We start from the raw sequence: 115,343 nt of genomic DNA, 5'->3' as shown, positions 1-115,343 counted from the left end.
GGATCATGAGAACTACTCCAATGGTACATTGTATAACCAGAAGTTCCTTCCATCTGCCCTGGCAGGCGATGAAGGTCTCAAGCGTTTTTCAGCAGTGGTGCGTTCCTACTTTGACCATAAAGGTATGCATATTCAGTTCAATGTAATTGACAAGAATATTCTGTTGGATGCACAGGCGCATCCAGAACTGTATAAAGACCTTGTGGTGCGTGTGGCTGGATACAGTGCGCAGTTTACGGTTCTTGCTAAAGAAGTACAGGATGATATCATCAGCCGTACAGAACAGGCCCTTTAAACGTTAACCCTAAAAAGCTATCATACCAAAAAGACCGGACTGTAATGCAGACCGGTCTTTTTGAGAACAAAATAGATTGTATTTCATGGAAAACAAGAGTAAAATAATTTATATAATCATTGAAGAGGAAAAATGATGGAAGAACTCGACAGGATATTCGAAGATACAGGCCCGCTTGCATCCACTGACCAGGAAGAAAGGGACACAGGGGAGACCAGCCGCGGAATTGGTTCCATAGATATAATCCGTCTCTTTGGAAGAGACAAGCTGGAACATATACAGGAGAGTCTGTCGAAGGCGACCGGACTTGCGTTTGTTACAGTTGATTATAAAGGGGAACCGGTCACAGACATGACTTTTTTCTCTGATTTTTGCAGAAAATTCAGGGAGGATAAGGAACTGCGCCAGAATTGCCGGACTTCGGATGCCATGGGGTCCATTCAGGCCGCAGTCACAAAGAAAACCCATATTTATTTCTGCCCATGCGGTTTGATTGAGATGGCGATTCCGATTGTGGTGGAGGGCAATTACCTGGGCGGTTTTTTGGGCGGCCAGTTCCGCTGCGAGGACGCCCCGGAGACAGTTAGGCAAATAGAACCGACTGTTGAGACAGAACGTTTCAGACGGCTGCGGGAGGAATCAAGGCAGAGATTTGAAGAACTACCGGTATATTCATATGAAAAGATACTGGATATGGCAAATCTGGTAAGTCTGGTGATCACACAGCTCAGTGAAAACAGGGCCAACCAGTATTATCAGGAGGATATGCTGAAAAAGCGCATTAAGAAAATCCAGGAGACAAACCAGAAGCATTTAAAAGAAAAAGCTGAGCTGGAGGTGCGTTTCCATGAGCTGGAAGCACAGTCCAATCCATACAGCTACCTGAATATGCTGATTGCCCTGCAGAACCTGGGAACCGTGGAACAGGCGGAGAGAACCACTGAGCTGGCGGATCTGTTTATCAGCCATGTCAAATATGGGATTGCGGACAAGGGCACCTTTGTTCATTTTGCAGGCGAACTGGAATATGTAGAACAATACCTTAAATTTCAGAAAATACGGTTAGGTTCTCAGTTTAACTATACCCTTCATTTTCCGCGGGAAATGCAGATGATGAAGCTGCCGGCAGGCGTGCTGTTTCCTTTTGTCCAAAATGCCTTCTATCACGGCGTCATGCTGAGCCCGGAGGGCGGATCGATCAGCTTGAACGGTTATCTGAAACAGGGTAACTTTGTTTTGGAGATCATCAATACAGGCAGCGGTTTCAGTAATGAGGAGCTTAAAATCAGATTTGAACCATACAAAAATAATCATGAGGGATATTATATTCAGCTGGGAATGGAGTGCGCAAAGAGAAAGCTGGCTCAGTTGTTTGGAGATGAGTATACTATTACAGTTGAGATTAACAAAAACAAAGGCTGTAGATGCGAAATTATCTTTCCGGAGTATAAGTAAGAAGGGATTTCAAAATTATGTACAGAATTTTGATTGTTGACAACGATATGCTTTCACAGGAAGCGCTTGAAGCAATGATTGCCGGATATGAACAGTTTGAGATTGTTGATAAGGTGACAACCGGAGAGAAGGCTGTCAAGGTATGCAGGTCATGCGCAGTTGATCTTGTTTTTGTGGAAATGCAGCTGCCGGGAATATCAGGCGCGGAAACAGGTCGGCTCATCCGCCAGTTTTGCCCTGATACGGTGATCTATGGAATGACAGTCTGCACTTCGGCCGGCCTGATTGAGAGCATTGTTCCGGGGACGGTAAAGGCAATGATTGAAAAACCGGTTATGGCCAAAAATCTGAATACAATCTTTAGAAACTATAAAACAGAGAAGGAAGATACCTCAAATAAACAGGTGGAGGAGTTGGTGGAGATACTGAAAGAAAGGGACTTTCAGATGTTCTACCAAAGACTTCCGGGGATTATAGACTGTATTTATGAAAATGCCGGCCCTGAGCCGGACCGGCTGGTGAAAGCATTTTCTTACATAGGGCAGCAGCTGACGGACACGCAGAATTTATATGATGAAAAGAATACCATAATTGAACTGTTTCCCATCAATAAGAGTTTGATTTTAGAGAAGAAAACATCTGAGTTGTGGCTGTTCCGCGTGGTCGATTATTTGTTCCAGCAGAGCAGTATGAAACGGTATCCTCTTCTTGACAATATTTTTCTGTATATTGATCAGCATATTAAAGAAGAGATTACGCTCAATAAGATTATTGAGAACTGTGCAGTCAGCCAGGGATATTTAAGCAGGATATTCCGGTCACAGTTCCATGTGAGCGTTACAGAGTATCTTCATATGAAAAAGATGCATCTTGCGAAGGGATATTTTTATTTCACAGAGGACAGTATCGGGGAGGTTGCCTTCCGTCTTGGATACAGCGAAAGCAGCTATTTCAGCAGAGTATTTAAAAAATATGAGAATATGACTGTGAAGGAATATAAGAATAAAATAAAAAAATGAAATCTGTTTGATGTAAATGCGGTCTGCTCTGTGTAATGCATAGAAGGCCGCTTTTCTCTTTATGGGAAAGTATTTATTTTTGATTAAAAATATGAAAATAGCCCGTTAAAAAAGCTGGTATAGAAAGTAAATAATTTGGATTTAGAAGATATAGAGTCCTTCTTCACCGAAATTGTCATTTTCAATATCATCAAATTCATTTAAAAAGTAATCTACATCTCAAAAGTCCTCCTCATCTTCTTCTGTAATACATTAGCTCGAACTGGCTCCATATCATATCAGATACATTGATTGTATCATGAGAACGAAGGATGCGGAAGTACAGAAGCGGGAGAACGACAGCGGTAGTTACGCATGGCTATTTCGTATAATTCATGCAAAGGAATCGGTTTATGGCAAAAGTATAGTTCTAAAAAGAGAATATTAGTGCCACAGTTGTAGGATAAAGATATTATCACCAAACATGTCCAACACAGACTCGAATGGATTTTACAGGTTTATGGTTTTGATTTTGCATATAGAAGAAGAAATAGCTATGGTATAATAAGGATATGTTAAATGAAAGAACAGGAGAAACCATATGACAGACCATAGCCAGATAACAGAATTTGTAGGTACTGCAATAGGAGATACGATCGGTCTGGTGATTCCCGGAATCGATCCTTCCCTTGCACCATTTATGAAGCTGGGAGAATACCGTTCTATTGGCATCTTTGGAGGCCGCGTGGCGGTAGGGCCGCAGGTGATTGCTGTGGATGAGGCTGTAAAGGCGGCTGATGTGGAGCTGATCTCCATGGAGGCATCCAGGGACAGCAAGGGCGGAGCTGGATGCGGTACCCTGTTCTATATTGGAGCCAACGATGTATCGGATGCAAGGCATGCGGTAGAGATCGCTCTGGAACAGCTGCCGAAACAGTTCGGCGAAGTTTATGTAAATGACGCAGGTCATCTTTCCTTTAGCTATACTGCGAGGGCGGGGCAGTGCTGTGTCAAGACGCTGGGAGCGGTGGAAGGCAAGGCGTTTGGAATCATATGCTGCGGGCCGGCCGCCATAGGATGCCTCGTATCGGATCTGGCGGTGAAGTCTGCCCCGGTGACTGTGATCGGTTATCATCACCCTCTTGACAATTGCTTTGCTAATGAGGTGGTGCTGTGTTTCACAGGGGAATCTGCAGCGGTGCGACAGGCGCTGCGGACAGCGATTCATGCGGGTAAACAACTTCTTGGTTCTTTGGGCGAAGAACCTCATTCTCTGGGAAATCCGTGGATTTAGAAGTTTTTGCAAGAAAATAAAAGATTACCATGGTTAATTATGTGGCCATGCCTATAATGGTTGATGTGGGAGATTCACCTGTTATTGTCATTGATGTGGACCATTATGAGAAAATTTGATTATTAGCGATACTTAGATCTGCGGAGCGGAAGAACGCTCCCTAGATTTTTTGCGTTAATGGATCCCCACAGCCGATAATCCATGGGCTGTGGGGATGAGGTATATTTTTATGTCTGGATTTTTCCAGATCCTAAGAGGGACCAAAGGGAAGCGGTACCATGAAGCCCGGCTTGCCCCAGAAAGCTGGCAGGAAGCAGAGGATGATTCTTGTAAATAAAAACTGATTACGAAGAATACAGCGGGAAGATGGTACTCAGTATAAAATTCAGTAGTGAAGACCAGACTGCATTGGATTATCGTGGGAGCCAGAAATCATTTGGAACAGTCTTTTATTACGCTTATACAAAACTGGAAGATTTTAAGAGATTTTTTCAGGAAATGGAATTAGGCAAAAAAGCATGACATGACAAAATTTCCTGTAAAGGCACATTTCAGAGCTGACTGCTATCCCGTTATTATAAAAAGATTGTTTATCCCGGTAAAATGGTTTATAATATGATTAGCAGAAAGGTATGATGTATGAGAATATATTTGGATAATTGTTGTTACAATCGGCCGTTTGATGATCAGACGCAGGAACGTATTCATCTGGAAAGTGAAGCAATCCTTACTATATTGAAACGAGGGCAATTGAACGTATATGAAATTGTCGGAAGCGAGATGCTGGAATTAGAGATGGAACGTATGGGCGATGAGACAAAAAAGCGAAAAGTTAAAGAGCTATATCAGGTTACACATATGCACGTAGCCTATACAGATGAGATAAAAAAACGATCAGAGGATATAATGAAGATATCAAAGATCCGCACATTTGACAGTTTGCATATAGCTGCAGCGGAGAGTGCGAATGCAGATGTGTTGCTTACAACAGATGACAAAATGAGCAACATGGCCTCAAAATTAGAGCTAAAAGTTAAAGTGCAGAATCCACTACAGTTTGCCTGGGAGGTGTTTTAAATGTTAAATGTTGATTTGAATAATCCAGCCGATGTAAGAAATGCCGGGATGAAGGTCCTAAGAGAAGCACTGGGGCCAGTAGGAATGGTCAAATTTATCAAGCAATTTGATCTTGGTTACGGAGACTATACAGAAGAAAAATATGAGAGACCAGATATTAGTCTGGACGAGATTGATGCAATATTAAAAAGATAATATATTTATGGATATACATTTGCAGAGAGAGTATAGATGAAATATAAACAAGTGGCATCTATTCCACCGTAGCAACACATTAAGCTACGGTGGTTTAGATGCCGAATTGTGGTTTTGGAGAGAAATGACGGATGAAACCACAAGATGTAGTGGCTTTTGAGAAAAAATGAGTGGATTTGCGGCCTGAAAATGGGTGTTTTTTAGGGCGTGAGAAATAGATGCCAAGCCCCGGAAGATGACTCTTCCGGGGTATTTTATTTTGTTTTCTCATGTGAGAGACGTAGAAGTAAGAATAAAGGAAAAGAAAAGGCTTTAGACATAAGGGTGGTAGCCATATATTCTAAAGACATGAGGCTGTGCCTGCAGACTGCCTATTATGTGGAGATGGAATCATTTCCCTTTTTATTGTTTGGTGATCCATATTATAATAAATTGATAATCACGCTGAGATAATTAGATTAACAAATGTATCAAAGCTGTCACAGCTTTTTAAAAGCCGGCAATTGGAGTCAGATTGAAGAAAAGAAGAAATAATTGTAAACACATCTTTAAAAAGCTGCCGGTCTTCACCGCGTAAGGATAACAGGAATATAAAATCCACCTGATTTGTATCCCAGGGGATGGGATGGTCATTAATGGCAACAGCAATGGAGGATACACGCGTAAGCGATTCATCTGCGGTTAATGGATGCGGAAGCGCAACATTCCGGTAAGCGCTGGGGGCCACCTGTTCATGATAGAGGATTTCCTGATGGAAAGCTTTATCAACATAATTCGACGCTTCCATCCTCTCACATAGGAACTGTATCACTTCTTCCCGCGATAAAAAGTTTGTGTGCGGAAAGAATAGCTCTTTTTTAAAAAGCTGTTGAATCTGACGGGCCAGTTCCCTGTGGTGGATATTCTGGGTCAGTTCAGTGGCTTTTAAAAGAATGGACTCATAGTCCTGCCTTGTGGGAAGCAAGTGTATCTTGATTGTAGGAATGCCTAAATCAGACTCTTCGGGCAGTGTGGTAATAATTAGGTCAACCGAAGATAAATTCTGAATCTGCTCATAGGAAGTAACAATACCGTAAAGATTGATGGGAGCAGCCATTTGTTTGATATGTTCAAAAATGGTGACTCCCATGTTATAGTAATCATATAATACCATGACACAGTTGATTTTTGTTGCGGCATTATTTTTTTCTTCCATCAAAACGCCCAAATGAAGAGCTATATATGAAATTTCATTTTCTGGCAATGCAGCATGTATTTCCTGGCCTATGATGGAAGCAATATATTCCGCAATCACATACAGGAAAGGGTAGTCATCCTTTATTGTAATAAAGTAGTTTTCCGGTACAACAAGGGAATTTGCAGCCCTGTCCATAAGATTTTTCAGGTGAAAGGCAAATCGCACCATAAAGTTATCCGCTTTAAGATCAATGCCGTAAATACTGTGAACAGCTGTTATTATTTTGAACAGTATCCCGCATACCTGAGCCGGAAGGATGGTATGTATTTGTTCAAAGTTTAGACTGCTTAAGTTAACAGAACGGATTCTGGTCGTCATGAGAACAGAAGCATCCAGTACTTGTGTAAAAGAAATATCTGTATGATAGATATCCGTTAGATTTTTATGGATATCTTTTACTATTTCTAATATATGCGGCGTAAATGAATAGTTATCCATCACGCTGTTTATCGTATCAGGAACCTCCCGGCGGGATAGAGTTGTCTCTATGCAGATGGCAAGATGCAGGACATAATTTAAAAAGGAAAAATCATCCAGAAAATAGGAGTGATTTCTCAATGTCTGCCGGACCATGTCTGATATATCATTAATTGTTACATTCTGAAAAAACTTCTGCATATTTTCAAGTTTGAAATGTGATTGCCGAAGCTCCTGATTTAAAAGCAGCATGGTGAATCTTCGTTTATCCCGGTCTTGTCCAATTATAAACAGCCGGTTGTTTTTCGTTTTTAAATAAAGGCTGTGTTCTTTTAATTCATTTCTAAGACGCACCAGTTCGTTGTTAAGAGTGACAGTGGAAATGTACATTTGTTCTGCCAGCTCTTCAAATGACGGATGGGTGGCTTTCAGTAATAGTTCTTTGAACAGATAGTCCCTTCGTTTTGAATAAGTATCAAATAATTGTGTCGATTGAAGCTTAGCAATGGTTCCCTGGATAGCAGATGGGTTTGGACAGAAGTAACCCTGATTGGAAGAATGTATTATATTAGGGGCAAGGGAATTCAAATCTTTGACATAGTTAATAACTGTTCTTTTCGAAATTCCGAGAGCAGTTTGCAGCTCGCGGTTGGATACATTTCTTTTTTGTGCAAATAAGTATTCCAGTAACTCTAATCGTTTGTCCATACCTTCATACCTCGTCCTCATCATAATTATAATACTTTTAAATGCTGATGTAATGATTAAGACATTCCCCATCATTCTCCATATTAGGATTATAGCAAATGTGGGCCAATAAGTACATTATCAGAAAATGCACCGGGGAGTGCAACGGTGAATATAGAAATCATAAAGGCGCCGGATATAATAAAGTTAAAAACAGATAGCAAAAGCGAAAACGGAGGAGAAAAATGGGTAGGGTTTTGGAAAAAGTTACAGATAAAATATCAGATGTCATGACACCTGTTTCAGCAAAGCTGATGTCAGTCCAGTTTATTGCAGCGATAAGTGAGACCATGCAGGCGGTCATGCCCATTATTTTAATTGGATCATTTGGCTGTTTGGTTGCATATCTTGATGTTGGACCCTGGCAGAGTATTGTAACAGGAGTTCCGTACCTGGTCGACATCTGCGGGAAGCTGCAGCTGATAACCCTTGGATTATTTTCACTCTATGTTGTAATTATCCTGACATATATTTATGCATCGAAATTGAATATGAAGGAAAGTGTTGCATGTATCCCCATTGCAGCCGCTGTTTTCATGATGGTAACGCCTTGTGATTGGAATGGTGTCCCGGTGGAGTGGCTGGGGACAAGCGGATTATTTAGCGCGTTAATGATTGGCGCCATGGTACCCAGGCTGATGCAGCTTATGATTAGAAAGAAAATATGTATCCGTATGCCAAATGTTGTTCCGAAATTTGTGGAGGACAGCTTTAAGATTTTAATACCAGGTCTTATCCTTTTGGCTTTTTCCGGTGTTTTGGATACGATTTTGGAACATAGTTCTTTGGGATGTCTGCACAGTATTATATATAGTGTGATTCAAACGCCAGTCTCAAATATCGGGTTATCACTGGGAGGACATATTATTATTTGCATTCTGGCAGCTACAATCATGTGGTGCGGACTGCATGCGGGGACCATTGGCAATCTTGTCACCCCTCTGCTTATTGCTGCCAGCGCTGAAAATTTGGCGGCTTACACCGCGGATCAGGAAATCCCTAATATTATCACCCAGGAATTTTTCAATCTGACCCTTCCGGGAATGGCAGGATGCCTTTTGATTCCGGCTGTTCTCATGGCATTTGTGTGCAGAAGTAAGCAGTTAAAAAGTGTAGGCCGTCTTGCAGTCATACCTGCCGTCTTCGGTATTGGCGAGCCCGTGCTCTTTGGCGCTCCGGTTATGTTGAATCCGCTTCTTTATTTGCCAATGATTCTCAGTATTATCGTGAATCAGGTGCTCACTTACACAGCCATAGTGACAGGATTGATTGGGCGCTCCACAGGAGTTGTACTGCCATGGACAACCCCTCCGGTTCTGTATCCGCTGTTAGCAAATTCCACACCGGTGCGGGCGGCTGTCCTTAATGTTGTTATCATTTTGATTGATATTATTATTTGGCTTCCGTTTGTGAAAGCGTATGACAGGAATACAGTTTTGAAAGAGATGGAGGCGGAAAAATAATAAAAAGTATTATTCTGAAAAATGCACCGGGGCGTGCAATTGTAAATGTAGAAGTAATAAGGCCGCCTGATATAATGGTGAGTATAGAAACAGCGGAAAGGAGGTGACAGAATATGGATTGGGATATAATAGTTTGTACGATTGTTGCCAATGCAGGAGAAAGCAGAAGCGCTTCTTTAGCGGCAATTGAAGCTGCCGGGGATGATGATTTTGAAGCAGCGGAGCGGCTGATGCAGGAGAGTGAAAAAGCATATCTGCTTGCCCATGAGGCACATATGGAAATTCTGAAAAGAGCTGCCGGAGACGATCCTGTACCTATGAATTTTTTGATTGTACACGCGGCAACTCATCTGTCCAACGCTGAGGTTACCAAGGATTTGGCAAGGCAGATGATTTCAATTTTAAAGAAAAGGAGATAAGAGGATGCTGAATATCGTATTACTATGCCAGTTTGGTGCAAGCACCGGGATGTTGGCGGAGCGGATAAAAACGGCTGCAGCCAAAAGGGGCGAGGAGGCCATTGTCAATGCCTACAGCTTTTCGCGTATAAGGGATGTCATTGATGGTGCGGATGTTATTCTTCTCGGACCACAGATCCGGTTTCAGAAGGCCGCGCTTGAAAAAGAGTATGCGGATAAGGGGGTACCGTTTACAGTTATTGATACGCAGGCTTATGGCATGCTTAATGGTGATAGGATTTATTCGGATGCGAAGGCCAGAATTGAGGAATACAATAAAGGTTAAGGAGAGGGTTACGTGGAAAAATTTGCAAATAGAATAGAACGGATTCTGACTCCGTTTGGGGCAAAGCTTCAAAATGTTACGTTTATGCAGGCAATTTCTGAATCTTTACAGGCAACACTGCCTATTTTGATTGTTGGTTCGTTTGCAACATTGATTTCCAGTTTGGATGTGGGGCCCTGGCAGGGGATTGTGAAATCCATTCCGGGATTAATACCTGTATGTCAGAAAATCACATCCTTTACTTCAGGAGGCTTTACATTACTGATGTTGATTGCGCTTGCGCAGCTGTATTGTAAAAAAATAGAAGTAAAGGAGTATATTTCATGTACTGCCCTGACCGTTGCTGTCTTTCTGATTTTATCTGAAGTTACAGATGGAAATATTGCCTCAAGCGCTTTGGGCATGAGAGGAATGATATTGGCCCTATTTGTAGGTATCTTAGTGCCAAAGAGTGTCAAGGCGCTGATTGACAGGAATGTTAGGATTCGAATGCCTAATTCTGTCCCTAAATTTGTGGAAGAAGGGTTTACGATTCTGCTTCCTGCCTGCATCATATGTATTGCGGCAAGCGTTATCAATTACTTCTTTACTTTGCTGGGATATTCCAGCTTCCAAACCTTTTTTTACTCAACGATTCAGATTCCGCTTCAGGGAATTGGATTATCATTTGGCGGTTTTGTATTTATCAGCTGCCTGGGAGCTCTGGTAATGTGGCCAGGCCTACATGCTTCAACTATTTCAGCGTTTATCCAGCCGCTGGCATTAACAGCAAGCGCTGCCAATCTGGAAGCATGGAATTTAGGGAAGACACTGCCAAATGTAATTGAGTATTCATTTATGCAAAGTGCTAAATTTGGCGGCGGTGCCAACCTGCTTTTGCCTTGTTTAATAGCATTGATTTTTTGTAAATCCAAACAGTTGAAAAGTGTGGCCGGATTAGGCATAGTTCCCGCGGTGTTCTGTATTGGTGAACCGATTCTGTTTGGTTTTCCCATGATGTTAAATCCGATGATGCTGATTCCCATGATATTAAGCACCATTACTACATATACCATATATTATGCAGGCATCGTATCGGGAATGGTAGGGCAATTTACAGGTGTTGTGCTTCCCTGGACAACGCCGCCTATATTGAATGTTGCATTATCAAGTTCAACACCACTGCGCGCAATTATCATGCAGCTGGCAGCAATGGCTGTGGGCATACTTATTTATTACCCATTTGTTAAAGGCTATGATAACCAGTTGGTTGAAAAAGAAAAACAGGCAGAACAGATGATATCAGAATAGACATTGGAAAAGGAGAGGAAAAATGGAGCCCGGTATTAGAAGAGCACCCAATACCCAGTTTTTTGGGAAAGAAGCATTTTCTGCAAGTAATGATACTGTTATCCGGTGGATGGGGGTTGGGGCGGCCATGGTGAACTGTCATGGCACATGTATAATGATTGACCCTATGTTAAAAGATGCAAAAATGCCGATGTTGATTGATTTTCCAATAACGGTTGAACAAATCCCATATTTAGATGGTATATTGGTCACGCATATAGACCGGGATCACTATAGTCTACCAACTTGTCTGGCAGTACATGATAGATGTAAGGAATTCCATACGACTCAGTATGTCGCGTCTGAGATGCAGGGTGACGGGATAAACGGAATTGGGCATGACATCGGCGGACGGTTTACAATTGGTCCAATGCATATTTTGGTGACTCCGGCGGATCATTGCTGGCAAAATCAGGATAAGAGATATAAGAATAAACGGCTTTATGTGCCGGAGGATTACTGTGGTTTTTACATAGACACGCCCGACGGCACCTTCTGGGATGTCGGTGACTCAAAGTTGATGGATGAACAGCTTCGCCTGCCTGAGCCTGACATGATATTGTTTGACTTTTCAGATAACGAATGGCATATCACATTGGACGGCGCGTACAAACTGGCAGCGGCGTACCCGAATTCGGAACTGGTGCTGATTCATTGGGGATCGGTGAACCGGCCTGATATTACAGCATGTAATGCAAATCCCATGGATTTATTAGAGAATGTCATTAATCCCGGCAGAGTTCGGATTGTTGCTCCGGGGGAGCCGGTCAAATTAAAAAGAATCAGCGAAAGATGAGGAATAGCCGCGGCTTATGGAAGGATTTTATACGGGAGAAAACAGAAGACAGATACACCAGCAGTTTGTATTGCTTATCCAAATGATCCGGGACAGGGATTTTACGAATGTGCGCCAGGTACTTACAGAGGGCTGTGAAATCCACTTTAGTACGGCAGGATACCACAAAGGAATTGAGAATATCTGCAGGGCGCTTATGTGGCCTGGAATCCCAATGGATATCAGGAAAGCGCAGATACTGAACTTTGTGGCCAGAAGCAGAGGGGAAAATGCTGTTCAGACAGCATATATCCAATGCATAGAGGCAAAGGATGATGGCGTGAATGTGTTCCCCTTTCTGTTTGGGGGAGAATATGCGAACCGTTTGGTGAAAGAGGATGGGGTATGGAAATTTTCGGAAATCCGATTTGATCTGTGTTACGCAAAGGGCAATACTATATTTGTGAAAGACAGATGGACATTAATGGATGAGAGTGCCTACTGCGGACATGAACCAATGATTAATCCGGACATTGATAATCCGTGGAAGGTGATTCCTGTTGACGATGAACCACAGGGCAATGAAGAAAAGATATTTGAATTATTGTATAAATACGCTTATGCGTTTGACCATAATGACTATAAGTTCATGACTGAGTTTACAACGGATAACTTTTATATTGCCGCCAGATTTGAGGAAGGGGTACTCTGGTCAGATAAGCCGGATACGGCTGATCTCGTTGGTTACCGCCAGGTAAGTGATTTCCTAAGGTCAAAATTTCACAAGGAGGCCAAAATGATGCATTCCTGCCGCATGGGCAGAATCCTGTTCAAAGAGGATATGGCGGTTGCTTATATGCCAAGAGGAGAGGACCACCGGCTGAAAAACCGTGTTATGAATCGGGATAACGTGCATTGTATCTGCACAACGGCAATTCATACAGTATATGCTAAATTTGATAGATATACAAACCAGTGGAACATGTTTAAATATAATGTGAACCCAATCCCCACTATATTTACCCAAGCCGAGGATGATTGTCTGGAATTTCATGAATACTTTGGAGGATGCTTGTGAAGAACTACAGGAACGTAATGTCGGATTTTTTAATCTGTTACGAATTGGGAAATTGGGATAATTGCAAGGAGCTGGTCAATGACGATATTGTACTGGAATCTACATTGGCTGGAACCCATAGGGGAATAGAAGAAATTAAATCAGCCCTGCAACTGCCAAAGGAACATAATATCAGCAATATGGTCATTACCAATTTGATACATAGGGAAGCGGACGGACATGACATAGTGTGGTGTTATATGCACCATATGACCGGGGTTTATCAGGGCAGACAGTTGTTTCCGCTTATTTATGGAGGAAAATTGTATTTTGATATTTGTAATAACAGGATTACGAATATTAAATTTGAACTGGGCTATGAATATGGGAATACCTGGGCAATGAACGGGATTTGGAAATTCTATGAAGAGACAAAGAATACGCATTTGATTTCTGCGGATGCTTTAAGGCTGGGTGGAGAGACACGCGGTTTAAGGGATTTGGTAAATCGGTTTTTTTGGTCCGTTGATCATATGGATAGGGCGTTGTTTCAGAAGCTTTGCAGTAGAGATGTTGAAATCATCAAATCCGGAATTGACAGCAGTATATATAAAAAAGATGGTGTTTTCGATGTTGACCGATATCTGCGATTTGAAAAGGATTTTTATGAACAGAATCTGTACAGCATACATATTGTGGATGAGTCAGATATTGACCCGTTCCATAAGAAAATCACATGCTGGCATTTAAGCCCGGGACGTCCGGGAACAAAGCATTATGGAGCCAATACTATTTATATGCAGTTTTATGATGAAATAATTGATGTGGAGTTCCACAGGGATAAGGACGGTTGGAAAATTGGGAAAGTAATCTTCACAGCCAAGTCCAATCAGGCGGAATATAGTCCAAAGTTTCTGATGTTGTGATTTGGAAGAAAAAAGCTGGGATGCCTGCAGGAGAGGAGACGTATATGAAATACACAAAACTTGGATGCTCTGATTTGACGGTTTCACGCATCTGCATGGGATGTATGGGATTCGGAGATCCGGGGAAAGGGCAGCACAGCTGGACCCTGGATGAGGGACGTTCCCGTGAAATCATAAAGCACGGCCTGGAGCAGGGGGTGAATTTCTACGACACGGCAGTCGGATACCAGGGGGGGACCAGCGAACAGTATGTAGGGCGTGCGCTCAGGGATTTTGCGGGGCGTGAAGAGGTGGTGGTGGCCACCAAATTCACACCCCGGACAAAAGAGGAGGCGGAGAAGGGAATCAGCGGGCAGGAGCATATTGAGCGGATGTTGAACCGCAGCCTTAAAAATCTCGGTATGGACTATGTGGATTTGTATATATACCATATGTGGGATTACCAGACCCCGCTCTATGAAATTATGGACGGATTAGACCGCATGGTGAAAGCCGGTAAGGCGCGGTATATCGGAATCTCCAACTGCTACGCATGGCAGCTTGCCAAAGCCAACGCATTGGCGGAAAAGGAAGGATTTGCAAAATTTATATCCGTCCAGGGGCATTATAACCTCATGTTCCGTGAGGAGGAGCGGGAAATGATACCTTACTGCCGTGAGGAGAACATAGCGCTTACACCGTACAGTGCGCTGGCGGGAGGCCGGCTGTCAAAGAGGCCGGGCGAGATTTCAAAGCGTCTGGAAGAAGACAGCTATGCAAGGCTTAAGTACGATGGTACCGCTCGGCAGGATCAGGTTGTCATAGGGCGTGTTGTGGAATTGGCTGATAAATACGGTGTTTCCATGACAGAGGTTGCCCTGGCCTGGCTTTTGGAAAAGGTGACAGCACCTGTGGTCGGAATGACGAAAATCCATCACATGGAAAACGCGGTGAAGGCAGTGGATTTCAATCTTACATCCGGGGAGACAGAATATTTGGAGGAGGCCTATGTTCCTCACAGACTGGTGGGGGTCATGGCGCAGAATACCCGGGAGGCAAGCGGCAAAGAACATGTGTGGTCTGTGAAGGAGGATTATGTATTATAAAACACTTAAAGGGTTTCCTGAGCATTTCCTCTGGGGGGCTTCCACCTCGGCATACCAGATAGAAGGCGCATATAATGAGGACGGAAAGGGCATGTCCGTCCAGGATATCTATGAAACACCGGAGGGAATTACGGATTTTAAGGCTGCAAGCGACCATTACCATCACATGAGGGAAGATGTGAAGCTGATGGCTGATCTGGGAATGAAGGCATACCGCTTTTCCATTGCATGGACCAGGGTTATTCCGGACGGGGATGGTGACGTGAATGCGGAAGGAATTAAGTTCTACAATGACCTGATTAACGAGCTGGTTTCATATGATATTGTTCCGGTCGTAACCATGTATCATTTTGATCTGCCGCTAAAACTGCATAAAAAGGGCGGATGGGGAAATCGAAAAACAATTGATGCGTTTGAGCGGTACGCAAAGATTTTATTTGAGAACTTTGGAGACCGGGTAAAATATTGGCTGACCATTAATGAGCAGAATGTGATGATTAACCATCCCAATGCCATGAATCCCGGAAGAATTCCTTCCAAAAAAGAACTGTATCAGCAGTGCCACCATATGTTCCTGGCGGGGGCGAAGGCAACCCTGCTGTGCCATAAGATGTGTGAAGGCGGTAAAATCGGTCCGGCTCCGAACATTACCGCAGTCTATCCGGAAAAATGCAATCCTGCGGATGTGATTGCGGCAGATAACTGGGAGAGCATCCGCTGCTGGATGTATCTGGATATGGCTGTATATGGGAGATATAATTCACTGGCATGGTCTTACCTGGCAGAAAAGGGATTCACTCCTGTGATGGAGGATGGGGATATGGAAATCCTCAAAAAAGCAAAACCGGATTTTCTTGGCGTCAACTATTATGCTACCGCTACTGTCAGCGCCAGCAAAAACGATGGAATGGACTGCCAGCCCAGAAATGGGGACCAGCAGGTCATGATTGGGGAAGAGGGGGTTTACCGCGCCGGAGATAACCCTTACTTAGAAAAGACCGAATACGGCTGGATGGTGGATTCTGTCGGGCTGCGTGTCACACTCAGGCGTATCTATGACCGGTACCAGCTTCCACTTCTTATTACGGAGAACGGACTTGGCGCGTCGGACGTATTAAATGAAGATGGAACAGTACATGATCCATACAGGATTGTGTATCTGGAACGCCATTTTAAACAGGCGCAGCTTGCCATTACAGACGGAGTGGATTTAATCGGATACTGTCCGTGGTCCTTCATGGATTTAGTCAGCACACATCAGGGATACGGAAAGAGGTATGGGTTTGTCTATGTCAACCGGGATGAGGCGGACTTAAAAGATATGGGAAGAATCAAAAAGGACAGTTTTTACTGGTATCACCAGGTGATTATCACAAATGGAGCGATTTTGGATTAACAGGAATCAGAAGGAAGACTGTTGTGTCAAGAGAGGGAGCTTGGGACAGCGGTCTTTTTTTGCCAAAAGTGGCATCATTCTTGCTTGATTATTGAGCAGGAAGCATTTGTTTTAGATGAAACGGACAAGGGGAGACTATGTTTTCAAATAAAGATTTACAAAAACTGATTGCGCCTCTAATTGTGGAGCAGATTTTACTTATGCTGGTGGGAATTGCTGACACAGTCATGATTTCCTATGCAGGAGAAGCAGGTATATCCGGAGTGGCCCTTGTGGATATGGTGAATTACCTGATTATCACAGTACTGTCAGCGGTGGCCACGGGTGGTGCCGTGGTAGTATCCCAATATCTTGGAAGCGAAGAGCGAGAGAATGCCAACCGGACGGCCTCCCAGCTTTTTTCAATCGCATTTTTAATATCTGTGGGAATTACGGCATTGTGTCTTTTATTTTGTAGGGAGATATTAGGCGCACTGTTTGGAGGCGTAGAAGCAGAGGTTATGAGGGCGGCGCAGGATTATCTGCTCATTACATCATGTTCCTTTCCCTTTTTAGGAATCTATAATTCATCATCAGCATTGTTCCGTTCTATGAACAGAACAAAAATAATCATGTATGTATCATTTTTGATGAATGTTATAAATGTGGCTGGAAATGCAGTTGGGATATTTATTTTTCATGCAGGAGTAGCAGGTGTGGCTGTCCCAACGCTTCTGTCAAGGGTGGTGGCGGCAATTATTATGCTGATTTTGTCTATGCAATCAAAGTATGAAATTTGCATCACCTGGAAGAATCTGGTTTCCTGGAATCAGGGAATAGCGGTGCGGGTTCTGAAAATAGCGGTTCCCAATGGGGTGGAAAACGGTCTGTTCGCATTGGGAAGAGTACTTGTGACCAGTATCGTTGCACTGTTTGGAACCACCCAGATTGCGGCCAATGGAGTGGCCGGAAGTATAGATCAGATTGCCTCAATCGCAACAAATGCCATGAATCTGGCAATTATACCGGTGGTGGGACAGTGTATTGGAGCAGGAGAATATGACCAGGCTACTTATTATACAAAAAAGTTTATGAAAATCACCTATGTGTTAATTGGTGGTATGGGCGGCATTGTAATAGTCATTCTTCCATTTATTCTTGGCTTTTATGAGTTGTCGGAAGAAACCTGCAGAATCAGTGTTTTGCTGATTACTCTTCATAACGTGCTGGCATTCCTGCTTCATCCGACATCATTTGTACTTGCCAACAGCCTAAGGGCTGCGGGTGATGTGAAAATTACTATGTACATAGGAATCGGCTCTATGGTGGTCTTCCGGCTTGGGACGGCAGTATTGTTTGGAATCATATTTAGGATGGGAGTAGCAGGAGTATGGGCCGCAATGGGAATGGACTGGTTTGCCAGAACCATAGCGTTTTCCATACGGTATAAGAGCGGGAAATGGAGATGCGTAAAGGTAATATAGGTTTATATAATGTGCCAGAATATGTGTCAGAAATATTGTGCCAAATTGTTTTGGCATGAAACTTGCGTTCTGTATTGTGACATGGTTTATGACTTGGGAGGGCAGTTTCTCTCAAGGAAAAATAAAAAGGAGAGGAATTTTTTATGAGAAATCAGGATGTATCGCAGTGGAAGGTAGCAGTACTTGGAGCGGGAAGCATGGGACAGTGCATAGCACAGTTTATGGCTATGAACAGCCATCAGGTATTCCTGTATAACCGGACCCCGTCAAATTTAGCGAATGCGTTGGTTCAGATGGAAAATAACCTTCAGACGCTGGTATCGCTGGGGCAGATGAAAGCAGGGGATATTCCGGACATCATGAACCGGATTGCGGGAAGCAGTGACCTGAAGGGTTCTGTGGAACAGGCTGATATTGTAATTGAAAACCTGGCTGAGTCAGAGGAGGTCAAAAAAAACATTTTTACCCAATTAGATGAATACTGTGACAAGGATGTAATTCTGTCCAGTGATACATCAACCATGGATATTTTTAGCTTTTTGGAGGTATCCCATCCGGAACGCCTGGTCATCACCCATTTTTTTAATCCTGCCCATGTGATGCCGCTGGTAGAACTTGTACGGGGACCTGAGACTTCAGATGAGGTGGCGGGGGCAACAAAACACTTTTTGGAGGATACGGGCAAACAGGTTGCTGTGCTGAATAAATGTATTCCCGGATTTATTCTGAACAGAATCACGCTGTCCGTGTTCCGCGAGGCGGCCCACCTTGTGGAGTCAGGGGTGGCGACACCGGAAGACATTGATAAAGCTGTCACATCTACCTTCGGCCCGCGTTATACGTTTGAGGGACCGTTTGGGCTGAGTGATTTTGCAGGTATTGACATTTATGAACGTTTAGCCACGCTTTTGCCTCCGGTTCTCTGTTCCGACACCGAGTGTCCAAAATTGCTGCACAAAATGGTACAGGAAGGAAAGCTGGGCGTAAAATCCGGCGAGGGATTTTACCGTTACGATGATGAAAAGGCGGCCAGAAGGGACCGGGATTCAAAGATAATGAAAATGCTGGCCGCCATACAGGAAGTAAATAAACGTGGTTAATCAGTTTCAATTCCGAATTCTTCCAATTTTCGGTAGAAGGTCCGCCGGGATATTTCCAGGTACTGGCTGGCTGCGGTACGGTTGTTGCTGCAGGCAGCCAGCGCCTCATATATGTCCTCTTTTGTAATTACTTTGCGTTTCCCGCTTTTGGGATGCCGCGGATTGGACGGATCCAGCGGCGCTTCGGTACCCGAAGGAATATTGAAAGCCGCCTCAGGCAACGGGACAGAGGGTGCGCCGGTACTCCAAGGGACGGCAGCAGCGGTATCCTCCTTCGGAAATGCTTCCCGGAGCGCGGAGACGGAGCTGATATTCTTTAACGCGTTCTTGGGATAGTACCGCTCTGATACATTGTCCAGGATATATTCCGGGAGAATGATGTCTCCGGGATATAACTGCACAATGCACTCTATCAGGTTCTGCAGCTCGCGGACGTTGCCAAACCAGTCCATTTGCTGAAGAAGTTCCTTTGCGTTTTCTGAAAAACGCATGATGTTTGGTTTATCAATCCGTCTGGAGATGCTCCGGATAAAATGTTCGGCAAGAGGAACTATGTCATCGCGCCGTTCCCGCAGCGGCATGAGATACAGCTTCATGGTACTGAGACGGTAATATAAGTCTGCACGGAAAAGCTTTTGTGCAATCATGTCGTCAATATTGGCATTTGTTGCGGCAATGATACGGACGTCCACACGTATATTCTTAGAGCTGCCCAGGCGCATCAGCTGCTTGGTTTCGGTTACCCGAAGCAGTTTTGCCTGCAGTTCCAATGGCATTTCCCCGATTTCATCCAGAAAAATGGTGCCTCCGTTGGCAAGCTCAAATTTTCCGATATTGCCGTTCTTGCGGGCGCCGGTAAACGCTCCGGTCTCATAGCCAAACAGTTCACTTTCTACCAGGTCACGGGGAAGAGCGCCGCAGTTTAGGGCAATGAACGGTTTCTCGCGCCGTGCGCTTGCGTTATGAATAGCCTGGGCAAATACATCTTTGCCGGTTCCGCTTTCTCCGAGAATCATGATATTACTGTTGGTTTGCGCCATGCGCTGAGCTTTCTGAATCAGTTTTTTCAAATCGGCATTTTCTCCAATGATATCATGGAAGGTCTTGATTGCACCATTTGCCACCTGTCTGGAAAGCTCAGCGGTCATCTTCTGGGGAGTTGTAAAGTAAAAGACAACGCCATGGGCATTAATCATAGGCTGGTTGAAGGCATCAGTCGAAGCGATGACTTCCACGGTCTTTCCATTGCAGGTCACCTCCAAAGGCTGGTTTGCAATGGTGCGGTGGTTCTGTACGATGTCCCAGAGTTCTTTGTTGGCCGGCAGGGGATCGATGAGATTTTCCGCCGGTTCATAGTATATATTGATGGGCGGAGTCTCAAGGACTTTAAAAAGTTCATCATTATAGTAGGTGGCAAGATTGCGCCCGGAGGTGCTCATCATGTTATCAATGGAAAGAATGCCCTTGCCGCTGCGCTCGTAATACATGGTTGCAATGTTGTTAAACTGCAGTGTTATCATCATATCATGGGCTGTTCCTCGGATCATGGTCAGATAATCGTCCCATGCATTGTCCAGAGAAGCAATAATCCCAAGACCGCATTCCTCCATCTGGTCATAAGGTTCATAAGGACTTAGGATGCTGATAGGGGCATAGTAAACGGCATACTTTTTTAATAGGGGAAATTCATTTTCCTCACCGATGGTACACAGGCTTTCACGTCCAATGATTCCCTGCCGGACAGCATTATAACCGATGTTCACCCAGTTGCTTCCTGCCCGGATCCCATCATTCATGAAGCGTTCCAGGGTATAATTCTCATGTGCAAAGAGGTCCAGGAGAAGTCCGTCGCGGGAGAATAATCCCATGGCGTAACGGCTTCCGTGGCTTATGGATATGGTCTTGCCGATGTAACGCCAGATAAAGGTATACAGGCGGGAGAGCTTCTTCCGCTCAATACTAAGTGTCTCATAAGGAACATAGTCGAAATTTTCGTTTGGCATAGGGGTCACTCCTGTACAAAAATGTGTCATTTACGTTATAATATCATTAAGTATAACACACATGTGTGCCATTTAAAAGAAAAATGACACGTTGACTTTGGGTTTTAAGGAAAATGGGGGAAAATGGCACAAAAAAGTTGGCATGAAAGTTGCATGTTATAAAAGTATAGGCTTTGTAAGAGGGAAGCCGGAGTTTAAAAGGAGGAAGAGATAATGGCAGTGCGCAATAAACCACTTGGAAGGATTGATGTAAATGTAATTGATGATATCTGGAAAGGCAGTATTGATATGCATATACATCCGGGACCGGATCCGCTTGCAGAAAGGCCGGTCGACAGCATACAGGCGGCGCAAATGGCGGAGCGCTCCAAAATGGGAGGAATTGTACTAAAAAGTTTTTCCTATAATACAGTGTCCGATGCATATTTAATCGAAAAGAACCTGACATCCGGCCTTCGCGTATTCGGCAGTGTTGTGATTGGCTACACCACAACCGGCGGCCTGTCCCACGCGTCAGAGACGATTGAAGCCATGGCCAAAATCGGATGTAAGGTTGTGTGGTTTCCGGCTATGGATTCAAAATGGTGCCGGTCCTATCTGGGGAAAGAGGGAGGTATCAGCATCCTTAAGAAGGATGGGATATTAAAGGACGAGGTACTTGATATATTGGAGCTGGTGAAGCAGTATGACATGGTTGTATGCTCCGGCCATATGTCCTATGAAGAAAGTACAAAGATGTTTGACGCGGCAATACAGAAGGGGATCACGAAGATGGTTGCCACCCATCCGCTGGCAGAGCTGAGCCGCTTTACCCTGGATCAGATTCAGGAACTGGCGGCTAAGGGCGTGTATATTGAACATGTATACGGAACCTTGATGCCTCGTCTGGGGAGCATGGATCCTAGCGATTATGTTGATTGCGTGAAACTGGTTGGCGCTGACAGGTGTATCATGGGAACAGATCTGGCACAGGTATGGGACATGACGCCCGCCGATGGCATGCGCCACTTTATAGCAATGATGATTCAGTTTGGGTGCACACCGGCAGAGGTGGAAGCAATGAGTAAAAAGAACCCGGCGAAATTGCTGGGGATGGAGGAAGGACAGGAGGAACAGTGATGAGTGATTTAAAAGATAAAAAGTTTGGATTTTTGGGCTGGGGAGCTATTGGATTTCCAATCTGCCATGGACTGGTAAAAAGTGGATATACGGTATATCTGCCAGTATATAGAAGGAAGAGTGCGCAGAGGCACGGATTTTCAGGGTTGGTTCCGGACGAAAAATCAAAGACAGAGGCAATCGACTGGATGCTGGGAAATGGAGGTATTGCCGCTGCTTCCCAGAGAGAGCTTCTGGAAAACAGTGACATTTTAGTGTTTTCACTGCCAAAATCCCAGCAGGTGGAAGAGGTGGTGCTGGGTAAGGATGGTGTTATGGAGGTGTGTAAGCCGGGAACCATAATCATTGATATGACCTCGGCAGATGCGGTCAGCACGAAAAAGCTTGCCGCGCTCCTTGAAAAAAAGGGGATAGAGCTGTTAGATGCCCCGGTGAGCGGAGGAACCTCCGGCGCGGCGGCACAGACATTGACAATCATGTGCGGCGGCAAAGAGGACACATTCCTTGCGGTAAAGCCGGTGCTGGATGTGATGGGGGCTCCGGATAAGGTGACCTACATGGGGCCCAACGGTTCCGGCGATATGATTAAATGTGCAAATAATTTTCTTTCGGCCTGTTGCGCGGCCGCGACAACGGAGGCGGTCGCGGTATGCGCCAAAGCCGGTATCGATCCGCATTTGGCGGTACAGGTAATTGGCACCAGTGGAGGAACCAACCATGCGGCAACCATGAAATTCCCCAATATTGTGTTTCCGGGAAAAAACTGGAATTTTTCCTTAGGGTTGATGAGCAAGGATGTGGGTTTGTTTAATTCCGCAAGCAAGGATATGGGAATCCCCTCCCTGTTCGGCAATCTTACGGCGCAGATACTGGCAATCCCCAAAGCGGAAGAAGGGGATGACGCGGATTGTATTCAGGTGCAGAAACTGTATGAGCGGTGGGCGAAGGTAGAACTTTGCGGTATTGATAATGAAAAATAAAGAGGACAGATTATGGCCCTGAAACCATTGGATGGAATAAGAATCGTGGAGATGGGAACCACAGAAGCAGAAGGGATAGCCGCTCTTCTGCTTTCTGATTATGGAGCGGAGGTAATCCGCCTGGAGTTCCCGAAGGAAGAGAAGGAAGAAAACAGTCAGGACTATCGTGTCTGTGACAGAGGAAAAATGAGAGTCCGTTTCCGACCGGATGAGCCGGACGACAGAAAATGGCTGGAGAAACTGCTTACCCGGGTTGATGCGGTTGTGACATCTGTGCCAGATATCCGGATGTCACAGTGGAATCTGGATGTTGACACATTGTGCAGCAGAAATCCAGGAATGGTATATACATCTGTAACCGGTTATGGACAGACAGGTCCTTATGGGAATGGACGTTTGTATGATGAGGCCACAATCCAGGCGGAATCAGGCTTCATGTCAATCACGGGCCCGGAACATGGAGACCCTGTGCGCAGCGGGAGTGATTTTGCCACATTTGCCGCAGGGGCTAATGCCTGCATCGGGACGCTTATGGCGCTCATCGACGCACAGCGCACCGGCAGGGGAAGGCGGGTTGACGTATCAATGATGGATTCGGTTCTATACGGCCTGGAAAACCAGTTCAGTGTATATCTGAAATCGGAGCATATTCCGGAGCGGCTTGGGAATCATTACGCGCTTTCCGCCCCTGTTGGGGATTTTACGTGCAGGGATGGAAAAAAAATCATGATATCGGTTGCTACAGGGGCACAGTGGGAAAATTTCGCAGATGTTATGGGACATCCGGAATGGCTGGAAAATCCGGATTATCGGAATGTGGGAGCACGCCTGAAAAATCACCATATGCTTGAAAAAGAGGTATCGACTGCGTTTGCAGAATATACCAGCGGGGAATGGATGAAGCGGCTGCAGACCCAAAAATGTATATATGGCCGGATAAATGATTTTAAAGAGGTAGCAAGGCATGAACAGGTTCAGGCCAGGCACATGTTTATCGAAATAACGGCCCCGGATGGGACGAAAATGACAGTGCCGTCCAATCCGCTTGTTATGGATGGTGAGAAGAACGCTGGCACAGTGGTGAATGACACAATGATGTGTCACGATTGTGCCGTAGATTAACTGCTTTTGACACAAAATAGTGTGCCGAAAGATAGGAACCAATAAAAAGCACAGCAAAAACGTTTTAAACGGACTTAAATTTTTGGCATGAAACTTGCATTATATATAAGCGTAGGTTCCACTGATACTTGAACGTAAATAAACAATAAAAGGAGACGAAAATATGAGTAAACCGTTAGAAGGTTTTCGGATTTTGGATTTCAGCCAGTTTATGTCCGGCCCCATGTGCACCCTGTTATTATCAGATTTTGGCGCGGAAGTGATTAAAATCGAAAACCCACCCATTGGCGATAACACACGTTACGGTAATATCATCGACCATGAAGTGAGCAGTCATTTTGCCACCCGTAACAGAGGCAAAAAGAGTATTGTATTGAATATGAAAGATGAGGCGCATAAAAAACTGTTTTTGGAGCTGGTGAAGACGGCTGACGCCGTGATAGAAAATTATAAACCGGGCACCATGGAAAAATTTGGGATTAATTATGAAGTACTGAAAGAAATCAATCCTGGAATTGTATTTACCTCAATATCCGGTTACGGACAGGACGGACCATATGCATCCCACGCTGCCTTTGACCAGACCGTGCAGGCAGAATCCGGCATGATGAGCATCACCGGCCCTGAGGGCGGGGAACCGGTAAAGAGCGGGGGTTCCATTGCGGATTACTCCGGAGGACTGATGGCGTGCATCGGCACGCTGATGGGAATTTTGGAAGCACAGAAAACTGGACATGGTCGTAGGGTGGATGTGTCAATGATGGACTCCCTGATTTTCTGCCTGGAAAATCAGTTCAGTTCCTACCTGATGACGGGTAAGGTACCGAGGCCCATGGGCAACAGCTACGCGTCCAGCGCACCTATTGGCGCCTATAAATGCAAGGACGGAAAATCCCTGATGATTACCGTTGGAACGGATGCGCAGTGGAAGACATTCTGCGAGGCATTGAACCAGCCGCAGTGGTATGCCAATGAAGGATGGGCAACCATGACACAGAGGGCGGCGGATTATAAGGCTATCGACGCAGAGGTGAACCGGGTATTCAGCCGGTACGACAGCGATGAGGTGGCTGACATGCTGTTTAAAGGGAAATGTGTTTATGGCAGAATTAATGATTTTGAAGCGGTCGCAAACCATCCCCAGGTCCGGCACCGCAGAACAATCGTGAATGCAAATTATGCCAATGGGGTTACCTTTCGCGTGCCTGGCAACCCAATTCTGATGAGCGATCTGGAGCGAGAAACAGATTATACGGCGGCAGAGCTGGGGGAGAATACCTTTGAAGTGCTTGGCGAGGTTGCGGACCAGGAGACACTGCACCGGCTTTTTGACCCTGTGCTGGAGAAGGCGGCAGAGGCCCAGAAGGCAATTTATTCTAAATCAAAGTAAGGAGATTGCATTATGGCAAGATTAATTGAAAGCGGAAAGATAGAGGAAGTGGTTTTCGCCAGATTTGAGCCTGGTGAGGATATCCTGAAAGCCTTATACGATATCTGCCGGGAGAAGGATATCAGGACCGGCATTATTCTGGACGGCAGCGGAAGCGCGGTTGATTTTACATATCAGCATTTCCCAATCAACCCGAAACTGTGTCCCACAAATGTATCCATCGGGACCATGCATGGAAAATGTGAGATCAGCCTGCAGGGCACCATTGGCACTACGGTGTGTAATCTCGCAGAGGGGGATACTCCGGACACGGTGGTTGAGAGGATGTTCCCGACAATTCCCGGGCTCTGGGAAGGACCGGTGGACAAATGGCCCATGGTCGGCTGCGAGTATGGACCGGGAACTCCCTATATCCATGCACATTGTGTGGCCAGCAATGCAGATTATACGGTATGCGGACATCTGATGCCGGGTACCAGGGTGGCATCCGGCGATCCCAGCAAGCCTTCCCATTTTACGGTAATCATAGCAAAAATCAGCGGTGTGGAATTGCAGGCAACCATCGACCATAAGATTGGTTTTTATCAGAATCTTGTACGGGTTGATGAATGATTTGTGGGAGGTAGGATATGCGCGATTTATTTGAAAAAAATCCTTTTCTGGAAAAGGTCAGTGCAGGAAAAGCGCCTGTGGGATTTTTTAACTATTTAAGGGATACTGCTGTACTGGACATTGCCGGGACCGTGGGCTTTGATTTTGTGGTCATTGACAATGAGCATACAGGAATGGAGCGGGAGACAACGGAAAAACTGATTCTGGCAGCGGAGCTGAATCAGGTAGTGCCCTTTGTCCGTGTCCCGGAGCTGATTCCATATCTTATGAGAAATTACATGGAGATGGGCGCCCGCGGTGTCCTGGTGCCCCATATCCGCAGCGGGGCAGAATGCAGGATGGCTCAGGAGGCCCTCAGATATCCGCCATATGGCAATGCCAGCTGCTGCAGGTCCAACCATGCAGACGGATTTGAGGCAAAGAACTGGATGAAATACTTAGACCATGTACAGGAACTGGTATTTGTACCCATGATTGAGGACCCGGAAGCAATTGGACACCTGGATGAGATCCTGGATGAGTTAAAGCCAGGACGGGACATGGTGATGTTTGGGAAGGCAGATTATGGACAGGCCTGTGGCTCTCTGAACGCGGATGGAACCTTTACTTCTGAGGTAAACGAGGCCTATTTAAAAGTTATGGAACGCTGCCGGGCAAGGAATATCGGTTTTATGGCCTGTCCGTCCGCCGGACCCGCAGGGCAGACGGCCGCCGATGTGAAAAAGGTGATTGAGGAAGGGTGCTCCGCCGTGGTATTAAATACCGACCAATTGACGCTGGCGGCAGCATTTGGGAATATTGTCGGCCCGTGCCTGGCTCTTGATATAAAAAAATAAGGACAAAAATCTTAGAGGAGGGAAGTATGGATTTAAATTTAGCAGGAAAAGTCGTGGCAATCACCGGTGGTTCCGAAGGAATTGGTTATGCCATGGCTGAAGCGTTTGCAAAAGAAGGATGCCGGGTTGCCATCTGTTCCAGGTCCCAGGAAAAGCTTGACAAAGCAAAGGCTGAATTTCAGGAGAAGGGGTTTGACCTTTATGTAAGAAGTGTGGATGTCAGTGATTCCAACAGGCTCTATGCTTTTGTGGAAGAGGTAAAGAACGATTTGGGACGTATCGATATCTGGATTAACAATACGGCCACAACGGTTGTGAAATCCATACTGGAACTGGAACTGGAGGAGTGGAACCGGATCATGAATACCAACCTGAATTCCTACTTTGTGGGAACCCAGGCCGCGGGACGTGTCATGAAGGAGCAGGGAGGCGGGGTAATCGTGAACGTGGCTTCCTTTGGCGGACTGATGCCTCCTATGTACCGGAGTGCATACTGTACCAGCAAATATGGGATTAATGGCCTGACCAGGATGTCTGCCGCGGAATTTGCTCCTTTTGGAATCCGTGTAAACGCGGTGGCGCCAGGAAGCATCAACACGGCCATGCAGGCAGCGGCAGGACGGACCGAGGAGGATGTAAAGCGCGTGGCAAAGAACTTTGCGCTGCACAGGGCAGGGGAGCCGGAGGAGGTAGCAAATGTGGCGCTCTTCCTTGCATCAGACATGTCTTCCTATATAGACGGTGTGGTGCTGGAGTGCAGCGGCGGTAAGTTCCTGGCTCAGGACTGTGACACCGCGTGGCAGCAGAGACGTTGACCATGTGTTAAAAAAACAATAATTGGGGGATTAAGAGATGTTAGGAGTTATAGGACTTATTCTGGCAATCATCTTTCTGATGGTTTTTGCTTATAAAGGGCTGGGAGCACTGCCGTTAGCAATGGCAGGCGCATTGATTGCCGTGATTTTTAACCATATGCCGGTCTATGAAACATTTACCGGCAGCTTTGTGCCGGGATATGCAAGTGCGTTTACCAGCTATATGCTTCTTTTTGTAAGTTCAGCTTTTTATGCAAAACTAATGGATATATCCGGCTGTGCCACTGCAATTGGAAATAAGTTTACGGAGTGGTTTGGGATTGGACATGTGGTGCTGGTGGGTATCGTGATTGTGGGTATCCTGACCTACGGCGGCATCAGCTTATTTGTGGTGATTTACGCAGCAGCGCCAATCCTGTATACTATGTTAAAGAAAGCCAACCTGCCCAGACATCTGACGGTCATATGTTTCAGTGCGGGTTCCTCTACCTTTTCCATGACCTGTCTGCCGGGGTCGCCGCAGTTATCCAACCTGGTGGCCACAGAATATCTGGGAACCAGCTTGAATGCGGCCCCCATCATGGGTATTACCTGTGGTATTGCAATGTTTGTAATGTGTGCGCTTTATGGGGAATGGGCATCTAAGAAGGCCCGTGAGCGTAAGGAGGAATGGAGTTATCCCGCCAATGTGGACCCGAAGAACTATGAAGTTGATGCCAGCCAGCTGCCGGCGGCCTGGAAAGGATTTCTGACAATCGTCAGTCTCATCCTTATCATTATTGTTGGCAGCCATAAGGGTATCAATGCCACATTGATTGCAGTGGCTGCAATGGTAGTTGGCAGCATCATGGTCATTGTCCTGAATGCGGATCGGTTTTTCGGAAAGGTAAAATGGTTGAAGCTTTTTACGGAAGGAATGACCAGTGGTGTGACTTCCATCGGAGGGATTGCGGCAATCCTTGGTTTTGGCGCAGTTGTAAAAGCCACGCCGGCCTATCAGAACATTATAGATTGGGCGTTGGGACTGAATATGAACCCGCTGTTGCTTGCAGTGGTTGTGACCTGTATTGTTTGTGCCATCGCGGGCGGCTCGTCTTCCGGACAGCGCATCATGTATGAGACCATGGCGCCTACCTTTCTGGCTTCCGGTGCAAATCTTCCAGTACTCCACAGGCTGGTAGCCATTGCATCCGGTTCCCTGGATACGCTGCCTCATTCTTCCGGCCTGTTCCTGGTGTATGACCTGCTGGGGCTGACCCATAAGAATGCATACCGTCACAGCTTTGCAACATCAGTTGTGATTCCGCTTTTTGTAACTATTGTAGCAACAACTATCTGTGTGGCTACTGGAATTTAAACATAAAAATAATAATATTTCAAGGAGGAACAAAATATGTCAGAACATCGTATTGACGAAACATGCCGCTATGAGGAGGATTTCACCATCCGGAACTTTAATAAGATGATGGATGGAAAGGTTGTGATTGTAACCGGCGCAAGCTACGGCATGGGCAAAAAAATGGCACAATTAATGGTTGAGCAAGGGGCAAAGGTATTTGTGACTGCACGCGGGAAGGAAAAGCTGGACGCAGCCATTGCCGATATCAAAGAGAAGACTGGTGGTGATATTACCGGAATTACTGCGGATTCATCTAGACCCGAGGAATGTAAGAAGGTATTTGAAAAAGCCCTAGAGGCATATGGTGACATTGATGTGCTGATTAACAATGCCGGCAAAGGAGAACTCATTACCATTGATGCGGTCAGTGATGAGGTCATTGATCAGGTAGTGGATACCAACATGAAGGGACCGCTGTACCTGTGCCGTGAAGCAGTAAGATATTTCCTGAAAAAGGATAGCGGGAATATCATCAACATTTCTTCTGTTAACGGTATCCGCCCCATGTGCGGCGCTGCATATTGTGCAACAAAGGGCGGTTTGAATACCCTGACCAAGAACGTTGCAATCCGCTGTACCGGTACCGGTGTCCGCTGTAATGCGGTTGCTCCCGGACATACTCCTAGCCCTACCGCCTATGCTCATGATGACGGCGGTCCTCAGACCCTGGCCGAGGGAGTCATGAATGAGGTACGCAATACACGTACCGTACGTTCCGTGCATCCGTGGGAAATTGATCAAGCTTATGCTGTGCTGTTCCTGGCCAGCGACATGTCCCGTTGTATCAATGGAGAAGTGCTTTCCGTTGACTGTGGCTGTTATTTATAATAATTGAAATTGTTTTTCAATGTCGGCATCCGTTTCCGGTTGCCGGCATTTATTATACCATGAAGATAAGAGGGCGCATGACTTGGCATTTTGGGACTGCAAACTATACCGTTTCTTGGAGTGGCCTGCGGTGGAACGTCATCCTGCAGATAAGAGGTATGATTGTGACACAGTGTTGAAATGGCACATGTATAAATGACACAGTTCAGAAGAAAGAGTGTGTTTTTTGGACGAAATGACACAACAAATAACAATATGGCGTGGTAGACCAGTAGAAACAGATTGGCATGATAATTGCTTTATATAATAGTAACAAACATATAAGCAGGAGGGAGAAAGAAAATCATGGAACAAAAATGGTCTGAATACCAGGAGGCCGCAAAACAGAAGTTCATTGAGGCCCGGGGCGCCTGGAAATGGAGTGCGATGTGGGATACCATTCTTGAGCTGGATCCAGGTATCGTGGCTTCGTATGCAAGCTATTCCTCTGTACCGGATAAGCGCAATTACCTTGACATCAGAATGCGAAAATTTATCTGTATTGCAATCGACAGTGTGACCGGATGCTTGAATGCAGGTGGACTTAAAAATCATATGAAGCATGCCCTACAGCTGGGAATCGATGTAAAGGAAATCCTGGAGGTATTGGAGATTACCTGTATGGCAGGCGCCAGTACCCACCGGATGAGCGTGCCGATTCTTGTGGATGAACTGCAGCATAGGGGAATCAGCATTGCCGCAAGTGAATTGGATGGAAGACAAAAGGCCCTTAAAAAGGACTATATTGCCAAACATGGCGGATACTGGTCAGATGAGAAAGAAAATATTTTAAAGCTGGACCCGGACTATTTTGAAACATTTACAGAATTTGAAGCAGGTCCATGGAACAATGGTCCGCTGTCCCCAAAGGAGAAGGAATTAATCTACCTTGCTGTCCATGCGGCGCCGGTTACCCTGCATCCCTCTGAGGTCAGGTATCACATTTCAAGGGCGCTGGACTGTGGGGCTGAAATCAATGAAATCATGGATGTGCTCCATATTGTCAGTACGCTGGGAATCCATGCAGTAACCATGGGCGTTCCAATTCTGAAAGAAGCCATGAAGGAAGTGGAAGCAGAACAAAACAAATCTGAGAAATAAGAATACCAATAGGAGGAGACCAGCTATGAAAAGTCAAGTATAAATTAGGTGGAAATTTCAATTCCGTGTTTCGCAGAAAGAAGGGTAACTTTAACAAAGCTCCCTAAAAGCCCTTTTTCAAAATCTATCGATTATGGTATACAGACCTCTTATTCGAGGTTGAATGCTACTTCGTCAGTGAGCATCTTCCAGATGACTCTGACAAGTTTGCCAGCACAGTGCCCAAGGGCATTGTAATGAGTCCGGCCTTCCGCTCTCTTGGCATCATAATAAGCTTTGAAAGTAGCATTGTTTTTTACGACATTGTGAGCTGCATTCATGAGGGCATAGCGTAGCACTTTAGATCCTCTTTTGGACATCCTGGTTCTGTGAGCCTGGAAGTTTCCAGACTGATAAACGGTCGGATCCAGTCCAGCAAATGCAAGCAGTTTCTTTGGATTAGAGAATCGGTGTATATCACCAATCTCACCAAGAATCATTCCGCCATTCACGACACCAATTCCGGGAATGGTCATAATTACAGAGTGCAGGCAGGTGACAAGATTTGCCATTTCAAGCTCTGTAGAAAAAAGTTGGCTATCCAGTAACTCGATCTGTTCAATGGTATGAGTTATTTGAATAGATAGAGAACTGTCATTGACACCGACAGACTTCTGTGCGAGAACTCTTAATTCTCTGGCTTTATCCTTACCGAAATGGCCGTGGGAAGCAACTTCGAGGGTGTGAGCAAGATGGGTCAAATGCATAGAAGCAATAGCGTTGGGTGTCGGAGCCTCCTTAAGGACGGCATAGACAGAGTTTTGATGCAAGCCAGACTTAAAGAAGTATTGTAGTTCCGGGAATGCCTGGTCTACATAGGAAGTCAGCTGAATTTTTAAGCGTGTACGCTGCTTCACAAGTTTCTGGCGGAATCTACCGAGCTCTTTGAGCTCAATGTAATCCAGATCCTCTAAGGCCATAAACCGAAGGGAATCCTGCATCATAAGGGTTTTAGCAATCACAAACGTGTCGACTTTATCAGTCTTCGTTTTGCGTACATTATTTTTACGCATGAACGAAGTCTGGATAGGGTTGAGAACACACACTTTAAAGCCCTTGCTGATGAGAAAACGAACAAGGTTGTCACCGTAGTGTGCCGTTGATTCAAGACCTATGATGATACTGTTCTGGTCAAGTGGTGCCAGATGAGAAAGCAGTAGATAGAAGCCATCATAGTTATTAGAAAATTTGAACGGCTCGATGAGTATTTCGCCGTCGGAAGAAATCGCGGCGGCGAAATGGTTGAGTTTGGCAATATCAATGCCTACGTAAATCATGAGGTTGTACCTCCCTTTCATAAAGTCTGATACCGTGATATCCACCAGCAGTTATCATCGTAGACTTGATTGAAATAAGTACTCAGAGCAAACGCTCCGGCAACATCCAGCTAATAAACAATTCAGATAAAAGAGATGGCAATACACTCCTGTCGAGTAGTCGAGGCTACAAAAAAACATCAAAAGTCACAGTATCTGAATGTATTAAACCACGAAACAGAAAAAGAAAGGAAGTATGTTGTGTTTGCTTCTAACAACATCATACAAATATAATTATGGCAAATATTGAAAAAGTTGACTGGCATACCCGTAAAACCCCGGATTTTGATTCCATCATAGGAAAGGGAATGGGACCGAGATATTTTGAGTATACGTGGAGGGACGTAATCCTTTATGCGCTGGGGGTAGGATGTACAAAAGATGACTTGGCGTATGTGTGGGAAGGCTGCCCGGATGGATTTAAAGCACTGCCATCCTTTGTCCTGACGGCCTATCTGAATGCAATCACCATGCAGCCACAGCGGAGGGTACCTTACGCTCCTAATGAGATTCCCGGAGATTTGATTATTGAAGCTCTGGATGGTTATATCCCTAACCGGCTTCATATGGGTGTGGATTTCATCATGCACAGGCCCATTGACCCCCTGTGTGGAAAAATCCTGACGGAAGACAGCGTAGAGGAGGTATTTGACTGGGGCGAGAAAGGTGTTGTGAACCAGTGTAAGATGGAGATGTACGATATTGCGGGCAATCCGGTCTGTACATTGAGAAGCCAGCACTATATCGCTGCATTTGGTAATAATGGAAGACCAAAATACGTTTCCAATAAGATGAATTATCCGGGCAGGGAGCCTGATTTTGAATGTGATGATCACATTGCAGACAACCTTGCCGCTTTATACCGCCTGACCGGCGATACCTACACCACCCACATTGACCCGGAGGTTGGAAAAGGTTACGGATATAAGGGGGCCTTTATGCCTGGTCTATGCTCTGCCGGTTTTGCAGCAAGGCTGGCAATCCAGGCGGTTATCCCCTATCAGCCGGAACGCGTCACCCATGTTGCCACACAGTTAAGAAGCGTGACATTCCCGGATACTTATGTAAAGTTCCAGGCGTGGAAGATTGAGGAGGGGAAACTGATATACAGGATGCTTAATAAGGAAACAGGAAAAGCAATCGTAGACAACTGTCTGCTTGAGTATAAGTAATCATAGAATGTGCGGAAGGAAGTAAAGAATATGAAGTACAAGAAACTTTTATCACCGGGGAAAATCGGTTCCTTAGAACTTAAAAACCGCGCAATTATGGCGCCCATGTCCGCGGCCCTGGGCAATCCGGACGGAACGGTTTCAGACCCGCTGATTGCCTATCTTACCGCTCGTGCAAACGGCGGTGTGGGGATGATTATCACAGAGTACTGTTTTGTAACAGAGGACGGAAGATCCTCGGATCATCAGATATCCATAACGGATGATGATAAAATTCCGGGCCTGAAAAAACTGGTTGATGCAGTTCATGCTCATGGAGCGAAAATCTGTCTGCAGCTTCAGCACGGCGGCAGACGTTCCATGGTAAGGGTGATGGCTCCGTCCGCCATTATGAAGCAGACCGACAGGGTGACTCCCTATGAAATGACGACCCAGGACGTTCATGATTTAATTCACGCATTTATTGCGGCAGCTGTAAGGGCAAAGAAGGCCGGTTTCGATATGGTAGAGGTCCATTGCTCCCATGGCTATCTGCTGAATGATTTTGTCTCTCCAAGCGCCAACCGCAGGACCGATGAATTTGGCGGTGGGATTACAGGCCGTGCAAAAGTGCCAGTCATGATCATTGAGGGGATTAAGAAAGTATGTGGTGAGGATTATCCGGTCAGTGTACGCTTAAACGGCGATGATATGGTATCAGACGGTAATCTGGGAAGGGATTCGGCGGCATTGGCGATGCTGATGGAAGAGGCAGGCGCGGACCTGCTCGATGTTTCAGGCGGCATGAACGGCGTGGGTTATGGAATCGCCCCGGCTGCCGTGAAGACTGGATACAACACAGACCCTGCGGAAGAAATCAGGAGGGTGGTAAGTATTCCGGTAGCTGTGGCGGGCAGGATCAATGAACCGGAATATGCGGAGAGCCTTTTAAGAAAGGGAGATGTGGAATTCATTACACTGGGAAGAGCCCTGTTTGCAGACCCGGAGTTTGTCAATAAAGCGGCCCAGGGGAAAGAGGAGGAAATCTGTCCATGTGTAGGCTGTCTGCAGCGTTGTTATGGAAGCTATGGGCATGGCGGCCAATTCAGGGGCTGTATGGTGAATCCGTTCTCCATGAGGGAAACGGTACTTAAGATAAAGCCCGCGGAAACAAAGAAGAAAGTGGTAGTAGTAGGAGCCGGCATTGCCGGCATGGAAGCGGCATGGACGGCAGCGGCGCGGGGACATGCGGTTGAACTTTTTGAGCAGGGTACATATCCGGGGGGACAGTTTCGGATAGCCGCCATCCCGCCCCATAAGCAGATGCTGGCGAGAGCCTGTGTTTATTACAGCAACATGTGTAAAAAATATGGAGTTCATATGCATTACAATACAAAAGCAGACCGGGAGTTAATTGAGTCCTGCAATCCGGATGTTGTAGTCGTTGCCACCGGCGGCAATCCGCTGGTTCCGGGAATACCGGGATTAAGGGAATCCGGCTACATTGCGAACCGTGAAATCCTGCTTGGACGAATTGCACCCGGTAACAAGTCTCTGATACTTGGCGGTGGCCTTCAAGGGGCGGAGACAGCGGATTTCATGGCGGAGCATGGCTATGAGGTTACTGTGGTTGAAATGAGGAACGGAATCGCTGTAGATGACCATCCGGCTACGCAGAAGCTGCTTCTTGAGAGGCTGGCGTCCAACCATGTGGGGTTAATCACTTCAGCTACCGTTAAAACTGTGTATCCGGATGGTGTGGACTATGAGAAGGATGGAGAAATCATTGGTCTGAGAGGGTTTGACAGTATTATCCTGGCGTTTGGCACCAGGCCGGAACATACGCTGGCAGAAGAGTTGGAGGGGATGGATGCTGAAGTGGTAACCGTAGGCGATGCCGCGAAAGCCGGGAATGCGGTGGAAGCAATCTACCGCGGCGCAGTGCTGGGAACGACAATCTGACAGGAGACCAGCTATGAAAAGTCAAGTATAAATTAGGTGGAAATTTCAATTCCGTGTTTCGCAGAAAGAAGGGTAACTTTAACAAAGCTCCCTAAAAGCCCTTTTTCAAAATCTATCGATTATGGTATACAGACCTCTTATTCGAGGTTGAATGCTACTTCGTCAGTGAGCATCTTCCAGATGACTCTGACAAGTTTGCCAGCACAGTGCCCAAGGGCATTGTAATGAGTCCGGCCTTCCGCTCTCTTGGCATCATAATAAGCTTTGAAAGTAGCATTGTTTTTTACGACATTGTGAGCTGCATTCATGAGGGCATAGCGTAGCACTTTAGATCCTCTTTTGGACATCCTGGTTCTGTGAGCCTGGAAGTTTCCAGACTGATAAACGGTCGGATCCAGTCCAGCAAATGCAAGCAGTTTCTTTGGATTAGAGAATCGGTGTATATCACCAATCTCACCAAGAATCATTCCGCCATTCACGACACCAATTCCGGGAATGGTCATAATTACAGAGTGCAGGCAGGTGACAAGATTTGCCATTTCAAGCTCTGTAGAAAAAAGTTGGCTATCCAGTAACTCGATCTGTTCAATGGTATGAGTTATTTGAATAGATAGAGAACTGTCATTGACACCGACAGACTTCTGTGCGAGAACTCTTAATTCTCTGGCTTTATCCTTACCGAAATGGCCGTGGGAAGCAACTTCGAGGGTGTGAGCAAGATGGGTCAAATGCATAGAAGCAATAGCGTTGGGTGTCGGAGCCTCCTTAAGGACGGCATAGACAGAGTTTTGATGCAAGCCAGACTTAAAGAAGTATTGTAGTTCCGGGAATGCCTGGTCTACATAGGAAGTCAGCTGAATTTTTAAGCGTGTACGCTGCTTCACAAGTTTCTGGCGGAATCTACCGAGCTCTTTGAGCTCAATGTAATCCAGATCCTCTAAGGCCATAAACCGAAGGGAATCCTGCATCATAAGGGTTTTAGCAATCACAAACGTGTCGACTTTATCAGTCTTCGTTTTGCGTACATTATTTTTACGCATGAACGAAGTCTGGATAGGGTTGAGAACACACACTTTAAAGCCCTTGCTGATGAGAAAACGAACAAGGTTGTCACCGTAGTGTGCCGTTGATTCAAGACCTATGATGATACTGTTCTGGTCAAGTGGTGCCAGATGAGAAAGCAGTAGATAGAAGCCATCATAGTTATTAGAAAATTTGAACGGCTCGATGAGTATTTCGCCGTCGGAAGAAATCGCGGCGGCGAAATGGTTGAGTTTGGCAATATCAATGCCTACGTAAATCATGAGGTTGTACCTCCCTTTCATAAAGTCTGATACCGTGATATCCACCAGCAGTTATCATCGTAGACTTGATTGAAATAAGTACTCAGAGCAAACGCTCCGGCAACATCCAGCTAATAAACAATTCAGATAAAAGAGATGGCAATACACTCCTGTCGAGTAGTCGAGGCTACAAAAAAACATCAAAAGTCACAGTATCTGAATGTATTAAACCACGAAACAGAAAAAGAAAGGAAGTATGTTGTGTTTGCTTCTAACAACATCATACAAGAATATATATGGCAAAGCAAAAGATGGAAAAGACAAGATTCACGCTTTTGGATCTCGGGGACTTTGACGCATATAAAGCGGAGCATTTGACCCTTACCGAACAGGAAAAGAAGAAGGATGGGGTCAGGCGAATTGTCTGGCCTATCCCCTGCTACTGTGTCCTGGTGCAGCATCCGGTTCTTGGTAATGTGCTGTATGATACGGGAATCGATGACGGATATGAAGCTCGCTGGCCCAAAAATCTTCTGGAGGAATACCCGGTGAAGAGGTTTCACCGGTTGGAGGACCGGCTGGGAGAACTGGGACTCTGCCCATATGATATTGACATACTTATCCTTTCTCATATGCATTTTGACCATGCCGGCAACCTGCGTTTATTTTGTGGGACAAAGGCCGGAAAACATGTGGTCATACAGGAGGAGGAAGCACGTCACGGATTTACTCTTTCCAATATTTATGACTGTCAGGAAATCAGGTATCGCCATGATGGTTATGTCCGTCATGAATTCAATGGTCTGGATGGAATTGCATTTGACCTGGTAAGAGGTGACGTAAAACTGGCGGATGATTTGGAACTGCTCCATCTTCCGGGACATACGCCGGGAACCATGGGCATGGTGGTACGTACGGAAACCTTTGGAACCGCGGTTTTTCCATCGGATGCAGTTTATAATGCCATAAACTATGGACCTCCTGCCGTGCTTCCGGGGATGTGCGCCAGGCCGGAGGAGTTTGGCGGTAGCATTGAAACATGCAGAAAACTGGCAGAACGGGAAAAGGGGACTGTTTTTTTCAGCCATGACATGGCAGGTTATCAGACGTATAAGAAATCGCCGGAATGGTATGTATGATGTGGGCATAAAGCCAATCTATAAGAAATAGAGCGGATTATTTTGGCAGGGAAGACCATGATGAAAAGCAGGGAAATTTCTGGAGTGAATGATGGGAGGCAGACTATGCAGGCAACAGCACCGAAAACGCAGCATTTTGGAAAAGAGGCATTTGCCAAGATTGAAGGGACAGAAATCAGATGGTTAGGTAATGCGGGTGCACTGATTAATAGCAGAGGTACAACCGTAATGGTGGATCCTGTACTAAGTGGCTTTGATATGCCGTTATTGATTGAGATGCCTATTACAGAGGATGAAGTACCGGCAGTAGATGGAATCCTTCTGACACATTGCGATAACGACCACTATGGAAAACAGACCTGCAGCAGGCTTGCAGGCAAGACAGGGGCGTTTCATACAACAGAATATGTAAATACACTTTTGGCAAAAGAACTGCATATAAATGGACATGGCCACAAGATTGGGGACTATTTTACCATTGGATCAATCAAGGTTACTTTGACGCCTGCAGACCATGCATGGCAGAATGAATCCCCCAAACATCACACAAGGGACTTTCACGCAAGAGATTTCTGTGGGTTCTGGCTAGATACGCCGGATGGAAGCATATGGGCGGTTGGAGACAGCAGGTTGTTGGAGACACAGCTTAAGATGCCAAAACCGAATGCTGTTTTATTTGATTTTTCAGACAGCAGGTGGCATATAGGGCTGGATGGAGCAGAAAAATTTGCCAAGGCATACCCGGACACCCCATTGATTTTATGGCACTGGGGGAGCGTGGATGCGCCGGAATGGAATGAGTTCAATGGGAATCCGGATGTACTGTGCAGCCGTATTGTAAATCCTGGGCGGGTGGTTGTTCTGGCGCCTGGAGAGAAATACAGGATTTAATAGGGAGGGAGACAATAAACGGTGTAAAAAGAGCCATGCAGAGGGGGGCCGCTAATTTAGCAAGATGTTTAGAAAACAGAAATACCGCTGTTGTAAAGATATCTACTGCTAGAATGAAACCGAGTAAGAAACAGATGGCTAATTACACTGAGGATGGACATGTGAATTTGTGCGTAGATTGGCTGAAGTGTTTGATTGAGTGATGATAGTGCCGGTCGATGTAAATACGCAGGGCGGCACAGGTTTATATTTCTTCAACATTTAATTTAGGCCTTATAACGCATTATAAGCCACAGTGTGAGCTTTTTAAAAGAAGAATGGGGAGTTGGACAGATCTTTGATGATATGATGAATCTGGCCAAATGTGAGAGGGACAACTTTGCTAATATCTGAGTCATCAAATCTTTGAACCGTATTATGAAGAAACAATTTTGGAGGAAGAAACGAACCCGAACGTTGTATATGACTTGAAAAAGATTTTCCGGAGATGGCAGCACACGCTATGAGCAGAACGATGATTTTTTTGTGCGTATGTTCTCCGATTCGGACATGATGAAACAAGTAATGGAGTCCGTAGGCACAGTGCTCTATGAACGTCTGAAAAAGAAATATACATACCCAACACAGATACCTGAATTGAGTATGGTTGCGGAAGAAACTGTAAAATATAGTGGGAACCGCAATTAGAAGTAAGTTCTTGTTTTCAAAGCAAGTGGAGTGACATCAAGATCTAGCTATCCATAAGATACATTACAATGCTTTCTTGAAAGTTTATGAGTAATCATACTGTAACAATAGTGCATTGGCTTTTGTTGCAGTATGATGTTTTTGGTCATGGGCTTGACATAAGGGTGTTTTAGAGATTAGGGTAAAGTGAAAATTAACTTAGCTAAAGCAACTTGAATTAGCCCTTGTAACGCACCGTAAGCCGCCGTGCTGGCTTTTAAGGAGAAGAATGGGATAGATGGGCATACCACAGAAAAACTGGCTAATTTGGCCCAATATAAGAAAGCCCCTTTTGGATAAGAAAAATTGATATCTCAACGTCATATTCGTCGCCATGAATCAAACCGTATTCCCCGTTCGATTTGTGTGCAGGTTAAAGGGAGGTGCACCTAAAGGCGCCCCTCCCGGCCACAATCGCCCGCAATGCGGGCGTTTTTCTTCTTCCATGGAGGTGCACCTGTTTGGAGCCTTGGTCACCTGTTAGGTGGTCGGTTTTGGCTGGAGACCACGCAAATACAAGGAAAATAGCGCATTTATAGGTGCACCCTGTAGGTGGTTCTGACGTATTTGGAGCAGAATCTTTATGACATGTGGATATGGACTTCCGCCGGGATATTCGATATGGTGTTGGCGGAAGGAGGAGTGTCTATGAAGAAAACTACGAGGGAACAATGTGAGGAAGTCATAGCAGCCAGGGTAGAATGGCTGGTAAGCCGATGGCAGGCAGAAAAGACACAGGAAGAAAAGAAAGCAGACCACAAGCTGAACGAACGGATGGACTATTGGATGAAGGAAATTACCAAGGAGCAGAGGGATGCCATAGAGGATTGTATTGATGACATGCTGGATGGAAATGGGATGTGTCAGCTGTATCTGTATGAGGAAGGGGTGAAGGATGGGATACGATTGATGAAGATGATTCGGGATATGTGATAGTATGTTTTGAGGGTAGCCGTCATATTATGTGGCGGCTTTTTGTTTGTTTGGAGAGGAAAAACGAGGCGAAAAAAATCAAATACATGCTGTACCCGTACAAAAAAATACATGCCACGCCAAGGGTGGAGTCTGTCTATCCGGTGGGCCATGCCCTGGCCCATGGTGGCCTGCCAAGAAGTACCCAATGGAATATCTAGTACAGAGGGAAAGAATATAAACCATTTGAGGCGTGATAATCCGAGTAAAAATAACTAAAGTTGTATGTGCACTTTTAACGAAATTGGCTTTTTGAGGTTATCAAAAGGGGTCTGAAACTGGACTAATAGTGAGGGATATTTTTCGGCAGATATTTTGAAAGGGAAAATTGATGGGAGTGTTCAGGGTAGTTTGAAAAGTTTTTGCAATTAATCTTGGCTATCAAAGGGCTGTTTTTTACCATGAGTCGCGGGGGAATCTTTTCTGGAAATGTAATCTGCAAGCCTGGTTGTATACCGAACTTGTGTATCTTAAGAAAATCGTAAGAAGAAATCTGGTTATCAGAAGGCCTATTTTTTACCACTAGTAGTAGGGGATGTTTTTTTAGAAGGGAATGGTACAGGGATGAGGAACTGGATCGTCCATGCAATTGTAAAGAAAAACATAAGTCCATTCCCATGGAAATTGCCTATTCATGAGAGGGGAATGTATGAATACAGGGGAGGTTGACCCAACGAAGTTATCTGAAGAAGGAAGAAAAGAGCTGCTTCAATACCTGCGTTTCAGAGAAGTTTATATATATTTAAGAAAAAGTTTGGTTATCAGGAGGCCCTTTTTTTACCTCTAAAAGTAGGGGGATATTTTTTGGCAGGCATTTTAAAGGGAAAGACTGCAGAAGAGTTTATGGGAGGTTAATCAAGTTTTTGTAAGTAAGTTGGTTATCAGTAGGTCTGTTTTTCGGCTTTTAAATAGTAGAGGGGTATTTTTTGAAAACCCGGAATGGAAATGGAAGGAGAGAATGGGGTATAACCGGTCCATCCCTTAAGTGGGAGACCGGATATATGATAATCCACAAAAGAAAAAATGATTCATACAGGCCTGAATAAAAGGACGGGAGTAAGCCGTCCGTCGTACATTGACAACTTCATATCCAGCCAATCCGTTACATTGGCTGTCCGGTCGTGAGGAACGAAAGCGACGTGAGGGGTGCGCGATGACTGCCTGCAGGACATGGTCCTGTCCATGAATGTGTGTTACATCTTAAGGCAAGAGCGGCACACACCCGACTCCCAATCAATCATAAGCAGGGTTGAATCGCCATAATCCCGGACAGCTGACAATGATACTTCCGTCCAGTCACAGCCCCCTTGGCCGGGGACCACGCAATGAGGGCGGCCCCCGGAGAACCCGGAGGAGGTGGAATTCCTATGATGCCTGTACGCTGCAGGCAGGCGGACTGGCTGCCCTGTCCAGGTATCCTTCTGGACAAGCTTCGGGGAGTAGTGTCAAATAGAAGCACAAATAAGAGACAGAGAGAAGGTGGGTTCGATGCCAGATCATGCAGCCGTTCTTCCGGGATGACTGCATGGATGTGGAATGGAACGAGGCCAGAATGGATGAAGGTGTTACAGATGGGCATTCCCATAACAGCTTCAGGAGCGATACACATGAAGAAATCCGTGAGATGGAAATAGAGTATTCCTGGAGGAACTATGGAAACAATTGAGCTGCTTCCACACCTGCGATTCAGAGAAGTACAGAAGATACTGGATGAGCTGCTGCGCCAAAGACTGATTGACCCTGTCATGTATGACATGGTCCTTCGGAAGTACCAGAGGATATGTTCCCAACATGTTGTATAAAAATGTGAAGATTTGGAGAACTGATACTTGATATGGTGCAGGAAGTGTGGTAATGTGTCTTGTTGAAAACGGAGGAAAGGAGGTACAGCAAGTGGCAGAAGTATTGTGCATCCCAAAGACCATACCAGAGCATACAGGATACCAGATACGAAGCATTCGTGTGTGTGCATACTGCCGTGTGAGCACGGATGACGATGGCCAGTATCACTCTTACGACACACAGATGGAGTATTATAGAGGACTTATCCAGAAAAATCCGGCCTGGGAATTCTGCGGGATATATGCGGACGAGGGAATAAGCGGAACCAGCCGATGGGGGAGGGAGGACTTCCGGCGGATGCTGGAGGAATGTGAAAAAGGAAGGATAGACCTCATACTGACCAAATCAATCACCCGGTTTGCCAGGAACACAGTGGACACCTTATCCACGGTCCGCCATCTGAAGGAAATAGGGGTAAGTGTGTATTTCGAGAAAGAACGCCTGAATACCATGACGGAGGAGAGTGAAGGAATCCTGACCGTATACGGTGCGGTTGCACAGCAGGAGTCCGAGAACATCTCCCAAAACGTCCACTGGTCAGCGGTGAACCGGTTCCGGCATGGTACATTCGTGATAAGCAGACGGCCGTATGGCTACGATAAGGATGAAGCAAAGGAGCTGGCTGTCAAGGAGGATGAGGCCGTATGGGTCCGCAGGATGGCCAGCATGTACATGAACGGAATGAGCGGGGTGAGGATAGCCGAATACCTGAATCAGAACCAAGTAGCGGCGCCTTATGGTGGGCTCTGGTCCTCCGAAGCGGTCCTGCGGATCCTGTTCAACGAGAAAACAGTGGGTGACTGCCTTCACCAGAAAACCTATTCGACTGGGATGGTGCCGTTCCGGACAGAGAAAAACCGTGGGAAGAAGCCACAGTATTTTATAAGGGATGACCATGAGGGTATCCTTAGCAGGGATGAGCAGATTAGGTTACAACAGATAAAGGAGCACCGTCTTGGCAGACAGGCCAGGGCGAAATCATGTGGAAGTGAGGGAACCTATATCCTGAGCGGGAAAGTGGTATGCGGGGAATGCGGGAGAGCGTTCATCCGAAAGAAGGAGCAGAGACGAAAGGGAGTGTCCATCAAGTGGAGATGTCCGGGCCACCGGTCAGAGGCATGCCAGTGCTTTACCAATGAGATATGGGAAGCGGATATAGAAAGAATGTTTGTAAATACATTCAACACCCTGAAAGAGCATGCGGACGAGATATTGGACCCGGTCATCCGGGGGATGAAGAAGATGCAGGAAACCAATGGACTTTATGAGGCATTGGGTACCTTAAATCAAAAGAAACTGGAACTAAAAGAGCAGAGACATATACTCAGGCAGTTAAAAGCAAATGAGTGTATCGACTCTGCTCTTTATTTTGAGGAGAGCCAGAAGATTGAACAGGAGCTAAGCAGATGCAGGTCAGAAGAGAAACAGCTGCACAGTAGAGGTACCCACCAGGATACCATCACAGGGTTACAGGCCACCCTGCATCAGCTCCAGGGATATGATGGGAAGATGCAGGCGTTCGATGGTGACCAGTTTATCCTCCTGGTCCGGGAAGTCTCAGTGGGAAAGGAACGGGAGCTGGGCTTCCATCTGCGGTGCGGACTTAACCTATATGAGCCAGTCCTATGACAGGAGGGATGCCATGTGAACAACTATATCACCTACGGGTACCGTCTGGTTGACGGATACATGAGAATGAATCCAGAGCAGAGTGAAGCTGTACACCTTATCTTTGATGCATATGATGGAGGAGAATCCATCAAAAAGATAGTCGGGATGCTAAAAGACAGGAAGGCACCTACCACCCGTGGAAAACCGTCCTGGACACCCGCCCTTATCCGGAAAATATTGCGTAACAAGGACTATCTGGGAGTGGAGCCGTACCCAAGGATGATTGAAGAAGAGCAGTTTGACCGGGTACAGGAGTGTTTAAAACGCTCCCGGGATTTATGGAACCAGCGTCATTCAACCGGCTCCATCCAGGGAACATCCATGTATACAGGCCGGTTGATATGCAGTAGCTGCGGCGGGGTATATGCCATCTATAAGCAGAGCAGCAGGTGTGACAACAGGAACGTTCGGTATTGGAAATGCAGGCATTACGACCCTATCACGAAGGAACCATGTAAGATGCCAATTATGACAGAGAAGCAGCTGGATGGAATGTTCTTACAAGCTCTTATGCGGATGAAAACAGAGCCTACCCTGTACCATGAGGAAACGAAAAAGATACTGAAGGGGCTCATCAAAGAAAGACAGCGTATGGAATCGGAATTAAGTGTGTGCTGGAACAGATGCAACGAAGACGATGAAAGGATAGAGCAACTCTATTTTCAGATTGCTGCCAGGAGATACCGAGAGATAAAGATGACAGACTTGACCTGTCAGATAGAGGATTACCTTCGGGGATTGGATGGTTCCATCCAGGCAGAAAAAATTGATTCGTCCATATTTAAAATCATCAAGAGGGTAGAGGTACAGCCGGACAGAAGCTTGAGATTTCAGCTGATAAACAATGCGACAGTACTTCAATACCCAGAAATTAAAACAACAAAAGATAAGAAATTGAAGAACATACGCTACTGTGTCCCCTTCGGATACTGGCTGGATGGACAGGAAACGCCAATCATCCATGAGCAATACGGTCCAATTGTTCAGATGTTATTCCAATCCTACGCAGAAGGGATGTCGCTGACAGCACTGGCAAAAGAGTTAATACGCCAGTCCATACCCAACCAGAAAGGAAAGCCAGCATGGAGCCACAGCTGCATCCGAAATATTCTCACCAACCCTGTTTACCTTGGGGATAAGAAATTTCCCGCTCTGGTGACACGGGAACTGTTTACACAAGTACAGACCAGATTGGAAGAAAACGGCCGGAAGAAACGGGAGAGCCGGACTAAGGCGGCAGATGGAAAGGAGGAATTACATGCCAAGGGCGGAACGAATCGTAGAGGTCATTCCGGCAACCTGGAACCCGACAGATGAGTCATCCCGGGAAATTCGGAAGCTGCGGGTAGCGGCATACTGCCGCGTCAGCACGGAGCTGGAACAGCAGCAGTCCAGTTACGACATACAGATTGAATATTATACCAGGCACATCATGCAGAATCCCAACTGGATATTCGCCGGTGTCTTCGCAGATGATGGACGCAGCGCGACCAATACCTTCCGTAGGGATGATTTTAATCAGCTGATGGACCAGTGTCTGAAGGGGAAGGTGGACATGGTCATTACGAAATCCATCAGCCGGTTTGCCAGGAATACGGTGGACTGCATCTCCTGGGTGAGGAAGCTCAAGGAAAAGAACGTGGCCGTGTACTTCGAGAAGGAAAACCTCAACACCCTGGATGACTCAACCGAAATGATACTGACCATCTTGAGCAGCCAGGCACAGGAGGAGAGCCGTGCCATCAGCACCAACGTCAAGTGGGGGTATGCGAGAAAGTTTGAAAAGGGGGAATCCACAAGACAGAGAAGCTATGGATTCAGGAAGGCGCCAACCGGAGAGATGTGCATCGTGGAGGAGGAAGCGGCTGTTATCCGAAACATGGCCCGGTGGTTTCTGGACGGGGACAGCCTGGAACGAATCAAGCACAGACTGGAGGACGCAGGGATAGAAACCACTACCGGTAAGAAAACATGGAGTACGGGTACCATCTACAACATACTGACCAATGAAAAAATCATGGGAGATGTGCTGTTACAAAAGACGTTCACGGCAGACTACCTGACCAAACGGAGGGTGAAGAACTCGGGCCAGCAGAAGCAGTATTATGTGAAGAATCATCATGAGGCAATCATCCCGAAGACAGTCTATTACAAGATACAGGAGGAGATTGCCCGACGCTCCTCGTTAAAAAAAGCCGGAACCAGGAAAGGGAAGACGGCCCAGGGCGTATATAGTTCTAAATATGCACTGACCGGAATCATGGTGTGCAATGAATGCGGAGCCCATTATCGCAGGACAACCTGGGCAAAAAGTGGGAAGAAGGTAATCGTATGGCGCTGCATCAACCGTCTGGAGCATGGGACGAAGCGGTGCCATGAATCACCTACGCTAAAGGAGGAGGTCATCCAGGAAGCTATTATGGGAAAGCTGCACAGCCTGTCAATTGACCAGGAGGAAGAAAACTTCTTAAACGGGGTAAAGGAAGATATCCTCCGGGCGGCCAAGGTTGTTGGAGGAGCGTGCACAGCGGAAGAGATTGATAAAACCATAGAGGAACTGCGTGACCAGCTTATGGACTATGTGGGCATGGCAGCTAGGGAACATGGTGGTGAGAACTGGTACAGTGACCGAATGCGAAAGCTGGGATTACAGATAAGCGAATTAAAAAAGAGGAGAGAAAGCATACAAGAGCAGGAAAAGATAAGGGACGAGTATGAATATCTGGACCAGGAAATCAGCCGAATCATAGGTGAGACAGGCGGGGCCTCAGGAGCCGAATTTGATAATATCTTCATACGGCAGATCGTCCGGGAGATACGTGTGGTATCGAACGATAGACTGCAAATCCAGCTAAGGACAGGTATGATGTTGGATGTGAATCTGTAAACAAGAGTGGGGTTAGAAGTAATATTGTTATCAAAATGGAAATCGTTTGACAGGCGTTTGACAGGCCCTGGAGGCTAATATTGCTAATGGGTACCCGGAATGATAAAATATAGGAACAACAGTAGGCTATAAAGAAGAATTAAAAATAATAAGGTTTTCGTAAATGATAAATGGAATGGACAGTATCAGGAAGGGAGGACATAAAGATGTTCAAAGTTAAGTTGAGCTTTGATACAGATAGGCTGGAACAGGATATCCTGGAACAGCTTTATGATAAAGTGGACGAAATATTTGAGTCTGAGGATTTAAACTGCGTGGACAGAGCGCTGGTCCGGGTCTATGAAGATAAAGGGAGGGAGGAGGATTACGGACGTTTTTGGGCGGCAATTTTTGCACTGAAGCAAACACCAGAGCTTGCAGAGAATATAAAGGAGTGTATATGGTATAATGGTTCAGCAAAAGAAAACCTGCTTACAGGGTTTATGAGGAATTAGTATATGAATAGCGGGCAAAAGAAAGGGATAAATTTTGACCTGGATACAAACGCATTGAAAATATACTATACAGAAGGGGACTGGCGTAATGCATACCATGATGTCAGGAACTTTTTAAGAAAATGGCCGGATGAAAAAGGCAGTGCAGACATCTATATCGGTTCCTACGAAGGACGGTCTGCAGAAGCTGGCAGTTTCGGATATTTACTATATTGAAAGCCAGGGGCATGATACATGTTACCGGACGGCCAGAGGTGAGTTTCTGTCCAGGATCACATTAAAAGAATTGGAAGATTCTATGGGTGGGTATGGCATTTTCGTTGTGGAAAAGGAGATCTGATTAATATGAAGCATGTGGATGGAATATCCGGTAATGACTGTATCATCTGTGGTGAACGGATTCCCGTCAGCCGGAATAAGAAGAAAGAGCTTATGGAACTGTTGATACAATACATGAATGAGGGATAGCTCATGCTTTACAATCAGGTTATTCCCAGAATATGTACTGCCCTGGCAGAGTGGGGCGCCTGTATGGTATATTTATATCTGATTAATAGGAAAAAGCTAAGCGGTCTCTTTGATAAGGATGTTTACGAGAAACAAGTACGTCAAGGCACACAAACGAAACTGGTGAATTGTAAATCATTCTATCAAGGAGGCCGCTTATGGCTATCATGGACTTAGAGTAAATTGAAATTGAAGGCAGTGAGTTATTAAAGAATCTTGGAAAATATAGACAACTGCGCTTGAAATATCTTCACAGATTTAAGAAGGAAATATACCGGGAATTACTTTTTACAGGAAAGCTGGCAGAGCAATTGTGTCACGGTGGATATGCATGCGTATGAACTTTCTGAGCATATTCGAGCCGATTATCTAAAACAGCATCCTATGCCGGAAGAAGATGCGATGGAATGAATTGCTATTTCATAGCAAGCACAGAAGGTAGCAGACAAAATTATATTGAATGAGTTGGTTTAGGCCTAAAACGTCGCCCGCCTTGTAGATGCCTATTAATCTGCAAGGTGGTTTTTTAATGTTGATATTATTCCGACAATATCGTATAATGCAAAATGACGTAATACTATGGATATTATGACCGTAAAATAGACAAGTGAACTATGGGGTATTACCACACGGCGCGTTTCAGAGTTGTGCCGTCAAGGGAAGATAATAGATGCAACTAAAATAGGAACGTCATGGGTTATGCCTGTCGATACGAAAAAAACTAAGGATGGTAGAGTTACTACCAGTAAATAGGTTGGATATAAAAGAAAAGATGGAAAAGAGGAGTGGTATAATGAGGTACAAAATCTCTCAGAAAGATTATGATAAAATTGAAGAATTGGTTAAATGTGCGTTGTCAGCTTACAATAAAGCGGAAGCAAAAAATTATATTCAGCAAATCAGCTATGTTCCTTATAATTTGGCTGGGGCGGCAAATAACATCTTAGGCGAATTGATTTCGGCAATAGAGACTGCTTCAGGACAAGTACAGGATAAAGAGAGATTAAAATATTTTGCAGAAATAAGTTTATACAAGCTGAAAAGTTTTATCGAGGAGGATGCACCCAATGATTGATAAATTAGACGGGCTTTCAATGGATATAGAAGCCGAAAATAAAAACAAACTGAAATCCGTATTCCCGGAGTGCTTCATCGAGGGTAGATTAGATATTGACAAACTGCTTTCCCTTTGTGGCGAATATATCACAGACGATTTTGAGAAATACGAGTTTAAGTGGAAAGGCAAGAGCGATTGCTTGCGGTTAGCGCAGCGGCGCAGTACGGCCACCTTGCGCCCCTGCCCGGAGGAAAGCGTCAATTTTGATACAACGCAAAATCTCTATATTGAGGGTGATAATTTAGAGGTGTTGAAGCTGCTTCAAAAATCCTACTTCTGCGGAGTGAAGATGATTTACATAGACCCTCCGTATAATACGGGCAACGATTTTGTGTACGAGGATGATTTTGCCGACCCCATGCGGCGGTATATGGAGGTTACGCAGCAGACCACCAAGAGCAACCCTGAAACTATGGGGCGGTATCATACAAATTGGCTGAATATGATGTACCCTCGCTTGCGTCTTGCCGCTAATCTCTTGCGGGACGACGGTGTTATCTTTATAAGCATAAACGATAGTGAAATAACAAATTTACGCAAACTTTGTGATGAAACTTTTGGAGAAGAAAATTTTGTTGTCGATTTGATATGGACAAATAAAGAGGGCGGCGGTAGCTCCGATAGTAAATTGTTTAGGATTAAACACGAACATATCCTATGTTATTGCAAAAACTTAGAGTTGATTGAAGTCAACGGCGTTGTTATAAGCAACGAAGAAAGATATAAAAGTAGTGATGAATACGAAGAAATCAGAGGGAAATATTATCTGCAAAAACTTGGTATGGGTTCTATTCAATATTCAACAAGTTTAGATTATCCTATAACAGCACCAGACGGAACGGAAATAATGCCTGCGGACAACAATAATGGAAAAAAGGCTTGTTGGCGTTGGTCGCAAGATAAATTCAAATGGGGTCAAAGCAATGGGTTTGTTGAAATAAAGAAAGACCCAAATGATATATGGACTGTCTATACAAAACAATATCTTAACTGCGATAATGAGGGAAACATAATAAAAAGAACACAACGCCCTATGAGCGTAATTGATAAATTTTCAAGTACGCAAGCATCAAAGTTATTGCAAAATTTATTTGACGGAAAAGTTTTTGATTATTCAAAACCAGTGGACTTGATTATATATTTAATGCAAAGAGTGTTAAAAGAAAAGTCAAATGATTTAATACTTGATTTCTTTAGCGGTAGTGCAACAACCGCCCATGCCATCATGCAGCTCAATGCCAAGGACGGAGGCAACCGCCGCTTCATCATGGTACAGCTTCCTGAGGTGTGCGATGATAAAAGCGAAGCGTACAAAGCCGGATATACAAACATCTGTGAGATTGGTAAAGAGAGAATACGCCGCATCGGAAAGAAAGTTTTGGAGGCCGACGGCGGGCAAACCTCCCTTGACGGGGACAAGCCATCTATTGACGTGGGCTTTAAGGTTTTCAAATTAGACACTTCCAACCTGAAGTTATGGGAGGATACTCCCATTGAGGACGGCGACGTTGCGACGCTCTTTAACCGTATCGACAAGCATATCGACGGATTGAAGCCTGACCGCAGCGACGAGGATTTAATTTATGAAATCCTCTTGAAAATGGGCTATTCCTTGACCGCCGACCTTGCCGCATTGGATGTGGACGGGTTGACCGTTTACAAGGTGGATAACGGCGAAATGCTCATCTGCTTGCAGGATGGCATTACTGCCGAACATATTGAACAAATGGCGGCGTTTGCCCCACAGAAAATTGTTGTTGCGGATAATTCTCTTGCGGATAATTCCGCTATGTCAAACGCCCACTATCTGCTTGAAAATAAGGGCATTGAATTGAAGATAGTGTGAGGACAATTAGATGATAGAATGGATTACAAACAATAAAGAATGGATATTTAGCGGAATTGGGATAACCCTCATTGTCGGTGTTATTGCTACTTTTTGCTACTTGAAAAAGAAGTTATATAGAAAAAAATATATTTGGAAACCACAAACTCTAATGCGTAATAAGAGCATAGCAAAAGATATTTCTACACATCCGAAAGACATTGCTTTTGATATTGAAAAGGGAGATATTCAATTAGAGTATTATGTTTCGGGGCTTGACGCATTTATTCAATTGTTACAAAAGTTCATCTTAACGGAACGACGTAAATATCCGATTTATGGCAATACCTATGGTATTGATGAGTCCATAAGTATCTTTACAGAACAAGATGTCGTTGAGTTTCAAAGACAATGTAACAATATTGAGTTGCATTTGATAGATTATTTTAAGGAATGGATTGAAGAAATATATCAAATAAGACGGAATGGAAATCATCTAACAAATGAGTTAAAGGTTTCGGGAAAAGCTGAAACTGTAAAATGTATCGTTCCAAATAGGCATAAGGAGGGACGTGAGAAGTGAAATTAAAATTCAAACTGCAAGGCTTTCAAACCGACGCAGTAAACGCCGTTTGTGCCCTCTTTGACGGACAGCAGCGGGAGACATCCACTTTCAGCATGGAGCAAAGCGGTGGGCAAATGGAGCTTTTCGCCAATCTTGGTGTTGCAAATACCCTTTTGTTAAATGACGGAAAAATCATAGAGAATATGCGGGAAGTACAGCGAAAAAACGTATTGCCCCAGACTTTCGATTTACAAGGGCGGCAGTTCTCCGTTGAAATGGAAACCGGGACGGGTAAGACCTATGTTTATACCAAAACCATCTATGAATTAAACCATCTGTACGGCTTTACAAAGTTTATCATCGTCGTGCCGAGCGTGGCTATCCGTGAGGGAGTCTATAAATCATTGCAAGTAACACAGGAGCATTTTTCGGCTTTGTACGATAATGCATCTTGCCGCTATTTCATCTACAACAGCGCGAAGCTCTCCGATGTGCGGCAGTTTGCGACGAGCGCAAATATAGAAATTATGATTATCAATATTGACGCTTTTCGCAAGGCCGAAAACGTGATAAATCAGCAGCAGGACAAGCTGAACGGCGACGCGGCCATCAACTACATACAAGCTACCCGCCCTATCGTTATCATTGACGAGCCGCAGAGTGTGGACAACACCCAAAAGGCAAAAGCCGCTATCGCGTCCCTTGCGCCCCTTTGCATTTTCCGCTATTCTGCGACTCACCGGGAGAAAGTTAATCTACTCTACCGCTTAACCCCTGTTGACGCTTACCAAATGGGGCTTGTCAAGCAGATATGCGTATCGAGCAACCAGGCGGCGGGCGGCTTTAACAAGCCGTATATCAAACTGCTTTCCGTTTCCAATGAAGACGGATTTAAGGCGCGGCTTGAAATCGACGTCCAGGGAAAAGACGGGAAAGTGAGCCGCAAAGCCGTCACCGTCAAACCGGGCGCGGATTTGCATAAACTGTCCGGCTACCGCAGCTTATATGAAAACTATGTTGTTTCCGGTATCGACTGTACGCCGGAAATGGAACAAATCGAATTGTCCAATACCGATGTTGTGCGGTTGGGACACGCCATAGGCGACGTAGACGAAAAACTTATTAAACGTATGCAGATACGACGGACGATTGAGGCGCATTTGGATAAGGAATTGCGCTATACTGAAAAAGGTATCAAAGTGTTGTCCCTGTTCTTTATTGATGAAGTAAAGAAATACCGCAACCCGGAGGGCGGCAAAGGCATTTATGCGCAAATGTTTGAAGAACTCTATGCCGAACTGATGGGACTGCCGAAGTACGCGCCTTTGCGTGAACACTTTACCATAGACGCGAGCCGCGTCCATGACGGGTACTTTTCGCAGGACAAAAAAGGCAATTATAAGAACACCAAGGGCGACACGCAGGACGATACAAACACCTACAACACGATTATGAAAGACAAGGAATGGTTGTTGTCCTTTGACTGTCCCTTGCGCTTTATCTTCTCACACTCCGCCTTAAAAGAGGGTTGGGACAATCCGAATGTGTTTCAAGTCTGTACGCTGATTGAGCAAAAAAGCACCTTGACCGCGAGGCAAAAGGTGGGGCGCGGTTTGCGCCTATGCGTCAACCAAGACGGGGAGCGCATCGAGGACAGGAATATCAACCTGTTGCACGTTATGGCGAACGAGAATTTTGCGGAGTTCGCCAACACGTTGCAAAAAGAGATTGAGGAAGAAACGGGTGTTAAATTTGGCATTTTGCAGCTTGACCTATTCAGCGGCATGGTATTTGAGGAAACCAAGACCGAGGAAATGCCGCTTACCGAGCAGCAGACTGCAATGCTCCTATCTCACCTTGCGGGTGAGGGTTTTATAAAAACAGACGAGCCAATGCCTGAGGTTACGAAGTTGCCGCAGGAGCTTGAAGCAGCAAAGACAAAAGCTGTGGAACTTATTGCCCGCGAGGGTGATATTACTCCCGCAACGGTTACGCAGCTTACCGTGCAAAAGACCGTTGTTGTCCAAAGCGCCTTGACCTACGACGATGCGCAGCAGCTTATGGCCCATTTTAAGCAAAATGGTTATGTCACGAAATCCGGCAGAATCAAAGACAGCATGAAAGCCGCGATACAAACTGGTACGCTTGATTTGCCGCCGCATTTGGAGGGCGCAAGGGTGCAGATTGAAAATATGGTACGCCGCATTGATACAAAACCACCTATCCGCGATGCTTCGCGGGACGTTACTGTGCATTTAAAGAAGGAAGTAACCGCTTCGCCGGAGTTTTTGGAGTTATGGAATAAAATTAAACAGAAAACTACCTATCGAGTGCAGATAGACGAGGATGAATTGATACGTAGAAGCGTCAAGGGATTGAGGGACATGGAGCCGATACCCAAGGCGCGGATTATCACGCAGACCGCTGATATTCAAATTGACAATCCGGGTGTTACCTATACCGAGCGCGGCATTAAAACAGCAACACTTTCAGATAGCTATTTATCGCTTCCAAATATTCTCACGATTGTAGGCAGTCAGACATTAATAAAACGCGCTACCGTTGCGGAGATACTAAAACAAAGCGGGCGGCTTGGAGATTTCCTCAACAACCCACAGATGTTTATTGAGAATACAACGCAGATTATTTTAGATGTGCGCCGGACCCTTGCAATCGATGGTATCAGCTATAAAAAGTTGTATGGCGCGGAATACTATGTGCAGGAGATTTTTGATAGTGCAGAGCTTATCGCCAACCTTGACCGAAATGCCGTTGCCGTGGAACATAGCGTATATGATTATATTGTCTATGACAGCACAACGATTGAAAAGCCTTTTGCCCTCGATCTTGACGATGACCCTGACGTAAAGATGTTTTTCAAACTGCCGAGCCGTTTCAAAGTTGATACGCCGATAGGTACATACAACCCCGATTGGGCGGTGTATGTTGAACTTGAGGGTATGAAAAAATTGTATTTCATTCTTGAAACAAAAGGAAAAACAAATGAGCTTGATTTGCGAGGACGTGAGGATTTGAAAATATACTGCGGTAAGGAACACTTCAAAGCGATAGACAGTGGGGCAGAACTTCACGTTGCGTCGAAATGGAAAGATTTTAAGGTGCGGAATATCTAAAGCATAAACCTATAGCAACAATATATTTTGAAACCACGGCAGAAAAGGCCACACTACAAGAAGCGAATCGAAGCAAAGCCTGACATACCCAGAGCATTGAGCGCCTGGTATGTCAGGCTTTTTATTCAGGCTCTTTGTCAATAGTTGGGGTGGGATTTGTTAAAATCCCGCCCCAATTCTATGAAAAGGGCCCTTTTTATGTTTAGTTCCAGGTTTTACTGATTTTGGGCATGCCAAATAAGCCTCCGCATTACCGACCTTTTTATCCTATGATGTACAGTGAAGTATCCGGGTTCGGAACCGTTTGAAATTCCGGATTCCGTAGCTGCTCCGTTTTAACACCTTTATCTTGTTGTTAAATCCTTCTGTGGGACCATTTGTCAATCCGTATTTAAAGGCATTCAGGATTTCTTTTCGCCAGGCCCTGTAGGTCTTAGCACAGGCCTCAAATTCCTTAATCCCACAGCTCTGTGCATTCGCAATCCAGTCATCAAATTCCCTCTGCTGCTGACGATACGCTTCCATCTGGCAGATATCATAAAACCACTCTTTCATGCGGTGTGCCAGACGCAGATCCTCGCTATAGTGAAGCATTAAATCACAGGCCTGTTTGTTCTCATCCTTCAGCTTTTTATAGCGGGTCAGAATGAGTTTCCGGCTGCGTTTATAATACTTACGCAGAGAAACCGGCATGGAGCGCTGCAGCCGTTTGCGTACATTTTCAATCGCCCATGTCACCTGCCGGATGAAATGATATTTATCCACGATGATTGTAGCGTTTGGAAAGAAGGTCTGTGCAAGTTCGGTGTAGGGGCGCCACATATCGCAGACGAAGAACTTTACCTTCAGGCGTTCTTTCCTGGGAATGTTCCGCCAATAATCAGCCAGATGGCTCTGGGTCCGATCCGGGAGAATGTCGAGGATCCGGCGCTTTTTCGGATCAACCAGAAAGCACTGATATTTACCGGTAGAAGCATTGCCTTTGAATTCGTCAATGGAAAGCGCTTGTGGAAGCTGGTCAGGCGGAGGATAGCAAATCGTGTCCAGAAGGCGGCAAACCGTCTGGACGGAAACACCGGTAAGCTCTGCGATCTGTTTTAAGGAAAAGGTCTGCCGGAGCAGGGAGACAATGTAAAATGCCAGTCTGCGGGTCCTGCGGTGGTAGCTGGGGAGGAACGAATAGGGTTCCGTGAACCGTTTGCGGCAATATGGGCAGAGGTAGCGGCGTTTGCGAAGTAGCAGGATTACTTGTTTTCCCAGTAAGGGAATGTCCTGGACTTCTTGTAAACGGTAATCATGAATCCGTTTAGTTTTAGCCCCACAGCAGGGACAAGTCTGTTCTACCGGTTGGGACTGGATGAAAATTTTAATGAAAGAGTCTGCCTGAACCACTTTTTTAATAAAAACACCTTCCAAGTTAAGGAAAGCCTTGGTATAATTAGGGTACATCTATAAGGGGTCACCTCCGTAACATTAAACTTTGGTCGGGATAATGCGTTTAGGAGGCTTCTTATAGATGTATTTTATTACAACGAAAAGAATGTTGGAAGTGTGCTTTTCAGCACACCCCAACATTCAGTATAGAACCTTTATTCATAAGCAGACAGTATGGACATTACGGCTATGTAGTCTGTTCATATATCGAGAACGAAGCTTCTGTAGCTATTGATATTATAATATTTCCTTTATATAATATAGTAAAGTTTTAAGTGGAAAATAGTATTCATGTAGAAAATGTGCTATTATCTAAAATAAAATCAGGATGCGTGCACCGAAAGAGAGATTAAGGAGGGGAGAATATGGCATTAGACAAATTGTTTTTAGGTGAATCAAAGAGCATCGAATATAAAGTAGATGTACCGGGAAAAAGTGAAAAGTATATGAAAACGGTAGTTGCCTTTGCCAATGGACGTGGCGGAAGGATTGTATTTGGTATTGATGATTCAACATTAGATGTAACAGGCATGAATCCGGATACAATTTTCCAGACAATAGACTCTATCACCAATGCTATATCAGATAGTTGTGAGCCGAGGATTATCCCGGACGTGACGTTACAGACAGTTGGAGATAAGACCGTTATTGTTGTAGAAATCAGTTCTGGTAAAATGCGCCCGTATTACTTAAAATCAAAGGGAATAGTAGACGGAACATTTATCCGGGTTGCAGGAACGACCCGTCTTGCACCTGATTTTATGTTAAAGGAATTGATACTGGAAGGACAGAACCGCTATTATGACAGTGAGCCGTGTGATGGCTTGACAGTTACAAAAGACGACATTAAAAAACTATGTGACGATTTAAAAAAAGTCGCCCTCGAACATGCATTGACCAATGCAGCCAAAGCTGAGATTAAAGATGTAACAGAGAATGTACTGTTATCCTGGGGGATTTTATGGGAAAAAGATGGAGAAATTGTACCGACGAATGCATATGCTTTGCTGACAGGGAAGAATACCATGCAGCAAAACATCCAGTGTGCTATCTTTAAAGGTAATGACCGTGCGTACTTTGTAGACAGGCGGGAATTTAACGGTCCAATTCAGGAACAGATGGAGGCCGCATACCAATATGTGCTGGAGAAAATTAACCGGGGAATGAAGATAGATGGTATTTACAGGCAGGATGTTTATGAGCTTCCGATAGACAGCATCCGTGAGTTGATTGCCAATGCTGTAGCCCATCGCAGTTATTTGGACCCGGGCAATATCCAGGTAGCGCTTTATGATAACCGATTGGAGATTACTTCTCCAGGTATGCTAATGAATGGTGTGACGATTGAAAAAATGAAGGAAGGATACTCTAAAATCAGGAATCGTGCAATAGCCAACGCATTCTCTTATATGAAAATCATTGAAAAATGGGGCAGCGGTATTCCTCGAATAATACGCGAATGCCAGGAATATGGTATTCCAGAACCAGAGCTGATCGATTTTGACGGAGATTTCCGTATAAATATGTACAGGCAGCCGTTATTAAGCCAAGCTGGCACCATTGGCACTAATTGTGGCACCATTGGCACTAATTCTGACACCATTGGCACCATTAATGGAATTAAGGTAACGTCTCCTGAAGAAAGAGTGTTGACCATTATGAAGCAGAATGCAAAAGTCACACAAAAGGAATTACAAAAGGAGTTAGGAGTTTCATTGCGCACTGTAAAAAGGATGATTGCAGAATTGCAGGATAAGGGATATATTGTCAGAAGTGGAAATAACCGTTCAGGTGAGTGGATAGTTAAGGGATAGATAGTATTCCAATGTATCAATAAAATAATGTAGATGCAGGCATCTATTCCACCGCAGCACCACATTAAGCTACGGTAGTTTAGATGCCGAATTGTGGTTTTGGAGAAAAATAGAGGATAAAACCACAAGATGTAGTGGTTTTTGGGGAAAAAATGAGTGGATTTGCGGCCTGAAAATGGGTGTTTTTCAGGGCGTGAGAAATAGATGCCTTGGCCCTGGGAGATGAGTCTTCCAGGGTTTTTGGCTTGTAAAGATTACTTTCTTTTGAGATGTTTGTCGCAAACGCATTCTACGATAAAGGACTATGTACAATATTTTTGAATATGCTGTAAAGTGATAAGTTTTTATTTATGTAATAACCTGAAAAAATATCAGGCACTGTTAGTCATAGAAAATAACCGCAACTTTCCCGTATTACCAGTTCGTATGGTAAATATTCTTGACTGACTGCAATAGGTTCATTCTGCATGAGGGCCAGCAGTTTCTGGAATGCAATCCTTCCCATCATCTCCTTGGGCTGACGGATTGTGGTAATCGCTGGTTCCCATACAGAAGAAAGATCAATATCATCAAAGCCGACAACAGCACAGTCTTCAGGAACACGCAGTCCCTGATCTTTTAATGCTTTCATAGCACCGATTGCCATTGTATCACCTGCGGCAAATACAGCGGTGAATTTTTTTTGTTTTGCAAGTAATGTCCACATCTGATCATAGCCGCCCTTGATGGCGGGTTCTCCGTAACTGATCAGTTCATTATCAACAGGAATTTTGTGTTCTTCAAGAGCAGAAATATAACCGTTGAGACGATCCTGATAAGGCATCTGCAAAGGTGATACAGTGAGGTGTGCAATCTCGCGGTGTCCAAGCCGGATAAGATGAGTCATAAGCGCTTTTGAAGCTGCCATATTATCAATGGAAACGCTTGGTATTTTGTAATTGGGTACGCATTGCACTACCATAACTAAAGGGTATTTTTCAGTAATCAGTGTTTCCAGCTTTTGTGTCATATTAGCGGATAGGGAAATGATTCCGTCCACCTGCCGCTGCTTAATTGCTTCAATGTAATGCTTTTCTAAGGACGGCTGGCTCTTTAAATCAGCAATCAGCATTTGATATCCTTGCCGTTCAGCTTCCGTACCGATACCTGATAATATTCCATGAAAAAAGGAGTTTTCTATATTAGGAACAATAACAATGACAGCTCTTGTTGTCTGAGTCCGAAGCTGACGTGCAAGAACGTTTGGCTGGTAATTCATTTCTTTGATTATCCGAAGTACATGTTCTTTAGTTGCCGGTTTGACAAGATCGGGGTTACTGAGCACTCTGGATATGGTTGCAACGGAAACTCCTGCGGCATTCGCTACATCTTTTATGGTTGGTGCATTCATATTTATCCTCCCAAGAAACAAAAATTGAAGAACGCATTTATATGGAGCGGAACTATTTTTTAATGATAAAAACTGTAATCGATTACATTTTATAACATTAAAGTGGGCATTGCAAGAAAAACATGCAAAATAATTTAAATTGCTATTTGACATGACTGTAATCGATTACAATTTAAAAAAATCCAAACAGATATCAACAAAGCTAAAATTGGTAAAAAGTAATAATAATTACAAAATAATATCAGTAAAAATAACAATTGACAACAATGACGATATCCATTAAGCTATAGACATAAATTGTAATCGATTACAGTATAATTCAATAAGGAGGGCAAGATGACTTTTAAAAGGTTTGATTCTGTGGTTGCGTGGATTGAGGACATTGTTTCTGCGTTCTGCCTGGCAGGGATTGTGGTGATCGCAGCGGGAAGTGTATTTGGGCGTTATGTTTTACATACGGGTTTTCTATGGGCGGACGAAGTGAACCAGATGCTGCTTGTCGCCATGGGCATGTTTGGGAGTGCAAGAGCAGTGCGTTCCAATGGTCATGCGGAATTCACCTCTTTTATTAACAACCGGAAATCAAGAGCGGCGCGAATTGCAATGCGGGCTGCAATCAATATACTTACAATTGTGTTGTTGGTGTTCATGTTCGTGATTTCAATGCAGTTTACCTTAGGCGGAACTATGAAGAGTACGGTACTTCGTATTCCGAGAATGTATTTTTACATGTCAATTCCCATGGGATTCGGGCTTTGCATTTATGAGTATCTGAAAGTGGTCAAGATAAAGATATTAACGGACGCAGCGTCCGAGAAAGAATAGGAGGAAACATAGATGGGAGAAATAATTGCGCTCCTGGTCATTTTGACCTTTATTTTTATCATTGCAGGTATCCCGATTTACATTAGCCTGATGTTTACCGGTTTGCTCAGCCTTGTGGCACTGGCATCATCCACAGCAACTCCTCTTGCCACACTGGTTATTCCACAGTCTATTTTTAACGGCATAGGGAGTCTGCCCCTTTTGGCTATACCGTTTTTCATGCTTGCAGGTGAGATTATGAACCGGGGAAAGATTACGGAGAAGCTGATTCGGTTTGCAATGCTGCTGATTGGACGCCTGCCCGCCAGTCTTGGCCTTTCCAGTATTGTGGCGAGTATGTTCTTTGGCGGCATTACCGGTTCCGCACAGGCAAGTACCTCCTGCATGGGTGGTATCCTGATTCCCGCCATGAAAGAGGAAGGATACCCCACAAAAGAGGCAGTTGGAATTATTGCTGCGGCTTCTACCTGCGGGCCAATTATCCCGCCGAGTATCATCATGGTTGTATTTGCCACCGCGGTTGGGTGTTCGGTCGGAGCAATGTTTATGGGAGGCTTGATACCGGGGATTCTGGTGGGCTTAATACTGATGATTGTTTTGCTGGTCCGTAATCACATGTATCATTTTCCGAAGCACGATGAACGGCTGAGCCGCAACGAAGTTGTGAAGGTTGCTCTTGATGGTATCATTCCATTGGGCATGCCGGTTATTATTGTAGGAGGTATCATGGGAGGTGTATGTACTCCTACAGAAGCGGGAGCCATTGCGGTTGTTTACAGTCTGCTGGTCAGTCTTTTTGTCAGTCGTACCTTAAGGCTTCGAGATATTTGGTCCCTGCTGCTTGCAACGGTTAACAGTGCGGCGCCATTGCTGCTGATTATTGCCTGCGCCCGGGTATTCAGTTACGGTCTGACAGCGCTCCAGATGCCGGTTATTGTGAATGACCTGATTCTTTCCTTAACAAGTAACAAATACGTATTTCTGATGCTTGTGAATATCCTGCTTCTTATTATGGGAATGTTTATGGATGGAGGCGCTTCCGTTATTATCCTTGCTCCGATTCTGGCTCCAGTCGCGGCTGCGCTTGGTATCAGTACAATTCATTTTGGTGTTATCATGGCGCTTAACCTTACCATTGGTAATATTACGCCTCCGCTGGGATACTGCTTATTTATAGGAAGTAGAATTGGAGATATTACGGTGGAGGAAGGCATCAAGGGCATTATTCCATATCTGATTGCAGAGATTGCCGCATTGCTGCTGATTACCTATATCCCGTCGCTGGTCACCTATGTTCCGGTGATGCTGGGATACAGTGTGGTATAACCGTATAAGGAAATAAATTGTAGGAGGAGAAATATATGAAGTTTAGTGCCTGTACCGCGGCCTTTGGCATGGCGGATCTGAAAAAAATTATTGATACTTCGGCAAAGCTGGGATATGACGCCGTGGAGCTTACCGCGGCCCTTCACCTGCCGGTGGAATCCACACCGGAGCGCCGAAAAGAGGTTTTAGGCTGGATTCATGATGCAGGAATTGTTTGCAGCGCCCTTCACTATATTTTCGACGGAACCATTCGGCTTTTGAGCACGGATTCGGAGATGATGAATCAGTCTGCTGCCTATTTGAAACAGGTAGTGGATGTTGCATATGATATGGAATGCCCTACCGTTATAGTGGGAAGCGGCGGAAAGACCAGAAGCTTTGAGCCTGACTGGGACAGGGAGGCAGGAGTGAAATGTATGGCTGAGGTAATACGCCAGGTTGGTCTGTATGCCCAGGAAAAAGGGGTTACCCTGGCTGTGGAGGCAATTAACCGGTATGAAACCAACTTCCTGAACACATTGGAAGAAGCGGTAAATTTTGTGAATATGGTAAACCTTCCAAATGTGCGTACCATGGCGGATACCTATCACCTAAATATAGAAGAAGTAAATCCGGCTGAAACCATCCGCAATTATGGACATACCTTGGCAAACCTGCATCTTGCGGACTCAAACCGCCAGGCGCCAGGAGACGGGCATTTTGACTTTGCGTCTGTGGCAGAGGCGCTGCGGGAAGTGGATTTTAAGGGGTATTGTTCCTTTGAGGTATTTGGGCTTTATCCGTGGAAGCTCTGGTATGACACCTTTGAAGAGTCAGTTGAACATATGGGTAACGGTATTAAATACGCCCGTTCTATTTTTGGATGATTTATGCTGTAAATAGATACCGGGACATACGTCTGGAAGTATGGAAAGGATGGATATTATGAGAAAAGTGGCATTGGTTGATTATGGGAAATTAGAATTACAGGAAAACTGCGGTGACATTAAGACCCTTGAACCGGGAACGGTTAAGATTGATGTAACAGCCTGCAGCATCTGTGGAAGCGATATAGCGCTTTACCGTGGAAAACGTTCCCTTGAGAATGAAAGATATTTCGGGCACGAGTTTTCCGGCGTGGTAGTGGATCCTGGCGACGGCGCAAATGGTATTAAGAAGGGTATGCGCGTGGCAAGTGAGCTTTCCAGAGCCTGCGGACACTGCTGGAATTGCCGCAACGGGCTTCCAAATTATTGCAGGAGCATGAACGATGCCCTTTTGCCCGGAGGATTTTCAGAGGAAACCCTGGTGTTAAATACGCAGGAATACAGTTTTATCAGTCCTGTTCCGGATACCATTGATGATATTACAGCAACTCTGCTGGAGCCAACCAATTGTGCTTACCATGTGGCACGTCAGGCTAATGTGAAGCATGGGGAAACAGTGGTTGTATTTGGTATGGGACCGATGGGTCTGATTGCGTCCCGCATTATAAAGAGCATGGGCGTAGATGTGGTTGTGGGAGTGGATAATAGTAAGGCACGTTTGGAAAAAGTGCGGAGTCTTGGATTTATTGAGGTGATTGACAGCAATGACGGGAACTGGCAGGACCAGATATTTGAGATGTGTGGCTCAAAGGGTGCGGATGTGATTATTGAGCTTACCGGAGCGCTCCCGGTCCTTCAGAGCGCGTTCCAGGTGGTCCGTCCGGGAGGACGTATCGTGGTGGGCAGTGTTTACAGCGGCTTTGCAGAACAGGTGGAGCTTTTGCCTATTATGCGCAAAGAGCTGACCATCCGGGGCTCCAAGGGACCGTATCCACATCTTAAGACAGATGGTACCAGCGCGGCAGTTGATATTCTGGTGAGGCTTCAGGATGATTTAAAGAAGCTGATTACGGTTTATGATTATAAGGATGCCCTTAAGGCGTTTGATGACATGATGTCTGGTTTGGCAATCAAGCCGGTTATCCGGTTTCGATCATAAAAAATAGAATGGTAGAATAATTTCAGGAAAAGGAGATTTTGTAATGACAAACAAAGAGCATGTATTGAAATATGGAGGAAAGTTTAGTATCAGCGGCGGTGAAGTGTGGACAATGCCAAATGGACACGATGTTCATTTCGCTTTAAATCCAAAGATGGGATGCCGCGGAGCAAATATCGCGGTTGGATTTCATAAGCCAGGTAAGGAATTTGCGCCCCATAAGCATCCCATTTCTGAGGAAATCCTCATCATCCACAGCGGTAAGGGTGAGTGTTACCTTTATGACAAGTGGATTCCGGTTGAGACAGGAGATATTGTGTTTGCGCCTCCCGGCGTCCTGCACGGTACCCGCAATCCAGCGGAAAATACAGAGGACTTTGTAACGCTTGGTATCGCGACGCCGCCCCAGCTTGACCTTTACCTGCGCGCAGGCTATGACATACTGGAGGATAACTCCGGAGAATATGTGGAAGAAGTATAAAGAGGAAAATGGAGGAAAGAAAAATGTTCTTTGATACATATAGTGAAATGTTAAATGATACGATTGATGGCCTTAAGAGAGAGGATATACAGAAACTGTTTGATTTGATTGAGGAGACTAGGAATAACGGAAAACATCTCTTTGTGCTTGGCAATGGTGGAAGCGCGGCCGCCGCATCCCATTGGGTATGTGATTTTGGCAAAGGAATTAACAGAGGAGATTCCAAACGCCTAAAAATTTTTTCACCGGCAGATAACGGGGCAATTTTCAGCGCTCTTGGTAATGACTGTGGATATGAAACAACGTTTGTTGAGCAGATGAAGAATTTTCTGGAGCCGGGCGACCTGGTATTAACCTTTTCTGTTTCAGGAAGCTCATCAAATCTTGTGGAAGCTCATCGGTACGCAAAAGAGATTGGTGCAAAAACAGCCTGTGTTGTTGCGGATAAAGGTGGTAAGATAATCGGCATGTCTGATTTTGCAATGATTATCCCATCTGAGAATTATGGTGTTGTTGAGGATATTCATGTAATTCTGGGACATGCAATCTCACAGCAGATTTATGCAGACAATGTGGGGGCGTAAGGCATATTGGAGGATGAAGATATGTATATTGCGGCACTAGACATTGGCGGAACAAAAACCATTGTTGCTATACTGGATGAGAATGGTGGAATTTTGATACAGGAAAGTTTTCCGTCCATTGTCGAAAGATATGAGACGCATCTGGAATTATGCGTACAGGCAATGAAACGTCTGATGCATCAGACTGAGTTACAGGCGGAGGACTTCGCCGGACTGGGGGTGTCGCTTCCGGGAATTGTGGACAACGAAAAGGGAATTCTGCTTTACGCACCTTATGCAAACTGGAAAAATGTGGAAGTAGCGGGCTATTTGAGTAAAAACCTTGGGATTTCAAGGGTGCGGTGCGAGAATGATGTCAACGCCTGCGCTATTGGCGAAAAGCGGTTTGGACTAGGAAATAACTATACGGATTTCATATGGATGACAGTGAGTACAGGCGTGGGCGGCGCCGTGGTGGAAGGTTCAAAACTGGTACGGGGAGGCCTTGGTTTTGCTGGTGAGCTGGGACACTTAAAAGTTGAATATAAGTCGCCGGCGCATTGTCCCTGTGGTCAGTATGGATGCCTGGAAGCACATGGTTCCGGAACAGCGCTGATACGGGAGACAAGGAAGCGCAGGCTTACATCTCCCGCATTTGCAAAAGCGCTGGATGAGATGGGGTTAAAGCCGGATGGGGCAGGATGCGCAGCTCTTGCCAGGGCAGGAAACACGGATGCCCTGGATATTTTGAATCAGATTGGTACATACCTGGGACGTGGTATTTCCTATTGCATTAATATTTTAAATACCCAGGCAGTTGTGATTGGCGGTGGGGTTGCAGCGTCCCTTGATCTTCTGCTTCCATCTATCCGCGTTTCCGTTCAGCAGAATGCATTTAAACAGATGCAGGATATTGATATTGTAAAGACTCCGCTAGGTTATGAAGCGGCCCTTCTCGGGGCGGCAGCCCTGGTTCTGGAGCAGTAAGGGCATAAGCATAATATGAGACAGGAGGAGAGAACGGATATGAAACGTTTAAAAGCAGCGGTTATTGGGTCAGGATTTATCGGAGCGGCGCACGTGGAAGCGCTTAAGCGTGTGCCGGGTGTGGATGTTGTGGCATTGGTAGACATTGTAGACCCGGTACAAAAGGCAGAGGAGCTGGATGTTCCAAATGGATTCTCAGACTATCGTGAGATGATTGAAGCAGTAGAACCGGATTGTATTCATATTTGTACACCGAACCATACGCATAAAGAAATTGCCCTCTACGCATTCAAACATGGAATTCATGTAATCTGTGAGAAACCCATGGCAAGGAATGCTGGGGAAGCAAAAGAAATGCTGGAAGCGGCAAAGAAAAGTAATCTTGTCCATGCAATTAATTTACATAACCGATTCTATCCCGCCAACCATCAGCTGCGCAATATGATTCTGGATGGGGCTCTGGGTAAAATATACGGCGTACATGGAGCATATTTACAAGATTGCTTTTCCAAGGAATCAGATTTTAACTGGCGTATGTTGTCCGACAAAGGCGGAAGTACCCGCGTCACATCAGATATTGGTTCTCATTGGATTGACCTGGCGGAGTATGTAATTGGAAGTAAAGTAAAAGAGGTATTTGCGGAGTTCCAGACCAATCTGCCAGTGAGAAAGATGAATCTGGCAGGGGATTTAAAGGACGTAGCAGTGGATACAGAGGATACTTCTTATGTTATGGTCCGCTTTGAGAATGGAGCTGTTGGCAGTGCTGTATTTTCCCAGGTGTATCAGGGCAGGAAAAATCAGACCACGATTCGTGTATCCGGTTCGGAAATTTCTGCTGAATGGGACAGCGAAGCCATTGGTGATTTGAAGCTTGGATACCGAAATGAACCTAATCGCCTGCTGACAAAAGACCGTGGGCTGGCTCATCCGGATACTGCGCCAATCATAACCTATCCGGGCGGTCACGCAGAGGGGTTTCCGGATGCTTTTAAACAGAATTTTATTGCTGTTTATGGGGCAATTCGTGGAGTAAAGCCGATTAATCCATACGCAGACTTTGAAGATGGGCTGCATCAGATGCAGGTTCTGGATAAGATATTTGAAAGCGCGAAAACAGGCCGTTGGACCAGTGTTAATTAAAAACGGGAGGAAACAATCAGAATGAAGATTGGCATTGTAGCAAATATTATGCAGGACAAACCCCTGGCAGAGGCCCTGGACTATTTTCGGAACATAGGAATCCAGACAATAGAGCCGGGATGCGGCGGATATGCCGGCAAGTCCCATGTTAATCCCGCGGTTTTGCTTGGGGACAAAGAAAAGATGGATGGATTTAAGCGGACCATAGCGGATTCCGGTTTGACTATCAGCGCTCTTTCCTGCCATGGTAATCCCATTCACCCGGATCGGGGAATTGCAGCTGCCTATGACGAGGATATGCGGGACGCGGTACGCCTTTGTAAAGAACTTGGACTGGATACGATTACCTGCTTTTCCGGATGTGCCGGAGACGGTCCGGATTCAAAATACCCCAATTGGGTGACCTGTCCCTGGCCGGATGATTATCTTAAGATTCTGGATTATCAGTGGAATGAGGTATTGATTCCATACTGGAAGGAGTTTGCTGCTTTTGCAAAGGAGAATGGCGTGACGAAGATTGCATTGGAACTGCATCCGGGATTTATGGTTTATAATTCTGAAACCTTGAAACGGCTACGGGGGGAGGTTGGAAGGGAAATTGGGGTGAATTTTGACCCAAGCCATCTTCTTTGGCAAGGAATGGACCCTGTTTCGGTCATCCGGGAACTTAAGGACGCAATCTATCATGTACATGCCAAGGACGTAAAGGTGGATTCAATCAATACCGCGGTCAACGGCGTCCTGGATACCAAACATTACAGCAATGAAATTAATCGCTCCTGGATATTCAGGACCATTGGTTATGGCAATGATACGGCTTACTGGAAAAATATTTTTTCCACACTGCGTATCATAGGATACGATGGGGCGGTCAGTATTGAACATGAGGATAGCCTGATCAACCGGTTCGAGGGCCTGGAAAAAGCGGTCAGGATTGTCAAAGAATCTCTGATAATGGAAGACAAAACAGAGATGTGGTGGGCGTAATTAACTAATAAAGAATGATAAAGGAGATTAACCATATGAAAAAGAATCTTATATCCATGTTACTTATAACAGCCACAGCAATCAGCCTGGCCGCCTGCGGCAGCTCTAAGGCCCCTGCTTCTGCCGGCAGCAGCGGCACATCTGCCTCGAAAGACACCGCGGCATCTGTCAATGCTTCACAGGTGGTTGTAAAGTATTCGGTAACGTATCCATCCACCGGTACGCAGGCAGAGGGGGCGCTGAAATTAGGAGAGCTGATTGAAGAGTGCTCAGATGGGCGTATGAAGATGGAATTCTATCCATCCTCCCAGCTGGGGGATAAGACCGCAACCTTTGAGGGCCTGGGAAACGGAACCATTGAGATGACGGAGTGCGCTGCCACGGATCTTTCTGCATTTAATGACATGTGGTCTGTATTCTCCCTGCCGTATCTGTGGGAAAACGGACAGCAGGCCTGTGCAACAGTAATGGACCCGGCGGTCCGCGAGATGCTGGAAGCGGACGCCCAAGCCAATGGATTTGTCATCATTGCGTGGACTGACATTGGAAGCCGCAGCATAATGAACCAGAAGAAAACGGTCAATACCCCGGCAGACCTTACCGGACTTAAGATTCGCTGCATGCAGGATCCGATTCTGGCGGATTCAACCAATGCTATGGGTGCAATCGCCACGCCTCTTGGTGCAAGCGAGATTTATACCGGTCTGCAGCAGGGGACCATTGACGGCCTTGACCATACCCCCTCTGTAGTGGTTGCCAATGGATGGCAGGAACTGGCGAAGCATTTCTCCCTGACGGAGCATTTCACTATACCGGACCCGGTATTCGTAAGTAAGGTATGGTTTGACGGCTTGTCTGCTGAAAATCAGGAAGCTGTTCTGGAAGCCGGCAAGAAGTTCTCTGATGTATGGAATAATGAGATCTGGCCAGAAGCAACCGAGGATGGTATGAAGGCAATGAAGGAACAGGGCGTTGAAATTGTGGAGGTTGATAAAGCGCTGTTTGAAGAGGCTGTAAAACCGGTTGTTGATAAATTTCTGGCGGATGCCAGCGAGGATCAGAAGGCGCTGTATGATTTGCTGACAAAGACACGGGAAAACTATTAGTGGGAGGAAATACGTTATGTATGAGAAAAGGCTGTGTGGGGTTGTTATTCCCACCATTACACCGATGAATGAGGATGGATCTATTGATGACGCGTCGCTTGCGAATTTCACACGGTATCTATTAGGAGCCGGTGTAAATGCCCTGTATCCCAACGGGACAAATGGCGAGAGCCTGCTCCTGACAAAGGAGGAAAGGGACCATGTGGCAGAGGTTATGGCGAACGTGAACGCTCACCGCCTTCCGTTGTTTATCCAGTGTGGTAGTATGACAACAGGAGAAACCGCATCCCACGCAGTACATGCGGTTGATATTGGGGCAGATGGGATTGGCATTATGAGTCCTGCATTTTTCCAAATGGATGAAGAATCGCTTTTACAGTATTACCGTGACGTTATAAAAGGCCTTCCGGAGAATTTTCCCGTGTACATATATAATATTCCCGGTTGCACGACTAATGATGTAAAGCCTGGATTGCTGCAAAAGTTGATGGAGGAGTTTCCTAATATCGTGGGAATCAAATACAGCAGCCCGGACCTTATGCGGGTAGAAGATTATCTTGAAACAGATGGAAGAAAGCCAGAGCTTTTAATTGGCTGTGACAGCTTGTTTTTGCAGTGCCTGATGACAGGGGGCGTAGGAACGGTAACCGGGCCAGGGAGTATTTTTCATGAAAGGTTTACGAGGCTTTACCGACAGTATCAGCAGGGGGATTATGCAGGCGCGGCTATGACCCAGAAAAAGATTGTGGAAACGGACCGTAAGCTGGCTGGGATTCCTGGTATCCCGGCGCTTAAAACACTGCTTAAGTTGCGCGGCGTTATCCGTACGGATGTATGCCGTGGTCCACTGCGCCCGCTTAAGGAAGATGAGAAGCGCATTTTAGAAGAAATCTATGATGCATACTGTGAGGAGGAAGGTATTCATGAGTAGGAATAAACTGCGTATCGGAGTGATTGGAGTGGGCTATGTTGCCAGTAATAATTTCCTACCGGTTTTTCCAAGATTTGATGATGTGGAGCTGGCTGGGATCATGGCAAATCATCTTGAGAGTGCCAAAAAGGCGCAACGTCTGTGCGGCGCCCAACAGGTAGTGCAGTCTTTGGAAGAACTTGTAAAGCTCGATTTAGATTGTGCCTTTGTGCTTACTCCAAAGGCATGCCATGCTGAGCAGATATCCTTTCTCCTAAAAGCAGGTATAGATGTCTATAGTGAAAAACCTATGGCAACAACATTGAAAGATGCTGACCATATGGCTGAATTGTCAGAACAGACTGGACGCAAACTGATGATTGGATTTAACCGTCGGTATGCTCCGGTATGTCAGAAAGCCAAAGAAGTCTATACAGATATCCTTCCGGATGTTATCATAGGACAGAAAAACCGTCCGGCTACGGAATATCACGCAACATTGGAAAATGCAATCCATATTGTGGACTTGATGCGTTTTTATGGCGGTGAAGTGAAGGAGGTACATGCAATTTCTAAATTCACAGATCCGGATTACGAAAGCTTTACCACAGCGCAGTTATTGTTTGAAAGTGGTGCGTCAGGTATGCTGATAGCTGACCGCAGTTCTGGCCAGTGGGAAGAAAATATTGAGATTCATGGTGGCAACCGCTCTGTTTTTATCAAAATACCTGATAGCATCACCATAACGGATGCAGAGGAGCAGCATACCACAGAGATGACTCCCCTTGCTATGGGATGGGCACGGTCAGAAGATAAGCTTGGTTTCAGCTATGCAATCCGGCATTTCCTGGACTGTGTAAAAGAAGACAGGGTACCACTTACAAATGCTGTGGATGCATATAAGACACATGAATTACTGGATAGGATATTGCGAAGTGCAGGCCTTCCAGGGATGGAGTAGAGGTGAGGAGACACATGAAAATTGCCGGACATACAATGGGTACGCCGGAATATACGGTGAACGAAGCAATTGAGCTGTTTCATAGGATTGGAGCGGATGGAGCAGAAATTGTTGTTCAGGATGGATACTGTTCAGGAATTCCTTGTGATTGTGATGAAAAAAGCCTTTCTATTGTGAAGCGTTGTGCAGAGGAAAATGAAATTGAAATTTCCTGCCTGACTCCATATAACTCCTACTTTAATTCACTTGATAAAGAAGTTCGACAGGCGGAAATCGAAAGTATTCGTAACGTGATTGATTATTGCCAGTATCTGAATGCGCATTACATTCGTATTTATGGTGGGAATCTTTTGGCAGGGGATACACAAAAGTTGGAAGAACGAAGAGAGAAACTGATAGAATCACTGCGGTATCTGGGTAATCTGGCTGCCCAGAAGGATGTTGTGTTAATCGTTGAAAATCATTTTAATACAATGGCGGTATCTGCAAAGGATAGTGCCGCATTAATCCGGGATATTGACCACCCGGCAGTCCGCATCCTATATGACCAGGCCAATCTGACCTTTACGGGAAATGAAGGATATGAAGAGGCCATTTCTCTACAGCAGCAATATGTCAGTTATATGCATGTAAAAGACTTGGTATTTTTGGAAGGTAAGGATTTTGTATCATCTGACGTATCCCATCCGGATGAATCAGAGAGAAATGTGCGCACTCGTATTGTGGGAGAAGGCATTTTAGACTGGCCTGCAATACTGAAATCCGTGAAGGCTCACGGATATGATGGGTGGCTTTCTCTGGAATATGAGAGAAGGTGGCATCCGGATGACATTCCGGATGCGTCCATTGGAATGAAAAAATCGATTGACTATTTAAAAAGTATACTTTTTTGATTCCGAAGGGGGAAAAAATGAGTGAAAAGATGAAGATTGCCTTGCTAGGAGTCAGTCATTGGCATTTACCGCTGTATCTTCCGGGACTTCCTGAGAATTCGGTAGTCGGTATCAGTGATGATAACATTGGTATCGCTGAACGCTATGCCGGGAAGTACAGCTGCCCTGCATATCAGGATTACCGTCAGATGGTAATGGAAACAAAGCCCGATTTCGTATTTGCATTTGCGCCTCACTACCGGATGAAAGACACTGCGGAATATCTTTTAAAGCTGGGCATCCCATTCTCAATGGAAAAACCAGCCGGCATGAATGCTGGCGAGGTGGAATCCTTATATGAATTTTGTGAGAAAAAGAACGGTTTTTGTTCCATTCCTTTTGTCTGGCGCTATAGTGATACTGTTAATGAGCTGAAAAACAAATATCTTACCAAACCAATTACTCATATGTCCTATCGTTTTATTGCAGGTCCTCCATCCCGCTATCTGGAGACTTCTTCCTGGATGCTTTCACAACGTACAGCAGGAGGAGGATGCATGACTAATCTGGGTGTCCATTTTATAGATATGGCTTTGTTTTTGACAGACAGTTGCAGCGCCAAAACATTAGCGTCCGCTTATCAATATAGTTCTCCATATGACATTGAGACTTATGCGACTTCATTGCTGAAGCTGCCAAATGGAACTTCCCTGCTTTTGGAAAGCGGCTATGCTTATCCCATGTCGGAGGAATCGAAACGGGAGAACCGCTGGACAATTGTCACAGAGAATGGGTATTATATACTTGCGGAGAACCGTCTGGAAATCAGGGAATATGATAGAGAGCCAGTGGGTATTCCGTTAAACACGGATAGTGACATATACTACACTGTTTATACAAAGACAACATTGAACGATTGGTTGACTGGGGCTAAACCCCGCGCATCGTTAAAAGAGATGCTGGATGTTAACAGGATTCTTGATGATATGAACGCAAAAGCAGGATTATAACAAGAAGAGGAAAGGGAAAATTTTATGAGATTAGGCGGCTTTGGACGAATCGCAGACTATGATAATATCCGGCAGGCTGGATTTGATTATGCGGAACTGGATGTACCGGAGATTGAAGCATTGACAGAAAATGAGTTTCGTATTTTTTGTGATAAGGTGCATGAGATTGGTTTTCCGGTGCTGACAGGAGCAAGGGCGCTTCCGGTTGCCAAGCCATGGTTTTTTACGGATTCTTTTAACGCATTGGAATATAAGGCTTATCTTGAGCATGCTTGTCATAGGGCGAAGTTACTTGGGATGGACAGGATTATTATTGGAAATGGTAAGGCTCGTCTGCTCATAGATGAAACCAGCATTAAAAAAGAAAATCGGTTTATTGACTTTATGCGCATGTTTGCAGAGATTGCAGGTAATTATGATGTAGAGGTTATCTTGGAACCCCTTGGTCCTATGTATTCCAACTATATTAACTCACTGCCGGAGGCGGTACGGATTATCCGGGAGGTAGATATGCCAAATCTGTTCACAATGGCTGATTTACGTCATTTGGTTTGGGCAAAAGAGCCGCTAACGGATATCGTGTCCTATTCAGATTATGTACACCATATACACATGGACTACCCAATCTCGTATCCCGAGCGTCCCTTCCCAAACGCCAACGATGATTTTGATTATACGGAATTTTTGGATGTCTTAAAAGAATCCGGATATCAAGGAACTTTAACAATTGAAGCTGATATTCCGGAGGATTGGAAACGGGCATACAGAGATACGGCGGTTATTTTGCAAGCTTTTCTGTGATTGATAGTTTTACATTGGTGCAGGTGGGGATAACGGGTTTTTAAATCATGATAACTAGAGTAAAAAATTTGAATGGTTATCTTGAATCATATATACTTTTAGTATAGTTATCTACTTGTGTGTCATTATTTGAGAGACAGCGAAAGGGAATTATCCTAGATACTATAAAAAGGAAGTATTAATTGAGTATAAGCTGTAAAGCGTTTCGAAAAGACGGCTTGAATTAGGACTTTGTAACGCTCTGTAAGCCACTGTGTTGGCTTTTGGGGCAAGGGATGGAGTAATGGGCCATACCGCAATAAATCTGGCTAAATTGGCCCAATATAAGAAAGCCCCTTTTGGATAAGAATAATTGATATCTTAACGTCGCATTCGTCGCCATGAATCAAACCGTATCCCCCGTTCGATTTGTGTGCAGGTTAAAGGGAGGTGCACCTAAAGGCGCCCCTCCCGGCCACAATCGCCCGCAATGCGGGCGTTTTTCTGCTTCCACAAAGGTGCACCTGTTTGGAGCCTTGGTCACCTGTCAGGTGGTCGGTTTTGACTGGAGACCACGCAAGTACAAGGAAAATGGCGTATTTATAGGTGCACCCTGTAGGTGGTTCTGACGTATTTGGAGCAGAATCTTTATGACATGTGGATATGGACTTCCGCCGGGATATTCGATATGGTGTTGGCGGAAGGAGGAGTGTCCATGAAGAAAACTACGAGGGAACAATGTGAGGAAGTCATAGCAACCAGGGTAGAATGGCTGGTAACCCGATGGCAGGAAGAAAAGACACAGGAAGAAAAGAAAGCAGACCACAAGCTGAACGAACGGATGGACCATTGGATGAAGGAAATCACCAAGGAGCAGAGGGAGGCCATAGAGGATTGTATTGATGACATGCTGGATGGAAATGGGATGTGTCAGCTGTATCTGTATGAGGAAGGGGTAAAGGATGGGATACGGTTGATGAAGATGATACGGGATATGTGATAGTATGTTTTGAGGGTAGCCGTCATATTATGTGGCGGCTTTTTGTTTGTTTAGAGAGGAAAACAGAGGCGAAAAAAATCAAATACAGGCAGCTCCCGTACAAAAAAATACATGCCACGCCAAGGGTGGAGTCTGTCTATCCGGTGGGCCATGCCCTGGCCCATGGTGGCCCGCCAAGAAGTACCCAATGGAATATCTAGTACAGAGGGAAAGAATATAAACCATTTGAGGCGTGACAAACTGAGTAAAAATAACCAAAGTTATATGTGCACTTTTAACGAAAATGAATTTTTGAGGTTATCAAAAGGGGGCTGAAACTGGACTAATAGTGAGGGGTATTTTTTTGGAAATGTAATCTGCAAGTCTGGTTGTATACCGAACTTGTGTATCTTAAGAAAATCGTAAGAAGAAATCTGGTTATCAGAAGGCCTATTTTTTACCACTAGTAGTAGGGGGATATTTTTTAGAAGAGGATGAGGAACTGGCTCGTCCATGCATTTGTAAAGAAAAACATAAGTCCATCTCCATTGAAATTGCCCATTCATGAGAGGGGAATGTATAAATACAGGGGAGGTTGACCCAACGAAGTTATCTGAAGGATTCGCATGAAGGAAGAAAAGAGCTGCTTCAATACCTGCGTTTCAGAGAAGTTTATATATATTTAAGAAAAAGTTTGGTTATCAGGAGGCCCTTTTTTTACCTCTAAAAGTAGGGGGATATTTTTTGCAGGCATTTTGAAGGGAAAGATTGCAGAAGAATTCAGGGGAGGTTAATAAAGTTTTTGTAAGTAAGTTGGTTATCAGTAGGCCTATTTTTCGGCTTTTAAATAGTAGAGGGGTATTTTTTGAAAACCCGGAATGGAAGGAGAGAATGGGGTATAACCGGTCCATCTCTTAAGTGGGAGACTGGATATATTATAATCCACAAAAGAAAAAATGATTCATACAGGCCTGAATAAAAGGACGGGAGTAAGCCGTCCGTCGTACATTGACAACTTCATATCCAGCCAATCCGTTACATTGGCTGTCCGGTCGTGAGGAACGAAAGCGACGTGAGGGGTGCGCGATGACTGCCTGCAGGACATGGTCCTGTCCATGAATGTGTGTTACATCTTAAGGCAAGAGCGGCACACACCCGACTCCCAATCAATCATAAGCAGGGTTGAATCGCCATAATCCCGGACAGCTGACAATGATACTTCCGTCCAGTCACAGCCCCCTTGGCCGGGGACCACGCAATGAGGGCGGCCCCCGGAGAACCCGGAGGAGGTGGAATTCCTATGATGCCTGTACGCTGCAGGCAGGCGGACTGGCTGCCCTGTCCAGGTATCCTTCTGGACAAGCTTCGGGGAGTAGTGTCAAATAGAAGCACAAATAAGAGACAGAGAGAAGGTGGGTTCGATGCCAGATCATGCAGCCGTTCTTCCGGGATGACTGCATGGATGTGGAATGGAACGAGGCCAGAATGGATGAAGGTGTTACAGATGGGCATTCCCATAACAGCTTCAGGAGCGATACACATGAAGAAATCCGTGAGATGGAAATAGAGTATTCCTGGAGGAACTATGGAAACAATTGAGCTGCTTCCACACCTGCGATTCAGAGAAGTACAGAAGATACTGGATGAGCTGCTGCGCCAAAGACTGATTGACCCTGTCATGTATGACATGGTCCTTCGGAAGTACCAGAGGATATGTTCCCAACATGTTGTATAAAAATGTGAAGATTTGGAGAACTGATACTTGATATGGTGCAGGAAGTGTGGTAATGTGTCTTGTTGAAAACGGAGGAAAGGAGGCACAGCAAGTGGCAGAAGTATTATGCATCCCAAAGGCCGAACCGGGACATACAGGATACGAGATACGGAGCATACGGGTGTGTGCATACTGCCGTGTGAGCACGGATGACGATGGCCAGTATCACTCTTACGACACACAGATGGAGTATTATAGAGGACTTATCCAGAAAAATCCGGCCTGGGAATTCTGCGGGATATATGCGGACGAGGGAATAAGCGGAACTAGCCGATGGGGGAGGGAGGACTTCCGGCGGATGCTGGAGGAATGTGAAAAAGGAAGGATAGACCTCATACTGACCAAATCAATCACCCGGTTTGCCAGGAACACAGTGGACACCTTATCCACGGTCCGCCATCTGAAGGAAATAGGGGTAAGTGTGTATTTCGAGAAGGAACGCCTGAATACCATGACGGAGGAGAGCGAGGGAATCCTGACCGTATACGGTGCGGTTGCACAGCAGGAGTCAGAGAACATATCCCAAAACATCCACTGGTCAGCGGTGAACCGGTTCCGGCATGGTACATTCGTGATAAGCAGACGGCCGTATGGTTACGATAAGGATGAAGAGAAGGAACTGGCTGTCAAGGAGGATGAGGCAGCATGGGTCCGCAGGATGGCCAGCATGTACATGAATGGGATGAGCGGGGTGAGGATAGCCGAATACCTGAATGGAAACCGAGTACCGGCGCCTTATGGCGGGCTCTGGTCTTCCGAGGCAGTCCTTCGGATCCTGTTCAACGAGAAAACAGTGGGTGATTGTCTTCACCAGAAGACCTATTCGACTGGGACGGTGCCGTACCGGACAGAGAAAAACTGTGGGAAGAAGCCACAGTACTTTATAAGGGATGACCATGAAGGCATCCTAAGTAGGAATGAACAGATGAGGTTACAACAGATAAAGGAGCACCGTCTTGGCAGACAGGCCAAGATGAACCCGCGTGGATGTGGAGAAGCCTATATCCTAAGCGGGAAGGTGGTGTGCGGGGAATGCGGGAGAGCCTTCATCCGTAAGAAGGAGCAGAGACGAAAGGGAGTGTCCATCAAGTGGAGATGTCCGGGCCACCGGTCAGAGGCATGCCAGTGCTATACCAATGAGATTTGGGAAGCGGATATAAAAAACACGTTTGTGAATGCCTTTAATACTCTGAAAGAGTACGCGGACGAGATATTGGACCCAGTCATCCGGGGGATGAAGAAGATGCAGGAGACCAATGGACTTCATGAGGCATTGGATACCTTAAATCAAAAGAAACTGGAACTAAAAGAGCAGAGACATATACTCAGGCAGTTAAAAGCAAATGAGTGTATCGACTCTGCTCTTTATTTTGAGGAGAGCCGGAAGATTGAACGAGAGCTAAGCAGATGCAGGTCAGAAGAGAAACAGCTGTACAGTAGAGGTATCCACCAGGATACCATCACAGGATTACAGGCCACCCTGCATCAGCTCCAGGGATATGATGGGAAGATGCAGGCGTTCGATGGTGACCAGTTTATCCTCCTGGTCCGGGAAGTCTCAGTGGGAAAGGAACGGGAGCTGGGCTTCCATCTGCGGTGCGGACTTAACCTATATGAGCCAGTCCTATGACAGGAGGGATGCCATATGAACAACTATATCACCTACGGGTACCGTCTGGTTGACGGATACATGAGAATGAATCCAGAGCAGAGTGAGGCTGTACACCTTATCTTTGATGCATATGATGGAGGGGAATCTATCAAAAAAATAGCTGGGATGCTAAAGGACAAGAAGGTACCATCCGTCCATGGGAAACCATCTTGGACACCCGCCCTTATCCGGAAAATATTGCGTAACAAGGACTATCTGGGAGTGGAACCGTACCCGAGAATGATTGAAGACGAGCAGTTTAAACGGGTACAGGAACATCTGAAACGCTCCCGGGATTTATGGAACCAGCGTCATCCAACCGGCTCCATTCAGAGAACATCCATGTATACAGCCCGGTTGATATGCAGCAGCTGCGGCGGGGTATATTCCATCTATAAGCAGAGTGGCAAGGAGGACAGGAGAAAAGTCCGGTATTGGAAATGCAGGCATTACGACCCAGCCACGAAGGAACCATGTAAGATGCCCATCTTGACAGAGAAGCAACTGGATGGACTGTTCTTACAAGCTCTTGTGCGGATGAAAACAGAGCCGGCCCTGTACCATGAGGAAACGAAACAGATACTGACCGGAATCATCAAAGAAAGACAGCGCATGGAATCTGAATTAAATGTGTGCTGGAACCGATGCAATAAAGACGATGAAAGGATGGAGCAGCTATATTTTCAGATTGCTGCCAGGAGATACCAAGAGATAAAGATGACAGAATTGACCCGTCAGATAGAGGATTACCTTCGGGGATTGGATGGTTCCATCCAGGCAACGGCATTCGATTCGTTGATAGCAATCCAGGCATCCATATTCAAAATCATCAAGAGGGTAGAGGTCCAGCCAGACAGAAGCCTGAAATTTGAGCTGATAAACAATGCGATAGTACTTCAATATCCAGAAATAAAAACAAAAGATAAGAAATCGAAAAACATACGTTACTGCGTCCCCTTCGGATACTGGCTGGATGGACAGGAGGTGCCAATCATCCATGAACAATACGGTCCAATCGTCCAGATGTTATTCCAATCTTATGCGGAGGGGATATCGCTGACCACTCTGGCTAAAGAGCTGGTACATCAGTCCATACCCAACCAGAAAGGAAGGCCAGCATGGAGCCACAGCTGCATCCGAAATATCCTCACCAACTCTGTTTACCTTGGGGATAAGAAATTTGCCGCTCTGGTGACACGGGAACTGTTTACACAAGTACAGACCAGATTGGAAGAAACCGGCCGGAAGAAACGGGAGAGCCGGACTAAGGCGGCAGATGGAAAGGAGGAATTACGTGCCAAGGGCGGAACGAATCGTAGAGGTCATCCCGGCAACCTGGAACCCGACAGATGAGTCATCCCGAGAAATTCGGAAGCTGCGGGTAGCGGCATACTGCCGCGTCAGCACGGAGCTGGAACAGCAGCAGTCCAGTTATGACATACAGATTGAATATTATACCAGGCACATCATGCAGAATCCCAACTGGATATTCGCCGGTGTCTTCGCGGATGATGGACGCAGCGCGACCAATACCTTCCGCAGGGATGATTTTAATCAGCTGATGGATCAGTGTCTGAAGGGGAAGGTGGACATGGTCATTACGAAATCCATCAGCCGGTTTGCCAGGAATACGGTGGACTGCATCTCCTGGGTGAGGAAGCTCAAGGAAAAGAACGTGGCCGTGTACTTCGAGAAGGAAAACCTTAACACCCTGGATGATTCAACCGAAATGATACTGACCATCCTGAGCAGCCAGGCACAGGAGGAAAGCCGGGCTATCAGCACCAACGTCAAGTGGGGGTATGCGAGAAAGTTTGAAAAGGGGGAATCCACAAGACAGAGAAGCTATGGATTCAGGAAGGCGCCAACCGGAGAGATGTGCATCGTGGAGAAGGAAGCGGCTGTTATCCGAAACATGGCCCGGTGGTTTCTGGACGGGGACAGCCTGGAACGAATCAAGCACAGACTGGAGGACGCAGGGATAGAGACCACCACAGGTAAGAAAACATGGAGTACGGGTACCATCTACAACATACTGACCAATGAAAAAATCATGGGGGATGTGCTGTTACAAAAGACGTTCACAGCGGACTACCTGACCAAACGGAGAGTGAAGAACTCGGGCCAGCAGAAGCAGTACTATGTGAAGAATCATCATGAGGCAATCATCCCGAAGACCGTCTATTATAAGATACAGGAGGAGATTGCCCGACGCTCCTCGTTAAAAAAAGCCGGAACCAGGAAAGGGAAGACGGCCCAGGGCGTATATAGTTCTAAATATGCACTGACCGGAATCATGGTGTGCAATGAATGCGGAGGCCATTACCGCAGGACAACCTGGGCAAAAAATGGGAAGAAGGTAATCGTATGGCGCTGCATCAACCGTCTGGAGCATGGGACGAAGCGGTGCCATGAATCCCCTACGTTAAAGGAGGAAGTCATTCAGGAAGCAATCATGGGAAAGCTGCACAGCCTGTCAATTGACCAGGAGGAAGAAAACTTCTTAAACGGGGTAAAGGAAGATATCCTCCGGGCTGCCAAGGTTGTTGGAGGAGCGTGCACAGAGGAAGAGATTGATAAAACTATAGAGGAACTGCGAGACCAGCTTATGGACTATGTGGGCATGGCAGCCAGGGAACATGGTGGTGAGAACTGGTACAGTGACCGAATGCGAAAGCTGGGATTACAGATAAGCGAACTAAAGAAGAGGAGGGAAAGCATACGAGAGCAGGAAAAGATAAGGGACGAGTATGAATATCTGGACCAGGAAGTCAGCCGAATCATATGTGAGACAGGCGGGACCTCAGGAGCCGAATTTGATAATATCTTCATACGGCAGATCGTCCGGGAGATACGTGTGATATCGAAAAACAAACTTCAAATCCAGCTAAGGACAGGTATGATGTTGGACGTGAATCTGTAAACGAGAGAAGGATTAGAAGATATACAGTTATTAAAATGGAAATCGTTTGACAGGTGTTTGACAGGCCCTGGAGGTTAATATTGCTAATGGGTACCCGGAATCATAAAATATAAGAACAACCGTAGGCTATAAAGAAGAATTAAAAACAATAAGGTTTTTGTAAATGATAAATGGAATTGACAGTATCAGGAAGGGAGGACATAAAGATGTTCAAAGTTAAGTTGAGCTTTGATACAGATAGGCTGGAACAGGATATCCTGGAACAGCTTTATGATAAAGTGGACGAAATATTTGAGTCTGAGGATTTAAACTGCGTGGACAGAGCGCTGGTCCGGGTCTATGAAGATAAAGGGAGGGAGGAGGATTACGGACGTTTTTGGGCCGCAATTTTTGCACTGAAGCAAACACCAGAGCTTGCAGAGAATTTAAAGGAGTGTACATGGTATAATGGTTCAGCAAAAGAAAACCTGCTTACAGGGTTTCTGAGGAATTAGTATATGAATAGTGGGCAAAAGAAAGGGATAAATTTTGACTTGGATACAAACGCATTGAAAATATCCTGAGCCCTGGATATGTTCCAAGCCATTTTTCTTAAAAAAGTTCCTGACATCATGGTATGCATTACGCCAGTCCCCTTCTGTATAATGTATTATACCCTTATGCCGATGTCAGAACCTGATGTAATGACCATCGTGTATCGGATGACGAAAAGATTTCCATGGATTAATTACTGTGTAAGTGTTTGTACACTTGCAGATGTTCCGGAAGCGTTTGATATTTTGCATGTCTTTGTCCGGGAGGCAGAGAGGCTGGACGAGGCTATGACGTCTACGACGCAGGGAATTGATACTTTAAGCATGTAGGTAATGATGTCCCTCAAATGATGAAGCACATAGTATCTTGGATTAATTTGGTTAAGAATTATATCATCCATACAATAGGGAATATGCGGATGGTGTCAGCTATCCATCGTTTTGACGGCTATTTTTTTGCTTTTTTAGAGTGTGTGAAGAAATCTCTGTAAAAGCAGCTCTTCTATGATAATGGCAGGGCTGAAAGCTTCTCTATGAGCGTTCAGCCCTTGGTTTATATATACCGCACAATACTGCATATGTCAAGACCAGGCGGATTCCCGTCTGGTTTGAACGGTCCTGGATTCTCTTACATCGGCAGTCGGCCCTCATACATGAGGCTCAGTTCCCCATATACCTGGCCCCAGTTGCGGATTGGCATCGTCCACTTCTTTGTTGCTTCAAATGTTGACAAGTACAGCGCTTTTAAAAGGGCTGTATCGCTTGGAAACACGCTCCTCTGACGATTCAGCTTCCGGTATGTGGCGTTCAGGCTTTCGATTGCGTTCGTGGTATATATAACCTTGCGTACAGTCGTTGAAAACTTAAAGATGGGGATGATCGCGTCCCAGTTCTGGTGCCAGCTTTTCATGGAATTCGGGTACTTTTCTGACCATTTTTTTGTGCCCCGCTCCAAGGCTTCTAATGCCTTCTCTTCTGTTGGCGCCTGGTAAATCGTTTTGAGATCTGCCGCAAAGAGCTTACGGTCCTTGTCTGATACGTATTTTAACGTATTCCGCACCTGATGGACAATGCACCTCTGGTATTCCGTCTTTGGAAAGGCAGCGGCTATCGCTTCCTTTATCCCTGTCAGTCCATCGGCACAGAGGAGCAGGATGTCTTTTACTCCACGGTTTTTTAAACCGTTCAGAACGGAAAGCCAGTACTTGGCACTCTCATTTTCGCCAACCTCGATGGTCAGAACCTCTTTTAAACCATCTGAATTAATCCCCAGTACAACATAGGCCGCCAGCTTACGGATCACGCCGTTATCCCGTACAGAATAGTGGATTGCATCGATATAAAGCACCGGATAGACATCGGAAAGGGGGCGGTTCTGCCAGTCTTCAATCTGGGGCAGAAGCTTATCCGTCACATCCGAAATGAAGCCTTCGGAGGCCTCGAAGCCGTAGATATCCTCCAGTGTTTCCGAGATCTGCCGTGTTGTCATCCCTTTAGCGTACATGGATATGATCTTGTGATCGATATCAGAGATATCTTTCTGGCGTTTCTTTACCACCTGTGGTTCAAAGGTGGAGTTACGGTCCTGTGGGACTTCGACTTTCATGCTTCCATAGCTGCTATTCACCTGTTTGGTTTTATAGCCATTGCGATAGTCATCGCAATCGGAACGTTCTGACTTGCGATAGCCAAGATGCTCGTCCATCTCGGATTCCATCATCTCTTTGATGGTACCGCCCAGTAGATCTTTGAGGGCATCCTGAATGTCCTGGGCAGATTCAATCTCATACTCCTCAAGAAGCTGCCGGATGATGTTTCGCTTTCCATCCGTCATTTGCACTTTGTGTACAGATTTCTTTTCTCTTGCCATAATAAAAAGGCCTCCTATGATTTTTATTTTATCATAGAAGACCTTATAAATCTTTAATTACAGAAAAACTTTCACAGACTCCTTTTTTAACCATTTTGCCAGCTTCTTCAGATTCATGCACGCAAACATCAGCCCTGCTTCATCTCCTTCCGGGCCTTCCCTATCATCTGCGTATACCGGAAGCCATGATTCTCTTTTGCTGTTCCAAACAATCTCTCTATGGTTTATCCGCAGCGCATATAGTTCGTTCATTCCTGTGGAATGACGAATATCTTCGCACATCTCCATGTATGGTACCCAGATGTGGCGCGTCACCGTTTTTACATGGTCGCGGCTCCCTGTATTGGGAAAGATAAGGGCAGCTTTCACACACATGCCCACAGCTTTTGTACTCCCGATACTCCTCACGGTATGTTGCTCTGTATTCCAACACTTCGTTATTCGGACAAATATTACAGTTGGCCGTCCTGCATCCAGAGAGTATTGATTCCGCACCAGACCGTAGATGAAACTCCAATCAGTTGCTTTATCAATCAATCGAAGCGGATGATCCGGCAAAAACCAAGTCGTCTACAATAAAACTTTTGAACTGTATTCCATGTTTTATTTAACACAAAAAATCAAAGAAACACCATAAATGAACCTATTACAAACCTGGCGCCAAAGGATTAGAATAAGCATACAAGGAAAAGAAAATGAACGAAAGGAGAGGATTGTATATGGCTGCACAAACACTTTATCTGGGTACGGTGCTGACGGCGGGACTGCTGTCATTCTTTTCTCCCTGTATCGTCCCGCTGCTTCCTGTATATATTTCCGTTTTTTCCGCGGGCAGCGGGGCGGCACAGGAGGATATTTTTCAGAGAAGGATACGGACATTGTTTAAGAGCTGCCTGTTTGTAGCAGGTATTTCCACCTGTTTTATCATTCTCGGTTTCGGGGCCGGGGCATTGGGATCCATCATAGGAAGCAGTTTTTTTATGACTGCGATAGGATTGATTGTGATTGTTCTGGGGCTTCATCAGACGGGACTGATTCATATCAAATGGCTCTCCTATGAGAAAAAAGTGAATTTAAAGCGTTCTCATCGAAGCGATTACTTTGGTGTGTTCCTTCTGGGACTGACATTCAGCTTTGGCTGGACACCCTGTATCGGTCCTGTGCTGGGTGCAATCCTGGGACTTTCGGCCACAAGCAGCCGGCCGTTCTATGGCGGTTTTCTGATGGCTGTTTATTCCCTGGGCTTCCTGATTCCATTTCTGATACTGGCACTTTTTTCAGATGTGCTGCTGCAGAGAATAAAAAAGCTCAATAAGCACTTGGGCAAAATCAAAGCTGCAGGGGGAGTTGTCATTATCATGATGGGGATACTCCTGATGACCGATAATCTGGATAAGATATTAATGCTGATTAATTAAAGAAGAAAGGGCGGATGATACTATGAAACGAAAATACTTCATCATACCGGTTCTGTGCCTCGCGTTTTTTGCATTTGCCGCGTATGGCGCCAGGAAACCGCGAAATGCATTTCCTATGGTAAATAGTGAAGAGATGGGCAGCGGGGTGGATAGGAACATGGATACAAAAAAAATGAATAAGGGTAATCCGGCGCCCGATTTTGAGATGATGGATTTAAATGGAAATACGGTAAAACTGTCTGACTTTGCCGGTGAGAAGGTCTATATCAAGTATTGGGCCTCCTGGTGTCCAATCTGTCTGGGCGGGCTGGAAGACATCAACACTCTTTCCGCAGAGGACAACGGGTTTAAGGTACTGACCATTGTAGCTCCGGGCAGCAAAGGGGAGAAGAACGATGAGGACTTTAAAACCTGGTTTGCCGGCGTCGAACATACGGAGAACATCACGGTATTGCTGGATATCGATGGCGTATATACAAACAGGGCAGGCGTCCGGGGATTCCCTACCTCCGAGTATATCGGTTCGGACGGTGTTCTCATAAGCCTGGCTCCGGGCCACGCTGATAACGAAACCATTAAGAGTACATTTGAGGCAATAAACTGATTAAAAACAGCGGATCGACGCGAAAGGAGCAGATCATGAAGAAGAATTCAGTAAGATCAGCAGGAGTGTTTCTTTTGGCTGCGGCCATCCTCACATTGGCCGGGTGTTCCGCCTCTGCCGCCGAGGCAGGAATGGCGGCCGGCGCCAAAAGAGAAACGGAAAGTCTGTCCATGGATGATAGCGTGATGGACAGCGGAAAGGAGAAAAAATTGACAGCAGAACAGGAGGACATGATGATAAGTGGGGAGGATTTACACACGATTTATTTGGCGGGAGGATGCTTTTGGGGGATTGAAGCTTATGTAAAGAAGCTCCCCGGTGTGAGCAGCACCGATGTGGGGTATGCCAACGGAAACACGGAAAATCCGTCCTACAAGGAGGTGTGCTACAACAACACCGGCCACGCCGAGACGGTGAAGGTGGTTTATGATACCTCCCGCATCTCAACGGATCAGCTGTTGGATGGCTTTTTCAAGGTGGTGGATCCCACCAGCGTAAATCGGCAGGGAAATGACCGGGGAAGCCAGTACCGTACCGGCATCTACTATGTGGATGAAGCCGACCAGGCAATCGCCAAAGCCGCCGTGGCCAGACAGGAGGAAAAATACAGTTCCCCCATCGCCACAGAGGTACTGCCGCTGAGCAATTTCTATATGGCAGAGGACTATCATCAGGACTACCTGGATAAAAACCCGGGCGGCTACTGTCACATCGATTTAAATGACGCCGACGAGTTCATCAGGGAAAGCGGACTTGATATGGCTGATGTGGCCAGCCTCATAAAAGTGGAGGATTATCCTGTACCGAGCGATGCCAAACTGAAAGAAACGCTCACTGATATTCAGTACAGGGTGACACAGATGGGAGATACAGAGCGTCCGTATACGAACGAGTATAGCAGTACTTTTGAAAAAGGACTTTATGTGGATGTTGTGACCGGAGAGCCGCTGTTCAGTTCTGTTGATAAGTTTGAATCCGGCTGCGGATGGCCCAGCTTTTCCAAACCCATTATAGCTGATGTGGTAAAGGAGAACCAGGACACCAGCTTTAACATGGTGCGCACTGAGGTACGCAGCCGGGCCGGGGATACCCATTTAGGCCACGTCTTTGACGACGGTCCCAGGGAGTTAGGAGGGCTTCGCTATTGTATCAACAGCGCTTCAATCCGGTTCATTCCATATGGGGACTTGGAGGCGGAAGGCTATGGATTTTTAAAATCCATTTTCGACTGATACGGTACGATGACCTTAGAATTCACGATTAAAAAGACTTTGAAATGTTTGACACCGGGGCTGACGGTCTTGTACCGTTGGTCCCGGCGTTGTATAATAGACTTAAAAAACAGCTGTTAAAAACAGTTATAAACGTGCCATGAAGGAGGAATCGGTATGTATAACCTGCTGGTTGTGGACGACGAGAGCATTCTCCGCCGTGGAATCCGGGCGTTCATCGACTTTGACGGTCTTGGAATAGGAGAATATTTTGAGGCGGAAAATGGTGAAGGTGCTTTGAAAATCATAGAAACCAGCCAGGTTGATCTCATTCTGGCCGATATCAATATGCCCAAAATGAACGGTCTTGAGTTCTGCAGACAGGCAAAGGAGCGGGACCCTGCGGTAAAAATAGCCATACTTACGGGTTATGACTATCTCGATTACGCAATCCGCGCCATCAAGATTGGTGTGGATGACTATGCGTTAAAGCCCCTTTCCCGTAACGATGTGCAGAAACTGCTTTTCCGCCTGATTGAAAAGAAAAAGGATGCGGAAGGTTTTGCCGCTGTGCGCCAGGCGGTTGGACAGTTGGCCCGGATTGCAGGCAGTGACAGCGATGCGGGGGTAAAAGGTCAGTTGGCCGATGTGCTGGAACAGCATCTGGCCGATCCCGGCTTCTCCCTTGGTGCGATGGCTGAGCAGCTGGGCTACAGTCTCAGCTATTTAAGTACGCTGTTTAAAAAGACTTTTGGAGAGAATTTCAGGGATTATCTGCTTGATCTCCGGTTGGAACGGGCAAAAATCCTCCTCCTGTCCACAGAGATGAAAAACTATGAGATATCCGCGGCGGTTGGAATTGAGGATCCCAACTATTTCAGCGTCTGTTTCCGTCGTAAGTTTCAGAAAACGCCTAAAGAGTTCAGAATGGGGGCGGGACATGGCAGGTAAAGCAAAAAAAATCAGCATTAAGAGCTGGTTCCGCAGGTTCGGTGTGCAGATATCCATGTTTTATCTGGCTGCCGGTCTGATGATTGTGATGGTGCTCAGCGGGGCTATCTACTTTTTTGCGGCCAATCTGATGATGGATGAAACGGTTTTAAAGACACGTGATCAGCTGGAGATGAGCGGTGCCAATATTTCTACCTACATTGCCCGAATAAAAGGGGAGTCCAATGTCTTTGCGGCGGATCCCATGCTCCGGCAATATCTCTCCGGAAAGGAAGATGCTCCGGAGCCAGATCTGATGGGGCAGATTATGACGATTCTTAGTAATGATGCTTACATCAAGTCGCTCGTGGTGGTGTCCAAGGATGGGCGCATCCTTTCTAATGAGGAAAATCTGGATATGTCGGTCTCTGAAGATATGATGAAGGAAGGTTGGTACACGGATGCAATCCATAATACCATGCCGGTGCTCACCGGCGCCAGAATGCAGAGTTTTTCCGCCGACAAGGACAATTGGGTAATCTCCGTGAGTACGGAAATCACGGACAGCTCCGGTGAAAACCTTGGCGTCCTCCTGATGGATATGAGGTACAGCGTCATTGAGGACCATTTGCGCAGATTAAATCTTGGAAAAGAAGGGTATGTTTTTCTTTTAAACGATAAGGGGGAGCCGGTTTATCACAAAGACACCAGCTACTTTTCTGATCCCGAAAAGAAGCGGCAGCTTTTGGAAATCCTGAAAGCAGAGGACGTTTATAATAAGAGGCAGAATCAACTGACTTACCGGACCAACATTGAAAATGCCGGCTGGACCATGGTTGGCGTGGTTTCCCTGGATAATCTGAAAATGCTGGAGCAGCAGCTGTTTGAGGCATTACTTTTAACCGGCGGTCTGCTTTTTCTGGCCGTGCTGTTCATTGGAATTCTTTTTACACGGCGATTAGCCGCTCCCATGGCTGATTTAGAGCGTGGGATGAGTGAAATAGAAAAACTCACGGAGATTTCCGTGCACAGGAACAGCTTTTATGAAGTGGAACTTCTGGCGGGAAATTATAACCGTATGATACGCCGTATCCGGGCTTTGATGGATGAGATTAAGGAGAAAGAAGAGACGCTGCGCCATTCCGAATTAAACGTCCTGGTCAGCCAGATTAATCCCCATTTCCTTTACAATACCCTGGACACGATTGTCTGGATGGCTGAGTTTAATGACAGCGAAAGAGTGATAGCCCTTACAAAATCCCTGGCTGCTTTCTTCCGCCTCTCCTTAAACGGTGGGAGAGAACTGGTCTCCGTGGCCGATGAACTGGATCATATGCGGCAGTACCTCTATATCCAAAAGGAGCGGTATGGAGATAAGTTAAACTATGAGATTGGCGAAGCAGATGAGCTGTCGGATTATACGGTTCCAAAGATTATTCTTCAGCCGGTTGTGGAGAACAGTATTTACCATGGCATCAAACCATTGGACGGTCCCGGCTATGTTACAGTGACAGTGAAGGAGATGGGTGAAAGGCTCATATTCACGGTGGCGGATAACGGGGTGGGATTTGATCCTGAAGAGCCGCAGACCGGTAAGAGGAAAGGGAAAGGCAGTGTGGGCCTGAAAAATGTGGACGAACGCCTTAAACTTTATTATGGTCCGGATTATGGCCTCCAGATTGATTCCAGCCCCGGGAAGGGCTGTACCGTCTATCTCATTGTTGGAAAAAAGATACTGGGTGCAGGTGTCTGCATATCTGGTGCAGAGGATGCTGAGGGTTATATAAAATAGGAAAACTGCAAAAAAGCCCATCACACGGGCAAAAAATTAAATAATAAAAGCTATCACATGACAGAAAACGCCGCCCAATGGAGAGAAGGGGCGGCGTTTTCCGTTGTGAGGCGGAAAAGGATCACTCTTCCGCCCTGCCGGCAAACTTCTGAAGTTTGATAACCCGCCGGAAAATCCTGCCCTATACCAACTGTTGCTCCTCAAAACCAAGCTGCAAAAGTAGAAGCTTCGTCCCCTTGAGGAACAGGCCCATCAGCTCGGCATACTGGGAGGCAAAGCTCTCCGCATCCCGGCGGCTGAGCGCATCCCGCAGCTTGTGGGCATAGGCCTCGTGCGTTTGGCTGGCGTCCATCTTTTGAGAGAAGAAATGCAGGGCATGTCCCCACAGGAGCAGGTGGTAAAGCTGATGGTAAACCTCCTTAACAAAAGCAGAGGGACTGTGCCCGCCGATAAAGCGCAGGCAGGTTTCCGCCAGCAGGAATGCCCTGCGTTCTTCTATATGCCGGCCAATTATCCGGTCGAGCGTGTCATAGCCATCGTCATCAAGCGAAGACAGAGTGTGTATGGCAACGTCATGGCAGGACAGGGCTCCAATCTGCAGAGCCTGCAGATACAAAACAAGAATCTTCTGGATTGGCTGGAAAAGCTTGGGCATTCCAGCAGACTTTCCAGAAAGCACCCGGGTTCCAACGCCGTTAAGCGTTTCGGTCACACAGATATTGTTTAAAAGCTCCAGCGTCCGCCGCATGGTGATAAGAGAAACGCCGTATTCCTGCGCCAGCGCCTGGCAGGAGGGAAGAAACTCCCCCTGCTTGTAAGCCTGAGCGTCGATTTTGCTCATCAGTTCCGCAGCCAGCGTATAGCAAAGCTGCGGATGCTCCCGGTAAATCTGCCATTTGAATGGGATTTGTTCCACTGGCGGCTCCCCGTTCATCATAAACGGCAGGCCCTTGATGAACAACCGCGGCCCGTCCCGGTTGAACGCCTGCATGACTTCTACCGCTTTTTCCGCGTTTCCCGCCTCAATCAGTGTCAGCATCCGTTCGATATGGTCCTCCGCCTGAATTCCTGTGTCGCCGAAATTAGCAGCCTCGAAATAGGGAATCCGGAGGTAGCGGACAATCTCCCAGTGCAGGTTGATAGCCAACGGGTTGTTCAGTGGCTGCATCGCTTCGGCGTAGAACATGGTGATTTGCTTGGCGGGATGACCTTTCCTCTTTTTCAGCTGCGTCCGGATTTGATGGATGGAATCCTCGGTTTGTTTTTGCATATAGACTTGGGCCATGGAGCCGAAGATAATATCGGAATGCCGGCAGATGTCCTCCATACCCTCCCTGCGGGAAAGAAAGGATTCCCGGTACAGCCTCCCCTGCTCTTTGCCGGGCCGGTAAGTGACGGTGCTGCCTTTGCGTTCAATGGTTTCAAGCATGCCCTCCTCCCGCAGTCTGGCGAAAGCGGTCCGTACAATCAGGGCGCTCACCTGAAACTGACGACAGATATAGCTGATGGAGGGGAGCTGGTCCCCCGGAAGAAAATAACCGAACAGGATGCGGGAATAAAAATAATCGTAGATAATGTCGGTCATGCTGCTGTTTTGCACCGCAACTCCTCCTTCTGATAGACCCTCTATCCTTTAGGCCTGCATTCTTTTAAAAAGAAGCGCAGCCCCATAACGGTGACGGCAACCTTGTATTTGACGGTTTCACCGACCTGTTTGTCCGGATAGGCAAATATGTTCTCGATATCCCGTTCCTCTACGCCCGCCATTTATGCGATGTTTTCTATTGACAGGCAGTGGTGAAACAGTAGAACGGACAGGAACGTTTCCGCACCTTTCTTGATATCTCATTATAGCACGGCTTTGAGGAGAAAGCCAGACTTGACAAAAACTCAAGACTGATACAACATTGCACTTTTTGTTGCATTCTGTTATAATAAACTGATAAAGTAATGAGCAAGGTAAAAAAGGAGAAATCTACGATGGTAACGAACTGGATGACAGCCCTCAAGGAAGCCGGTGCGGATTCGGATGGAGCGCTGCGGCGCTTGTCCGGGAACATCAGCCTGTATCAAAAGATCCTGCGGATGTTCCCGCAAGATGAAACCTATAAACAAATCGAGCCCGCACTGCAGGCAAACGACTGGGCGGCATTGCTGGCGGCGGCGCACACGCTCAAGGGTGTAGCCGGGAATCTGGGGTTGATTCCTCTGTCAAACGCCCGTTCGGATACTGTGGCCTTGCTGCGGGCGGAGCAATATGTGGAAGCTGTGGCCTCCTGTGCAAAGATACGGGACGCCGATACGGGATTTATCGAAATCATCCGGTTACTGGAGGAGGCATAATGCTATGCTGGAGAACGAAGAGACTGTAAAACAGTGGGAAAAACAGGCGGGAACTGATTATGAATACCGTATCCTGGTGGGCTTGCTGAGTGTCGGAATCAGCAAGCATCTGCTGGACGGTCATTTCACGCTGATTTGGGCCAATGACTTTTTTTATAGCCTGATCGGTTACTCGCAGGAGGAGTTCGCAACCCGGTTCCACAACTGCCCGGACGAATATTTCTATAACAATCCGGAGGGCTACCAAGCCCTTGAAAAGTCAGTCAGGGACGCGCGCGCCAATGGAGAAAAGGGGAATTCCATCTGCGTGCGGCTGGTCACTTCGGACGGCTGTTCCCTTTGGGTCAAGCTGCAGGCAGCGTTTACGGACGAGTATGTCGACGGGTACCAAGTGGCCTACACCACTTTGACCGACGTCACCGAAATGATGGAAGCGCAGCTGGAGCAGGAACACACACAGCAGACACTGGAGCAGATGGTCCACGAACAGGAAATGCTCATGAGCATCCTGAAGGTCAGCGTCAGTAAGCACATGGTGGATGAACACTATACTTGTGTCTGGGCCAACGAGTATTACTATCAACTGATCGGCTATCCGAAGGAAAAATATGAATCCCTGTTCCACAATCATCCCGACGAGTATTATCAAAACAATCCCGAAGGATGGGAACAGCTTACGGCCACGGTTGCGGATGTGTTGGAAAACGGCAAAGATCAATATGATATTATTACCCGTATGAAGCATGAGGACGGTTCCAGCTTCTGGGTCAAGCTGTTCAGCTACTTTACGGACGAATATATCGACGGTTACCGCAGCACCTACACGGTCATGATGGACGTGACCGAGCTGGTTCAGATGAAAAATGAACAGGAAATGCTGATGCGGGCCATGGAAGTCAGCGTCAGCCTGCATCTGGTGGACAAGCATTTCACATTGGTCTGGGCCAACGACTTCTATTATGATTTGATTGGATACTCCAAGACGGAATATGAGACGCTGTTCCACAACCACTGCGACGAGTATTTTGCGGAAAACAAGAACAGCTGGAACAAAATCCATGAAAAGGTTCAGGAAATAACCGAAGCGGGAAAAAGGAGCTATGAGCTTTTTGTCCCGCTGAGGATCCCCGACGGCTCCACCCGTTGGGTCAAGATGACAGGCTTTTTCACCGACGAATACCAGGACGGTAAGCAGATGGCCTATACCACCATGGTGGACGTCACGGAGCTGATGCAGATCCAGCAGGAAAAGGCCGTCGCCTACGACAACATCCCGGGATTTATCGTCAAGCACCGCATCCTTCCGGATAAAATTGTCATGGCCGACGCCAGCGACCGTATTACGGATATATTCAATGTGGATACAGGCAAGCTGGATTCTTTCGATATCTATTCTGTGCTGGAGCCGGAGAGCCGGACGATGATTGAGGCCAGCCATGAAAGCTTCCGACAGGGAAAACCCTTTGATGGGACGATATGCTTAAGGGATCGGTACACCCGGGAGCGGTGGTTCAGCATCCACAGCACCTGCATTGATTCCATTGCCGACGACCCGGTCTATCTGACCGTATTCATCGATGTCACCGACGTCACCGAGCTGCGGGTAATGCAGAAAAAGCTGACCGAACAGAAGACGGCCCTGCAGGACGCGCTGGAAGCGGCGAAACACGCGAACCGGGCCAAGTCGGACTTCTTGTCCAGGATGAGCCACGATCTGAGAACGCCGCTCAACGCCATTCAGGGGATGGCCAGGATTATCAAGTCTCATGTCTACGACCCTGAACGGGTCTTGGACAGTACCGACAAAATCATGCTTTCCAACGACCTCCTGATCAGCCTGATCAACGAGGTGCTGGATACCTCCAAGGTCGAAAGCGGCCAGATGCTGCTGGCAGAGGAGGAAGTCAACCTGGCGGAGCTGGTACAGGGCGTGGTCAACATGGTACAGCCGCAGCTGGGCGAGAAAAACCTGAGGTTCAAAACCTATGCCAATAGAATCACACACGAAACGGTCGTCAGCGATTTGCAGCGCCTGCAACAGCTGCTGCTCAATTTACTGTCCAACGCCGTGAAATACACGCCTGAGGGCGGGAGTATCACGCTGGAAATCAACGAAAAGCCCTCGGAACAGACCGATATGGCTTATTACGAGTTTGTAGTCTCGGATACCGGCATTGGCATGAAGCCGGAGTTTCTCGCCCGGGTATTCGAGCCCTTTGAACGGGCGGACGACGCCAAAATCCAGGCGGTGCAGGGAACAGGGCTGGGTATGTCCATCTGCAAGAAAATTGCTGAACTGATGGGCGGTACAATTGAGGTTGAGAGCACCTATGGAAAAGGCAGCCGGTTCACCGTGTCGGTCTATCTTCGAGTGCAGGAGGTCAAAATCGACGACGGCGTGCTGGCCGGTCTGCGTGTCCTGGTGGTGGACGACGACGAAATCGCCTGCCGCAACACCTGCGAACGGCTGGAGGAACTGCAGATGACGGCGAAAAGCGTCAGTGACGGCCAGACGGCTATCTCCGAGGTGGAAGCCGCGCACGCGGTGTATCAGGACTATTTCGCCGTACTTCTTGACTACCGGATGCCGGGGCTCGACGGTGTGGAAACTGCCCGGCAAATCCGGGAAAAGGTCGGAAACAGCCTCCCTATTATTATGCTTTCAGCCTACGACCTCTCAGACCAGGTGGACGCCGCCAAGGAGGCGGGGGCCAACGGCTTCATCACCAAGCCGCTGTTCCGGTCACGGCTCGTGTATAAGCTGAAGCAATTTATCGGGGCCGCTGGCATGGAAGAACCAGAAACCTGGAAGCCTGCCCGCTGTTCCTACGCAGGTAAGCGGATCCTGCTGGTGGAGGACAACGCGCTGAACCAGGAGGTCGCCATAGAAATGCTGGTAGAATCCGGCATACCGCCGGAAAACGTGGATGTGGCGGAAAACGGGCAAGCCGCGGTGGACAGGATAAAAGCCTCCCGGCCCGGCACCTACGATTTGATTTTCATGGATATGCAAATGCCGGTGATGGACGGCTGTACGGCGGCTATTCAAATCCGCGCGCTCCCCCGTGACGATGTGAAAACGGTTCCGGTTATTGCCATGACGGCCAACGCCTTTGACGACGACCGCAAGAAGACAAAAGATGCGGGCATGAATGGGCATCTGGCGAAGCCTGTCGAACCGGACCAGCTGCGGCAGGTGCTGGAAACGTGGCTGTGAGCCATTAGACTCTGCATAGAAAGAACAAAAAAGCTCCTGGGGAATGAACGGAGCGTAATGAATCCAGGAGGTAGACCATGCAGGAATCATTTTTTGAGAAGACGATCATCGACCAGCAGCATCTGATTGCTTACGCCAGTGATCCGGACACTTATGAAATCCTCTATATGACACAGGCCGCGGCCTCTCTGTGCGGCTTGAACGCACGGGAAGCCTACGGTAAAAAATGTTATGAGCTGATTCAGGGCCGGAACGCGCCCTGCCCATTCTGCACAAATGACAAGCTCAAGCTGGACGTCCCCTACCGTTGGGAGCATTATAACGAAAAGCTGCAGAGATGGATGGATATCACCGATATTCTGGTTCCCTTCCAGGGGAAAAACCGCCGGCTGGAATTCGCGCGGGATATTACCGAACAGAAAGAAACATTTGACCGGGTTTCCAATCGTCTGAGCGTGGAGGAAGCGCTGGTCGACTGCATCCAGACACTGTCCGGCGAGACGGATGTCACGGTGGCGGTCAATCGGTTTCTGGCGCTGATCGGCCGTTTTTATGCAGCCGACCGGGCGTATATCTTTGAATACGGAGAAAACGTCATCTATAACACGTTTGAGTGGTGCGCCCCCGGGGTCTCACGTGAAATCGAGAATTTGCAGGAAATCCCCTTGGAATACATTGCGAATTGGAACGACAAGTTTGAGCACGACGGGGAATTTTATATCACATCGCTGGGCCGGGAGTTGGTGGTAGATTCCAACGAATACCGTATTCTGCACGACCAGGGAATCGAAAGCCTTTCGGCCGCGCCGCTGATGAAACAGGGGAAAATCATCGGCTTTCTCGGCGTGGACAATCCCACGGAGAATGTGGAGGATTTATCCCTGCTGCGCAGCGTCTGCGGCTTCGTGTTGGACGAAATGGAACGGCGCCGGCTGATCGAAGAACTGGAACGGTCGAGCTATACCGACCTTCTTACCGGCGTGAGCAACCGGAATTGCTATATCAAGAAACTCAACCAGCTGTCCTGCAGTACGTTACATACCCTGGGTGTCATCTACATCGACATCAATGGGATGAAGAAGCTCAACGACAACTTCGGCCATGAGTACGGGGATCGGGTGATTCAAAACGTGGCGGACATTCTACGCGCGCGGGCCGAAAGCAACGCTTTCCGTGTGGGCGGCGATGAATTTGTGGTGCTTTGCGAGAACACAAAGCAGGAGGATTTCCAGGCTCTTGCGGAGAGCCTGCGCCGGGATTTCGAGGAAAGCCGGGATTTTGAGGTTTCAATCGGCTGTACCTGGAAGGACCGCGATATCTCGGTCGACAATGAGATCATGCGTGCCGACGATTTGATGTATGCCCAAAAGCAGGGGTATTACCATACCATTCTGCATGGCGGCGGGCACACCCGAACCGGCATTGCTACGGAGATCCTGCGGGAAATCGCCGACCGCCGTTTTGTGATTTACTATCAGCCGCAAATCAGCCTGAAAACCGGGCGGATCATGGGGGCGGAGGCGCTGATTCGGAAACGGGATGACTCCGGCCGGCTCATTCCGCCGGATCAGTTTATTCCTTATTATGAGCGTGAGCGTGTCATCAGCCATTTGGATCTGCATGTGTTCCAAACCGTTTGTTCAGACCTTCGGGAGTGGGCAAAGCAAGGGGTCAAGACCCGGATATCCTCCAACTTTTCCCGGATGACGCTGATGGCTTCCGATATTGTGCAGCAGCTGGCCCAGATCTGCCGGGACTATGACGTGCCGACACAGCAGCTTACCATCGAGGTCACCGAAAGCATCAGCAAGCTGGAAGCGGGGCAGCTGCTCACTCTGATGCGTCTGTTGCTGGGAGAGGGCTTTTCCATTTCACTGGACGATTTCGGTTCTCAATACTCCAACCTGTCCATCCTGACCATGTTGGAATTTAATGAGATCAAATTTGACAAATCCCTGGTGGAGGAATTGGGCAGCAACATCAAAAGCCGGGTAGTGATGAAGAACGCCATGCAAATTTGCAGGGAACTGCCAAAGACATGTTCTCTCGCGGAAGGCATCGAAACCATCGAGCAGCTGGAATTGCTGCGTCAATATCAGTGCGAATACGGACAGGGATACTACTTTGCAAAGCCGATGAAAGTGGAGGCGTTTTTGGACCTGCTGAAAAAGGAGCAGGCGCTGGACGCGCCTGTTTTGACCGGAAACAATCCCCCGGACGAAGAGTAACCAGACGAACGCTCCGGCGGAATAGACCAAAAAGTGGATTGAGGAAAGCAAAATGGCTGCAAAGAAAAAAATTTTGATTGTGGAGGACAACCTGATAAACCGGGAGGTGCTGGGCAGCATCCTCTCCCCGGTCTACGAAGTGTTAGAAGCGGAAAACGGCGAAGAAGGTCTTGCTTTCCTGAAAGAGCAGAAAGCCGGACTCTCCTTGATTCTACTGGATATTGTGATGCCGGTCATGGACGGATATGCTTTTTTGTCCCGTGTCAAGGCGGACGCAGAGCTTGCCCTGATTCCTGTTGTGGTTACAACGCAGGGCAGCAGCGAGGCGGACGAGGTGGCGGCGCTGTCCTATAGCGCTGCCGACTTCGTGTCAAAGCCCTACCGGCCGGAAATCATCCTGCACCGGGTTGCGAATATCATCAACCTGAGGGAGACCGCAGCCATGGTCAACGAGCTGCAATACGACCGGCTGACCGGGCTCTTCAGCAAGGAATACTTTTACCGCTGCGTCAGGGACCAGCTGGACGCTGCGCCCGGAAAGATGTACGATATCATCTGCTCCAACATCGAGAACTTTTACTGGCAGGCAGTATTTTTTTGAGGTGAACCATGGGAAACCGTGCAATCTATTAAATTATTGAAAATAGTGGGAGCCATATCTTTACCGCCCACAACAGCGCAAACGCCCTGTTCCCGTTGTTGCGGCTGGCACAGGCAATTAACAGGCCTTAGTGGCTGATATTGCTAATAGGTACCCGGAATGATAAAATATAAGAACAACAGTAGGCTATAAAAAATAGTGTCGGATTCAGTTTGTACGATCGGGTTCATGTAAAGACAACGGGGCTGGAAAGGCTGATGATTAGGGCGTTTGACGGCTCTTACCAGCTTGCGTTGTAAAATATTTACAGATCATAATATAACCAAAATCCCGCCCGATTCCCACCCTGATTTCATAAGGACTCAGGGCACAATATAAAAATTGATGAAGCAACTTGACAGATTTGATATTAAAATTTAGGGTATAGGAAACAAGAATATTCGCCTTAGGCGGAAAAGGCGAACTCGACAAATCGGAAGCTATGGAGGGGAATTCGTATGGAGGATGTTTATAAAAATTGTCCTATCTATGAAGATAAGGATTACACTTTAAGATTGGTTCGGCTGGAGGATAAAGTAGATTTACTAAAAGTTTATTCTGATGAAAAGGCTATACCATTTTTTAATGGTGATAATTGTGGCGGTGACGATTTTCATTATACAACTGAAAATAGAATGGAACAGGCAATTGAATATTGGCTTTGGGAGTACAGCAGACAAGGATTTGTACGTTGGACAATCGTTTCAAAAGCAGCACATGAAGCAATCGGAACGATAGAGCTTTTCCACAGAGAAGGGGGTGATTATTTCACAAATTGTGGTTTGCTTAGACTGGATATTCGGAGCGACCACGAAATTCAAAGTGAGATTATACAAATCCTAGCGTTGATAATTGAACCCACATATACCTTGTTCCATTGTAATAAAATTGCGACAAAAGCGATTGCGTTAGCGACAGAACGTATCAAGGCGTTACATATTTTGGGGTTTGAACCTACGGATGAAAAATTGGTAGGGCATGACGGAACAAAGTATGATTCATATTTTGTAGTGAAAAAGAATTAGTAGGACTTTAAATCCGAGTGTGTGAATAAAAGGACCTATTGACAAATAAATTCTTTTAAATGTTTTCCGGATTTTTTGATATTTAATTTAAATCAAAGGATGATAAATGGGCTCCTTAAGCCACCTTTATCATCCTTTTTAGGTTCAATGACGCAGCAGAAAGCAGGCATTCTTCACCTGTTTTATGAATGCCTCTCTTTTTTATTGTCTTCAGGTTGTGCTCTCGCTTTAAAACCGCAAAAGTACCCTCTGACCAAATTTTTCTAAGCCTCATCATACACAGATATTCAGCTGTTTCATATTTCTGCTTGTTTCGATAAAAAGCAGGATAATTAGCACTGGCGTTGCTCCGTATACTTCCCTTATCTATCTCACGATGCGATAGCTTAGGACACTCAATGTATATTTTGCGTGGACACATATATAAACAATAGTGGTTCTGAGTTTCAGATGGGCTGCTTTATGGACTGTGTGCCAGAGGCGTCTCTTATGGCAGAGAAGCTGACCGGGGGACTCCGCCGGCTGGTGATTGAGAAATGTCTGGGACCGGGAGGTATACAAATGAAGGCATCTGTAAGGGGGGAAATCCAACGGGGTAAGATTTGCGGAAAACCCTTAACAGGCGGGGAAAAACGGGGACGGTTCCGCGCTTAAATGTACCCAGGGAGGGAGTGAACCGGGTAGGGAAAAGAGAAAGATGGAAAACTGGGAAAAGAAAGACCGGACATTTGCGGAAGCCGATAAGCTCTTGATTAACCAGAGTCTGGAAACCATTGACGGGAATTTTGATAACCTGCCCACCACGCACCCGGCTAAGAGGCCGTACCAGAAGTATGGCAGCAATTACAATCGTAAAATCAATAACCAGAAAAAAGTCGTTAAGAATCCGGTGTGGATGACAAATCTCAGAAAAAGAGCCTGCAGTTATTGCAACGAGCTTGCAGCAGTATACGGTGATGGATACAGCCCTGCGGTGTCAAATTACAGGCTCCTTTTGGATATTATACATTTTTTGAGGGAGGGGACACCGATTCTCTGACCGTGAGTTTCGTGCCAATGCGGATTTTCCTGGAGCGGAATTCCTGGGTGGATTTGTCCGGGTTCTGAATCATTCGCATCAGTTCGTCCACAGACTCCCCTGCCAGGCCCTGTTTAGAAACATTGATGGAAGTCAGCGGAGGCGTAGTGACCTCACAGTTTGGCCGGTCGTTGAAACCAATGATGGAGATATCCCCAGGTACTTTATAACCATGTTCCGAGAATGCGCGAAGGGCGCCGCTGGCCATGGTGTCATCGTCACAGACAAATGCGTCGGGTATATCGTAGGAGGGGTGACTGTCAAAAAACTGCCGGATATCCCGGTAACTTTCTTCTTCCGAATAATGGACATCCAGGATATGGCCGTCAGAGAAGGAAAGGCCAAAGTGGGCAAGGGCATCCTCGTAACCGCTCTGGCGCTCCTTGAAACTGTTAATGCGGATCAGGCTTTTTAAATAGCCAATCCGCCGGTGTCCCATCCGCACCAGGTATTCCACGGCTTGAAATGTCCCCATCTGATTGTTGATGGAAACACTGTTGCAGGAAAGGCGGGAGAAGTCATTGTCCAGGGCAACCATAGGAATTGGAAGCTCCTGAAGGAGTTCCATGTCTTCATCTTCCATTTCCGTGGCAAAGACGATGGCGCCCTGGCAGTCCAGTTCCTCTAAGTGGGCGAGCTGGGGCTCCATGGATTTTCGTTTATCAAGATTGCATAGAAGGATATTATAACCGTAGGAGCGGGCCCGTGTTTCTATGCTTTCCATTAAAAGGAGGAAAAAGGGATGAAGATCCAGAACCTCCCCATGACGTTTATAAATAATGAAGCACAGGTTGTTGCTTGGCACAGCCGGTGCTTTTTTTATTAAATTATCACAGCCCATCTCCTGAAGTTCTGTGAGCACCCTGTCCCTGGTTGAATCGGATACGCCGGGTTTATGGTTGATAATTAGGGACAGAGCGGCTGGTGATATGCCAAGCTTCTGAGCGATTTCCCGATTAGTCATAGATAGAATCTCCTTTATCAATTTCTACTATAAATTATAGATGAACTAAATGAAGAAGTCAATCGTTTATAAGAATATTTAGTGAACGATTACTGAATACTATTCTGACTTATGAATTTACTGTGATGGTTTGAGATGGATACAATAAAAGTAATTAGTTTTGTGTGGCGCAAACGCTGCGTTTAGTCAACGTGCACAAAAAAATAACTTTAAAAATGTTAAATATTCAGTATTTACAAACTAAATATTTAGAAGTAGAATCTAAATATAGATAAACAAAGAAAAAATATTTAGGAGGTAGTAAAGATGATTCAGTATGAGAAGGTAAACGGAAATTTTGATTTAACGGGAAAAGCAGCCATCGTTGTAGGAGGCGCAGGTGGAATCGGAGAGGCCACAGCCCAGATGTATGCAAGAAAGGGAGCCAGGGTAGCCATCGTTGACTGTAAGGATAACTGCCCGGAAGTAGCAGCAAAGATTGCAGAGGAGTTTGGAGTACAGGTGATTGGCGTAAAATGTGACGTGACCAGCCAGGAGAGTGTGGACGCCATGATGAAGGCAGTATTAGAGGCATTCGGAGAAATTAATATTCTCGCTGCCATGCCTGGATTCGTGGATCTCTACCGCGCATCGGATATCTCCATTGCTACGATTGAAAAACATATGTCTATCAATGCGGTTGGAGTGTTCCGGGTATGCCAGGCGGTTGCTAATCAGATGATTAAACAGGGCAAGGGCGGAAAGATGGTATGTGTTACCTCCCAGGCTGATTTTATTGCAATTAACAAGCATGTGGGTTATACCATGAGCAAAGCGGCTGTGGTGGGCATGATTAAGGTATGCGCATTGGAATGGGCGGATTATGGTATCAACGTCAACGGCGTGGCTCCAACCGTAGTGAACACCTACATGGGTGAAAAAGCATGGCAAGGTAAGGTTAAGACCGACATGATTGAGAAGATTCCGGCACACCGCTTTGCCGAGACAGATGAGATTGCGGCGGCTGTGCTGTTCTTATCCTGTAATGAGTCTAACATGATTACTGGCGAGGACCTTGTTGTGGATGGTGGATTTACAATCTATTAAATTTGTGAAACCATAATCAGGAGCTGATAGAAGGAGAGGATATAAGATGGATGCGTTGACAAGAAAAGCCTATGAACTGCGCCGCGATATCATTGAGATGGTACATAATTCCAGGGCGGGGCACGTAGGAGGAGATTTAAGTGTAACTGATATATTGACTGTCCTGTATTTTAAGGTAATGAACGTATCACCGGAAAAGGGAGAGAATCCTGACCGCGACCGCTTTCTTTTGAGCAAAGGCCATTGTGCAGACGCGCTGTATTGTGTCCTCGGAGAAAGAGGGTTCTACGATAAAGAAGAAACAATCAAAACCTTCAGCCAGTTTGGGAGCCGGTTTATCGGCCACCCAAACATGGAGGTTCCCGGGGTTGAGATGAATTCCGGTTCCCTGGGCCACGGGATTTCCGTGGGCGTTGGTATGGCTCTGGCGGCCAGGATGAACCATCAGTCTTACCGGACTTATGTGGTGCTGGGAGATGGGGAGATGGCGGAGGGTTCCAATTACGAGGGCATGATGGCAGCAGGCCATTATAAGCTTGACAATCTCTGTGCCACGGTGGACTTAAATCGTCTTCAGATCAGCGGCACCACCGGCCAGGTGATGGACAGCGCCAGCTTGGCGGACAAATTCCGTGATTTTGGCTGGAACGTCATTGAGGTTTTGGATGGAAATGACTGTGCCCAGTTGGTCAATGCCTATGAACAGGCGGCGGCTTATAAGGGAAAGCCAACGGCGGTCATTGCCAGTACGGTGAAGGGAAAGGGTGTTTCCTTTATGGAGAACCAGATTTCCTGGCACCACGGAGTGATGACAGAGGAACAGTATGAACAGGCGGTAAAAGAACTGAAGGAGGCATTGCAATGAATAAAATAACGAACAGACAGGCAATATGCGACACACTGTTGGAAGCGTCCAAAACAGACCGGGACATTGTTGTACTGTGTTCAGATTCCAGAGGTTCCGCATCTATGACGCCCTTTGCCAAAACTTATCCGGAACAGTTCGTGGAGGTCGGCATAGCGGAACAAAATCTGGTATCCATATCTGCCGGGCTGGCGGCCTGCGGCAAGAAAGCTTTTGCTGTTTCACCAGCATGTTTTTTATCGACCAGAAGCTATGAACAGGCGAAAATTGATGTGGCATATTCCAATACCAATGTTACCCTGGTAGGTATCAGCGGAGGTATCAGCTATGGCGCCCTGGGAATGAGCCATCATTCTTTACAGGACATTGCCGCCATGTGCGCACTGCCGGATATGCGGGTCTATCTGCCCAGCGACCGGTTCCAGACGGGTAAGCTGATTGAGGCGTTGCTTCAGGATGAAAAGCCGGCTTATGTCAGAGTCAGCCGTTCAGCCACGGAAGATATATATGAGGAACAGATGAAGTTTGAACTGGATAAGGCCCATGTACTGTCAGAGGGTGAGGACGCCATGATCATTGCCTGCGGCGAGATGGTGCCATATGCCCTGGAAGCTGCAAGGATTCTGGAAAAGGACGGTATCCGGGTCGGAGTCGTGGATATGTACTGCTTAAAGCCTTTGGACGAGGAAGCGGTCTTACAATACGCCAGTAGGGTAAAATGCCTGATAACGGTGGAAGAACATTCGGTATATGGCGGACTTGGCAGTATGGTAGCGGCCGTGACGGCGGAGAAACACCCGATTAAGGTTAAGAAAATCGCCCTTCCTGACGGTCATCTGATACCAGGCTCTAATACGGAGTTATTTGCCTACTACGGAATGGATGGAGCCGGAATTGCTGAAACCGTTAAAAAAACACTGACAGAGGGGTAAATGATGGGGTACATATTGGGGATAGACCAGAGCACACAGGGAACGAAAGCAATCCTTGTAGATAACAAGGGAAGATTACGGAGCCGGGCGGATCAAAGTCACAGACAGATTGTGAATGAACGGGGCTGGGTTTCCCATGATTTAGAAGAAATATACCAAAACACATGCAGGGTGATACAGGACGTGGTGAAGCGGACTGGTATCTCAAAGAATGAGATTGAAGTAATCGGAATCAGCAACCAGAGGGAAACCACAGCAATCTGGGACAGAGACGGAACTCCTTTAAATGGAGCGGTTGTATGGCAGTGCTCCAGGGCCAAGGAGGTATCTCAGGCCTTGGCCCCCTATGGGGATCTGATAAGAAATAAAACAGGACTCATGCTATCTCCATTTTTCCCGGCTGCCAAGATGGCCTGGCTGCTGTCAAATACAGAGGGAGCGAAAGAGAGGGCTCCGGAGGATCTGTGTCTGGGCACCATAGACAGCTGGCTGATTTACAGGATGACACGGGGAAAGGCATTTAAGACGGATTATTCCAATGCCTCAAGAACTCAGTTGTTCAATATCCATACCCTGTCCTGGGATGAGGAGTTATACGAGCTTTTCGGGGTTTCGGCAAAATCCCTGGCCCAGGTATGTGACAGTAACAGTTTATTCGGGATGACGGATTTAGACGGATACTTTGACCATGAGATTCCGATTCACAGCGCGGCCGGGGATTCCCATGCGGCTTTATTCGGTCAGGGCTGTCACAGCGCAGGCATGATTAAGACTACTTATGGAACCGGCTCCTCCATCATGATGAATACGGGGATGGAGTGTGTGTCCAGCAGCCACGGCCTGGTGACTTCCCTTGCGTGGGGGCTAGACGGCCAGGTGAATTATGTGCTGGAAGGGAATATCAACTATACAGGCGCGGTGATGACCTGGCTGAAAGATGAGCTTCATCTAATCAGCTCTCCGGCTGAAAGCGAAGCGTTTGCAAAGGCTGCCAACCCTGTGGACAAGACCGTATTGATTCCGGCCTTTTCCGGCTTATCGGCGCCCTATTGGAGTGACACGGCGAAAGCCGTGATTTATGGGATGACTCGCACAACAGGAAAAAATGAGATTGTCAGGGCAGCCTTGGAAAGCATTGCCCTGCAGATCCAGGCAGTGTTGGAAGCGATGGAGAAGGACAGCAGTATCTGCATAAAGGAACTCCGGGTAGACGGAGGGCCTACGAGAAATTCCTATCTGATGCAGCTTCAAAGCGATCTTTCAAAATTAGATGTAGCAGTAGCTGGGATTGAGGAATTATCTGCGATGGGTGCTGCCTACATGGCCGGTATAGGGGCTGGTATCCTGAATCAATCCGAACTGTTTTCAGAGGAAGGCAGAACCCTATACAGTCCGCAAATGGCGGAAGAAGAACGGAAGGAAAAAATCGGGAATTGGAATGAGGCTATCCGGCTTGTATGCGGCGCGACCGTCCAGTAGGGGGAGTAGTGATGGAGAAGATGAATAATAGGTATCAGTCAAATGAAGATTTAAACACATTCCGTCTGACTCCTATGAAAAGAATGTATTACGCTTTGGGGGATTTCGGTTACAACTTTATGTACTACTGGCTCAGCACCTATCTGATGATTTATTATACGGATACGATTGGGATTCCGGCTGCCACGGTATCCGTCATGATGCTGGTAGTGAGGATTTTTGACGCATTTAACGACCCGGTCATCGGTTCACTGGCGGACCGCACCAACAGCCGGTGGGGCAGGTACCGTCCCTGGTTCATGCTGGGTTCCATAGCTATGGCTTGTTTCATTGTGCTGATTTTTGCGGCCAGCCCCGGGTGGCAGATGACAAGCAGGCTTCTGTGGATGTGGGGCATATATCTGCTTCTCACGGTGGCTTCCACTTGCAGCAATATGCCTTATGGAGCGCTGAACGGCTGTATCACTCCGGATTCGGAGGACAGAGCAAAGGTTTCAGGTCTTCGGATGATGTTTGCCAACGTGAGTTCCATGGTGACCGTTATCATTGCTGTACCGCTGATGATTGCATTTTCTTCCGACGGTTCCGCCAGCAGCGCCAGGGGATATTTTTGGGCTGTGCTTATCACCTGTATCCTGGGACTTCCCACGATGATTGTGAGCTGTTGCAAGACGAAGGAGGTACTGACTCCGCCGCCCACCCAGAACAAGATTCCGATGAACCTGCAGATGAAGTCTCTGGTAAAAAACAAGGCAGTTCTGATTCTCATTATTGGACAGTTTATTCTTGGATGTGTCTTGTACGGCAGGGCGGCAATGCTTGCCTATTACTGGCAATATAATGCTGGAAACGCAGCGTATGCAACCACTTACGGGTTGATTGGTCTGGCGGCTACAATTGTGGGAACCGGGTGGTTTGGCAATTTCCTCTTTAAACGCGTCCGTCATAAAGGAAAGGTCTGCGCAGTATTGAACTTCATAACTGCAGGCGCATATTTCTTCATGTATTTTACTACCGCACCGTCGGTCATGTTCTGGTTTCTGACCTTCGTGAGTAGTATGAGCTTTTATGCCTATATGGGAATCCATTTCGGGGCTATCGGTGACGCGGTGGACTTTGGGGAATTTATTTCCGGCGTGAGGTGCGATGGCTTTTTATCTTCCTTTGTGTCTGTAGCAAACAAAGCGGGGGGAGCGGTGATGCCGGCCATCGGAGCAGCGGTGTTGGCTGCCATGCATTATGTGGCGGGCGGTGCCCAGCCTGCACAGATTTTGAACGCGGTTAACTGGTTTATAACGCTGATTCCGGCGATTCTCAGCCTGATTAACGCTGTTTTTTACCTGATGTATCCCATCAGTACGGAAAAGCATAAAGAGATTATGGGAGAGTTGATCCGGCGCAGGCAGTAGCATAGACGAAGGAGTATCCATATGGGCGTTTCACGGCATAAATGTCCTGTATGGACGCTCTCCGCACAAAAGTATCAGGATAAGGAGAAAAGAATACATCATTGTGTAGTGGAGTAAGCTGATTAAATGTGTAAGTTATAAACGGAATGATATTTTATTCTGGACGGCTCAGACACCGGAAGCTCTTATGATGTTTTTATTGGGAAAAATCGCCATGGGAAGAGATAGCTTTGACGGTAAGCGTAGTCTCAGTAAAAGCAACACAGTTGAGGGAATCCTGCTCAATGAAGTGCGTTAATTTTTACCGAAAATTCACTATGGTAATATGCTATTGCCCTTGAAGACAGCGAGATATTAGAAATCTCCGGCAACCTGCTTTTAAAACCCGATGCGGAATACTGTGATATTCAGATTACCATGATGCGTAATATAATGGGAACTTTTGTGAAAAAATAGATAATCTTGGCGATAAAGTTAAAATCCTATCCTATGCCTCTGTCCGGGAACGGATTACTTTTATCTGTATCATAATCAGCATAAAAGCCAAAGGTAAATATTGAATGCAACCAGAGAAGAAATCGCTGATTATTTAGGGGGTGCAAGGCCATCACTCTCAATGGAGCTGGGACGTATGCAGTAGGAAGGAATCATCCGGATAGACGGACGCGAAGTGTTCATTTTGAGCCAGGAGTTGTTTGCTAACCTGTTTGAATAAAATGTAAAACCGTAGCCATGGTTACAGAATAAAGCGTTTTCTTTTGATAGACTAAGGTCAACAGATCAAGAGAAGATGCTTTTTACTATGCATTTGCCGGCAGATGCCCCCGTTCCATTGATTTAAGCCACTTTTTAATACTTGCATCATCTGTTCCGTGCGGTTGTGGATTTTATATTCCGTGCCATCTTTTATAAATATATTTCCGGTCTGACCGAATGCGGGAATGTTACATACACAAAGTTATATCTTGATGGAACGTTCCGTCAGTTGAAAAGAGAGATTCCCGACAAAGGAGCTGCTGCAAAATATGATACGCAGGGACTGCCCGGATGAATCAGCTTTATGATAACCTTTGATGAGGAGACGTGCCTCGTGGAATATCCAAAGCTGCCGCTCTATTCTTAGGTAGAAGGTGCGGACGTTTTGTTTGGATGCAGAAGTTGGATCAAAACGGCAATATGCTTTTGGAAATAACGGTACCAAACCATGGCGCTGCTATTCGTGATTTTACCGATGATGGCGCTTCCATCACCCGCTATAAGGGATCTTGGGGCAAGCTACGCCTTTCCATGAGACACCTGGATGAACAGGAAATCACGGATGAGATTCCGGCATATAGCTTTGACCGGGTTGAGAAACTGGAGAAAGGCCAGATGGTGGAGGATGATATCGTAATGAGTCCGGTTGGTATGGCATTTCACAAAGGAGAATCCATCCGCTTAATCTTATCATCTAAGAAAGAATACAGAAATAGTATGATGCAGCCCCCGCCCCCCACCGGCTGTATACCAAAGAACTGGGGATGGCAGGTAATTTATACCGGCTCGGACAAAGCTTCCTATCTTCAGCTTCTGATATTAAAAATATGAAAGTATCACAAGCTCTTCCTGTAAAAAGCACAAGGTAAAATGAGATTGCTGGATGAAATTATCTTCCCTGCGTTATTATATTGCGGTTGCAAAATATGGCAATTTTATCAAGGAATCGGATTGGCTGTTTATCTCCCAGCCGACCCTGAGCCGGACGATTCAGGAGCTGAAGGAAGAACTTGGAACACAGCTGTTTATCCGGGAGCGCCGTTTCCTGAAATTGACAGAGGATGGCGTCTGGCTTTTAAATGGAAAACCCTGTTCTAGAAATATATCAAAGGTTGTTAACGCATAAAAGCCACTTGTCGTGATAATGTTTTCATGGTTGCGAGGGAAAGAAGTTAATATTGGCTAAGTAGTGAGATGAACCGCGCAGCAGGTAGAAGGACAAGAGACGCAGAACCATGAAATTTTAGGTTAAATCTCACGGCATATGCGGCAAAGCATGACACCCTAACAGCATACTTTACTCAGAAAGAACAGGTATGGTATACTGAGCTGGTAAATTATGTGCTTCCGGACAAGTCAAAGGAGAACAGAGGATGAAAAAAAGACAGATTTAAAACAGGCTATATTCTATGTGATATGTGCAGCAGTCATCATAAGCAAACCAACCACAGTGTCGGCCAGCAATGAACAGACTGCCGTGGAAGATACCGGAGAGCAGCAGCCATCGCTGCGACAAGAGATTCCGAAACTGAAAAAAGAAAACTGGGTTAACCAGACCGCGTAACAGAAGCTGGAGGACCTGGATATCCTGTATCAGAAAAGGGGGATATGTTATGAGAAGAATCACCGGCATGTTTGTTTGTATCTCTTTATTGCTTAATCTCAGTTTTACGTCATATGCATCAGAACGCTTGATACATTCAGAAGGAAACGAGTATCAGGAGATTCTTTCTATGAAGGATGAGGTTTTATATCATATCAATTATGGTGGAGCACGTGGAGAACTCAACCGGGATGTGGAAGCGGATGAGGTGGAAATGGAAAGAGCATATAAAGTTTATGCCAATTCCGAGTTGTTAAAAACAAATGATGTTAAAGAATCATTGGAAAACAGTTATTATAAGTGGCAAATTCCCGTATACACAGACGGTTTTACGATTTTGGTTGATATAACCAAGGTGATATCCATTCCTGCTGATATTCCGGAAGATGCAAAAGAAACGCTCAAACAGAAATTAAATATTTGGACTGTGGGAGCTGTCTATGTATATGATGCAGAAACGGTTGATTATGACAATACTGTAACAACTTCTCTTGAGGAGGCGGGGTACAACAGTGATGAGTATTCATACGAAGTTGTTTCAGGACTTTCTGGAATTCGATATCCTGCAGCTATCATATTTAATGCTGATGAAAAACCTGAATTTGTGATTCCTGCGCAGAAGTCTACGACACATGCATTTATTGGGGAATGGCCTACAGCAGCAAAAAATAGGGAGAAAACAGCTACACCTTTAAATGCACAGAATAGTAATAATGATAACATAAACGGTTTCTCCATTTATTATTATGATGATGTTGTAAGGGTATCAAATTCCTACAATCAGTCAGGAGTTGGGCTATCTTACAAAAAGGATATAATTGAAAAAAACACCATAGCAGTGTCGATATTCGGAGCCGCTGGAATCTTATTGATTATAGGAACAAAAAAAAGAAATAAGAAAAGGATGAAATGAAATTTTACATTCCGTATGCAAGACTAAATTCCACAGATTGACTTGAAAAAAGATAGTTATCGGGCGGTGGTTTCTTAAGTGATTTTATTTTTTCAGCAGCTTGGGTGACAATATCACTTCATTTGGAACGATGAATTTAAGCTGAAAAGACCGATTTTTGTATTGTTGCATAAAAATAAATTTATGAAAAGTTTATCTTTTTGTTGGCAGGGTGTTATTTTTCCATTCTAAGATATCTTTAGTATAGGAAACGATACGAAATTCAAATTGCATGAATTCATAATAATGCCTCAACTTTTAAAATACAGGCTGGCTATGGCCTGTATTTTTATGTGCTGATATCTGAAATAGTGATATCAGAAAAATTTTATCAATATGTATACTCAAAAGGTATGTGTATGTATTTAATATAGGCATTTGATATTATTGTGTTGGCATAATAAAATAGATGTAAAGGAAAGGAGGCGGAAATGAAGAAGAAAATATGCCATTTTGGCACAGATAACAGCGAATTATCATGCAATATATGGATGCTTCTCTTCTATGGTAGGGCAACTTGGGGCGGCAAAATCGGCTTCCATTGGCTTAAACCATAAGGATTCAATAAATATTAAGATTAGGAGGATTTGAAAAAATATAAAGAGAAAATGGATTGTGACAGCGGCTGCTGTACTGACAACAGGACTTTTGGCGGGCAGTGGTTCTTTAAATGCCGGGGCGGGAACCATACCTGCAGAAACTACGGTATCAGGAACCACGGTGGAGGCTCAGACAGCTGGGGAAGATGCTGGAACAGAAGGGGAAAAAGCAGCTGACGGTGAGAGTACAGACGGTAGATGTGAAGGGGCTGGGCTTCCGGGATTGGGGATAACTCTGGATGCATTCCCATCGGCCGTAGTTGTATTTTCTGTTAATACCGGAGCCTATGCGTCCGAGACCATCCGGGCTGCTATAGAGGCAGTTCCGGCCGGACAGTTGGAGGCCGGATACTGTGTGGGTTTGTCCTATACTCAGACCATGATGCGGATTATTCTGCCCCAGGCTCTCAGAATCGCATTTCCGCCGCTGAGTAATTCCCTGATTGGGCTGGTGAAGGATACGTCCCTGGCAGCCAATATCACAGTGATGGAAATGTTCATGTCGGCCCAGAGAATTGCTGCCAGAACGTATGAACCATTTGCACTGTACCGTGAGGTTGGCATCATTTACCTCATATTTTGTACGGCGCTGACCAGGCTTCAGAGCGTATGGGAACAGAAACTGAGGCTGGAGTGAAAATAAGGAGAAAGACCGCATTCATCTTTCAGAACTACAATCTTTTCCGGAATAAAACGGCCCTGCAGAATGTAACGGAGGGGTTAGTCATTGCTCGGAAAATGCCAAGGTCCCAGGCTGAGAAGGCCGGTAAGAGGGCTTTAGATAAGGTGGGACTCTGGGACCGGTATGACTATTATCCTCATCAGCTGTCCGGCGGACAGCAGCAGAGAGTGGGGATTGCCCGCGCGATTGCCATGGAACCGGAAGTAATCCTGTTTGACGAACCGACCTCGGCCCTTGCCCCGGAGCTGATTGGCGAGGTATTAGAGGTGATGAGAAAGCTGGCAGGGGAAGGAATGACGATGCTGGTTGTCACCCACGAAATGAACTTTGCAAAAAATGTGGGAACAAAGGTGATTTTCATGGATAAAGGCGTGGTGGTAGAGGAAAATACGCCGAAAGAATTTTTTGAGTCCCCGAAAGAAGACAGGGCAAGGCAGTTTATGAGTTCTATAAAATGGAGCGGATGATAAAACATATAGGAAGGGGAATTTATTTAGTAAATGTGATTAGTGGGTTAAGGGGTAAAGATACTGTATGGCCCTTCTGCATTTTGAGTGGTTATGCTCCACTTTCCTTGTATGAAGAAGTAATCCGGATTTGTAGAAAATCTGTTATTACATAAAAAATTATAAAAGAAAGGAAGAACACAATGAGAAAGAATTCGCAGAGAATCATAGCAGGGGCGTTAATGCTCACGGTACTCGTAAGCACAGGCTGCTCTGTACAGAATAGCCAGCAGACTGTAACGGAGCAGCAGACACAGCAGAGCACAACATCGGAGACAGAACCGGAAACCGGTGCACCTGTTGCAGACACAGACGAAACAACAGACGGAGTTGTAAATTATGGTATGATGGAGGATACCTCCATCAAGGTGGAACCGATTGAACTTACTGACGAATGGGATAAGGTATTTCCACTCAGTGATGAAGTGAACCATAGAAAGGTGACGTTTGTCAACCACTTTGGCAATACATTGGCTGCTGATCTTTACGAACCAAAAGAATATACAGGGAAGATTCCGGCCATTGCTGTAAGTGGCCCCTTTGGCGCTGTAAAGGAGCAGAGTTCCGGTCTTTATGCACAGGAAATGGCAGAACGAGGTTTTCTTGCTATTGCCTTTGACCCATCCTTTACAGGAGAAAGCGGCGGATATCCGAGGTACTTCAATTCGCCGGATATCAACGTTGAGGATTACCAGGCTGCGATTGATTTCCTTTCCACCCAGGACAATGTTGATCCAGAACAGATTGGTATTATCGGTATCTGTGGCTGGGGCGGTATGGCACTTCAGACAGCAGCGCTGGATACCAGAGTTAAAGCCACGGCTGCCATGACGATGTACGACATGAGCCGGAATACGGCACTTGGTTATTTTGATTCCATTGATGAGGACGGAAGGTATGAGTCCCGTGTTGCTTACAATCAACAGAGAACAGATGATTATAAAAATGGAACTTATACGCTGGGAGGCGGCCTTCCGGAAGAAGCACCGGAAGAAGCTCCGCAGTATGTTAAGGACTATGTGGCTTATTATAAGACCGACCGTGGCTATCATCCCCGTTCCGTCAATTCCAATAATGGGTGGGCGGCTACCGCTCCGGGCTCTCTGATGAATATGCGTTTGTTTGAGTATGCCCCTGAAATCAGAAGTTCGGTTCTTCTTGTGCATGGCGAGGAAGCACATTCTTTAATGTACAGCCATGATGCATACGAACTCCTCCAGGGTGATAATAAGGAACTGTTGATAATTCCGGGAGCAACCCACACAGACCTGTACGATCAGATGGATAAAATTCCGTTTGACAAATTAGAGAGCTTCTTTACGGAAGCATTCCAGTAACCGGTGGATTACGGAGGTTGTGCGCTTTAAAAGGAGCACAGGAAAGGACACTTTATGAAGAAAGCAGGATTAAAAAAATATGCCGTGGCAATTATGGTAGTCATTGGATTGACAGCAGCTCTTACAGGAGTTGCAAGTGCGGAAATGACAGGAGAGGTTGTAACTGCATCCCAGTTGGAGGTGCGTTTTGGTGATAATGGAGCAGCCTTCACAATGACACTTGAAAATAATGATACGGCCGCAGCTATAAAAAAGCATGTAGGGACAGCCGACTGGAGGCTTCCAATCTATCACTTTGATGATTATGATAATTGGGAAGTGATGCAGTATTATGATATTTCATCGCGGTATGAGATTCCATCGGTTGATGTGAAAACAGTGACCTCCCAAAAAGCAGGAGAAGTGTATTACTCCCACCCAAACAGGATCATCCTGTTCTATGGGGACGGGGAGGTGACCGGAGACTATACAAAGATCGGAGAAATTGAGGCTGCCGATGATTTAAAAAAAGCGGTTGTTAACAATCCGATCTTACAGGGCTGGGGTAATAAGATTGTCCAGATTAAGAGCGTAAAATAAGCACAACACTGTGATTGCCAATATGGAAAGTTAATTTTCAAATACAGACCTTTCTGCGGGGGTCTGTATTTTTTTCATCATTGTATGGATTGCTTCAAACCAGGAAAAAGTTCAAGGGGTTTATGAAAAGTTTATTATTTTGTTAGGTGGACGTTATTTTAGTGGTTTAAGATAGAAAAAGAGTAGAAGATGGAACGTGCCAGGTTGGCGTTTCTATCAGAAGTTATGGATAAAGCCATAGTAAAAAGGCATATGTAAATATTTAGTATAGGTATTTGATATTAAATACTACTGGTATTACAATGGACATAAAGAAAGGGGAGACATAAACAGAATGAATAAAATGAAAAGAATGCTGCTGTTTACAACACTGACCATAACAGGAGTGTTAACAGGGTGTGCAGGAGGGGCGCCTGTATTACAGCAGACCGCATACGCACAGAACAATGGGGCTTTGACTCAGACGGTTACGGCTGCCGGGAAAGCATCAGATGCGGCCATCACCCCGGGAAGCGAAATCATGAAGCTGGAAGACGGTTTTTCAGCAGTAAGCTATGACGGGAATTACTGGTTTGATGACTTTCTCGCTCAGGGAGGAGCCACGAACGATGCAGGAGTCATTGATTTCCTTACCAGACATATGATGGCCGGTGAGTCACGACCGTCACTCCGGACAGGCGGTTTCGGATGCAGCACCTTGGCGGTGAAAAGCCCGGCAGGAGAAGCTCTGTTTGGAAGGAATTTTGACTGGCAGCCATGTGAAGCCATGGTGGTCCGTTCCAGGCCGGAGGGTGCATATGCTTCTGTTTCCACGGTTAATATGGATTTTATTCGTTCCGGCTATGGGGCAGGCCTTTCACAACTGCCGGATGAGGTCCGTACCCTGATTGCCTTATATGCTCCTCTTGACGGCATGAATGAAAAAGGTCTGGCGGTATCGGTCAATATGATACAGGATTATGATGCCATCTGTCAGGACACAGGAAAACCGAATCTTACCACGACCACGGCTATCCGGCTGTTTCTGGATCGGGCGGCCAATGTGGAGGAAGCACTGGCTCTGTTGGGACAGTATGATATGCACTCCTCTATGGGAATGATGGTACATTTCGCACTGGCAGACAGAAGCGGCCGAAGCGTGGTGGTGGAGTATATTGATGACGAAATGGTTGTGACGGATACGCCAGCTGTGACAAATTTCTATCTGGCCGAAGGAAGAAAGCAGGGAATTGGAACAGCACAGTCCCATACCCGGTATGAGAGATTGATGAAACGTCTGGCAGAAGATGAGGCGATGGACATGGATCAGGTCAGGGATGCCTTGGACAGTGTCAGTAAGGACAATTTTGGAGAATTTGAGTCAACAGAATGGAGCATTGTTTTTAATTTAAACAACGGGGAGGCTTGTTATTATCACAGGGAGAACTATGGGAACAGTTATGTGTTTTCTGTAAATGAAGAAGCTTAAGTGAATGCCAGACAGTATGAATGGAACTGTCTGGGTATTCAGTGGAACATATGGAGGTTATGATGAATTACTTTAATTTACTGTGGAATTTATACCAGTTAAAAAGAAACACGGGAATGAGACGGGAACAATTAATAACGCTCCAGGAAAAAAAACTGAGAGAATTGCTTGTGTATGCCTATGACAATTCAACGTATTACCACCGGGTCTTTGAGGAGGCAGGGATTACAAGAAAGCAGATTCCGCTCATGCCCCTGTCGGCATTTCCTGTTTTGGATAAACAGCTTTTGATGGAGCATTTCAATGAACTGGTTACTGTTTCCGATTTAAAGCAGGAGGACCTGCGCCGGTTTGACCGGGAGGAAAGCACAGAACAGAAAAAATTTAAGGATGAGTACCATGTGGTCCATTCTTCCGGCAGTACAGGGACCCCAGGATATTTTGTTTATGATGAGGCGGCATGGAGCCAGATGCTCCTTGGGATTATCCGGGCCGCGCTCTGGGATATGACCATGCCCCAGATATTAAAATTGCTGTG

Annotated in this window: 106 protein-coding genes and 3 pseudogenes (2 of these 109 cut by a window edge); 96 read left to right on the top strand and 13 right to left on the bottom strand. The window is 46.1% G+C overall.

The features are described 5' to 3' along the window. The 3 genes from CGC65_RS23870 to CGC65_RS23860 all read left to right on the top strand — a co-directional run. Window positions 1-295: the final stretch of a glycyl radical protein gene (locus tag CGC65_RS23870; RefSeq protein WP_002568811.1), read on the top strand. Its footprint begins 2,213 nt before the window's first position; only the last 295 of its 2,508 coding nucleotides appear in the window; its start codon lies beyond the left edge, outside the window; its stop codon occupies window positions 293-295. Between the two features lie 132 nt (window positions 296-427). After that, complete coding sequence (locus CGC65_RS23865; RefSeq protein ID WP_007038684.1) at window positions 428-1,750, top strand: PocR ligand-binding domain-containing protein; 1,323 nt, start codon at window positions 428-430, stop codon at window positions 1,748-1,750. Window positions 1,751-1,767: 17 nt separating this feature from the next. Continuing rightward, on the top strand, window positions 1,768-2,769 hold the full coding sequence (locus CGC65_RS23860; protein ID WP_002568809.1) for an AraC family transcriptional regulator: 1,002 nt from the start codon (window positions 1,768-1,770) through the stop codon (window positions 2,767-2,769). 296 nt (window positions 2,770-3,065) lie between these two features. Here CGC65_RS23860 and CGC65_RS32820 read toward each other — a convergent pair. Beyond that, window positions 3,066-3,206: pseudogene (locus CGC65_RS32820) on the bottom strand (IS91 family transposase); the annotation flags it as partial. Window positions 3,207-3,349: 143 nt separating this feature from the next. Between CGC65_RS32820 and pduB the strand changes: the two are divergent. The 3 genes from pduB to CGC65_RS23840 all read left to right on the top strand — a co-directional run bounded on the left by pduB (window position 3,350) and on the right by CGC65_RS23840 (window position 5,314). Beyond that, complete coding sequence (gene pduB / locus CGC65_RS23850; RefSeq protein ID WP_002568808.1) at window positions 3,350-4,042, top strand: propanediol utilization microcompartment protein PduB; 693 nt, start codon at window positions 3,350-3,352, stop codon at window positions 4,040-4,042. Between the two features lie 750 nt (window positions 4,043-4,792). Continuing rightward, complete coding sequence (locus CGC65_RS23845; RefSeq protein WP_227126591.1) at window positions 4,793-5,119, top strand: PIN domain-containing protein; 327 nt, start codon at window positions 4,793-4,795, stop codon at window positions 5,117-5,119. Beyond that, window positions 5,120-5,314, top strand: a complete 195-nt coding sequence (locus CGC65_RS23840) for a hypothetical protein (RefSeq protein ID WP_002568806.1) — start codon at window positions 5,120-5,122, stop codon at window positions 5,312-5,314. 439 nt (window positions 5,315-5,753) lie between these two features. Here the strand turns inward: CGC65_RS23840 and CGC65_RS23835 are convergent, their stop codons facing one another. Continuing rightward, a complete protein-coding gene (locus CGC65_RS23835) occupies window positions 5,754-7,676 on the bottom strand; it encodes a BglG family transcription antiterminator (protein WP_002568805.1) in 1,923 nt (640 codons plus the stop codon). 224 nt (window positions 7,677-7,900) lie between these two features. Between CGC65_RS23835 and CGC65_RS23830 the strand changes: the two genes are divergently transcribed. From CGC65_RS23830 to CGC65_RS23780, 11 genes are all read left to right on the top strand, one after another. Further along, on the top strand, window positions 7,901-9,178 hold the full coding sequence (locus tag CGC65_RS23830) for a PTS sugar transporter subunit IIC (protein ID WP_002568804.1): 1,278 nt from the start codon (window positions 7,901-7,903) through the stop codon (window positions 9,176-9,178). Window positions 9,179-9,291: 113 nt separating this feature from the next. After that, window positions 9,292-9,597: a PTS sugar transporter subunit IIA gene (locus CGC65_RS23825; protein WP_002568803.1), complete on the top strand. Its 306-nt coding sequence runs from the start codon at window positions 9,292-9,294 to the stop codon at window positions 9,595-9,597. Window positions 9,598-9,601: 4 nt separating this feature from the next. Continuing rightward, window positions 9,602-9,922 carry a PTS sugar transporter subunit IIB gene (locus CGC65_RS23820; protein WP_002568802.1) on the top strand — a complete coding sequence of 107 codons (321 nt, stop codon included), beginning with the start codon at window positions 9,602-9,604 and terminating at the stop codon, window positions 9,920-9,922. A 12-nt stretch (window positions 9,923-9,934) separates the two neighbouring features. Further along, window positions 9,935-11,212, top strand: a complete 1,278-nt coding sequence (locus tag CGC65_RS23815) for a PTS sugar transporter subunit IIC (RefSeq protein ID WP_002568801.1) — start codon at window positions 9,935-9,937, stop codon at window positions 11,210-11,212. A 22-nt stretch (window positions 11,213-11,234) separates the two neighbouring features. Next, window positions 11,235-12,047 carry an MBL fold metallo-hydrolase gene (locus CGC65_RS23810; protein ID WP_002568800.1) on the top strand — a complete coding sequence of 271 codons (813 nt, stop codon included), beginning with the start codon at window positions 11,235-11,237 and terminating at the stop codon, window positions 12,045-12,047. Between the two features lie 16 nt (window positions 12,048-12,063). Continuing rightward, a complete protein-coding gene (locus tag CGC65_RS23805) occupies window positions 12,064-13,104 on the top strand; it encodes a nuclear transport factor 2 family protein (protein WP_002568799.1) in 1,041 nt (346 codons plus the stop codon). Further along, entirely contained in the window at window positions 13,095-14,009 is a 915-nt protein-coding gene (locus CGC65_RS23800; protein ID WP_007038694.1) for a hypothetical protein, read from the top strand. The genes CGC65_RS23805 and CGC65_RS23800 overlap by 10 nt, the downstream gene beginning before the upstream one ends. Window positions 14,010-14,053: 44 nt before the next feature. Further along, on the top strand, window positions 14,054-15,094 hold the full coding sequence (locus CGC65_RS23795) for an aldo/keto reductase (protein WP_002568797.1): 1,041 nt from the start codon (window positions 14,054-14,056) through the stop codon (window positions 15,092-15,094). Beyond that, window positions 15,084-16,490, top strand: coding sequence for a glycoside hydrolase family 1 protein (locus tag CGC65_RS23790; protein WP_002568796.1), 1,407 nt, complete (start codon window positions 15,084-15,086; stop codon window positions 16,488-16,490). Before CGC65_RS23795 ends, CGC65_RS23790 begins: the two co-directional genes overlap by 11 nt. Before the next feature lie 137 nt (window positions 16,491-16,627). Continuing rightward, window positions 16,628-17,953 (top strand): MATE family efflux transporter, encoded by a 1,326-nt coding sequence (locus CGC65_RS23785; RefSeq protein ID WP_002568795.1) that lies wholly within the window; start codon window positions 16,628-16,630, stop codon window positions 17,951-17,953. Between the two features lie 143 nt (window positions 17,954-18,096). Then, complete coding sequence (locus CGC65_RS23780; protein ID WP_002568794.1) at window positions 18,097-19,053, top strand: 3-hydroxyacyl-CoA dehydrogenase family protein; 957 nt, start codon at window positions 18,097-18,099, stop codon at window positions 19,051-19,053. On the opposite strand, the gene CGC65_RS23775 is transcribed toward CGC65_RS23780, so the two are convergent. Further along, on the bottom strand, window positions 19,050-21,056 hold the full coding sequence (locus CGC65_RS23775; protein WP_002568793.1) for a sigma-54 interaction domain-containing protein: 2,007 nt from the start codon (window positions 21,054-21,056) through the stop codon (window positions 19,050-19,052). The genes CGC65_RS23780 and CGC65_RS23775 overlap by 4 nt on opposite strands. A 213-nt stretch (window positions 21,057-21,269) precedes the next feature. Here CGC65_RS23775 and CGC65_RS23770 point away from each other — a divergent pair, with 213 nt between their 5' ends. The 10 genes from CGC65_RS23770 to CGC65_RS23725 all read left to right on the top strand — a co-directional run bounded on the left by CGC65_RS23770 (window position 21,270) and on the right by CGC65_RS23725 (window position 31,297). Further along, window positions 21,270-22,175, top strand: a complete 906-nt coding sequence (locus CGC65_RS23770; protein WP_002568792.1) for a DUF6282 family protein — start codon at window positions 21,270-21,272, stop codon at window positions 22,173-22,175. Next, window positions 22,175-23,155 carry an NAD(P)-dependent oxidoreductase gene (locus CGC65_RS23765; protein WP_002568791.1) on the top strand — a complete coding sequence of 327 codons (981 nt, stop codon included), beginning with the start codon at window positions 22,175-22,177 and terminating at the stop codon, window positions 23,153-23,155. The genes CGC65_RS23770 and CGC65_RS23765 overlap by 1 nt, the downstream gene beginning before the upstream one ends. Before the next feature lie 12 nt (window positions 23,156-23,167). Further along, on the top strand, window positions 23,168-24,277 hold the full coding sequence (locus tag CGC65_RS23760; RefSeq protein ID WP_002568790.1) for a CaiB/BaiF CoA transferase family protein: 1,110 nt from the start codon (window positions 23,168-23,170) through the stop codon (window positions 24,275-24,277). Between the two features lie 163 nt (window positions 24,278-24,440). Next, window positions 24,441-25,667, top strand: coding sequence for a CaiB/BaiF CoA transferase family protein (locus tag CGC65_RS23755; protein ID WP_002568789.1), 1,227 nt, complete (start codon window positions 24,441-24,443; stop codon window positions 25,665-25,667). A 12-nt stretch (window positions 25,668-25,679) separates the two neighbouring features. After that, window positions 25,680-26,279: a PCC domain-containing protein gene (locus CGC65_RS23750; protein WP_002568788.1), complete on the top strand. Its 600-nt coding sequence runs from the start codon at window positions 25,680-25,682 to the stop codon at window positions 26,277-26,279. Window positions 26,280-26,296: 17 nt separating this feature from the next. Next, entirely contained in the window at window positions 26,297-27,115 is an 819-nt protein-coding gene (locus tag CGC65_RS23745; protein ID WP_002568787.1) for an HpcH/HpaI aldolase family protein, read from the top strand. A 26-nt stretch (window positions 27,116-27,141) separates the two neighbouring features. Continuing rightward, a complete protein-coding gene (locus CGC65_RS23740) occupies window positions 27,142-27,930 on the top strand; it encodes an SDR family NAD(P)-dependent oxidoreductase (RefSeq protein ID WP_002568786.1) in 789 nt (262 codons plus the stop codon). A gap of 37 nt (window positions 27,931-27,967) precedes the next feature. After that, on the top strand, window positions 27,968-29,287 hold the full coding sequence (locus CGC65_RS23735; protein WP_002568785.1) for a GntP family permease: 1,320 nt from the start codon (window positions 27,968-27,970) through the stop codon (window positions 29,285-29,287). Window positions 29,288-29,323: 36 nt separating this feature from the next. Continuing rightward, complete coding sequence (locus tag CGC65_RS23730; protein WP_002568784.1) at window positions 29,324-30,157, top strand: SDR family NAD(P)-dependent oxidoreductase; 834 nt, start codon at window positions 29,324-29,326, stop codon at window positions 30,155-30,157. Between the two features lie 345 nt (window positions 30,158-30,502). Beyond that, window positions 30,503-31,297, top strand: a complete 795-nt coding sequence (locus CGC65_RS23725; protein ID WP_002568783.1) for a carboxymuconolactone decarboxylase family protein — start codon at window positions 30,503-30,505, stop codon at window positions 31,295-31,297. A 149-nt stretch (window positions 31,298-31,446) separates the two neighbouring features. Here the strand turns inward: CGC65_RS23725 and CGC65_RS23720 are convergent, their stop codons facing one another. After that, window positions 31,447-32,613 (bottom strand): IS110 family RNA-guided transposase, encoded by a 1,167-nt coding sequence (locus CGC65_RS23720; RefSeq protein WP_039896941.1) that lies wholly within the window; start codon window positions 32,611-32,613, stop codon window positions 31,447-31,449. A 275-nt stretch (window positions 32,614-32,888) separates the two neighbouring features. Here CGC65_RS23720 and CGC65_RS23715 point away from each other — a divergent pair, with 275 nt between their 5' ends. Together CGC65_RS23715 and CGC65_RS23710 are read left to right on the top strand one after the other, a co-directional pair. Further along, window positions 32,889-33,824, top strand: a complete 936-nt coding sequence (locus tag CGC65_RS23715; RefSeq protein WP_002568782.1) for a MaoC/PaaZ C-terminal domain-containing protein — start codon at window positions 32,889-32,891, stop codon at window positions 33,822-33,824. Window positions 33,825-33,854: 30 nt separating this feature from the next. Then, complete coding sequence (locus CGC65_RS23710) at window positions 33,855-35,765, top strand: oxidoreductase (RefSeq protein WP_002568781.1); 1,911 nt, start codon at window positions 33,855-33,857, stop codon at window positions 35,763-35,765. 137 nt (window positions 35,766-35,902) lie between these two features. Here CGC65_RS23710 and CGC65_RS23705 read toward each other — a convergent pair whose 3' ends face one another. After that, a complete protein-coding gene (locus CGC65_RS23705; protein WP_039896941.1) occupies window positions 35,903-37,069 on the bottom strand; it encodes an IS110 family RNA-guided transposase in 1,167 nt (388 codons plus the stop codon). A gap of 290 nt (window positions 37,070-37,359) precedes the next feature. On the opposite strand from CGC65_RS23705, the gene CGC65_RS23695 reads away from it, so the two are divergent. From CGC65_RS23695 to CGC65_RS23620, 16 genes are all read left to right on the top strand, one after another. Next, window positions 37,360-38,187 (top strand): N-acyl homoserine lactonase family protein, encoded by an 828-nt coding sequence (locus CGC65_RS23695; RefSeq protein ID WP_235622296.1) that lies wholly within the window; start codon window positions 37,360-37,362, stop codon window positions 38,185-38,187. 105 nt (window positions 38,188-38,292) lie between these two features. Then, window positions 38,293-39,078: an MBL fold metallo-hydrolase gene (locus CGC65_RS23690; protein ID WP_002568779.1), complete on the top strand. Its 786-nt coding sequence runs from the start codon at window positions 38,293-38,295 to the stop codon at window positions 39,076-39,078. A 1,374-nt stretch (window positions 39,079-40,452) separates the two neighbouring features. Continuing rightward, a complete protein-coding gene (locus tag CGC65_RS23685) occupies window positions 40,453-40,737 on the top strand; it encodes a DUF6809 family protein (protein WP_002568778.1) in 285 nt (94 codons plus the stop codon). 1,564 nt (window positions 40,738-42,301) lie between these two features. Further along, window positions 42,302-42,442 (top strand): hypothetical protein, encoded by a 141-nt coding sequence (locus tag CGC65_RS31065; RefSeq protein WP_155419569.1) that lies wholly within the window; start codon window positions 42,302-42,304, stop codon window positions 42,440-42,442. Beyond that, window positions 42,429-42,578 (top strand): hypothetical protein, encoded by a 150-nt coding sequence (locus CGC65_RS31415; protein WP_002568775.1) that lies wholly within the window; start codon window positions 42,429-42,431, stop codon window positions 42,576-42,578. Before CGC65_RS31065 ends, CGC65_RS31415 begins: the two co-directional genes overlap by 14 nt. A 91-nt stretch (window positions 42,579-42,669) precedes the next feature. After that, entirely contained in the window at window positions 42,670-44,247 is a 1,578-nt protein-coding gene (locus tag CGC65_RS23675; protein ID WP_235622329.1) for a recombinase family protein, read from the top strand. A gap of 15 nt (window positions 44,248-44,262) precedes the next feature. Then, window positions 44,263-45,606 carry a recombinase family protein gene (locus CGC65_RS23670; protein WP_002566067.1) on the top strand — a complete coding sequence of 448 codons (1,344 nt, stop codon included), beginning with the start codon at window positions 44,263-44,265 and terminating at the stop codon, window positions 45,604-45,606. Continuing rightward, a complete protein-coding gene (locus CGC65_RS23665; RefSeq protein ID WP_002566066.1) occupies window positions 45,548-47,176 on the top strand; it encodes a recombinase family protein in 1,629 nt (542 codons plus the stop codon). The genes CGC65_RS23670 and CGC65_RS23665 overlap by 59 nt, the downstream gene beginning before the upstream one ends. Window positions 47,177-47,382: 206 nt before the next feature. Continuing rightward, window positions 47,383-47,670 (top strand): hypothetical protein, encoded by a 288-nt coding sequence (locus CGC65_RS23660; RefSeq protein WP_002566065.1) that lies wholly within the window; start codon window positions 47,383-47,385, stop codon window positions 47,668-47,670. Between the two features lie 130 nt (window positions 47,671-47,800). Continuing rightward, window positions 47,801-48,010 (top strand): LytTR family DNA-binding domain-containing protein, encoded by a 210-nt coding sequence (locus CGC65_RS23650; RefSeq protein WP_007038512.1) that lies wholly within the window; start codon window positions 47,801-47,803, stop codon window positions 48,008-48,010. 5 nt (window positions 48,011-48,015) lie between these two features. Next, window positions 48,016-48,138, top strand: a complete 123-nt coding sequence (locus tag CGC65_RS32135; RefSeq protein ID WP_002566063.1) for a hypothetical protein — start codon at window positions 48,016-48,018, stop codon at window positions 48,136-48,138. A gap of 221 nt (window positions 48,139-48,359) precedes the next feature. Further along, window positions 48,360-48,518, top strand: a complete 159-nt coding sequence (locus tag CGC65_RS32745; protein ID WP_416387628.1) for a TnpV protein — start codon at window positions 48,360-48,362, stop codon at window positions 48,516-48,518. A gap of 386 nt (window positions 48,519-48,904) precedes the next feature. Then, window positions 48,905-49,252, top strand: a complete 348-nt coding sequence (locus CGC65_RS23635; protein ID WP_007038511.1) for a hypothetical protein — start codon at window positions 48,905-48,907, stop codon at window positions 49,250-49,252. After that, window positions 49,245-51,140 carry a site-specific DNA-methyltransferase gene (locus CGC65_RS23630; protein WP_002566060.1) on the top strand — a complete coding sequence of 632 codons (1,896 nt, stop codon included), beginning with the start codon at window positions 49,245-49,247 and terminating at the stop codon, window positions 51,138-51,140. Before CGC65_RS23635 ends, CGC65_RS23630 begins: the two co-directional genes overlap by 8 nt. Window positions 51,141-51,150: 10 nt before the next feature. After that, a complete protein-coding gene (locus CGC65_RS23625; RefSeq protein ID WP_002566059.1) occupies window positions 51,151-51,702 on the top strand; it encodes a DUF2634 domain-containing protein in 552 nt (183 codons plus the stop codon). Beyond that, a complete protein-coding gene (locus CGC65_RS23620; protein WP_002566058.1) occupies window positions 51,699-54,818 on the top strand; it encodes a type III restriction-modification system endonuclease in 3,120 nt (1,039 codons plus the stop codon). Before CGC65_RS23625 ends, CGC65_RS23620 begins: the two co-directional genes overlap by 4 nt. A gap of 267 nt (window positions 54,819-55,085) precedes the next feature. Here CGC65_RS23620 and CGC65_RS23610 read toward each other — a convergent pair whose 3' ends face one another. Next, complete coding sequence (locus CGC65_RS23610) at window positions 55,086-56,267, bottom strand: ISL3 family transposase (protein WP_093979934.1); 1,182 nt, start codon at window positions 56,265-56,267, stop codon at window positions 55,086-55,088. A 350-nt stretch (window positions 56,268-56,617) separates the two neighbouring features. Between CGC65_RS23610 and CGC65_RS23605 the strand changes: the two genes are divergently transcribed. After that, window positions 56,618-58,066: an ATP-binding protein gene (locus CGC65_RS23605; RefSeq protein WP_002566056.1), complete on the top strand. Its 1,449-nt coding sequence runs from the start codon at window positions 56,618-56,620 to the stop codon at window positions 58,064-58,066. 385 nt (window positions 58,067-58,451) lie between these two features. On the opposite strand, the gene CGC65_RS23600 is transcribed toward CGC65_RS23605, so the two are convergent. Further along, complete coding sequence (locus tag CGC65_RS23600) at window positions 58,452-59,456, bottom strand: LacI family DNA-binding transcriptional regulator (protein ID WP_002566055.1); 1,005 nt, start codon at window positions 59,454-59,456, stop codon at window positions 58,452-58,454. A 336-nt stretch (window positions 59,457-59,792) separates the two neighbouring features. Between CGC65_RS23600 and CGC65_RS23595 the strand changes: the two genes are divergently transcribed. The 22 genes from CGC65_RS23595 to CGC65_RS23495 all read left to right on the top strand — a co-directional run bounded on the left by CGC65_RS23595 (window position 59,793) and on the right by CGC65_RS23495 (window position 81,193). After that, window positions 59,793-60,281, top strand: coding sequence for a TRAP transporter small permease (locus CGC65_RS23595; protein ID WP_002566054.1), 489 nt, complete (start codon window positions 59,793-59,795; stop codon window positions 60,279-60,281). Window positions 60,282-60,293: 12 nt separating this feature from the next. After that, on the top strand, window positions 60,294-61,607 hold the full coding sequence (locus CGC65_RS23590; protein WP_002566053.1) for a TRAP transporter large permease: 1,314 nt from the start codon (window positions 60,294-60,296) through the stop codon (window positions 61,605-61,607). Between the two features lie 35 nt (window positions 61,608-61,642). Then, window positions 61,643-62,473, top strand: coding sequence for a sugar phosphate isomerase/epimerase family protein (locus CGC65_RS23585; protein WP_002566052.1), 831 nt, complete (start codon window positions 61,643-61,645; stop codon window positions 62,471-62,473). 58 nt (window positions 62,474-62,531) lie between these two features. Then, the gene (locus CGC65_RS23580) at window positions 62,532-63,572 is read left to right on the top strand and encodes a zinc-dependent alcohol dehydrogenase (RefSeq protein ID WP_002566051.1); all 1,041 of its coding nucleotides are present in this window, start codon (window positions 62,532-62,534) and stop codon (window positions 63,570-63,572) included. A 43-nt stretch (window positions 63,573-63,615) separates the two neighbouring features. Continuing rightward, entirely contained in the window at window positions 63,616-64,053 is a 438-nt protein-coding gene (locus tag CGC65_RS23575; RefSeq protein ID WP_002566050.1) for a cupin domain-containing protein, read from the top strand. A 23-nt stretch (window positions 64,054-64,076) separates the two neighbouring features. Further along, entirely contained in the window at window positions 64,077-64,637 is a 561-nt protein-coding gene (locus CGC65_RS23570; RefSeq protein WP_002566049.1) for an SIS domain-containing protein, read from the top strand. A 21-nt stretch (window positions 64,638-64,658) separates the two neighbouring features. Further along, the gene (locus CGC65_RS23565) at window positions 64,659-65,603 is read left to right on the top strand and encodes an ROK family protein (protein WP_002566048.1); all 945 of its coding nucleotides are present in this window, start codon (window positions 64,659-64,661) and stop codon (window positions 65,601-65,603) included. Between the two features lie 39 nt (window positions 65,604-65,642). After that, window positions 65,643-66,746, top strand: coding sequence for a Gfo/Idh/MocA family protein (locus tag CGC65_RS23560; RefSeq protein ID WP_002566047.1), 1,104 nt, complete (start codon window positions 65,643-65,645; stop codon window positions 66,744-66,746). A gap of 21 nt (window positions 66,747-66,767) precedes the next feature. Continuing rightward, a complete protein-coding gene (locus CGC65_RS23555; RefSeq protein ID WP_002566046.1) occupies window positions 66,768-67,733 on the top strand; it encodes a sugar phosphate isomerase/epimerase family protein in 966 nt (321 codons plus the stop codon). Between the two features lie 35 nt (window positions 67,734-67,768). Further along, a complete protein-coding gene (locus CGC65_RS23550) occupies window positions 67,769-68,839 on the top strand; it encodes a TRAP transporter substrate-binding protein (protein ID WP_002566045.1) in 1,071 nt (356 codons plus the stop codon). Between the two features lie 16 nt (window positions 68,840-68,855). Continuing rightward, the gene (locus tag CGC65_RS23545) at window positions 68,856-69,770 is read left to right on the top strand and encodes a dihydrodipicolinate synthase family protein (RefSeq protein WP_002566044.1); all 915 of its coding nucleotides are present in this window, start codon (window positions 68,856-68,858) and stop codon (window positions 69,768-69,770) included. Further along, window positions 69,733-70,710: a Gfo/Idh/MocA family protein gene (locus tag CGC65_RS23540; protein WP_330369656.1), complete on the top strand. Its 978-nt coding sequence runs from the start codon at window positions 69,733-69,735 to the stop codon at window positions 70,708-70,710. Before CGC65_RS23545 ends, CGC65_RS23540 begins: the two co-directional genes overlap by 38 nt. 14 nt (window positions 70,711-70,724) lie before the next feature. Then, window positions 70,725-71,603, top strand: a complete 879-nt coding sequence (locus tag CGC65_RS23535; protein WP_002566042.1) for a sugar phosphate isomerase/epimerase family protein — start codon at window positions 70,725-70,727, stop codon at window positions 71,601-71,603. A 17-nt stretch (window positions 71,604-71,620) separates the two neighbouring features. Then, window positions 71,621-72,592: a Gfo/Idh/MocA family protein gene (locus tag CGC65_RS23530; protein ID WP_002566041.1), complete on the top strand. Its 972-nt coding sequence runs from the start codon at window positions 71,621-71,623 to the stop codon at window positions 72,590-72,592. Between the two features lie 24 nt (window positions 72,593-72,616). Next, the gene (locus tag CGC65_RS23525) at window positions 72,617-73,393 is read left to right on the top strand and encodes a sugar phosphate isomerase/epimerase family protein (protein WP_002566040.1); all 777 of its coding nucleotides are present in this window, start codon (window positions 72,617-72,619) and stop codon (window positions 73,391-73,393) included. A 694-nt stretch (window positions 73,394-74,087) separates the two neighbouring features. Beyond that, complete coding sequence (locus CGC65_RS23520) at window positions 74,088-74,372, top strand: DUF6809 family protein (RefSeq protein ID WP_002566039.1); 285 nt, start codon at window positions 74,088-74,090, stop codon at window positions 74,370-74,372. A gap of 1,437 nt (window positions 74,373-75,809) precedes the next feature. Then, entirely contained in the window at window positions 75,810-75,950 is a 141-nt protein-coding gene (locus CGC65_RS31055) for a hypothetical protein (protein ID WP_155419569.1), read from the top strand. After that, window positions 75,937-76,086: a hypothetical protein gene (locus CGC65_RS31410; RefSeq protein WP_002568775.1), complete on the top strand. Its 150-nt coding sequence runs from the start codon at window positions 75,937-75,939 to the stop codon at window positions 76,084-76,086. The genes CGC65_RS31055 and CGC65_RS31410 overlap by 14 nt, the downstream gene beginning before the upstream one ends. A 91-nt stretch (window positions 76,087-76,177) precedes the next feature. After that, window positions 76,178-77,755, top strand: a complete 1,578-nt coding sequence (locus tag CGC65_RS23510) for a recombinase family protein (protein ID WP_235622583.1) — start codon at window positions 76,178-76,180, stop codon at window positions 77,753-77,755. 15 nt (window positions 77,756-77,770) lie between these two features. Then, window positions 77,771-79,129, top strand: a complete 1,359-nt coding sequence (locus CGC65_RS23505; protein WP_002568773.1) for a recombinase family protein — start codon at window positions 77,771-77,773, stop codon at window positions 79,127-79,129. Then, entirely contained in the window at window positions 79,071-80,699 is a 1,629-nt protein-coding gene (locus CGC65_RS23500; protein ID WP_002568772.1) for a recombinase family protein, read from the top strand. The genes CGC65_RS23505 and CGC65_RS23500 overlap by 59 nt, the downstream gene beginning before the upstream one ends. Window positions 80,700-80,905: 206 nt before the next feature. After that, window positions 80,906-81,193: a hypothetical protein gene (locus CGC65_RS23495; protein ID WP_002568771.1), complete on the top strand. Its 288-nt coding sequence runs from the start codon at window positions 80,906-80,908 to the stop codon at window positions 81,191-81,193. 667 nt (window positions 81,194-81,860) lie between these two features. Here the strand turns inward: CGC65_RS23495 and CGC65_RS23490 are convergent. Further along, window positions 81,861-83,102: an IS256 family transposase gene (locus CGC65_RS23490; protein WP_096039148.1), complete on the bottom strand. Its 1,242-nt coding sequence runs from the start codon at window positions 83,100-83,102 to the stop codon at window positions 81,861-81,863. A gap of 81 nt (window positions 83,103-83,183) precedes the next feature. Next, a pseudogene (locus CGC65_RS23485) lies at window positions 83,184-83,562 on the bottom strand (transposase); the annotation flags it as partial. 259 nt (window positions 83,563-83,821) lie between these two features. Here CGC65_RS23485 and CGC65_RS23480 point away from each other — a divergent pair. The 5 genes from CGC65_RS23480 (at window position 83,822) to CGC65_RS23460 (ending at window position 89,057) form a co-directional block, all read left to right on the top strand. Further along, on the top strand, window positions 83,822-84,520 hold the full coding sequence (locus tag CGC65_RS23480) for a cytochrome c biogenesis CcdA family protein (RefSeq protein WP_002568768.1): 699 nt from the start codon (window positions 83,822-83,824) through the stop codon (window positions 84,518-84,520). A gap of 22 nt (window positions 84,521-84,542) precedes the next feature. Continuing rightward, window positions 84,543-85,124 carry a redoxin family protein gene (locus CGC65_RS23475; protein ID WP_002568767.1) on the top strand — a complete coding sequence of 194 codons (582 nt, stop codon included), beginning with the start codon at window positions 84,543-84,545 and terminating at the stop codon, window positions 85,122-85,124. A gap of 35 nt (window positions 85,125-85,159) precedes the next feature. After that, entirely contained in the window at window positions 85,160-86,356 is a 1,197-nt protein-coding gene (gene msrA, locus CGC65_RS23470) for a peptide-methionine (S)-S-oxide reductase MsrA (protein WP_002568766.1), read from the top strand. 156 nt (window positions 86,357-86,512) lie between these two features. Further along, on the top strand, window positions 86,513-87,286 hold the full coding sequence (locus CGC65_RS23465) for a response regulator transcription factor (protein ID WP_002568765.1): 774 nt from the start codon (window positions 86,513-86,515) through the stop codon (window positions 87,284-87,286). Then, window positions 87,276-89,057, top strand: coding sequence for a cache domain-containing sensor histidine kinase (locus tag CGC65_RS23460; protein WP_002568764.1), 1,782 nt, complete (start codon window positions 87,276-87,278; stop codon window positions 89,055-89,057). The genes CGC65_RS23465 and CGC65_RS23460 overlap by 11 nt, the downstream gene beginning before the upstream one ends. Before the next feature lie 181 nt (window positions 89,058-89,238). Here CGC65_RS23460 and CGC65_RS23455 read toward each other — a convergent pair whose 3' ends face one another. Continuing rightward, entirely contained in the window at window positions 89,239-90,657 is a 1,419-nt protein-coding gene (locus CGC65_RS23455) for a GntR family transcriptional regulator (RefSeq protein ID WP_002568763.1), read from the bottom strand. A gap of 26 nt (window positions 90,658-90,683) precedes the next feature. Further along, window positions 90,684-90,824, bottom strand: coding sequence for an HTH domain-containing protein (locus tag CGC65_RS31405; RefSeq protein ID WP_007036330.1), 141 nt, complete (start codon window positions 90,822-90,824; stop codon window positions 90,684-90,686). Between the two features lie 213 nt (window positions 90,825-91,037). On the opposite strand from CGC65_RS31405, the gene CGC65_RS23450 reads away from it, so the two are divergent. From CGC65_RS23450 to CGC65_RS23430, 5 genes and pseudogenes are all read left to right on the top strand, one after another. Next, on the top strand, window positions 91,038-91,400 hold the full coding sequence (locus CGC65_RS23450) for an Hpt domain-containing protein (protein ID WP_002568762.1): 363 nt from the start codon (window positions 91,038-91,040) through the stop codon (window positions 91,398-91,400). Window positions 91,401-91,404: 4 nt separating this feature from the next. Continuing rightward, window positions 91,405-94,617, top strand: a complete 3,213-nt coding sequence (locus CGC65_RS23445; protein ID WP_002568761.1) for a PAS domain-containing hybrid sensor histidine kinase/response regulator — start codon at window positions 91,405-91,407, stop codon at window positions 94,615-94,617. A 77-nt stretch (window positions 94,618-94,694) separates the two neighbouring features. After that, entirely contained in the window at window positions 94,695-96,845 is a 2,151-nt protein-coding gene (locus CGC65_RS23440) for an EAL domain-containing protein (protein ID WP_002568760.1), read from the top strand. A gap of 52 nt (window positions 96,846-96,897) precedes the next feature. After that, a pseudogene (locus tag CGC65_RS23435) lies at window positions 96,898-97,422 on the top strand (response regulator); the annotation flags it as partial. 521 nt (window positions 97,423-97,943) lie between these two features. Next, on the top strand, window positions 97,944-98,510 hold the full coding sequence (locus CGC65_RS23430; RefSeq protein WP_002568758.1) for a GNAT family N-acetyltransferase: 567 nt from the start codon (window positions 97,944-97,946) through the stop codon (window positions 98,508-98,510). A 115-nt stretch (window positions 98,511-98,625) separates the two neighbouring features. On the opposite strand, the gene CGC65_RS32590 is transcribed toward CGC65_RS23430, so the two are convergent. After that, complete coding sequence (locus CGC65_RS32590) at window positions 98,626-98,931, bottom strand: transposase (RefSeq protein ID WP_007036328.1); 306 nt, start codon at window positions 98,929-98,931, stop codon at window positions 98,626-98,628. 68 nt (window positions 98,932-98,999) lie between these two features. Here CGC65_RS32590 and CGC65_RS23420 point away from each other — a divergent pair, with 68 nt between their 5' ends. Both CGC65_RS23420 and CGC65_RS23415 read left to right on the top strand, forming a co-directional pair. Next, window positions 99,000-99,164 carry a hypothetical protein gene (locus CGC65_RS23420; RefSeq protein ID WP_227126642.1) on the top strand — a complete coding sequence of 55 codons (165 nt, stop codon included), beginning with the start codon at window positions 99,000-99,002 and terminating at the stop codon, window positions 99,162-99,164. 43 nt (window positions 99,165-99,207) lie between these two features. After that, window positions 99,208-99,549, top strand: coding sequence for a hypothetical protein (locus CGC65_RS23415; RefSeq protein ID WP_002568756.1), 342 nt, complete (start codon window positions 99,208-99,210; stop codon window positions 99,547-99,549). On the opposite strand, the gene CGC65_RS23410 is transcribed toward CGC65_RS23415, so the two are convergent. After that, entirely contained in the window at window positions 99,512-100,552 is a 1,041-nt protein-coding gene (locus tag CGC65_RS23410) for a LacI family DNA-binding transcriptional regulator (RefSeq protein ID WP_002568755.1), read from the bottom strand. The genes CGC65_RS23415 and CGC65_RS23410 overlap by 38 nt on opposite strands. 306 nt (window positions 100,553-100,858) lie before the next feature. Between CGC65_RS23410 and CGC65_RS23405 the strand changes: the two genes are divergently transcribed. The 16 genes from CGC65_RS23405 to CGC65_RS23330 all read left to right on the top strand — a co-directional run. Then, entirely contained in the window at window positions 100,859-101,638 is a 780-nt protein-coding gene (locus CGC65_RS23405) for an SDR family oxidoreductase (protein WP_002568754.1), read from the top strand. A gap of 46 nt (window positions 101,639-101,684) precedes the next feature. Further along, on the top strand, window positions 101,685-102,503 hold the full coding sequence (locus CGC65_RS23400) for a transketolase (RefSeq protein ID WP_002568753.1): 819 nt from the start codon (window positions 101,685-101,687) through the stop codon (window positions 102,501-102,503). Beyond that, on the top strand, window positions 102,500-103,435 hold the full coding sequence (locus tag CGC65_RS23395) for a transketolase family protein (protein ID WP_002568752.1): 936 nt from the start codon (window positions 102,500-102,502) through the stop codon (window positions 103,433-103,435). Before CGC65_RS23400 ends, CGC65_RS23395 begins: the two co-directional genes overlap by 4 nt. Beyond that, a complete protein-coding gene (locus CGC65_RS23390) occupies window positions 103,436-104,914 on the top strand; it encodes an FGGY-family carbohydrate kinase (RefSeq protein WP_002568751.1) in 1,479 nt (492 codons plus the stop codon). Window positions 104,915-104,925: 11 nt separating this feature from the next. Then, window positions 104,926-106,323 (top strand): MFS transporter, encoded by a 1,398-nt coding sequence (locus CGC65_RS23385; RefSeq protein ID WP_007036327.1) that lies wholly within the window; start codon window positions 104,926-104,928, stop codon window positions 106,321-106,323. Window positions 106,324-107,472: 1,149 nt separating this feature from the next. Further along, entirely contained in the window at window positions 107,473-107,910 is a 438-nt protein-coding gene (locus CGC65_RS23375; RefSeq protein WP_002568749.1) for a CocE/NonD family hydrolase C-terminal non-catalytic domain-containing protein, read from the top strand. A gap of 52 nt (window positions 107,911-107,962) precedes the next feature. Beyond that, window positions 107,963-108,205: a LysR family transcriptional regulator gene (locus CGC65_RS23370; RefSeq protein ID WP_002568748.1), complete on the top strand. Its 243-nt coding sequence runs from the start codon at window positions 107,963-107,965 to the stop codon at window positions 108,203-108,205. A 213-nt stretch (window positions 108,206-108,418) separates the two neighbouring features. Then, the gene (locus CGC65_RS23365; RefSeq protein ID WP_002568747.1) at window positions 108,419-108,643 is read left to right on the top strand and encodes a hypothetical protein; all 225 of its coding nucleotides are present in this window, start codon (window positions 108,419-108,421) and stop codon (window positions 108,641-108,643) included. A 169-nt stretch (window positions 108,644-108,812) separates the two neighbouring features. Next, window positions 108,813-109,595, top strand: coding sequence for a hypothetical protein (locus tag CGC65_RS23360; RefSeq protein ID WP_235622192.1), 783 nt, complete (start codon window positions 108,813-108,815; stop codon window positions 109,593-109,595). Between the two features lie 470 nt (window positions 109,596-110,065). Next, complete coding sequence (locus CGC65_RS32130) at window positions 110,066-110,191, top strand: hypothetical protein (protein ID WP_002568745.1); 126 nt, start codon at window positions 110,066-110,068, stop codon at window positions 110,189-110,191. Window positions 110,192-110,249: 58 nt separating this feature from the next. Next, on the top strand, window positions 110,250-110,870 hold the full coding sequence (locus CGC65_RS23355) for an amino acid ABC transporter permease (RefSeq protein WP_002568744.1): 621 nt from the start codon (window positions 110,250-110,252) through the stop codon (window positions 110,868-110,870). Beyond that, window positions 110,867-111,382 carry an amino acid ABC transporter ATP-binding protein gene (locus tag CGC65_RS23350; RefSeq protein WP_002568743.1) on the top strand — a complete coding sequence of 172 codons (516 nt, stop codon included), beginning with the start codon at window positions 110,867-110,869 and terminating at the stop codon, window positions 111,380-111,382. Before CGC65_RS23355 ends, CGC65_RS23350 begins: the two co-directional genes overlap by 4 nt. 182 nt (window positions 111,383-111,564) lie before the next feature. Next, window positions 111,565-112,758, top strand: a complete 1,194-nt coding sequence (locus CGC65_RS23345) for an alpha/beta hydrolase (protein WP_002568742.1) — start codon at window positions 111,565-111,567, stop codon at window positions 112,756-112,758. A 54-nt stretch (window positions 112,759-112,812) separates the two neighbouring features. Continuing rightward, window positions 112,813-113,337, top strand: coding sequence for a cyclophilin-like fold protein (locus tag CGC65_RS23340; RefSeq protein WP_002568741.1), 525 nt, complete (start codon window positions 112,813-112,815; stop codon window positions 113,335-113,337). Between the two features lie 334 nt (window positions 113,338-113,671). Next, a complete protein-coding gene (locus CGC65_RS23335; protein ID WP_002568740.1) occupies window positions 113,672-114,805 on the top strand; it encodes a linear amide C-N hydrolase in 1,134 nt (377 codons plus the stop codon). 116 nt (window positions 114,806-114,921) lie between these two features. Beyond that, window positions 114,922-115,343, top strand: partial view of a phenylacetate--CoA ligase family protein gene (locus CGC65_RS23330; RefSeq protein WP_227178750.1) — the 5' end (the start) only. It continues 868 nt past the right edge of the window; only the first 422 of its 1,290 coding nucleotides appear in the window; it begins with the start codon at window positions 114,922-114,924; its stop codon lies beyond the right edge, outside the window.

The sequence above is a fragment of the Enterocloster bolteae genome (genome assembly GCF_002234575.2).
GTDB lineage: Bacteria > Bacillota > Clostridia > Lachnospirales > Lachnospiraceae > Enterocloster > Enterocloster bolteae.
The sequence above is the reverse complement of the archived record's forward strand: the minus strand, read 5'-3'. Positions and strand labels throughout refer to the sequence as shown.

Coding starts and splice junctions, on each gene's coding strand:
- CGC65_RS23540 (WP_330369656.1), top strand. CDS start 69,733: ATGATGCATACTGTGAGGAGGAAGGTATTCATGAGTAGGAATAAACTG.
- CGC65_RS23375 (WP_002568749.1), top strand. CDS start 107,473: ATGCAGAAGTTGGATCAAAACGGCAATATGCTTTTGGAAATAACGGTA.
- msrA (WP_002568766.1), top strand. CDS start 85,160: ATGAAGAAGAATTCAGTAAGATCAGCAGGAGTGTTTCTTTTGGCTGCG.
- CGC65_RS23385 (WP_007036327.1), top strand. CDS start 104,926: ATGGAGAAGATGAATAATAGGTATCAGTCAAATGAAGATTTAAACACA.
- CGC65_RS23745 (WP_002568787.1), top strand. CDS start 26,297: ATGCGCGATTTATTTGAAAAAAATCCTTTTCTGGAAAAGGTCAGTGCA.
- CGC65_RS23475 (WP_002568767.1), top strand. CDS start 84,543: ATGAAACGAAAATACTTCATCATACCGGTTCTGTGCCTCGCGTTTTTT.
- CGC65_RS23610 (WP_093979934.1), bottom strand. CDS start 56,267: ATGTACCCTAATTATACCAAGGCTTTCCTTAACTTGGAAGGTGTTTTT.
- CGC65_RS23605 (WP_002566056.1), top strand. CDS start 56,618: ATGGCATTAGACAAATTGTTTTTAGGTGAATCAAAGAGCATCGAATAT.
- CGC65_RS23440 (WP_002568760.1), top strand. CDS start 94,695: ATGCAGGAATCATTTTTTGAGAAGACGATCATCGACCAGCAGCATCTG.
- CGC65_RS23735 (WP_002568785.1), top strand. CDS start 27,968: ATGTTAGGAGTTATAGGACTTATTCTGGCAATCATCTTTCTGATGGTT.
- CGC65_RS23755 (WP_002568789.1), top strand. CDS start 24,441: ATGAGTAAACCGTTAGAAGGTTTTCGGATTTTGGATTTCAGCCAGTTT.
- CGC65_RS32135 (WP_002566063.1), top strand. CDS start 48,016: ATGAAGCATGTGGATGGAATATCCGGTAATGACTGTATCATCTGTGGT.
- CGC65_RS31055 (WP_155419569.1), top strand. CDS start 75,810: ATGGATGTGGAATGGAACGAGGCCAGAATGGATGAAGGTGTTACAGAT.
- CGC65_RS23830 (WP_002568804.1), top strand. CDS start 7,901: ATGGGTAGGGTTTTGGAAAAAGTTACAGATAAAATATCAGATGTCATG.
- CGC65_RS23575 (WP_002566050.1), top strand. CDS start 63,616: ATGACAAACAAAGAGCATGTATTGAAATATGGAGGAAAGTTTAGTATC.
- CGC65_RS23590 (WP_002566053.1), top strand. CDS start 60,294: ATGGGAGAAATAATTGCGCTCCTGGTCATTTTGACCTTTATTTTTATC.
- CGC65_RS23340 (WP_002568741.1), top strand. CDS start 112,813: ATGAAGAAAGCAGGATTAAAAAAATATGCCGTGGCAATTATGGTAGTC.
- CGC65_RS23555 (WP_002566046.1), top strand. CDS start 66,768: ATGAAGATTGGCATTGTAGCAAATATTATGCAGGACAAACCCCTGGCA.
- CGC65_RS23840 (WP_002568806.1), top strand. CDS start 5,120: ATGTTAAATGTTGATTTGAATAATCCAGCCGATGTAAGAAATGCCGGG.
- CGC65_RS23400 (WP_002568753.1), top strand. CDS start 101,685: ATGGATGCGTTGACAAGAAAAGCCTATGAACTGCGCCGCGATATCATT.
- CGC65_RS23710 (WP_002568781.1), top strand. CDS start 33,855: ATGAAGTACAAGAAACTTTTATCACCGGGGAAAATCGGTTCCTTAGAA.
- CGC65_RS23630 (WP_002566060.1), top strand. CDS start 49,245: ATGATTGATAAATTAGACGGGCTTTCAATGGATATAGAAGCCGAAAAT.
- CGC65_RS23765 (WP_002568791.1), top strand. CDS start 22,175: ATGAGTGATTTAAAAGATAAAAAGTTTGGATTTTTGGGCTGGGGAGCT.
- CGC65_RS23805 (WP_002568799.1), top strand. CDS start 12,064: ATGGAAGGATTTTATACGGGAGAAAACAGAAGACAGATACACCAGCAG.
- CGC65_RS23545 (WP_002566044.1), top strand. CDS start 68,856: ATGTATGAGAAAAGGCTGTGTGGGGTTGTTATTCCCACCATTACACCG.
- CGC65_RS23395 (WP_002568752.1), top strand. CDS start 102,500: ATGAATAAAATAACGAACAGACAGGCAATATGCGACACACTGTTGGAA.
- CGC65_RS23445 (WP_002568761.1), top strand. CDS start 91,405: ATGCTGGAGAACGAAGAGACTGTAAAACAGTGGGAAAAACAGGCGGGA.
- CGC65_RS23390 (WP_002568751.1), top strand. CDS start 103,436: ATGATGGGGTACATATTGGGGATAGACCAGAGCACACAGGGAACGAAA.
- CGC65_RS23405 (WP_002568754.1), top strand. CDS start 100,859: ATGATTCAGTATGAGAAGGTAAACGGAAATTTTGATTTAACGGGAAAA.
- CGC65_RS23780 (WP_002568794.1), top strand. CDS start 18,097: ATGAGAAATCAGGATGTATCGCAGTGGAAGGTAGCAGTACTTGGAGCG.
- CGC65_RS23750 (WP_002568788.1), top strand. CDS start 25,680: ATGGCAAGATTAATTGAAAGCGGAAAGATAGAGGAAGTGGTTTTCGCC.
- CGC65_RS23635 (WP_007038511.1), top strand. CDS start 48,905: ATGGTAGAGTTACTACCAGTAAATAGGTTGGATATAAAAGAAAAGATG.
- CGC65_RS23535 (WP_002566042.1), top strand. CDS start 70,725: ATGAAAATTGCCGGACATACAATGGGTACGCCGGAATATACGGTGAAC.
- CGC65_RS23760 (WP_002568790.1), top strand. CDS start 23,168: ATGGCCCTGAAACCATTGGATGGAATAAGAATCGTGGAGATGGGAACC.
- CGC65_RS23790 (WP_002568796.1), top strand. CDS start 15,084: ATGTATTATAAAACACTTAAAGGGTTTCCTGAGCATTTCCTCTGGGGG.
- CGC65_RS23785 (WP_002568795.1), top strand. CDS start 16,628: ATGTTTTCAAATAAAGATTTACAAAAACTGATTGCGCCTCTAATTGTG.
- CGC65_RS23800 (WP_007038694.1), top strand. CDS start 13,095: ATGCTTGTGAAGAACTACAGGAACGTAATGTCGGATTTTTTAATCTGT.
- CGC65_RS23685 (WP_002568778.1), top strand. CDS start 40,453: ATGAAGAAAACTACGAGGGAACAATGTGAGGAAGTCATAGCAGCCAGG.
- CGC65_RS31065 (WP_155419569.1), top strand. CDS start 42,302: ATGGATGTGGAATGGAACGAGGCCAGAATGGATGAAGGTGTTACAGAT.
- CGC65_RS23550 (WP_002566045.1), top strand. CDS start 67,769: ATGAAAAAGAATCTTATATCCATGTTACTTATAACAGCCACAGCAATC.
- CGC65_RS23660 (WP_002566065.1), top strand. CDS start 47,383: ATGTTCAAAGTTAAGTTGAGCTTTGATACAGATAGGCTGGAACAGGAT.
- CGC65_RS23860 (WP_002568809.1), top strand. CDS start 1,768: ATGTACAGAATTTTGATTGTTGACAACGATATGCTTTCACAGGAAGCG.
- CGC65_RS23600 (WP_002566055.1), bottom strand. CDS start 59,456: ATGAATGCACCAACCATAAAAGATGTAGCGAATGCCGCAGGAGTTTCC.
- CGC65_RS23565 (WP_002566048.1), top strand. CDS start 64,659: ATGTATATTGCGGCACTAGACATTGGCGGAACAAAAACCATTGTTGCT.
- CGC65_RS23410 (WP_002568755.1), bottom strand. CDS start 100,552: ATGACTAATCGGGAAATCGCTCAGAAGCTTGGCATATCACCAGCCGCT.
- CGC65_RS31415 (WP_002568775.1), top strand. CDS start 42,429: ATGGAAACAATTGAGCTGCTTCCACACCTGCGATTCAGAGAAGTACAG.
- CGC65_RS23505 (WP_002568773.1), top strand. CDS start 77,771: ATGAACAACTATATCACCTACGGGTACCGTCTGGTTGACGGATACATG.
- CGC65_RS23450 (WP_002568762.1), top strand. CDS start 91,038: ATGGTAACGAACTGGATGACAGCCCTCAAGGAAGCCGGTGCGGATTCG.
- CGC65_RS23585 (WP_002566052.1), top strand. CDS start 61,643: ATGAAGTTTAGTGCCTGTACCGCGGCCTTTGGCATGGCGGATCTGAAA.
- CGC65_RS23370 (WP_002568748.1), top strand. CDS start 107,963: ATGAAATTATCTTCCCTGCGTTATTATATTGCGGTTGCAAAATATGGC.
- CGC65_RS31405 (WP_007036330.1), bottom strand. CDS start 90,824: ATGGCGGGCGTAGAGGAACGGGATATCGAGAACATATTTGCCTATCCG.
- CGC65_RS23480 (WP_002568768.1), top strand. CDS start 83,822: ATGGCTGCACAAACACTTTATCTGGGTACGGTGCTGACGGCGGGACTG.
- CGC65_RS23795 (WP_002568797.1), top strand. CDS start 14,054: ATGAAATACACAAAACTTGGATGCTCTGATTTGACGGTTTCACGCATC.
- CGC65_RS23625 (WP_002566059.1), top strand. CDS start 51,151: ATGATAGAATGGATTACAAACAATAAAGAATGGATATTTAGCGGAATT.
- CGC65_RS23460 (WP_002568764.1), top strand. CDS start 87,276: ATGGCAGGTAAAGCAAAAAAAATCAGCATTAAGAGCTGGTTCCGCAGG.
- CGC65_RS23740 (WP_002568786.1), top strand. CDS start 27,142: ATGGATTTAAATTTAGCAGGAAAAGTCGTGGCAATCACCGGTGGTTCC.
- CGC65_RS23525 (WP_002566040.1), top strand. CDS start 72,617: ATGAGATTAGGCGGCTTTGGACGAATCGCAGACTATGATAATATCCGG.
- CGC65_RS23495 (WP_002568771.1), top strand. CDS start 80,906: ATGTTCAAAGTTAAGTTGAGCTTTGATACAGATAGGCTGGAACAGGAT.
- CGC65_RS23825 (WP_002568803.1), top strand. CDS start 9,292: ATGGATTGGGATATAATAGTTTGTACGATTGTTGCCAATGCAGGAGAA.
- CGC65_RS23560 (WP_002566047.1), top strand. CDS start 65,643: ATGAAACGTTTAAAAGCAGCGGTTATTGGGTCAGGATTTATCGGAGCG.
- CGC65_RS23335 (WP_002568740.1), top strand. CDS start 113,672: ATGAATAAAATGAAAAGAATGCTGCTGTTTACAACACTGACCATAACA.
- CGC65_RS23415 (WP_002568756.1), top strand. CDS start 99,208: ATGGAAAACTGGGAAAAGAAAGACCGGACATTTGCGGAAGCCGATAAG.
- CGC65_RS23835 (WP_002568805.1), bottom strand. CDS start 7,676: ATGGACAAACGATTAGAGTTACTGGAATACTTATTTGCACAAAAAAGA.
- CGC65_RS23420 (WP_227126642.1), top strand. CDS start 99,000: ATGGCAGAGAAGCTGACCGGGGGACTCCGCCGGCTGGTGATTGAGAAA.
- CGC65_RS32590 (WP_007036328.1), bottom strand. CDS start 98,931: ATGTGTCCACGCAAAATATACATTGAGTGTCCTAAGCTATCGCATCGT.
- CGC65_RS23430 (WP_002568758.1), top strand. CDS start 97,944: ATGGAGGATGTTTATAAAAATTGTCCTATCTATGAAGATAAGGATTAC.
- CGC65_RS23650 (WP_007038512.1), top strand. CDS start 47,801: ATGAAAAAGGCAGTGCAGACATCTATATCGGTTCCTACGAAGGACGGT.
- CGC65_RS23705 (WP_039896941.1), bottom strand. CDS start 37,069: ATGATTTACGTAGGCATTGATATTGCCAAACTCAACCATTTCGCCGCC.
- CGC65_RS31410 (WP_002568775.1), top strand. CDS start 75,937: ATGGAAACAATTGAGCTGCTTCCACACCTGCGATTCAGAGAAGTACAG.
- CGC65_RS32130 (WP_002568745.1), top strand. CDS start 110,066: ATGAAGAAGAAAATATGCCATTTTGGCACAGATAACAGCGAATTATCA.
- CGC65_RS23520 (WP_002566039.1), top strand. CDS start 74,088: ATGAAGAAAACTACGAGGGAACAATGTGAGGAAGTCATAGCAACCAGG.
- CGC65_RS23770 (WP_002568792.1), top strand. CDS start 21,270: ATGGCAGTGCGCAATAAACCACTTGGAAGGATTGATGTAAATGTAATT.
- pduB (WP_002568808.1), top strand. CDS start 3,350: ATGACAGACCATAGCCAGATAACAGAATTTGTAGGTACTGCAATAGGA.
- CGC65_RS23665 (WP_002566066.1), top strand. CDS start 45,548: ATGCCAAGGGCGGAACGAATCGTAGAGGTCATTCCGGCAACCTGGAAC.
- CGC65_RS23345 (WP_002568742.1), top strand. CDS start 111,565: ATGAGAAAGAATTCGCAGAGAATCATAGCAGGGGCGTTAATGCTCACG.
- CGC65_RS23595 (WP_002566054.1), top strand. CDS start 59,793: ATGACTTTTAAAAGGTTTGATTCTGTGGTTGCGTGGATTGAGGACATT.
- CGC65_RS23465 (WP_002568765.1), top strand. CDS start 86,513: ATGTATAACCTGCTGGTTGTGGACGACGAGAGCATTCTCCGCCGTGGA.
- CGC65_RS23715 (WP_002568782.1), top strand. CDS start 32,889: ATGGCAAATATTGAAAAAGTTGACTGGCATACCCGTAAAACCCCGGAT.
- CGC65_RS23865 (WP_007038684.1), top strand. CDS start 428: ATGATGGAAGAACTCGACAGGATATTCGAAGATACAGGCCCGCTTGCA.
- CGC65_RS23695 (WP_235622296.1), top strand. CDS start 37,360: ATGGAAAAGACAAGATTCACGCTTTTGGATCTCGGGGACTTTGACGCA.
- CGC65_RS23820 (WP_002568802.1), top strand. CDS start 9,602: ATGCTGAATATCGTATTACTATGCCAGTTTGGTGCAAGCACCGGGATG.
- CGC65_RS23730 (WP_002568784.1), top strand. CDS start 29,324: ATGTCAGAACATCGTATTGACGAAACATGCCGCTATGAGGAGGATTTC.
- CGC65_RS23365 (WP_002568747.1), top strand. CDS start 108,419: ATGTGCTTCCGGACAAGTCAAAGGAGAACAGAGGATGAAAAAAAGACA.
- CGC65_RS23530 (WP_002566041.1), top strand. CDS start 71,621: ATGAGTGAAAAGATGAAGATTGCCTTGCTAGGAGTCAGTCATTGGCAT.
- CGC65_RS23810 (WP_002568800.1), top strand. CDS start 11,235: ATGGAGCCCGGTATTAGAAGAGCACCCAATACCCAGTTTTTTGGGAAA.
- CGC65_RS23580 (WP_002566051.1), top strand. CDS start 62,532: ATGAGAAAAGTGGCATTGGTTGATTATGGGAAATTAGAATTACAGGAA.
- CGC65_RS23775 (WP_002568793.1), bottom strand. CDS start 21,056: ATGCCAAACGAAAATTTCGACTATGTTCCTTATGAGACACTTAGTATT.
- CGC65_RS23360 (WP_235622192.1), top strand. CDS start 108,813: ATGAAGGATGAGGTTTTATATCATATCAATTATGGTGGAGCACGTGGA.
- CGC65_RS23690 (WP_002568779.1), top strand. CDS start 38,293: ATGCAGGCAACAGCACCGAAAACGCAGCATTTTGGAAAAGAGGCATTT.
- CGC65_RS23490 (WP_096039148.1), bottom strand. CDS start 83,102: ATGGCAAGAGAAAAGAAATCTGTACACAAAGTGCAAATGACGGATGGA.
- CGC65_RS23725 (WP_002568783.1), top strand. CDS start 30,503: ATGGAACAAAAATGGTCTGAATACCAGGAGGCCGCAAAACAGAAGTTC.
- CGC65_RS23570 (WP_002566049.1), top strand. CDS start 64,077: ATGTTCTTTGATACATATAGTGAAATGTTAAATGATACGATTGATGGC.
- CGC65_RS23720 (WP_039896941.1), bottom strand. CDS start 32,613: ATGATTTACGTAGGCATTGATATTGCCAAACTCAACCATTTCGCCGCC.